This is a genomic window from Solibacillus cecembensis, from assembly GCF_050272495.1.
Classification (GTDB): domain Bacteria; phylum Bacillota; class Bacilli; order Bacillales_A; family Planococcaceae; genus Solibacillus; species Solibacillus cecembensis.
Genome location: NZ_JBNNMF010000002.1, coordinates 173,015 through 288,357 on the forward strand (window position 1 = coordinate 173,015; position 115,343 = coordinate 288,357).

A 115,343-nucleotide genomic window follows, 5' to 3' on the forward strand; every position below is an offset into this window, starting at 1 on the left:
ATTTGAATACTGTCTTCTAAAAGCATTAAATTATTACCTGGTAAATCTGTTAACTCCACATTTATACCTAGGTTAGAATGCGATTTATTCACATCTAACGTCCAAGTAATTTTTTCTGTTTGGCTATTTTGATTTGGTTCTCTTTTTGTAATTAAATTATTTGCTACATCCTTAATAATTGTTACTGGTGTTGATTTTAGTGTAAAACTTTGAGTTCCTTTTGTCTTAAATGTAGCTTCGTTTTTATAAACATTTCCTGCATCTTGTTCATTTGTAGAGCCGATTCCTAAAATTACATCTGAATCAACCGTGTTATAACGTACAACGTATGCTTCATTGTTAAGAACTGAATCTATTATACTGTTGAATGTTAACGTAAAGCCTGTATCAAATTCATTTGTAATAGTATAGTTACTAGCATCAATTGGTGTAGTTCCAATCGTACCACCCGTATCATCACTACCGAAACCTTTTAATGGCAACACTTCAATTGTACCCGGAACATATTTATGCCCGTCGCCAACCGTATCGACTAATACTGCCCCTTGAATATCTTTTTTATTAATATTTACTCTTACATCCCATGTAAATTCACGTGTTGAATAATCGAATTTACCTGATTTACTACCATTGTTTATTGTAGTTTCACTTGGAATATATTCAGCTGTTTTTGTTTTATCATAAGTGACACCGCCACTCGTCCACGTAGTATTTGCTGTATTACCGTATCCTTGGGTTGCTACTATACCTGTATCACCAATATCAAAGTTTGTTGTATACGTTACTTTTACAGTTTTCCCCGCAGGTACGTTAATTCCTGTTATTACAAAGCCTTTTGTTGGATCAGGATCAGGTGTATAACCGTTTTGCCCATCAACTTGGACTATATCATCTATTTTTACGCTACCCGCTACTAACGTATGTTTACCGTTTTTCGTACCATTTATAAACGTATCTGTTAATGTAAGATTTGTAATGGCTTTATCTGGATTATCTGATGTAATATCAATTGTCCAAGTAATTAATTTATCATCAACATTAATGACACGAGTTTTTTTCAGTAAATTTTCAGTTAAAGTGTAACTTCCTGGATTTGACTTTCCAATACCGTTCGTTACTGTATTATTTAATATTTGACCAGTAATATCACTATCTTCAATAAAGTCTTTCGCGTCGTATTTCGATTCATATGTTACTGTATATGCATCTGAAATGTCACCATCAAAAGATAGTTTGAATGTTTTACTATCTCCAGTGCTAGGAGTAACTGTGTAGTTAAGCACTTCGCCTTCTCCTGGTACAGTTGTCGATACATCCCCATCAGTATCACTCATTTTATAAACTTTAATAGAATCAATATCAATTTCATGTGGTCCTGAAATTGTATCTTCAAGTGTCGCATCAGCCTCATCAATATTTAACAAGTTATGGTTGTAGTCGATACGCCAGTTTTTCGTATAGTTATCACCTGTTGCATCGTGCTTGTCTAACGCTTTACCGTACGTAACTATGTGCTTGACATCGCTATTAGAAGTTTCAGGTGTACCGTCATTTGTAAACGTTACTGTGTTATAAAAATCCTTGGCACCATCACGTTGATCAGCATCTAAGCTTACTTCTGTTTTATACGTAATTTTATAGGCGTTTCTTTCACCATCTGTAAATGTACTATTAACATCTGACCAGTTACGATCCGTAAGTACTTGATTACCTGAACTTGTTGGATCTTTTACACCATTTAATCCAACTGTGTACTCATATACATTCACAGAGTCAGCAACAATCACATGTCCGCCTGTTGCGTTATCTGTCAATGTTGCGTTTGAAAGTTTTTTCCCCGCTTCATTCACCCAAACTTCCCATTCCATTTGGTGGTTACCATTTGTAAGTGTAGGTGTACCGATACTCTTCTTTTTTGCCTTCTCATTGCTCGTTGAAGGTTTAAATGTGAATTCTGCTTTAATATTTTGACTACCATCAGTAGCGCTTGGAATTTCTAGCTCTTGTTCAATGTCATCCAATAATTTATTAAAGCCTGAACTGAAATTAATCGTTAATATCGCTGGGACTGAACTTCCCGAACCCGGCTCCATTCCGCTTAACTCAACTCGCACATTATTACCGGTAGTCGTATATGTGTAAGTAATGTCGTCTACTGTTTTACTACCATGGAATGCACCATCAAAGTCGATTAATGAATTTGGTAATTGAAATTCAAACCAACTACTGTCCACCCATGCTTCTCCGTCCACATCTTGCAGCGGAACAGTAAATGTAACTTCAAAATCGGCCGTTGTATTTTGTTCTAATTCAGTTGGGAACTTTCCTTCTCCAACTGGTTGACCATCAATCTTCATGTTGAAGCTCGAAAGTTTTGCATCTAGAATCTCTTTCGCAACATTTAGTAGTGCTGCTCCCCCAGTATCACCTGAAGTCGATTGCATCCCACTTATCGGTGCAATTCCCTGATCAAGCGCATCACCCGCGCCTTCCATAGCCCCATCATCGCCACTACCTTCATTCGTAGCACCAGATTGCTCCCCTGCATTATTATCAGGTGGTAATGCCTCTGTCTCACTCGCATAAGTCGCAAGTGGTGATAGCAGTGTTTGGAAAACTAATAATACTGTTAACACAGCTATATTTAACTTTTTCATCTTTTTCTCTTTTCCCTCCTTCTATAATCTTAGGAATCTCACCCTTAATTATTTCGCTGGTAATGCAGCGGAAATTGATCGTTTCTCCTGTCGATCAATCCAGTGAATTACGTTATGTAGCGAACCGTTCCGGATAAAATTGCCTTCTTGCAGTATAAATCCAGAATTTTTCTCTCTCTAAATAAATATTCGCCCATAGACGTTTCTCCTGCTCTTAAAAAGCCAACTGGAATTATCAACTAATTAAGCTGATAATTACTTTATCGGTAATACTTTCCACTATTATAGAGGGGAAAACGAATTTTATAGGTTAATTTACTTAGAAACGTAAAAAAACTATGTTAATTATTCCTTTTAGCACCCTTTTTCTAAATAATTCGTAATAAAAAACCGGTTAAATAAATAACCGGGTCCTTTTGACTATTTATTATTTTTTGTAAGAGTTTTCTAGAAAGGAACACTATACTTTATAATGGTTCTGAAAATATTTGTCAATAATTTCTATCTGTTCCAATTGATAAATACCCATTTTAAGATAATAGAACTATCACCACTCAAACTATTAAATAACCTTTTATCATAGACGAAGTATTTCCTTTGGGTAATACACCTTATAATCCGTCTTAATATTATTGGCAATTGTAGATACAATGTGTGACTGCTCGGCTAGCTCGCGAATTTCACCACTTGGCATTTCCAAATAAATCGGACGTTTCGTCGACGCCACGCCTGGACGATAAAAATCATACGGTAAATCGGATGTCGAATCGGCTTTCACATAATAATCTGGATCAAAGCCAGCTGATTTCACCTGTTCAATCAACCATGCATAACGCTCTGGCTCTTCCTCAGGATTCAAATCGATATGAACAAATAAATCACGATTTACAAAACGGCGGCATAAATCGCGTAAAATGACATCTTCTTCGTCCATCCAAAATTGGAAATAGGCGAGCATAATGCTTTCATCTAGTGCTAAATATTGCGCTAATGTGACATCGCCTTTAAAGAAAGATTGAAAATGCGTCGGCTCCTGCTTAAATGCATAACCTTGCTGGCATAGCTTCTTAGCGCGCATTAAAATATTATTCAAAATTACCTCCGCGCTACGTGATACCGGATGGAAGTAAATTTGTAAATACATTTGATAGCGCGACATAATATAGTCTTCTACTGCATGCATACCGCTCGATTTAATAATGACCCCATAATCTCGTGGGCGCATGACACGCAATATACGCTCCATATCAAAATGACCGTAGCTCACCCCTGTATAATAGGCATCGCGCTGCAAATAATCCATGCGGTCGGCATCAATTTGGCTAGAAATTAAGCTGACTACAAGCTCATTTGGATATGTTTTTTCAATGACTTGCGCTACTTTTTCTGGAAAGTCCTCTGATACTCGGTTCAGTACTTGATTTACCTCTGTATCCCCTAAAAGAATTTGGCGTGTAAAGTCTTCATGATCGGTTTCAAATACGTTTTCAAATGCATGTGAAAACGGGCCGTGTCCTAAATCATGTAGCAGTGCCGCGCATAACACTAACAAGCGCTCTTCCTCATCCCATTCAGGGCGACCTTTAAATACATCATCCACAATCCGACGCACAATTTCGTAAACGCCGAGCGAATGGTTAAAGCGGCTATGTTCAGCCCCGTGAAACACGAGATATGCTGTGCCAAGCTGCTTAATACGGCGCAAACGTTGAAACTCCCGCGTCCCGACTAAATCCCATATGACTTGATCGCGCACATGGACATAACGGTGTACGGGGTCTTTAAAAACCTTTTCTTCCTGCAATTTCTTTTGTGCATATGCATCCACTTCAAACGACCTCCTCATTATTTTCCTACTATTATATAGGACACGCTTTCAGAACAAAACAAAAACTACCAGGTTGTATATATTCCGCCTAGTAGTTTATGTCATTACTTTTTTAGTTTGTCTAGCACCTTTACCATTAACTCCTCTTCAGTTAATGCGGCAACTGGTCGATTGTTTACAAATGTAAATGTTTTTTTGCGGCCGGGACCACAATATGAATGACAGCCAATTTCAATCGTTGCTTCTGAATCAATTTCTTGTAGTTTAGGAATTAACGTCTTTAAATTAACGGCCTGACATTCATCGCAAACGTGAAATAAGTTTGCCATAGTGTCAACACCCTTTCTCATCAAATTTGTTCATTATATCATTTAAACCTATTTTATTATTGTATCGTAAATAGGGATTGTCATTCAAGTAATTTCCTATCAATTCCGCCAAAGGTCTGATAGAGCAGTAAAATAATTATTTTCCAGTTTTATTGAATAAATGCCCTCTCATCTGGACATGATAGATTATGAACAACAAATCTATCAACATGGCAGGAGGTCATTTACATGACAAAAACTAGACAGGATGCTTGGATGCAAGATAATGACGAATTATTAGCGGAGGCTGTTTTACGTCACGTCAAGGAAGGCAGCACACAATTAAATGCTTTTGAAGAAGCGGGAGATGTATTAAATCGCACGGCAGCAGCTTGTGGATTCCGCTGGAACGCGGTTGTGCGCCGCATTTATGAAGAGGAATTATCACTGGCAAAAAAAGAACGCAAGGAAAAAATGCGCGTGTTAAATGCTGCAACAAAACGACGCATTAACCCACTCTATTTACTACCAACTTCTGAGGAGGAGCCGAAATCTATTCCTCTTTCAGCATTATCACTAGATATTGTAATTGCTTATTTAGTAAGGTTACAACATTCTCAAACATCCGAGCAGGAAGTATTAAAATGGCGCAAGTTGGCTGGTGTCTTAACGGAACAAAAGCAGGAACTTCAACAAGAGCTTACAGTGCTTCAAACTGAAAATAAAGCAATCAAGGATGACTACGAACAATTTGTTTCAATTATGAACCGTGCACGTCGCCTCGTAACATTAGAAACAGAAGATGCGCGTATTGCACCAACATTTAAAATGGAAAAGAACGGAAACTTAGTGAGCCACTTACCGACAAATGAATCGGGCGAAGTACATATGTAGTACTTCCCCCTCTTCTTACTTAACGTGCTCTCTTTAGCGCAACAATGATTCATTACGTTTTAAAATACGCGCTAAATAATAATCATATAGTTCCATCTCATTTAACTGAATCGGTGTTTCATATAGTTGTCCATTCCATGCCGTTAACAGTTGACGCAGGCGTTCATTCACTTGCTGGACTGTGAGCGGTTGTCCAATTAATTGCTGTAAGGAAGCCATAACATGAGGCGTAATGTCAGGATATTGGAATTTTGTTTGTTCCCCTTGTAAACTCGCTTCATAAAATTGTTTAATGCGTTCAGCACGTTCACTACCGTCTCCCTCAACGCATAAATAAATTTGGATGGCAATTCCGTTTTTCATGCGGCGCTGCGAAATTCCCGCGAATTTTTGTCCCCCTATGCTCAAATCATAGGAACCTGGGCAATACGAGCCAACAATTTCATAGGCTTTGATTTTATGAGCCACTTCCGGAAATAATGCACGAATTAACTCTACCATTAGTTCGAATGCATCGTTAATGCTAAGTGGCTTTTCTTCCCCTAGAACAATCGAAATATTAAGTACACCACTATCCAGTACAACGGCTAAACCACCCGAATTTCGAACAATCGGCTCATAACCATTTTGAATCAGCACATTCATGCCCTCTTCAATATGTGGTAAGCGATGATCTTGAATGCCTAATACAACTGCGTCATGATGCACCCAAGTGCGAATGGTTGCATCACTTTTTTGCTGTCCAATAAGATGACAAAGCGTATCGTCCATCGCAAAAGATTCTAGTGGTGAACGTTTATTGGCACTGATGGATTGGTCGATAAAGCGCCACTTTGTTTGCTGTAATATTTTTTTCATTTGCTTAACTCCTCAAATTTTTCATACACTCAGCATACCGCAAATGCAAGTCATGTCAAATTGATGAATTTCACTCACTTTTCGGTTTCAATTGTTTTTTTTCCGAGCAGTTGTGCTACACTAATTGTGAATCATTTTCAATTATAAGGAGTGTTAAACACATGAATGAAGCAGCAATTACATTAGATGGTTGGTACGCTTTACATGAATTCCGTTCTATTGATTGGGCGTCATGGAAATTAGTTTCACAAGAAGAACGTGAAGCCGCTACACAAGAATTTATCCAATACTTAGAACAATTAAATACAGCGACAGGCTCCCATGCTTTTTATGCCATTATTGGTCAAAAAGCGGATTTTATGCTGATGACATTACGTGAAACACCTGAAGAATTACATGAAGTAGAGACACAATTTGCGAAATTGGCTATTGCTGATTTTACAATGCCGGCTTATTCATACGTTTCAATAGTAGAGCTTTCTAATTACTTAGCAGGACAGTCTACAGAAGATCCATATCAAAACCCACATGTGCGTGCACGTCTCTACCCAGAACTACCAAAATCGAAGCATGTGTGTTTCTACCCAATGGACAAGCGTCGTGAAGGCAATGATAACTGGTATATGCTACCGATGGACGAGCGCCGTCAGTTAATGCATTCGCATGGCTTAATCGGACGTAGCTATGCAGGAAAAATCAAGCAAATCATTACAGGTTCTGTTGGTTTAGATGACCATGAATGGGGCGTTACATTGTTCTCTGATGATATGCTGCAATTCAAAAAAATCGTATACGAAATGCGTTTTGATGAAGTATCTGCACGTTACGGTGAATTCGGTGAGTTTTTAGTCGGGAATTTACTGGATACAGACAAGTTAGAGAAATTATTATCAATTTAATCAACACAAAGAAGGTGAGCTGCGGTATGCACTCACCTTTTTCATGTATTGTCATCCTGCATCTTTAATATGAGAATGACGGTATTAATAAATAAGCCAATGAAAAGAATAATAATAAATAAAAACCAATGCACCGGCTGTTCATAAAAAATCGCCACACCAAACGCTAAAATCGCACTCAATACAATACCTAGCCAAATTTCTAATTTCATCATCTTCACTCCTCGAGTTTACTTCACCACGAGGCAACATTCCCTTAACAATTATTTACTACCTTTACCCCATTTCCAAAAAATATTACACCTATATGTCTATTTATTAATAGTATATACAAATAGCCTACATTTATGCCGGGCTTGCTAAGCATCATTTTGGGCTCGCTGCATATACTGTACGAAAAGGAGGGTAATCGTCGTGAATTCAGACGACACATTGATTACTAGTCACCTTGAGACACATTGCTTTTATGTTCAGTTACACCAGATAGCCTGTCTACAAATTTAATTTTCTTTTGGAAAGGATGCGAGTTTGACTTATTATTGGACAAATCCGATGCAACAAATGAATCCATCGACAATCCCGATGCAACCGAGTTTCCCAAGTACTGGTTTGCCACGTGAGGAATCTTACATTGAAAACATTTTACGATTAAACCGAGGGAAACCTGGGGTATTTCATTTTTCATTTAATAATACGGGTGCCGCAGATAATAAAAAGGCGGTACGAGGTGTAGTTGAAGCAGCCGGTCGAGATCACGTAATTTTACGCGATTTAAAATCGGATCATCGTTATTTATTCCCGATGATTTACTTTGATTATGCTGAATTTGATGAGGAAGTTGCTTATTTCCCACAAACAATATAAGGTTTGCGGGATACAGAGGATTTGAAAAAACATGTGCATACAAAAACGTCACTTCCTGTAAAAGCGAAGTGACGTTTTTGTTTTATTTTACTTTAAACTGCTGAATTTCATTTTGTAATTGGTGCGCGCTTTCACTTAATGTGACCGCTACAGACGATACTTGTTGCATCGTTGTAGCTTGTTCTTCCGTTGCTGCTACAATGACTTCTAAATTTTGACTCGCACTACTAGAACCATTTGCAATTTCGGCAACAGAAGCAGTCACTTCTTCCGCGCTTGCAGATAATTGCTCAGAAGTTGCCGAAATCTCTTGAATTTGTACCGTCATTTGATTGATCGCTTGTTCGATTGATGTAAACGATTGACCGGCTTCACTAATAATTTGTACACCATCTTTTACTGACATTAACGATGCTGAAACGGCTCGCTCTACATTTTCTGTGTCTGATTTAATTTCCAACGTCAAATCGACAATCGAAGTTGCTGAGTTTTTAGATTCCTCGGCAAGCTTGCGGACTTCATCTGCGACAACTGCAAACCCTTTTCCATGCTCACCTGCACGTGCCGCTTCGATAGCAGCATTCAATGCTAATAAATTCGTTTGATCTGTAATGTCTGTGATGACTTTAGAAATCGAATTAATTTCTTCTGTTTGCTGTGCTAACTTTCGAACTAATGTATTCACTGAGTTCGTCGTTTCATTAATTGTTTCCATTTGCTTTTTCGCATCTTCAATAATCGTGCCACCTTGATCCGCTGTATCCGATGCCTCCATAGAGCTGGAATGTAACACTTGCGTTGCCTCTGCAATTCGTTGTACGCCTTGTGCTGTTTCTTCCATAGCATTCGCACTTTCTTGTGATGCTTGTGCCGCAGCTTGTGCTGAACCAGCTGTTTCGTTAATGCGCATTGTGATACTCTCCGAAGTCGCAGCTACTTCCTCTGTACTCGCTGACAGTTCTTGTGCTGAAGCCGTTAATTGCCCAGCATTCGTTTGAACATTTTTTATAAGCGAAGCTAAATTATTTTTCATTAAATTAAATGATTGACCAAGCTGACCAATTTCATCTTTTGATGATGTTTGAATATCCTCGTTCGTTAAGTCCCCTGATGCAATAATATTTGCCTTTGTTACTAATACTCGAAGTGGCGCAACAACTTTTAAACGGATAAAAATAATTGCGGCACCACCAATAACAACAGTAAGACCTAATACAATCCAAACCGTTATTTTAGAGTAAACAATAGACACCTCTGTTTCTTTATTAACTTCAGCAAGTTTTTCCTCTTGATATTCTACAATTTGATTGGAAACTTCTAAAATACCTTCATTTGCAGTTTTTAATGTTGTATTAATATAATTATTTGCTAATTGTAAATCATCCTTTTTTACTGCATCTAATAAATTCACCGTTCCTTCATCAAATTGCTCGTTAAACTTTTGCATTTCTTCAAGGTAACCGTCCATTGTTTCATCTCTTACTAATCCTGTTAAATACGCTACTTTGTCATCTAAATAATCCATGTACGCATTTAAATTTTCTATTGACTTTCCCGATTCATCTAACACAACTGCGCGCGAATATAAACCTTGCATCGCTACGCCATAACGAATTTGTTCAGCCGTTCGAATTTGTTCTACGCGACTATTCATTGCTTCATCTGAATATTTTTCAATGTCATACACGTTCCAATAACTAAATATAATTGTTACGATTAATACTGCAATAATTGAGTAAATTGCAATATTTAATTTTGCTCCAACACCCATTTTTCTTGTACCTACTTTCAATTCACTAATTGTTTTAAAATGTTATTTGATTTTCATTTGCTAAATAAATCTCTTTTAAGTTATTTCGGCACTATTTCACTTTAATATTCATAATTCCGCACTTTATTCCAACATTATACATAACTCATTCAAAATTATTCATATAATATCTACCAAGCGCACAAAACGTCACTTCCTTTAAAAAGTGAAGTGACGTTTTTGTTTTATTTTACTTTAAATTGCTGTATTTCATTTTGTAAATGGTGCGCACTTTCGCTTAACGTGACTGCTACGCCATTCACTTGTTGTATCGTTGCAGATTGCTCTTCCGTTGCGGCTACAATCATCTCTAAGTTGCGGCTTGAATTGCCTGAGCCATTCGCAATTTCTGCGACAGAAGCCGTTACTTCCTCCGCGCTTGCAGATAATTGTTCAGAAGTCGCCGAAATCTCTTGAATTTGCGTCGTCATTTGATTTACTGCCTGCTCAATCGTTGTGAATGAGTGGCCCGCTTCAGTAATAATTTGGACGCCATCCTTCACCGATATTAACGACTCCGAAACCGCTCGTTCTACATTTTCTGTATCCGATTTAATTTCCAGTGTTAAATTAACAATTGAATTTGCTGAGTTTTTTGATTCCTCCGCAAGCTTGCGGACTTCATCTGCGACAACTGCAAACCCTTTTCCATGCTCACCCGCACGTGCCGCTTCAATGGCCGCATTCAATGCTAATAAATTCGTTTGATCAGTAATATCAGTAATAACTTTAGAAATCGAGTTAATTTCTTCTGTTTGCTGTGCCAATTTTTGAACTAATGCATTCACAGAGTTCGTTGTTTCATTAATCGTTTCCATCTGCTTTTTCGCTTCTTCAATAATCGCACCGCCTTGATCAGCTGTATTCGATGCCTCAATCGAGCTCGCATGTAACACTTGCGTCGCTTCTGCAATTCGCTGAACGCCCACTGCTGTTTCTTCCATTGCATGGGCACTTTCTTGTGAGGCTTGTGCCGCAGCTTGTGACGAATCATATGTCTGATTAATACGCATTGTGACGTCATCCGATGCCGCAGCCATTTCCTCTGTGCTCGCCGACAGCTCATGTGCGGAAGCCGATAACTGTCCAGTATTTAGTTGAACATTTTTTATAAGTGAAGCTAAATTATTTTTCATTAAATTAAATGATTGACCAAGCTGACCAATTTCATCTTTTGATTTCGTTCGAATATCCGATTTCGATAAATCCCCTGATGCAATAACATTTGCCTCAATGACTACTAATTTTAGTGGCGCAACAATTTTTAAACGGATATAAATAACTGCGGCTATACTGATGAGAATACTAACAAACAAGAAAAACCAAGCTGTTATTTTAGAATTATTAATGTAAAGTTCTATTTCATCCTTAATTTCTACAAGTTCTCCCTCTTGATAGGCTAAAATTTCATCCGAAATGCCGAGAATACCTTCATGCGCTGCTTTTAATGACGTATTCACATATTCATTCGCTAACCGCGTATCCCCTACTTTGATAGCTTCTAGCAAATTGATTGTACTCGTATTATATTGGTTATTAAACGTGTCCATTTCTTTTAAATAATCCGTCATCGTCTGACTTCTTATCATTTCTTTCAAACTTAAAATTTCCTCATTCAAAGTATTCATATGAAATTCCAATTGTTCGATACTTTCCTTCGAACGATCTAATACGACCGCGCGTGCATATAAACTTTGCATCGCTAAACTGAGACGAATTTTTTCAACCGCTTGAATTTGCTCGATGCGATTATTCAATGCTTCATCTGTGCTCTCTTCAACATTATCTATGTTTAAAAAAGTAAAGAAAATTGTTAATATTAATGCTGTAACAATCGAGTAAATCGCAATATTTAATTTTGCTGTAACGCCCATTTCCCCATTACCTTCTTTCTATCACTTGTTGTTTTACAATGATGTATCTTTGGTATTTGCTAAGTGAGCTACCATTTTGGTTATTCATGTAAATCACATCGAATTATCACCATACATTACTGTAATTAAATTCAAATTTATTATACTTTCAATAATATCGAAATTATCAGAACAAACTATTTGTATCTCTCATTTTATTTCATTAATAGACATATCTCAACAAAATATTTTATTTAGTCCACAATAAAAAAAATCCCCTTCAAAAAGGGATTTTTTCGAGCTCAATAAAGCGTTACTTTGCGTGTTTTAATGTCGCACTGATGATCATAGCCCAACCGATTAAAAATAGCACACCTCCAATTGGTGTAATGGCACCTAATACTTTTATGCCAGTAAGAGCTAATACCATTAAACTACCAGTAAAGAAAACAACTCCAGCATTGAAGCATATAACAGCAATTTTTAATTGTTTTACTTCGCCAAAAATAGCTTTTGACATTAAAATACCAACTAATACGATTGCTACTGCATGCAGCATTTGATATTGGATCGCCGTATTCCAAATGCCTGTACCATATGCATCTAATTTGTCCTCCAACGCATGGGCAGCAAACGCACCTAATGCTACTGCTAAAAAGCCTTGAATAGCACCGGAAATAATTGAACCTTTCATTTTAAAAACTCCTTTTTAATTGATTATTCATTTCAAATATTTAACTACTAAAAATCAAAAAGCGATTCGCCATTTGCATCTTCTTCCTCTAGCTTTTGAGATGACGTGACAAGTGGCTGTGAAATCATCATAGAAGTTGTTTGGATATTATGTACGTGTGGTGCGGCTACTGATGGCTTTGCAACAGGTTTCCCTTCGTCTAAAACGACATTACATAGCGCACGAATTGCCGATAATTGCTCACGGATTTGCTGTTCATCACGCGTTTGCTTTGCTTGAATCGCATGCTTTTCAATTTGTTGGACAATTGTTTCGTAGGAAATCATCGCTGTCCCTCCTGTTTTTTCGGTACAAATTTTAAACAGTCCATACCTGAAGATTGTTTGACAAGAACAGACGGTAGTTGCTTCGTTTTAAAACCATATGCCGAGCAGCCACGCGGGTTATTTTGATCCCATGTAACATGGAAGTATTGACATTTAAAGCAATCAACTTTCATCAGCTGCTCCCTCTCTTTCTATTCTACTTTACCATGGATTAATCTGAGATACACCACTCTATTGGCTGTTTCCCCATAGCCATTAAAGCTTCGTTCGTTTTTGAATAAGGCTTGCTCCCAAAAAAGCCGCGATATGCACTAAGCGGACTTGGATGTGGTGCTTCCAGGATAGTATGATTTTTATGAAAACGTTCGATTAATGTACGCTTACTTTGTGCAGGCTTTCCCCATAGGAGAAAAACAGCGGGCTCGTCACGATTGGCAACACTTTCGATAATCGCATCCGTAAATCGCTCCCAGCCTTGTCCTTTATGAGCATGCGCTTCTTTTTCACGAACTGTAAGTACCGTATTTAATAGGAGAACACCCTGCTTTGCCCATGCAGTTAAATCACCATTTTGTGGAATGGGACATCCGATATCCTCCTGTAATTCCTTCAACATATTTTTCAAGCTTGGTGGTAGCTTTTGTCCATTCTGCACTGAAAAACTTAAACCATGTGCTTGATTGACACCATGATATGGGTCCTGTCCTAAAATAATTACCTTCACATCTGGGTAATCTGTTATTTGTAAAGCATTCAATATATCCGACTTTTTTGGATAAACCGTTTCTTCATTATATTGCTGTTGTAAAAATTGTTGGAGCTGTTGAAAATAAGGTTGTTGAGATTGTGGTGCTAAAATATCACGCCACGTATTCGTTAATGTATCAATCAATGCTTTTCACCTCTGTCCAAACAGTAATCAAATTTGCTCCAAAATTCAAGTACCACCCTATCTGACCTTATAGTTTTTTCTTATTCTGACTATTCCAAGCAGTCACAAGCAAGCTATAATTAATACTAACTAAGAATCATATTTCATTTACAATAAGGAGATGTTTTTATGACATTGAAAAAAACGTTAACGATCGCAGGTTCAGATACATCAGCTGGCGCAGGTATGCAAGCTGATTTAAAAGCTTTCCAAGAGCATGGCACATATGGCATGGTTGCCCTTACAGTTGTCGTAACGATGGACCCAATAACATGGAGTCACAGTGTAACGCCACTTCCTACTGAATTATTACAAAAACAAATTGATACAGCCCTTTCAACAGGTGTAGATGCTGTTAAAACAGGGATGCTTTCAACAGAAGAAATTATTAAAATCGCTTCTGAAGCCATTCAAAATTCAGGGACAGACAAAGTTGTCATTGACCCAGTGATGATTTGTAAGGGGGATGATGAAGTGTTAAATCCAGGTAATACAACTGCGATGATTAACTATTTATTACCTTACGCAACAGTTGTTACACCAAACCTTTTCGAAGCAGGACAATTAGCAGGAATGAAAACACCAAAAACAATTGAAGAAATGCAAGTTGCTGCTGCTAAAATCCATGCATTAGGCGCTAAAAACGTTGTCATTAAAGGCGGGAAAGCATTAGCCCATGAAAAAGCAGTAGATCTATTCTTTGATGGTAATGAATTCAAGCTACTTGAAACGGAGAAAGTCGCTTCTACGTATAATCACGGTGCAGGCTGTACGTTTGCAGCAAGTGTATGTGCAAACTTAGCAAACGGCTTCACTGTGGAAGAATCAGTGATTGAAGCAAAAGAATTCGTTTCAGCTGCGATTAAACATGGCTGGGCTTTAAATGCTCACGTAGGCCCTGTTATGCACGGTGCAAAACCACGTTTCGGCGCACCGCAAGTAACTGTTACAACAATTCCAAGTGTTACAATTGCGTAATTGATATCATCATAATAAATGAAAATCACACAAGATGCTTAGCCGCCTTGTGTGATTTTTTCGTTTGTTGATTCGAAGTGAGTTAGCGAAATTGTCTATTAAAACTAATTTTGTCTATTAACTATGCTTAATTGTCTATTATTCAAAGTACTTCATATAAAAAACATAGAAACTAAATACAAATCGCCCACGCTGCCAATGCCTACTATTTTCTTTTATCCGCTCGTTTTACTATACTAAAGAGAGAGTACGATTTAGGGGGATTAGAAATGAAAGAAGTAAATACGCAAGAGCTACAAGAATTACTGAATTCTTTTGCAAATAAAGACGTTTTTATTCATTTAGAAACGACAAATGGCTCTTATGCGGCCCATTACGATGAAAAGTTCTTTAATGCCGGTGCGTTTATCCGCAATGTCAAATTACGTTACGAGCTAGGGAAAATTGTCGATGATGCCCCACACCGTGTTGGTTTAAAATTGGAACATGGTTGGGTTTATGCACAAGGCATTACACATTTTAAGTTAGATACAGAAGGTCGTCTATTAATGGCGGGTTTAGATTATACAGGGAAGCTGGCAGTCGCACTTGAAATTAGCGAAACGCCATTTGCTTATTAAGGGGGACATACAATGACTTTACAAGAAGAACGCCACGTTTTAGTTGTTTACCCTCATCCAGATGATGAAGCATTTTCAGTTGCAGGAACGGTGCGTATGTATCGCAATATGGCCGTACCTGTTACATATGCTTGTTTAACATTAGGTGAAATGGGCCGTAATCTAGGAAATCCACCGTTTGCGACACGTGAATCGTTGCCAGACATTCGTCGTCAAGAGCTTGTTGCTGCCTGTGCTGCAATGGGTATTGAAGATTTACGCATGATGGGCTTACGTGATAAAACAATTGAATTTGAAGATGATGAAAAAATGGTGAAGCTTGTGACGAATTTAATCGAGGAATTAAACCCTTCTGTTATTTACACATTTTTCCCAGGCTTCGCGGTGCATCCCGATCATGAAGCAACAGCACGTGCGGTTATTGAAGCAGTACGTCGCATGCCAAAAGAGGCACGCCCACGTATTTTAGCGGTTGCTTTTGCGAATGATACAGTCGAAAAAATTGGGGAAGCACCAATCGTTGTCGACATTCGCAGTGTGAAAGACGATAAAATAAAAGCTTTACAGGCACACGCTTCTCAAACCGCTTGGATGATGGCAGAAACGGAAAAACGCATCGATGACGGTGAAGTGTTAAGCGATAGCTGGTTAAACGTTGAGAAGTTTTATCCGTTTACATTTGAAGATTAATTGTATATGGATTATTTAAGGCGAGGGATTATCCCCTCGCCTTTTTTATGCGTTAAAATGTTTTTTTATACAGTTATATATTTATAGTTATGAGGCAAACTCTATATAGTAAAACGTTTCACAAATACGCTTCCCATCTATTATTCATATTTTAGTCACTCCTAAAAATCTGAAAAGTTAGTCTTCAATAAAAACAGTAGACATCTGCATATATTCAGTTTATATTGTATAAATATACAAACTAACATAAAAAGAGGTTAACATATATGACGAAAAAATTTCCTTTCTACACATGGTTCCTGTTCGTTGCTCTTTCGGCATTAGGCGTATTTTTATTCATTACACCGATTAATACCGCAGATGGCATGAAAGTTCCGATTGCGATTCTTGCCAATATGCTTGCTGGTAAAGTCGAGCCATTTATCCATTGGTTTGCACTCGTTACCTTTATTATTGCAGCAGCAGGCTCAGTTATCATGCAGTTCATTCCACAAAAAGGGCCACGTACATTGATGGATTCTTTATTCCGTGTCAACTGGTTCTGGACAATTATGCGTGTCCTTGCTGTTATTTTTACGACGATGTACTTATTCCAGTTCGGTCCTGCAAGCTTTATAAGTGAAGATACAGCGGGTATATTAATTGACCCTGCTTCTGGTCTTATCACATTTATGTTCGTGCTATTTTTATTTGCTGGACTATTACTACCATTATTAACAGACTTTGGTTTACTTGAATTTTTCGGTTCTATGATGGTAAAAATTATGCGTCCCCTTTTCAAAATTCCTGGGCGTGCAGCAGTTGACTGCTTAGCTTCATGGGTTGGTGATGGCACAATTGGTGTTCTATTAACGAGCAAACAATATGAAGAAAAAAATTATACAGGTCGTGAAGCCGCAACAATTGCTACAACTTTCTCTGTCGTGTCAATTACGTTTTGTTTAGTTGTTATTGAAACGATTGGCATTGAAGAATACTTTTTACAATTTTATGCTTCAGTTGTTTTTTGTGGTCTAATTTTAGCTTTCATTATGCCGCGTATTTATCCGTTGAAGCAAAAAGCCGATACATTAATCGATGGCACAGAAGCTCCTGCAAACCGCGAAGAAGTAAAAGAAGGATTTAATGTATTTACTTTCGGCTTACACAATGCGTTAACGAAAGCTGACTCGAATAAAAAACTTGGTAAAATTGTTGCTGGTGGTTTTAAAAACGTATTAGAAATGTGGTTTGCCGTTACCCCAATCATTATGGCGTTCGGTACAATTGCATTAGTACTTGCTGAGTTTACGAGTGTATTCCGTATTTTAGGGATGCCATTCGAGCCGATTTTAACGTTATTACAAATTCCAGAAACAAGTGAAGCCGCTCAAACGATGATTGTCGGTTTTGCTGACATGCTTTTACCTTCTGTTTTAGGTGCTGGCATTGAATCCGAACTAACGCGTTTCTTCATTGCAACAGTTTCTGTCACACAGTTAATTTACTTATCTGAAGTGGGTGGATTAATTTTAGGGACAAAGTTACCGTTAAAAATTTGGGATTTATTCGTGATTTTCTTAATTCGTACAATTATTTCAATTCCAATCATTGCTGCGATTGCGCACATTATATTTTAACTTCTTGTAGCGAGCATTACAGTATCCAAAAAGCCATTTTGATTTTTACGTCAAAATGGCTTTTTATATAAATATGAAAGTAAGTTATTCTGGGTAATTAATTTTCCCTGTTTCAACTAGTTGTTTTAAACCTAAAAACATATAGTGCCAACCTTGCTCAGTGCTTGCAACAAATTCTTTTTCTGCTTTTTCAATGTCTACTTGGCTCCAATTCTCTTCATGCGGCACGGTAATTTCTTGCGTAAATGTCATTTTAGAACCATTTCCCTCATTTTTCAACTGAACGGTAATTATGTCCTCGGCCTCACCAAACTGTGGCATTCTAAATGTTTGGCGAATTAAATTTGGTCGGTCTATCGTTAAATACATACCAATTGCTCGGTAATCCACACCTCCGCGATGATCTACAATTTCCCATGTTCCTCCTTCTACTGGGTCATTTGTAGCCACTTTATTTGTATGTTCCATAGTAAAAAGCCACTTTTTCATCATTTGTGCATCCAACCATGCATTCATAACACTTTCTGCAGGGACTTCAAATGTTCTTGTCATTGTTAATGTTGTTTTTGACGTATTTTGCATTGCTAATCTCCTCCTTATGCTTGTTCTCTTCCAAAGATATACGATTTTTATTTCATTAAGCAACTTTTACATTCATTTAATAAGCGCCCAACTCTCTAATAAAACGTTTTCATTGTGATTACTTTGTGAAATTTCATAATTAACTGAATTTTAAAACATTTATAGTTTTATTTATGTTAAAATGATTAAATTCGATATATAACGGAGGTTACATGGTATGGAAGTTACACAAACGAAAACAATTGCAGTGGAGCATATTTTAATTGCGCATCACTTTTTAAAGGATGTCGTCGTACACACACCGCTTCAACGTAATGATTATTTATCCGAAAAATACGGCGCAAATATTTATTTTAAACGAGAGGACCTGCAGCATGTACGTTCTTTTAAGTTGCGCGGGGCTTACTATAAAATAAAAAAAATTGAAGAACAGGCGCGTGTTACAGGTGTTGTGTGTGCGAGTGCTGGCAATCACGCACAAGGTGTTGCGTATGCTTGTGCGAAACTTGAAATTCAAGCGACGATTTTCATGCCAAAAACGACTCCTAAACAAAAGATTGATCAAGTGCGCATGTTTGGTCGTAACTTTGTAGAAATTCAGCTTTCTGGTGATACTTTTGATGATTCTGCGGTGAGTGCCCTTGCCTATTGCGAGGCAGAGGAACGTATTTTTATTCATCCATTTGATGATTTAGATGTCATTGCTGGTCAAGGTACGGTTGCTGTTGAAATTATGAATGATATTGAAGAACCGATTGATTACGTTTTTGGTAGTATTGGTGGTGGTGGGTTAATGTCTGGTGTATCTACCTATATTAAAAATCTATCACCGAATAGTAAAGTTATCGGTGTAGAGCCTGCTGGTGCCGCCTGTATGCAATCCGCATTCGAACAAGACGGTCCGAATGCACTTGGTTGGATTGATAAATTTGTAGATGGAGCCGCTGTAAAATTGGCTGGCAATGAAACATACCAAATTTGTAAGGCACATTTGGACGATATTATAACGATTCCTGAAGGTAAGGTTTGCACGACTATTTTAAATTTATACAATAAACACGCGATTGTTGCAGAACCTGCTGGAGCACTTTCCGTTGCAGCACTTGATTTTTATGCGGAAGAAATTCGTGGAAAATCAGTCGTCATCATTATTTCAGGTGGAAACAATGACATCGGTCGTATGCAGGAGATTAAAGAGCGCTCTTTAATTTACGAAGGGTTACTACATTACTTTATCGTCAGCTTCCCACAGCGTTCAGGTGCACTACGCCAGTTTTTAACGTCCGTACTTGGGCCAAATGACGATATTACAACGTTTGAATATACGAAGAAAAACAATAAAGAAAGCGGTCCTGCACTTGTCGGAATTGAAATCGGTCATCCCGATGATCGTGCTGGTTTACTACAACGCATGACAGCAAATGGCTTTGAATACAAAGAAGTGAATAAAGATAGTACGTTATTTGCTTTATTAGTGTAAGGTAAATAAACAAGCCCGCATTCCTCATTTTGAAGGAATACGGGCTTATTTTTATCCTAATAATGCACGGTCTGAATTCATTTTTTCACCACGAATGTGTTCAAATTCAGTCATTAAATCTGGAATGGTTAATGCTGATTTTCGTTCTGCACCGACTTCCAAAATAATCTGACCTTTGTCCATCATAATGAGGCGATTTCCTAAATCTAGTGCCTGCTGCATATTATGCGTTACCATAAGCGTCGTTAAGTTACTTTCCTCAACAAGCTCCTTTGTCAGCTTTGTAATGAGCTCTGCACGCGAAGGATCGAGCGCAGCGGTATGCTCATCTAATAATAAAATAGCTGGCTTCGTAAATGTCGCCATTAATAAACTCAGTGCTTGGCGTTCCCCACCTGAAAGTAATCCGACTTTCGCAGTTAAACGATTTTCCAAATTGAGGTGAAGCTTTTCTAATGATTGCTTGAAAAATTCTCGACGTTTTTTATCAACACCGCCACGTAATCCACGTTTTGTATTTCGTGAATAGGCGATGGCCAAGTTTTCTTCAATCGTCATAGAAGGTGCTGTGCCTGCCATTGGATCTTGGAAAACGCGTCCAATATGCACCGCGCGCTTATGCTCAGGTAAACGTGTTAAATCATTACCATCAATCACAATCGAACCAAAATCCGGTGTCAATGCACCCGAAATCATGTTCATCATCGTCGACTTACCTGCCCCGTTACTGCCGATAATTGTCACAAAGTCTCCCGCTGCTAGATGCAAATTAATATTGTCCAATGCATTTTTCTCATCTGGTGTACCTTCGTTAAATATTTTGTTAATACCATCTAGTTTAAGCAAGACCATTTCCCCCTTGCTCTACATTTAATCTTGCCTTTTGTGCTGCTACTCGCGCCGCTAAACGCTTTGCCTTACGCTTTTTCTCTTTTTGCTTATTTAAAACTTGTGGAATAATTAATGCTAAAATAACGATAATCGCGGTAATTAACTTCATATCGCCCGTGTCTAACCAACCAACTCGCAATGCCAAAGCGTAAATTAAACGATAAATAACCGCACCAGCAATAACGGCAAATGTTGTACGCATAATCGACTTCGTACCAAAGATTGCTTCACCGATAATAACCGAAGCTAATCCGACAACGATCATCCCGATACCTAGACCAATATCCGCAAACTTTGTATATTGGGCAATTAATGCACCCGATAATGCAACCATCCCGTTCGATAAGCCAAGGCCTAAAATGATCAAAGAATCTGTGTTAGCAGAAAAACTTCGAATCATCCGCTTATTGTCCCCTGTCGCTCGAATCGCAAGTCCAATTTCCGTTTTTAAGAATCGGTCCATTATTAGTTTAATGATCAATGTTATGATCAGCATGAAAAATAAAATACCCCATGTCGATGGAAGTGATTTTCCTCCCATTGCTGTTACTGCACTTGAAAGTACGCTATCTATGCCTAACTTTGACCAGAAGTCGTTAAACATCGTGAACACTGTATCCGTATTTAATAGTGGAATATTGGGGCGTGTTACACCTGTATCAGATGTAATCCCCATAATACGAAGGTTGATCGAATACAAGGCAATCATCATCAAAATCCCAGAAAGTAGCGGATTGATTTTCCCTTTTGTATGTAATAAACCCGTCATACATCCTGCAAGAAATCCAGCAACCATCGCTACGATCGTTGCTAAAATCGGGTTATAGCCAAGCACAATCATCATTGCCGCTGTACCAGCCCCCGTTACAAAGCTACCATCGACTGTTAAATCTGGAAAGTCTAACACTCGGAATGTTAAATACACTCCGAGCGCCATAATTGCATAGATGATTCCTTGCTCTACTGAACCAAACAAAGCTGTAAACATCTCGAACCATCCCCTAACTATTGTTTTAATGGAATTCAGGCTAAGAACGCCGCGTCCTGCGGCAACGCCTGAGTGACCAACATCCTGTTGGCCCAAATAAGGATTCGCGCTAAGTGGTGTGCTTAGCGCGAATCTGTGTTATTGTACTTCCGCTTCCCACTCAGGCTTAATTTCTAAACCTAGTGTTTCCGCAGTATCTTTGTTAATTAATAGTTTTAAATTGGCTGGGTATGCCGCTGGAATTTCAGCTGGTGTTTTACCTTCTAATAAAATTTGTGCCGCCATTTGACCTGCTTCATAGCCGATATCAAAGTATTCGAAACCGTATGCAGCTAAACCACCACGTGCTACTGAATCAAGCTCGCCTACGATTAATGGCAATTTGTTTGCATTCGCAACACTAATTACTGATTCTAAAGCCGATACTACTGTATTATCTGTAATAATATAAAAGGCTTCTACTTTGCCAAGTAAAGATTCCGCAGCTTGTTGAACTTCTGCTGGATTTGATGCAGCTGCTTCAACAATTGTTAAGCCTTCTTTAGCTGCTAATTCTTTTACTGTCGTAATTTGTGCTACTGAGTTTTGCTCACCTGCGTTGTAAATCATCCCAATGTTTTTTGCACCTAAGTCTTTTAGGAATGCAATTGTCTTTGGCATTGTTTCTGGGTGTAAATCAATTGTACCCGTTACATTTCCACCTGGTGTTGCCATTGAGTCAATTAATTCTGCACCAACCGCGTCAGTTACAGATGTGAAAAGAGTTGGAATTTCAGTCGTTACACTCTTTACTGCTTGTGCTGATGGTGTTGAGTTTGCAAAAATTAAATCTACATTTTCACTTACTAGTTGTTGCGCAATTGTTAAATTGGCCGTGTTATCATTATTTGCTGATTTATCGAGATACTCTGCTTTAATACCTGCATCTTCAATCGCTTTTTTGAAACCATCTGTTGCTGCATCTAATGATGGGTGCTCTGCAATTTGAGTAATCCCAATTTTAAATTTTTTCTCATCCTCTGTTTTAGCTGCATTAGCTGAATCAATTTTCCCTGCATCTTTAGCAGTTGAATCCTGTTCTTCTCCACCACATGCTGCCAATAATAAAAGAAGCCCAAATACCAAAAATGATAGCTTCGTTAACTTTTTAGTCATAAACGATGATCCCCCTATTTCTTTCTCTATTTTTTGTGTCGCACTTCATTCGAATAAAGTGTGAATTAAAAATATATTACCGCTATGAAATCATATAGTCAATAACTTTTAGAATGTTCTGATTATATTTATCCCCATATTTCAAGACTTTTCCGTTAATTTGCCGCTTTAAACCGCTAAACTATTACACCTTTTCTAATTGTGACAATTTTTCAACAATTCTTTGAAATTTGACGAAAGGCTTGTCATTATATTAAAATATTACCTTATGCAAAAAGCATCGTGGTTCGTAACCATCCCACGTAAAAAAACTAGGAGGAATAGAAGATGAAAGTAAAATATTTAGCTATGAGTGCCATTATTGCTGCGCTCTACATTGCAGTAACAATGCTTGTTGCTCCAATTAGTTTCGGTCAAGTACAGTTTCGTATTGCCGAAATCTTTAACCATTTAATCGCTTTTAATCCACGCTATATGGTTGGTGTGGTATTGGGTGTATTTATTTCCAACTTCCTGATGTCCTCTGTTGGACCAATGGATTTAATTTTCGGCGTTGGACACACGATCCTTACATTAGGTATTTTTATTGCCATTTGTAAGTTCGTTAAAAATATTTGGGCTCGCCTTATTGTTAATACATTGTTATTTACGTTTACGATGTTTATTATCGCAGCACAGTTAAATCTTGTGTTGGACTTACCGTTCTGGGAAACATGGGCGTTTGTCGCGTTCGGTGAATTCGTTGTCCTTGCTGTCGGTGCACCAATTATGTATGCACTCAATAAACGTTTAAACTTTAAAAAAATAATTTAACGAAAAATAGCCAACTATCCAGAAAAACTCTGATAGTTGGCTATTTTTATATTTCAAGCTTATCTTTTAAATATCATCTTTATACATATCCGTATAAAGTAGCTCTAATTTTTTAGATAACTTACCAAAGGCTGTTTCCCAAGCTTTACGAGCTTTATCGCTTTTTTCAACAGGGCTGGCCACATATAATGCATGTACTTCAGCAACCTTTTTTAAATCTTCTTCGGCCTGTGTTAGCGTCGAATAGTTTTTCACAACTTTTTTATCAGATGCACTCAACTTGTCGTATATACCTCGAATAGTTGATACATCTCCTTGTAAATCTGCTTTATAGACACCTTTTTGAATAAGTGCATTAATGGATTCCACTACCGCAAAGCCTGCTTCATTTGATCCTTGTTGACCTTTTTCAGCTTCAATTAGCGCTTGACGAACACTTGGATTCACTAAGCCCACTTGCTTTGCAGAAAGCTTAGCGAAGGCTTTAAGAACCGTTGCTTGATTACTGCTAAACGATTTATCGTATTGCTTCATAAAGGATTCGACCTTTTTCACATCTGCTTCTGCTGTTTTTAAAATAGCGGCGTTCGTAATACGCTTTTTGTCGCTAGAACTAAGGTTTTTATATTGAAGAGAAAACGTTTTAATCTCTTCTACTGTCACTGTATATAAATCATTCGTTACGATTTTTCCGATAGCATCATTAAATGCACCAATGTCCGCTGTATTGCCATCTACAAGACGGTTATCTAGAAGTTGTTGATATTGCTCATTCGCTAAATGTTGCTGATTGGCAGGCAGTTTTGCAAAAGCCTTTTCTACAGATTCAATCTTTTTCGCTTGTTTTGCGACGTTCATTTCTTCACGAGCCGTTTGTACTTTTTTATGGAATGATGCTACTGCTTTCACATCTTTACTAGCAGCCGTCAATAAATGATAGTTCGTTACATGTTTACGCGCAGCAGATGACAGGTTTTTATATGCTGCTGTTGCTGTATTCACGTCTTTTTCTAATGTTGTAAACGAATATTTTGTGATATCAGCAAACTTAGCAATATCCCCTTTTAATGTTTGTGCTGCCGCTTTATCTGCCGGCTCTTTGCCCTTATCATCAACCGTCACAGTCGGTGGATTATTTAATAGTAGATCTTCATTATAAACGAGAGATTGTTGCAAACTTGTTAGCTTATTATAAGCTTTTAGAGCATTGTTATGGCTCGATTTTAGTTTACTTTCTTTTACACCACTCACTTTTGACAGTCCATCATACTCTTTTATTTGCTTAATCACCTTGTCAGCTGTCTTAAAGTCTTTTTGCAACTGCGTGATTTCTGTATAGCCAATAATTTTAGCTGCTGATGTTTTCGTTAAACTTTTATATTGCGAAATAATGCGGTTCACATTCGTCACATGATCCTGCCATGTTTGTTCAGTCGGATTGGTTGGGTAAATATCGTCTCCAATATAGCTATCTATTTCTATATTTAAAGCAGCAATTTGAAATTCTTCAGCATTTTCTGCTAGTTGTAATTTCGTAATATTTTCAGCTGGTACTAACTGTCGCTGTTTGAACGTTAGCTTGTCATACGCAGTACGTATCGATTTGGCTGTCGTTACTTGCTTTTCTGGTGCCAAAATCCCAGACAATTTATCAAAAAGCTTATCAAACTGGGCAATCTTTTTAATATCTTGCTTTGCTTCATTTAAAATAGCTAGATTTTGTACCGTTGTTCGGTAGTTTTTTGATATTGATTCTATATCGGCTTCAATCTGATCTATCGCCTTCTGTAAATCTTCTACTTTTTTATATCCGTATTGCCCCAGATTACCGTTATAGTTAATAAGATTAGCAATCGCTTGACTAACCTTTCTCACCTTTCCAATTTCTTCAACATCTGTCGGTGCTTTCATGATACCCAGAATGCTATTATACAAAGCATCCCCTACATCTAGACTACGCTGTAATAAATCAAGCTTGTCATAATCTGCTTCAATATCTGCTATATATTTCAGCACTTTTTCAGCTTCCACTTCATTTTCATTGAATTTATCCATTTTTTCTTTTAATGCACTGATCGCTTTTATATCTGCAAGTGCGCGCTCTAATATAGCATAATTTTTCACATTAGCTTTGGCAGGAGGTGCTAACGCTTGATATTGACTATCTATCTCCTCTACCTTCGCTTTAAATGCACCTAGGTCTGTTGTTATATTGTACCTACTGTCACTAATACGCAATGTATCAATAGCTGTAATCAATGTTTCTGACGGCTCATTAGATACCGTTACTTCATTTGAAAAATCTGATTCAGTACTGGCTGTTCCTACAGTTGCAGATACCACAACCTTAATATGCTTCATACCTTTTTCCAATGCACTTACTGGTATCGTGTAATTTCCACCTGTCGCACCCTCAATAGGCGAATACGTTTCATTTTCGCTCCAATACCATTTGTAGCTATATGTAATTTGGTTATTTTTTAATTTAGCTCCACCAATATCCGTAACTACTGCTCCACCTACTTTTATCGTTTCACCTGGCGCTACAAAATTTGAATCCGAATAGCCAGTAAGTTTTGGTGCTGCGATTTCTAGTGATAGTTTATTAATAGGCATTGCATCACTTTTATATACCGTACCTGCTGTCGATATTGCTTCTAACATAACCGTTTTACCCGCGGCTTCTACTGGTACTATAAATGACATCGTTGTCGCACCAGAAATCGGCTTTTTCGTCACCGTAGCACTATCCCCCGTTGTCTCCGTTCCAACATAATACCACTGAAACCCTTTAATAGTTGTATTTCCTAAGCCCCCAATAGACGCTGTCAATGTTTCATTTACAATTGGTTGTCCTGTAATTGTAAATGACGATGATCCTTCTGCCCCCGCAACTGGTGGTACTGTTATGACCATTGGGATAGTAGCTACCGCTAAAAATAGTTTTTTATTCAATATATATAGTCCTCCTTTAATTTCCTTGAGTATTATATCGGTTACATTTCAATTAACTTTATTTTTGCGGATCACTTCTTACCATTCCCTACCAGGTTTAATGACAAACTTGCCGAGTCACCAGCATGCTTTAAAATAATTGACTTTTCTATCTACTTACGCGTACAATAACTTTAATCTAATTTGTTCGTGTATATGGTAGCAGGTTGCGGGAGCGTGACCACCATCCTAGCAAAGTTTAGATGAGATTAGCTGAGTTGAGTCAAATTGATGAATAAGAAGAGTAGCAGGTTGCTTTTGCTTAGAGAGCGCATGGTTGGTGAAAATGCGTCAAAAGAAACATGTGAATGGGCCTTATGAAAGCTACTAGCGTTAGTTAGTGGACGGTTCCCCTGCCGTTATCAGGTTTGAGTGGAAGCAGTAGTTTTGCTTCAATCGAGGTGGCAACGCGGTATTTATCGCCCTCAACAAAAGGATTTTTTCCTTTTGTTGAGGGCGTTTTTTTATTCCAAAAATTTAAAGGAGTGTTCAATATGGCATTAAAACAAAAGTTTCGTACATCGATGAAAAAGGTCAATGGCGATTTATTAACCCCTATTTCTATTTTTTTGCGACTACAAGGACAGCGAAAATTTTTACTTGAAAGTTCAGCAAAGTATGAAGGCAATGGGCGTTATTCCTTTATCGGAGCCAATCCACGAAAAACATATAGTGGAAACGATACGCATTTGCAAGATCTCTCGCATTTATCAAACAAGCACTATCACTATGAAGGTGAAATCATTTCTTTATTGAAGCAAGTGATGCCGCGTGTTACGAGCGATACGGAATACCCATTAACGGGTGGGGGCATTGGTTATATTCATGCACTTCCACCAGTATTACATGAGGCAGTACCCGCGCTCCAGTTTCATGTGTATGACACGCTCATCATTTTTGATCATTTAACAGATGAAATTGCGGTTTTCCATACAAATATTGAGGCGGAACAAGTAGAACCGAATATTGATCAATTAATCGACGAGCTGTTCGCCGTTTCTAATTTGGATGATACAAATTATGCGCTTCATTCTTTACAACAAGAATCTCAGCAACTCACTACTGCCCAATTTTCTGGGGATGCGTTTGCGTTGTACCGAAATTTACGTGTTCAGGAAGCCGCTCCTTACATGTATTACATGGAATTTGATGAATGTACGGTCGTCGGAACATCGCCAAAAAGCTTTTTACAAATTCGAGATGGTGCGCTTTCCACAACGAATGAGGATGCAAATCTCGACACATTATGCCAAAAAGATTCTATCGAAAAAAGAAATGCTAGGCAAACAGGGTTACTGTCCCCCGCTTTTCACGCTATTGATGCGGTGAAACAGCTGATGCCACAAGATGGGCTCATCGGCTATATCGGATTTAATGGTCAGGTGGATTTTACGACACCTGCAAAAACGTTGACGATTATTGGCGACAAAGCATATATCCAAACAACGAATGATGCGTCCGATTTTACACTGAACGCACTTATGAAAGGATGAGGAACATGTCATTACAACCGTTTATTAATCAACTTAAACGTTCGGAACATCTTATTTTTGAAGAAATGGTGCAAGCTGCGCACTGTATTTTTAATGAACAAACAGTAAAGCAAGAAATTGCCGACTTCCTTATTGCGATGAGCAACAAAGGAGAAACAGCTCATGAAGTTGCAGGGTTAGCATCCGTTATGCAATCACATGCGGTGAAAATGGATGCGCCTGAAGGCATTTATATGGATAACTGCGGGACGGGTGGCGACGGTTTACACAGCTTTAATATTAGTACAACAGCAGCCTTTGTACTTGCGGGTGGTGGCATTTTAGTTGCGAAGCATGGCAACCGGAAAGTATCAAGTTCATCTGGTAGCTCGGATGTTTTGGAGGCACTTGGCATTAAACTTATTCCAGATACAGCACAAACAACCGATTTACTAAAGCACTACGGTATCGCCTTTTTACATGCACCGAATATGCATCCGAAGCTAAAACGAATCGGGGAAATTCGACAAGCGATTGGCAAGCCGACTATTTTTAACTTAGTAGGACCTTTAACAAATCCAGTTCCATTAAAAACGCAATTAGTTGGCATTAACCGCCCTAATTTCACAACTGATTATGCAGAGGTTCTCCATATGCTGGGACGTGAACGAGCTATTGTTGTATCAGGTGCTCAAGGCATGGATGAAGCTTCATTAGACGGTGAAAATACATTCGTTTTACTCGATCACGGCGATATTATTCCGTTCAAATTGCGAGCTGAAGATGTCGGATTAACCGCGCAGCCACTATCTGTTATTCGTGGGGGCAGTCCACAGGAAAATGCAGTCATTATGCATGAGCTACTAGCTGGTAAACAAAGCCCCTATTTCGACACCGTTATTTTAAATGCAGGCATCGGCTTTTTCGCTTACGGATTAGCTGAAACAATGAAAGAAGGAATTGAAATGGCGAAGGATAGCGTTTTCTCAGGACGCGCATTACAAAAGCTAGAAAACGTCGTTGCTTATAGCGAACAAGTCGTAAAGGAAGGAGCAGCAAAATGACGATTTTAACGAAAATTATAGAACACAAAAGATCAGAACTACCCGCTTTACTTGCAAATGAACCTAACTTCCAAACGGTTAAAAAACAGCGTCCTTCATTATATGAAACATTGCTGTACACGAAGAATTTACAAGTTATCGCTGAAATGAAGCGTGCCTCCCCTTCTAAAGGAGATATCGCAATGCACATCGATCCCGTTACACAAGCATTGCAATACGAAGAAGCAGGAGCGGCATGTATTTCCGTATTAACCGAGCAGGCATTTTTTAAAGGCTCCTTCGAGGATTTAAATGCGGTTGCCAATGCCGTTAATATCCCTGTGTTATGCAAAGATTTTATGATTGATACGGTCCAAATCGATTATGCAAAAGCGGCTGGGGCATCCGTTATTTTACTCATTGTGGCGGCGCTAAGTGATGAGCAATTACGTTCGTTACACACTTATGCTACTGACCAAAATTTAGAGGTGCTTGTAGAGGTTCATAATGTAGAAGAACTACAACGGGCACTTCAAATTGGGGCGAAAATTGTCGGTGTAAATAATCGGAATTTAAATACGTTTGAGGTCGATTTATCGCATACAAAGGAAATTGCCGAGCAGCTCCCCCACTCAAATATTGCCTTCATTAGTGAAAGTGGCATTTGGGATGTGGAAGATGCACAATTCGTGGCGAATACTGGGGCAAAAGGCATCTTAGTTGGGGAATCATTAATGCGTAGCGGGGACGTCAAAAATTCACTACAATCGCTACAAATCGACATTATGACAAAGGATGGCGAAATTCGATGACAAAAGTAAAAATTTGCGGATTAAAAAATAGCGAGCATGTGGAGGCAGCTGTACAGGCAGGCGTTGATTTTATCGGATTCATGTTCGCGCCTAGTAAACGACGTATTACGGTAGAGGAAGCAATAAACTTAGCCGCACTCATTCCGACAGAGGTAAAAAAGGTTGGCGTGTTTGTGAATGAGACACCTGAAATAATTGTACAAATCGCTCAAAAAGTTGGGCTTGATTATATTCAATATCACGGGGATGAAACACCCGAAATGATTGCACAAATTGGACTGCCTGCGATCAAAGCATTTTCTATTTGTTCAAAAGAGGATGCAGTACGAGCGGCAAAATATGATGTAGATTTCTATTTATTTGATGCACCTGGTACGGATTACCGTGGAGGAAGCGGAAACTCATTTGACTGGACGTTACTCGATGATGTAAAAATCCCATTGGAGAAAGTGATTTTAGCTGGTGGCTTAAATGCAGAAAATGTTGGGCTTGCAATTGCACTTGTCGAACCTTTTGCAGTAGATGTTTCAAGTGGGGTTGAAGTGGATGGGCAAAAAGATGTCGATGCCATTACGACATTTATAGAAAATGCGAAAGGGGAATTCATTTTATGACAACGACAAAAGGACGCTTCGGGCACTTTGGAGGACAATTTGTTCCCGAAACATTAATGACACCATTGCAAGAATTAGAGGACGCATATGAGGAAGCAAAAAATGACCCTGAATTTCAGCAGGAGCTTGCCTATTATTTAAAGCAATATGTCGGACGCGAAACACCGCTTTATTTTGCCGAGCGCTTAACGAAAAAAATGGGTGGTGCGAAAATTTACTTAAAGCGTGAGGATTTAAATCATACGGGAGCCCATAAAATTAATAACGCCATCGGGCAAGCACTTCTTGCAAAACGCATGGGGAAAAAGAAAATTGTTGCGGAAACGGGCGCGGGTCAACATGGCGTTGCGACGGCTACTGCATGTGCCCTACTCGATATGGAATGCATCGTTTATATGGGTGCTGAAGATGTTCGTCGCCAACAACTCAATGTTTTCCGCATGGAGTTGCTCGGTACAAAAGTAATTGCTGTGGAAAAAGGTTCGGCTACATTAAAAGATGCCGTGAATGAAGCATTGCGTCACTGGGTTACACATATTGAAGATACGCATTATATTTTAGGCTCGGCACTTGGACCGCACCCCTTCCCTACAATCGTTCGAGATTTCCAGCGCATTATTGGAGATGAAACGCGCCTGCAAATTGTTGAGCAAGAAAATCGTTTGCCAGATGCGGTCATTGCATGTATTGGTGGCGGAAGTAACGCAATCGGCATGTTTTATCCGTTTATTGAAGATGCGGATGTTGCACTTTATGGGATTGAGGCAGCGGGTGCGGGCGTTGATACAAATGCGCATGCAGCAGCGATTCATGTCGGCAAAACTGGTGTACTGCATGGGGCATTTATGTATTTATTACAAGACGAAAATGGTTTCATCCAAGAGGCGCATTCCATTTCGGCGGGACTCGATTATCCAGGGGTTGGACCCGAGCATTGCCATTTACATGAAAGTGGGCGCGCAAAGTACCCTTCTGTTACAGATGAACAAGCGCTACAAGGTGTGAAATTGCTTTGTGAAACGGAAGGAATTTTACCTGCATTGGAAAGTGCCCATGCCATTTATTATGCGGCGGAATTCGCGAAAGCACGACCAGCAGACGAAATCATTGTCGTTTGCTTATCAGGTCGAGGGGATAAAGATGTGCACACATTAATTGAAAAGTTAGGAGGCGGCGGGCAATGAACTTGCAACTTATAATAGAAGAAACTCTTACAAAAGGCGATAAAGCATTCGTTCCATATATAATGGCGGGTGATGGCGGGCTTGAAACAATCAAACCAACCATTTTAAAATTGCAGCAACTTGGTGTTTCCGCGATTGAAGTCGGTATCCCTTTTACCGATCCTGTTGCAGATGGACCAACGATTGAAAAAGCTGGACAACGCGCCCTTTCTCACGGGGTAACGTTAAAAGGTATTTTGCAAGAACTGACAAGCTTTGCCGATGAAATTGCAGTGCCACTCGTTGCGATGACCTATTTAAACCCGATACTAGCTTACGGCATTGAAGCTTTCGCGCGCAATGCTTATGCTGCAGGAATTCGCGGGTTGATCGTTCCGGATATGCCTTTGGAGGAAAGTTCGATTTTGCATCCCGCTTTAAAAGCGCAAGGCATTGCATTAGTTCAGCTTGTATCATTAACAAGTCCCCCGGAGCGTGTGAAAAAGTTAGCGGCGGCGAGTGAAGGTTTTATTTATGCCGTTACAGTAAACGGGACAACAGGAGTTCGAGCGGAGTTTGCAGAAAATTTACCAGCTCATTTTTCGGAATTGAAGCGACATAGCAACGTTCCAGTTTTGGCCGGGTTTGGCATCTCTACTCCGGGGCAAGTGAAGGAGCTTAGTACTTTTGCAGATGGGGTCATTGTTGGCAGTCAAATTGTCGCGGCTTTGGAAAAGCAGGACTGGGCGACGATTGAATCCCTTGTACATGCGGCAAAAAAAGTGCCCATTCTTTAATTTACAAACCCCTCCCATCATATGGTAAAGTGAAAGAAACTTATTATTGGGGGTTTGTGTATGAAAATGAAGGACTTTTTTGCTGGACTCTTTTTTCTTTTTATCGCGGCATATTTTGCGTATGAACTCGTACAAAACATGCCACAGCTCTTCATTGAAGGTACAACGATGTGGCAATACTTTATCGCATTTTTCCGTGTAGCGTTAATTATTTTCGTTTTCAACTTAGGACTTACACTAATTAAGCGTTTTTTTGTCAGTCGAAAAGCGGCTTAAAATGCGAAAACCATCATGTTGACTGTAATTAGTCAACATGATGGTTTTTTATTAAAATCAATTACGCCTCGGCGTAATTGCGTCCAGATTTTTTTCGAGCTTGTTCGAAAAACTCCTCTAAAAATCTGTGACATCCGCCGGAGGCTTTAACTTGCCTCAGCCAAGGGCTGAAGCAAGTTATATGATGATTTTCTTTTCTAAACGCAATTGTAATTTTTCAAGCATATCAATCGTCATTTTTTCTAAATTATACTGTGCTTTAAAGCCCCACTCATTCACAGCTGCTGTTGAGTCGATTGCATTCGGCCAGCTATCGGCAATGGCTTGGCGAACTGGGTCCACTTCATAGCTCATATCAAACGTTGGCATATGCTTTTTAATTTCCACGGCAATTTGTGAAGGTTCAAAACTCATTGCCGAAATATTAAACGCATTACGGTGGATCAGCTTAGAAGAATCTGCTTCCATTAAATCAACAATGGCTTGCAGTGCATCTGGCATATACATCATATCCATGTATGTACCTTCCGCAATATAGGATGTGTAACGCCCTTCTTCAATCGCTTTATAATAAATGTCGACCGCGTAATCTGTCGTTCCCCCTCCTGGAGGCGTTGCATATGAAATTAAACCAGGAAAACGAACACCGCGCGTATCTAAACCGAATCGGGTGTAATAATAATCACAAAGTAATTCCCCTGCCACCTTGTTTACACCGTACATCGTTGTCGGGCGCTGTAATGTATCTTGCGGTGTATTGTCTTTCGGTGTTGATGGACCAAATGCACCGATTGAGCTTGGGGTGAAAAACTGCATATTTAATTCACGCGCTACTTCCAACGCATTCATTAAACCACCCATATTTAAATTCCACGCAAATACTGGATTCTTTTCGGCCGTTGCAGATAACAGAGCAGCCATGTGAATCATTGTGTCCGCACCAAAATCATGTGCCAACTCGTGCATACGCTTGCCATCTGTTACGTCTAACACTTCAAATGGACCTTGATTGCTCTCTATTTTACGAATATCTGTTGCCAGTATATTATCAACGCCATACGTATTGCGTAATTTTTCTACTAATTCAGAACCAATTTGACCTAAAGCACCGGTCACAATAATTTTTTTCACGATGGTACCTCCTCTGTTATAAAACAATTGTCCTCTGTAAAAATACACAAAAATACGTGTAAACCTTATTACTAACAACTTTCATTGAGGGTAATTATACGGTGTTCTTTTATAAAACACAATATTAAGTTATTTTTCTTTTCTGGCAATACATTTGTGCGTGTGAAATAATCTTTTATAACGGAATGACTAAAAAACTGCATGAGTTGCTCTATTTTATGTAGCTTTCCCGAAAAACGTAACGTTATTAAACCAAACAAAAAGCACACCGATTTTTCGATGCGCTTTGTTTAACAAGCTAATCTGTCCCGAGTCAGCCCTCTATCCGATATCTATTCATCAAAAAGCTCCGTACAAAGTTTTAATTTACAGGTGCTAAAAAAATAGATTTATATAACATTAGCTACTACTAACTCTACCTGTGTTTTTTGAAAGTCTTCAATAAATGTTTGTCTCACCCCACCATCCGTTACAATATAATCCACTTTTTCTAAAGGAGCGATTCCAACAGCCACATCTTTACCAAACTTTGTATTATCCGCTATTATATATACTTCTTTTGAAATATCGATAATTTTTTTCCTCGTGTTTACTTCATCTAAATTGTAATCAGAAATCCCCTTTTCAATTGTAATACCACTAGCACTAATAAAAGCTTTAAAGATATTTAAACCAGAAAAATTAAACAAATAGTCATATGCTGCTATTGACCGTTTTTTTACACTCATTTTCCCTCCTAGTATAATTAAATCTACCTGACTATCAATCAGCTCATTAATGATAGGAATTGAATTCGTGACCACTGTTAAATTTTTAAAATGCTTTATATGTTTAGCAATTTGAAAAGCCGTCGATCCACCGTCTAAATAGATGCAATCGTAATCCTCGATTAGCTCACAACATTTGATCGCAATTTGCTCTTTTTCTTCAATATTTTGCACGATTCGTCCATCGCTTGGTGAATTAATTAAATTTGTTTTTAATCCTTGAATTCCACCGTAGATTTTTATGATTAGACCTTGTTCTGCTAATATATTAATATCTCGACGTAACGTAACAGTAGATATATCAAGTTCATCTAGCAGTTCATCTATTTTCAATACTTCTCTTTTATTTAATAAATCCATAATTTTCTTTCGTCTCTCTACTGGTAACATTTTATTCACCTTCAATATATTTAATCGATACTTTCTACGCAACACTTACATCACTACTATGTGCTGAGTTAAAAAATTGGGGAGCTCTGTGATGAACAAAAATAACGCGCTCCCTTAGCCTGTACAGTTATACTCGCAGTAGTTTAGAAAATCTGCACTAACGCAGAAGCTTAAACATTTTTTTACAGAAACTAAATCATTTCTTAATATGCTTTTGCTTTTCTTTTAACAATAATTTAAAAACATCAGGTCTTTCATAATGTCCAACAGGATCAAAGTCGAATTGGCTATAAGCAATTTGTTTCAAATCAAGATCGGCTATGATTATTTCTTCTTTTCCCCATACAGGCTCTACAACATATTCCCCTAATGGTCCAACAATGGCACTTCCTCCGCCACTCATCACTTCTGGACTCGACTTAAGGTCATCATAGCAAGCTAAATCTTGAGGGTACATATCCTTCGTTACAAATTGATTACAGGACAAAATAAAGCATCTTCCTTCCATTGCAATATGTCGAATGGTGGACTGCCATGACTCCCTTGAATCTGCAGTTGGAGCAATGTAAAGTTGAACGCCTTGTGCATACATCGCTGCCCGAGCAAGTGGCATATAGTTTTCCCAGCAAATTAATGCGCCAATTTTGCCATAAGGGGTATCAAATACTGGTAATGCACTGCCATCTCCTTCTCCCCTAATACTAACTATCTTCTATTTTAGATAGTTGAATGGATTTCAAAACATATGAATCTTTTATTTCAAACAGCTTTTCTTATTGTATAAAAAAAGAGCATTTCTCCATCTTAATGATTTAGAATAATGCTCTTTTTATTGTCGTTTTATAGCTCAGAGCTGCAATATCTCTAAATATTTTAAAAAATTTAGTTGAAAGTAAATGGCTTTGATTTTTTGAATTAGCAGCAACTGTAAAAAAAAGACCGTTAGCCTATAAAAATAAATCTCGTACGGACATACAAAAAAGAAAGGTAAAGCAAACTATACCTGGTGTAAATTGTAGAGAAATAGTTATAATCTCAATGCCTTTCTATTGTGAAATACTTTTATAACAAGCGATCAATTCAAATAGCATTTGGCTAATTTTTAAATCAATCCTGTTTACTTCTTAATTGTTATGCTTCACGATTATTGTTTTAGTTCGTTAACCACCCTCCTAAAGTCTAAATATTTCATAGCCTGTGAGAAAATTGTGAATCAACCCACACGTCAATGATATGAAGTAGCCCAAATGGATTTTTTCGATCCATGTCATTATCATAAATAGGTTGAAAACAATTTAAACCATCCACTTCTATAGTTTTTTAACCATCCATATACAATGAGATGTAAAAATAGGGGTAATCTTCAAATATACAAGTATTTTTCCAGGGTATTTGTTTACAAAGAATTCAGCGCTTCGGAAAATCTTTTAATGCCTTCATCAATCGATGCTTCATCTTCTTTCGCAAAAGTAAAACGAACAAATCCATTTTTAGAGCCCATTGTAGAACCTGGAACATAGATGACGCCTCTTTTAATTGACTCTTCAAGTAGCTCGGTTTCATTATAATCTTTGAGTATTTTACACCAAATATGAATACCACCTTGAGGAATTGAGTATTCCACTTGATCTTTTAAATACGTTTCAAGACTTTTGACAATTTTGTCTCTCCGTATTATTAATTCCTTCGTTAAACATTTGATATGTGTTTGAAATTTTTCAGATTCCAAAAAATCATTTGCGATCCATTGTGTAAAGCTAGAATGCCCAAAATCGATTTGTTGCTTTGCATCCGACAATCTTTCTATTACGGATGTTGGGCCAATAATCCACCCAATTCTTAATCCCGAAGCGACAATTTTGGATAAAGAACTAATGTATAATACATTGCCATTTCGGTCCATTGATTTAAGGGCAGGGATTTTGTCTCCCGAAAATGCGGTTAAACTATAAGGATCATCTTCAACTACTGGAATCCCAAGATTTGAGGAAATATCCAAAACCGCTTCTCTTTTCTTTTCATTCAACAAAGAACCTGTTGGATTTTGAAAATCTGGGTTTAAAAAAATCATTTTAATGCGGTGCTTTTTATATAATTCCTGCAAATCTTCTGGATTAATGCCATCTTTGCTAATCGGTAAATAATGCACTTGTAAACCTGCTGATTTAAAAATTGGCAAATTAAAATTGTATGATGGATCTTCTATTGCGATTGCATCTCCAGGCTTTAATAAGCATTGCACAATTAAATGTAAAGCTTGCTGTGCCCCTGATGTAATAAGAATTGAAGAAGGGTTCGTTTCAATCCCCCGACATTTTTTTATATGTTTCGTAAGAGTTGATCTAAGTATTTCACTCCCCAGTGGATGATCGTAGCCTAAGCTTCCAATAAACGAACGCGTAGCAGTAATTTCTCTTAAAAAGCTTTTTGGGAAAAGGTCTTCTGACAATTCTCCTGTAGCTAAATTAATTAATTTATGATCAACCGCTTCTTTTCTTATTTTTTGTGTTACAGGTAAATTCGGTAAAAAAGAACCCGCCTCAATATATCGATTCCAGCTAGGAATTCTTTTTTTCGTTACTCCCCATATATCTTTACTAATCGTCGTACCGCTGCCTCTATTTCTTTCAATTAGCCCAATCGCTTCTAATTCGTCATAGGCACTTACGACAGTACTTCTATTTATATTCAATTCATTGGCTAAACTTCTCTCTGATGGCAATGGTTTATCACGTGGAAATGTACCATTTGCTATTCCATTTTCTATATATTCTGCAAGCTGTTTATAAATAGCTTTTTTCTCTGTTCTATCAGGTTTAAAATCCATATTTTCCACCTTCTCATTTATATTAAAATATTAAGCAGGCTAAATCATTAAATCTTATTTTATAAGCTTCTAAAGTTGACCATCCATTTTTAATTTATTATCCCCATCCAATCAAAACTTTAATCTATTTTTTAAACAGAAAGCCCTGTTTGGCGCTTTTTTGGCATATCAAAATTATACTAAAATTATTTTTGGGGTTTTAGAACATTTTGTGTTATCTTTCTGAACTCCTTGTTTTTCAAATTTAGGACTACTATTATAAAAATCAATTGTGAATCAAAATCCATACAAACCCACAGTAGCCAAAAACATTTCAAGTCATATTTAAAAAGGGGTTTGTTTATGAAAAATAGATGGATCAAGTTAATCGGTTTCTTCACCATTGTCACGATGTTAACTGGTTGTGACCCATTGTTAGTATTGGATCCAAAAGGTCCTCAAGCTGCAATACAAGCCAAAGACATTATGCTTTCGATTTGGATTATGTCCTTTATCGTACTTATTGTTTTTGTCATTTTAGCTTATATGTTATTCAAATACCGAGCATCCAAACAAAGCCCAGACTACAAGCCCCCTTACATCGAAGGAAGCACATTAGTTGAGGTCATTTGTGTTGGTATTCCCGTTTTAATCGTTATTTACCTTTCTGTAGTTTCAGTTGATAGTAACTACAAGGTAGAGTCAACACCAGAAAAATATGAGCATGAAGAGCCACTTATTATTTATGCAGCAACATCCAATTGGAAATGGCATTTCAGTTATCCAGAGGAAAATATTGAAACAGTGAATTATTTATATATTCCTGTTGAACGCCCAGTTGAGTTCAAGCTTTACTCATACGGACCAATTACAAGTTTCTGGATTCCACAATTAGGTGGGCAAAAATATGCAATGGCGGACATGTTAAATACATTGCATTTAGCTGCGGATTACCCTGGAGAATATATGGGGAGAAATGCAAACTTTAACGGGAAAGGTTTCACTGAAAATACATTCAACGTTACAGCAGTTCATCAAGATGAGTACGATGAATGGGTCAATGAAGTAAAAGACACAGCTGAAACTTTAACTGAAGAAAAATTTGATACCTTATTGGAACCTGGACATGTTGGACAATCAACATTTAATGGAACTCACTTAACGTTCCTCCCACCACCTGTCCATGTTGGAGAAGAAGTTGAAGCAGCTATATCTGAAGATGATGAATCTCAACAAAACAAACATTAAATTAACTCATCCAAATAACCTAGTTTACCATTAGGTTTACATCGAAAGGAGTCATAGTAATATGGATTACTTTGAACGATTTGCTATCCCCCATCCTAGTCCAGCAATTTATGCTTCGATGGTGGCAATTGTTTTTACTGTGATAGCACTCATTTTTGTACTAACTTACTTTAAATTATGGGGCTATCTATGGCGTGAATGGTTAACAACGGTTGACCATAAAAAGATTGGTATTATGTATTTAATATCAGCTATCGTCATGCTTTTCCGAGGTGGCGCAGATGCAATTATGATGCGTGCCCAAATGGCTGTACCTAATAATTCATTGCTAGATGCGCAGCACTATAATGAAATTTTTACAACGCACGGAACCGTTATGATTATCTTTATGGCCATGCCTTTTATTATGGCATTTATGAACTTTATCGTACCTCTACAAATTGGTGCGCGAGATGTGGCATTCCCACGTTTGAACGCTTTAAGTTTCTGGTTGTTCTTCATGGGGGCAATGCTACTTAACATTTCGTTCGTTATTGGTGGTTCTCCTGATGCCGGATGGACAAACTATTTCCCACTGGCGGATAACGAATTCAGTCCTTCTGTCGGAACAAACTATTATTTATTTGCTCTTCAAATTTCCGGTATTGGTACATTAATGACTGGTATTAATATGATTGTAACCATCCTTAGAATGAGAGCTCCCGGTATGACATTAATGAAAATGCCTATGTTTACTTGGTCTGCTTTCATTGCAAACGTTATTATCGTTTTCGCATTCCCCGTATTAACTGTTGCGTTAACGATGGGTACATTTGATCGATTATTTGCTACAAAATTCTTTACAACTACTGATGGCGGTATGGATATGCTATGGGCGAACTTCTTCTGGGTTTGGGGACATCCTGAAGTATACATCCTCATACTACCAGCGTTTGGTATTTATAGTGAGATTATTTCTACATTCTCTAAAAGAAATCTGTACGGCTATAAATCTATGGTCGGATCAATGGTTATTATTTCTTTCCTATCGTTTTTAGTATGGACACACCACTTCTTCACGATGGGCCAAGGTGCTTTAACAAACAGTATTTTCTCGATTACAACAATGGCCATTGCTGTTCCAACAGGGGTTAAGATTTTTAACTGGCTATTTACCCTTTGGAAAGGGAATATCGAATTTACAACGCCAATGCTTTATTCAATGCTGTTTATTCCGACATTTACAATTGGTGGGGTAACAGGCGTTATGCTTGGAATGTCGGCAGCGGACTACCAATATCACAATACAATGTTCCTAGTTGCGCACTTCCACATGGTAATTATTCCTGGTGTTGTCTTTGCGATGTTAGCAGGTTTACATTACTATTGGCCAAAAATGTTTGGCTTCATGTTAAATGAAAAAATCGGTAAAATAACAGCTTGGGTTATCGCAATCGGTACACTTCTTACCTTTATGCCGATGTTTTTCTCAGGCCTAGATGGACAAGCACGCCGTATGTACACATATACGGAATCTACTGGTTTCGGTATATGGAATATGATTTCTTTCATTGGTGCAATTGGATTTACAATTGGATTTATGCTAATTGTATACAACGTATACTATAGTATTCGTTACTCACCAAGAAATATTGGTATGGACCCATGGGATGCACGTACATTAGAGTGGGCTACACCAAATCCTGTACCGTTTTATAACTTTGCAAAACAACCTCATGTGAATTCAGTCGAAACTTTCTGGGATTCAAAAAATAATGAACATGAGCTATTCCCAGAACCATATGAAGATATTCATATGCCAAGTAACAGCGGAATGCCATTCATCTTAGCTTGTATATTCTTTGCATGGGGCTTCTCGTTTGTATTTAGTATGTGGATTCCAGCAATCCTTTCAACAATCGGTATCTTTATTTGTATGGCGTTACGTTCATTGGAAAAAGACCCTGGATATTATGTTACTGTCAAAGAAATTAAAGAAACAGAGAAGAAATTGCGAGGTGTTCAATAATGAAGGTTGATCAATCGCTGCCACTCGAATATAGTACAGAGCAAAATAAAAATAATATTTTAGGCTTCTGGGTTTTTCTCGGTGCTGAAATTATGCTTTTCGGAACACTTTTTGCCGCTTACTTTGTATTAGCTGACCGTACAGGAAGTGGCCCTACAGGTGTAGAAATTTTTCAAATCACACCTGTTTTAATTGAAACATTTATTCTTTTAACGAGTAGTTTTACAATCGGCCTTGGCATTAACGCAATGCGTAAAGGTAACTTAAAAGCGATGATTACGTTTTATGTGATCACGCTATTACTTGGTCTTTCCTTCCTTGGCGTTGAGATTTACGAGTTCGTTCATTATGCTCATATTGGTGCAGGCATTACAGTTAGCGCCTTTACTTCGACTTTATTAACAACACTTGGAACACATGGAGCACACGTTACATTTGGTCTTGTCTGGGGTATTCTAATCGTTTATCAACTGATTAAACGTGGATTAACACCTGAAACAGCCAATAAATCATTTATTTTCTCTTTATATTGGCACTTCTTAGATGTTGTTTGGATCTTTATCTTCAGCTTCGTTTACTTGAAAGGAATGATATAAAATGAGTGAATTATTTCCACTTAAACAGGTAATGGGATTTGCATTATCCATTATCCTTACAATCATTGCTGCTGGTGTGTATTTTTTAGATGGCATATCATTCCCAATCATTATGACAATTTTATTAGTGACAGCATTTATTCAGGCTGGCCTACAATTAGTCGTATTTATGCATGCAGGCGAAACAGATGATAAATCTGCAATCTACACAAATATCTATTATGCATTAATCATTGCGCTCGTAACCATTTTCGGGACATTATTATGTATGATCTGGGGTTATTTATAAGTAAGTAAACACCCTTAAGAAGCTAAAGAAAACGTCCTTTATGATTAAGCTGATTTGCAAAAATCAACTTAATGTAAGGACGTTTTTTATTTTTGATAAATGTCGATGCCTTTATTCTTTAATCTTTAGGATAATCTTTCCTTTTGCATGTCCTTTTTCACTGCGCTCAAGTGCTTTATGCGCTTCTGATAATGGAAATATCGTAACAAAATAAGCTTTTATCGTGCCCTCTTTATATAAATCAATCACTTTGATTAGAACTATTATTTTTTTACAACCTTTTCATAGAGCTGTGGACGGCGATCTTCATAAACCGGAATTCGCTCTCTTACTTCATCCACTACTGAAAAATCAACATCAATGATTGCTAATTCCTCATCCTCTGCCCCAGTCCATAACACTTCCCCCCATGGACCGATAATCATCGACTGCCCGTTGAAGTTTTCCACTTTACGAGCAATACGGTTGACTGCTACAACAAAGCACTGATTTTCAATGGCACGTGCTTGTAATAATGTTTTCCAGTGATCAATACGCGGCGTTGGCCATTGTGCTGGTACAAACAATACCTTTGCTCCGTCTAATGCATGCGCTCGTAACCATTCCGGAAAACGAATATCGTAACAAATAACGCCGCCCGCTTCAATTTCGTCTAATGCAAAACGATTCATTGTATCGCCAGACTCTAAATACAAATGCTCGTCCATTAAGCGGAATAAATGCGCTTTGCTATATTCACCGACTAATTCACCATCGCGACTGTATGTGTACATCGTATTGTAAAACTTGCCGTTATCACGCTTTACTGACACCGAGCCACCTACAATATGTACCGCTAACTCTTTTGCTAATGCACTTAAAAAAGCTTGTGTACGTTCACCATTGATATCCGCTAATTCCTCAAGCTTTTCTAACGCATAACCCGAGTTCCACATTTCTGGAAGGACTACGATTTCCGCGCCACCAGCTACCGCTTCACGAATAGATTTTTCCGCTCGAGCATAATTTTCATCCACTTTACCAAAACCAACATTTAATTGAATACAACCGATTTTCACAACGGACACCACCCTTTTCCAATTTACTTATTGCTTCATTTTAACATGTTTTTTGGAGTAATTGATTACCAGATGTCGTAATTTTCACTTTACTTAAACACTCAAAAAGCATACGATTATCCCACTATATGAAGAAAAGGTGATTGTACATGGAATTTTCGAAAAAACTACAGCAGCTTCCACCTCAATTTTTTGCCGCATTAGTCAATAAAGTGAATCAAGCGTTAGCAGAGGGACGCGATGTCATTAATTTAGGACAAGGCAATCCGGATCAACCGACACCCGACCATATTATTGAAGCATTACAACTCGCTGTTACAAATCCAGGGACACATAAATATTCACCATTTCGTGGAATTGCAGAACTTCGTCAAGCAGCGGCAGACTTTTACAAGCGGGAATATGATGTCGACATTGATCAGAATACAGAAGTGGCCATTTTAGGTGGTACTAAAATCGGGCTGGTTGAACTACCACTTGCCCTATTAAATGCGGATGATTATATGCTATTACCAGACCCAGGATACCCCGATTATTTATCTGGTGTCGCGCTGGCAGATGTGCAATTTGATACGATGCCATTGACTGCGGATAATGATTTTTTACCTAATTACGAAGCTTTAAGTGCTGAAATATGTGAACGGGCGAAACTGATGTATATCAACTACCCAAACAATCCTACAGGCGGCACCGCAACAACGGACTTTTTTGAGCAAACTGTGCAATTTGCAAAGGAACACAATATCGCAGTTGCCCATGATTTCGCATATGGTGCTATTGGTTTTGATGGAGAGCGTCCGCCAAGCTTCCTACAAGCAAAAGGTGCAAAGGAAATCGGAATCGAGCTTTACACATTGTCGAAATCTTATAATATGGCGGGTTGGCGCATTGGTTTTGCTGTTGGAAATGCCAAAATGGTGGAAGCGATTAATATCATTCAAGATCATCTGTTTTGCAGTCAGTTCCCTGCAATTCAGCATGCAGCCGCAACAGCACTAAATGATGAGCAAACATGTGTTGAACAATTACGCGAGCTATATGAACAACGTCGAAATGTTCTTGTTGAAGAAGCGCATAAAATCGGCTGGAACATTACCGCGCCAAAAGGTTCTTTCTTTGCATGGCTCCCTGTACCAGCCGGCTATACAAGTGAGGCATTTGCGGATTTATTATTGGATAAAGCAGATATTGCAGTCGCAGCAGGCAATGGATTTGGTCAATACGGAGAAGGTTATATTCGAGTTGGATTATTAGTAGAAGAAGAACGTTTACGGGAAGCGATGAGACGAGTTGCGAAATTGGGGATATTTTCGCCGAATGTAGCTCGTTAGTGACTTATAATAGAAGAAAAAAGCTAGAAACGAATTTTCCTGTTTCTAGCCTTCTCCATTATTACTTAATAACCCCTAACTCACGACCCACTTTTTCATAAATCACAAGCGCGTCATCAAGCATTTCTTTTGTATGAGCAGCAGTTGGCATGTTGCGCACGCGACCTGTGCCTTTTGCAACTGTTGGGAAGACGATTGATTTTGCATAAACGCCCTCTTCTGTTAAACGCTTTGAGAATGTTTGTGTTAAGTTTTCATCGCCAATAATACACGGTGTAATCGGCGTTTCAGATGCACCTATATTGAAGCCTAATTTTGCAAGTCCCGCTTTTAAATAATGACCATTTTCCCACAACTTATCATGTAGCTCCGTAGATTCCATGATGATTTCTACCGCGCGTGTAATCGCAGCAACATCGCCCGGTGGTAAAGCTGTTGAGAATAAAAATGGACGAGAGCGAACTTTTAACCAGTCGATTAAATTTTTCTTACCCGCTACATAGCCCCCAACAACACCAATTGCTTTTGATAGTGTGCCGATTTGGAAATCAATTTCATTTTGAAGTTCAAAATGCTTCACTGTGCCAGCGCCTTTACCCGTTACACCTGAACCGTGCGCATCATCTACATACGTAATTAAATCAAACTCTTTTGCGATTTCCACAATTTCCGGCAGTTTCGCAATATCGCCATCCATTGAAAAAACGCCATCTGTAATGACCATTACTTTATTGTAAAGACCTGATTCCTGTGCCGCCTTTGCTTTCGCGCGTAAATCGTCCATATCCGCATGGGCAAAAGGAATAATTTTCGCTTTCGATAAGCGGCAGCCGTCAATAATCGAAGCGTGGTTTAATTCATCTGATAAAATCGCATCATTTTTATCCATCACCGCAGAAATCGCCGCCATATTGCAGTTAAAGCCTGATTGGTAGCTGATTGCTGCTTCTGTGCCTTTGAATTTCGCTAATGTTTCCTCTAGCTTTACGTGTAAATCAAGTGTTCCGTTAATTGTACGAACAGCACCTGCACCGACACCATATGTATCGATTGTATTTTTGGCAATTTGTTTTAGCTCTTCACTTGTTGCTAAACCTAAATAATTATTTGATGATAAGTTGATTAATTGTTGACCGCGCACTTGAATGATTGGACCATTTGCACCTTCAACAGGATCGATTTCATTGTATAAACCTTGCGAGCGTAATGCGTCTAAATTTTCATCTAAAAATATCGTTAATACGTTTGACATGCTTAATCATCCTTTCCATTTCAACATTAGTTTCATTTTAGCATAGTCTGAATTTTTTTATATTAATGGCTCTCCGATAATTTGTTCGAGCTTCCGTTTAAAATAACTTAATGCAGGCTGAATGATATAGCCTGTCCCTAATGCTAAAATAACCGTTCCAAAGCCTACTGGACCACCGAGTAACCAGCCAAAACTTGCGGCAATAACTTCCATGATTGTACGTCCTGTTTTGACTGAATAGCCTTTGCTCGCAATAATCATCATGATCGTATCGCGTGGACCCGCACCCAGACTTGCGGCAATATACATTCCACAGCCTATGCTCATCACAAAAAAGCCCAAAACAAAATACAGTATTTCAAATCCAAGCACAGTTGTTGATGGCAATAGCCAGTTAAATAAATCAATGAATGAACCGATTAAAAGCATATTTAACAACGTCGCTAATTTTGGGAACTGCTTTAAATAGATGGAAGTGACACAAATAATAAATAGTCCTGTTAAAATCGACCACGAACCAATTGTTAAGCCGAATTGTTTAAATAAACCGATATGTAAGACATCCCACGGAGCTGTACCAATTGCTTTCCCTTTGATGGTCATAGTAATGCCAAGCGACATAACCATCAAACCAACAAAGAAACAGCCCCATTGCCATTTAAATTTCTTTGACACATAAATCCTTCTCTCTCTATATATAATTTGAACTAAAGACAGCTTGTTTACTCACTAACAATAATTGAGGCAAACTTAGCTTTCGTTGCACGTGCTAAGTCAGCTGGTGTGAGCTTTATTTGCATGCCAATTTTCCCTGCACTGACGATGAAATAATCGAGTGACTCGGCTGTTTCGTCGATATATGTTGGGAATAGTTTTTTCATACCAATTGGCGAACAGCCCCCACGTACATAGCCCGTTAAATCGAGCAGTTCTTTCACTGCTAGCATTTCAACTTTTTTCTCCCCAACCGCTTTTGCTGCAGCTTTTAAGTTAAGCTCGGCTGCTACTGGAATGACAAATACATAATAATGTCCTTTTCCAGCCGTTGCAATCAATGTTTTGTAAACACGTTCTATAGGCTGACCAATTTTACTAGCAACGGTCACGCCATCAACCGCTTCCCCATTTTCTGATGTGTATTCAAATACTTCATGAGCAATTTTTTGCTGTTCAATAAATCGAATAGCATTTGTTTTCACATTTTTCTTTGCCATCCTATACACCCCTTAAGATTTCATGTTAACTAGTATAACAAAAAATAACATAAAAAAGCTTACCCGCTATGATTTGGGCAAGCTTCCGTCCATTATGCTGATTGTGAAAAAGTAGGCTCGATGAAAGGATTGTAGCCCGATTTCACCATATTAATATGTGATGAATATTTTTCTACCGCTTTATTATACGTGCGCTGAAATAAAAGATTTTCTAACTCTTTTCCGAAAACCGTTCGTTCCTGCGGATCACGTGCAAAATCGCTTTGGAATCGCGCTGGCACCTCAAATGCAAAATTTTCTTCTGCAAATGGAGCGAACTCTTCCTCTTCAAAAACTTCGCCGTTTTCCTGTGCTCGTACTTGCTGAATTTGCGCGGAAGCACTTGCTGCAACACGTAAATCCTGTGCGGACGGCTCTGTAGGTGCTAATGCCGCTTGACGTACTTTTTCAAGAACAGATATTGTACTGTCCGATTCACCGGCACTTGGCATTTGAATAGATACTTCGCCACCCATAATATAACTTTGATCATCTGGCACCGTTGTATGCGTATAGCTAATACCGCCTGTCACACCTGCGCCAGCTGCTTTATGCGCGGTTTCATGGGCAATAACTTCTCTTTCTGTTTGCTTTAGTTGATCAATTTCTTTTTTTACTTCAGGTTGTACGTTCGATTCAAAAGCGGATTGCGGAGAATCTTTGCGCGCAGCTACATCTGCCTTATGCAAATCTTTTTCCGTTTTACCTGACAATAAATTTTCAAGCGCTTGAAGCATCAGATTTTTGCTCGCATCTGTATATTTAGCATGCTTTTTATAAGCATCTCCCACAGTTTTGCGTTGGACGGCGCGCTTTCTTTCTTCTAATTCTGGATTGAAACCATGCAATAAGCTCGAAATCTTCATCCTATTCACCTACCCTGTAATCACTAGTTTTTTCCGATCAATTTTACAAGAACTATATAATCATATATCGGTTTCCACAGTAAAAAATTCACCTTTTATACACATTTGAATCTAATTTACCATTAAAAACAATTCTAAAAACCTATAAACATTACTTGATATTATTAAATTTATTGTATTCTTTACATGAATTACATATAACAATTACAATCCGTATTTATAATAAAACTAACTTATAGAAAGAATGGGTGTTATGGAATGAAACTTTCAACTACTATTGATGCAAAAACATGGAATTCGCCAAGTTTGTTTATTAAATCACTACTGCTAAAAAATAAAGCCATTTTACATGTAACACGCTTATTTTCTTTGAATCATATTATGGCCAAGCAAGAAATGACGACCCTATTCCAACCAATTATGGATGTACAAAGTAATAAAACATTTGCCTTTGAAGCGCTCAATCGCCCATTTCAAACAAACCTATTTAAAAATCCAGACATTTTTTATGAATTTGTTGGTACAACGAATCGCGTCTTTTTATTCGAATGTCTATGCCGTAATTTATCTTTAATTCGGTACGATGCGCGTCGGCAACAAATGGCTTCAAATAAGAATTTCACGTTGTTTATAAATATCCATCCGAATATTTTACTCGACAAAAATTATCATAGCGGTGAAACATTGGCGCTGCTAAAATCTTTAAATATCGAGCCGGAGCAAGTGGTATTTGAGCTAACAGAGCGCAGTGCGGTAATAGATTTTGAAGAGTTTTCACGCGTCCTCTCGCATTATCGTGCACAAGGATTTCGAATTGCCGTTGATGATGTCGGCTCTGGCTATAACAGCTTAAAAACGCTTATTTACTTAAAGCCTGAATTCATTAAGCTTGATCGTTCACTCATTCAAAATATTAATGACCACCCTGCACAGCAGCAGCTTTTGACGGTTATTTTAAACTATGCGATTCAGTCAGGAACAAAGGTGATAGCTGAAGGAATTGAAACGAAGGAAGAATACGAATTTATTCAATCGGCAGGCGTCCATTATGCACAAGGTTATGCAATCGGTCGGCCAGCAGAAAAACTTGCGCATGCAAAAAGTCCACTTATGCCATAATCGTAGCTAGTGGACTTTTCGAAACACTCTATTGGCAAAATATCCGTTACAACTTTGCATAAGTTTCGCCTATTTTTATTCATCATTTAATTGAGTCATAAGAGGAGAATGATAATGTAACAAATTAATAATGCGCTTTGCCATTTCTACTGGTTCTGCATCATAACTACTTCGAATCCATTCTAAAATAAAACCATATATCCCATATGAACGATAATGAATAAAGTATTGTGCGTTAATTTCAGTAGCTTGATCCCCTAAAAAATACATGCGATTTTGAAATATATCTTGTAGTTCTGTTAATAAGGCTTGATTAATATTTGGTAACGTATTTCCCAGCACAAGTAAATCATAAAAGCTTCTATTCTCTTTAATATAATGAAATACGTCCGTCCCTGAAGCGTCCATTTTTCTTAAATCTAATATTGGATTGTCTCGCACTGGTTTACAAAATTCATGTAAAAAACCCCTCATTTCGAGAGCAATAATTTCTGCAGCTAGCTCATCCTTGCCATCGTAATGCACATAAAAAGTCGTCCGGTTATAGTTGGCCGTTTCTACAATATCCTTTACACGTACATTCGTATAACCTTTCTTTACCACAAGTATTTTTAATGTTTGCCTAAGTTGATCCTTAGTCCTTTCAATGCGACGGTCTTCTTTCTTTTCCATCAACCTTCCCTCCAAAATAGACATTTTTAAAATTATGTTGAATACCAATACATCTTTCAATTAGTTGATGGGAACCTATACAAAATTATCTTTTTAATGATTGAATGCAAATTTTCTGCTACCTATAATTAATTTATCTTTGAACGGGTAATACTATCATAACGAATGTATATTATTCGTTTCAACTTTTAGGAGGTATTCACATGAAAATTCAAGCAATGGTAACAACAGATGGGATTGATTTCGAACAACAAAACTTGGTTTTAGATGAGCCTAAATCTGATCAAGTATTAGTGAAAATAGTTGCAACAGGTGTTTGTCATACGGATGCAACTGTTTTAGATAAATCTACACCCGTTCCTTACCCAGCGGTACTTGGCCACGAGGGTGCTGGAATTGTAGAAAAAGTTGGGGCAAACGTAACAACAGTTCAACCAGGGGACCATGTTGTACTTGGTTTCACTTACTGCGGTCACTGCGATAATTGCCTAGATGGTAATGCTGGTGGCTGTGAAAACATGCTTCCTCTGAACTTCGGTGGTAAAAATAAACATGGTGAAACACCACTTCACACAGAAAACGATCAAGATGTATCTCAATTCTTCGGACAATCTTCTTTCGCTACTTATGCAACAGTTGATGAAGGTAATATCGTTAAAGTGGATAAAGATATCGACCTACGCTATCTAGGACCTTTGGGGTGCGGTATCATGACTGGTAGTGGAACTGTATTAAATTCACTAGCACCTGAACCAGGTACAAGCTTAGTTGTATTCGGTACTGGTGCTGTAGGCTTATCAGGTATGATGGCAGCAAAAATTGCCGGATGCCACCCAATCATTGCTGTAGACATTCATGACAGTCGTCTTGAATTAGCAAAAGAGTTAGGCGCAACCCACACAATTAACAGTAAGCAAGAAGACGTAACAGCACGAATTATTGAAATCACTGGTAAAGGGGCTCACTATGCATTAGAAACTACCGGTGTTCCAGAAGTAACATTAGCTGGCATTCACTCATTACGTGTAAAAGGTGAAATCGCTTCTGTCGCTGTTGGTAAACGTGACTTAACATTAAACGTGTTCACAGATATCGTTGGTCCTGCAAAAACTTTAAAAGGTGTTATTGAAGGAGACGCAGTACCACAATTAATCATTCCAAAATTAGTTCAATTCTTTAAAAATGGCCAATTCCCTGTAGATAAACTGGTGAAATTTTATGAATTTGATCAAATTGAACAAGCATTTGCTGATTCTAAAAACGGTTCAACTATTAAACCTATTTTAGTATTAGACAAAACTTATAATTTTTAAAAATTTTTCTATTAATTGAGTTAATTTCATAATTCCAATCTCTTCGGTATCAAGGGCTTTCAAACAATAAAAAAGGGGCACCTACAGCACGTAGCACTGAACTGTGGAAAAATCTATACAAAGAATGAACAGCCGTTGAGCGAGTAAACGCTTATTTAAAACAGTATTTTCAATTGAAAAATGTCCGTCATCGAACAGGGAGAAAGGCAAAACTACATTTCGACCTTGTGACGTTTATTTATAATTCCTGCAAATTAGCAGCAGACCGAATCAATGCCATCGTATAAAATCAATAGCAAACAGCTTAATCTTTAAAAACGTAAGTTTTGAATTAGTAGCAGTCTAAGCTTTTGAAAAAGATGATTTATGAAATTGATTCAACTGGAAGTATCTTTAATTTATTATTTGGAGGAATTTTTATGAGTCAATATTTTTCATTAAACAAAAGTTATATTAATGGTGAATGGGTAGCAGGTGAAACTGATCGTGTATATAACGATTTAAATCCATTTGACGATACTGTATTAGCCAATATTTCAATAGCTTCGAAAGCGCAATTGGATTCTGCATTCGAATCAGCAAATACAGCACAAAAAGAATGGGCAAAAAATGCTGAACTTCGTAAAACTGTTATTGAGAAGGCAATTGCCTATTTTAAAGAACATCAACAAGAAATTGTAGAAGTATTAGTTACAGAATCTGGTAGTAGTGTACTTAAAGGTAATGTAGAAGTTAGCTTTGTTATTGCTGATTTAGAAGAATCTTTAAAAATGATTGACAAAGTTGGCACAGTAAAAACAGTAGACTCTGCAATTCCTGACAAATTGAATAAAGTTTATCGCTTACCACTTGGTGTCATTGCATCTATTTCACCTTTTAATTTCCCGCTATATTTATCTATGCGTACTATTGCACCAGCATTAGCATTAGGGAACACAGTTGTGCATAAAGCAGATCTTCAAACAGGTATTTCAGGCGGTTCTGTTATTGCAAAAGCGTTTGAAGAAGCGGGCATTCCAACAGGTGTATTCAGTTCAATTCTTACAGATATACCTGAAATCGGAGATACGATGATTACGCATCCGCATTCAAAATTAATTAGCTTCACAGGCTCAACTGGTGTTGGTAAACATATTGGTAAAGTTGCCGGTGAAATGTTGAAACGTACTGCACTAGAACTAGGTGGTAATAACCCATTCGTTGTCTTGAAAGACGCAGATATTGAACAGGCAGTAAAAGCAGCAATCATGGGTAAATTCTTACATCAAGGTCAAATTTGTATGAGTATTAACCGCATTATCGTGCATGAAGATCTATATGAAGAATTCGCTAGTAAATTTGTAGAACGTGCAAAACAAATTCCATATGGTAATCCAAAAGATCCATCAACAATCATCGGTCCTCTGATTAACCATGCACAAATCGATAAAGTATTAGGCTTTATTGAAGAAGCAAAAACTGAAGGCAATGAATTATTATTAGAGGGGCAACGTGTAGGCAATATTTTAACACCATTCATCTTTGGTAATGTTGATAATGCTAGTAGTTTAGCACGGAGAGAATTCTTTTCTCCGGTTGTGTCACTTATTAAAGCATCCACTGATGAAGAAGCGATTGAAATTGCTAATGACACTGAGTATGGTTTAACTTCTTCTGTTTTCACAAGTGATTTAGCAATCGGTGAAGAAATGGCAGTGTTAATTGAAGCTGGTATGACACACGTGAATGACCAAACTGTTAACTGCTTATCCAATATTCCGTTTGGCGGTATGAAAGGCAGCGGAATGGGTCGTTTCGGTAACCCATGGATTATTGATGAATTTACACAAGCAAAATGGGTATCTGTTCAAGTAAAACCAATGAACTATCCATTCTAAGTGACCGATCACAATCTTTAAACTTAATGTCAGTTATAGCTCTGTGATTAGGAAAAAATCCTACTCTTGCCACTGAATTCTTCACCATATTAACAATTTCATTTTATGTATTGTCCTTCATTTTGGAAAAGCTATGTTATGAATATAATTAAAATAGTTTTAAAATGGCTGGTGATTATTTTATTTACCAGTCATTTTTCTATTAATCAAATTTCATATCTTTTAACAAATATGAAAATCCATTGTTAATGGGCTTTACTCCTTTTTCTTGTTGCTACATATACTTCTGTATACTACTTTTCCAACCAATATTGGATGTGCAAAGCAATGAAACATTTGCCTTTGCAGCACTTAATCGCCCTTTTCGTACAAACCTTTTTAATAATCCAGATAACTTTTACTAATTTGTAGCCATACGAATCATGTTTTTTCATTTGAATGCCTTGGCCGAAATTTATCATTGCTTCGATACCATGAAATAGTTCACCAAACATTCCCCCAAAAAAATTTCACGCTGTTTATAAATATCCATCCAAACATATTACTCGATAAAAATTACCAGAGTGGTGAAACATTGACGCTGTTAAATTCTTTAAACATCGAGCAGGAACAAGTGGTGTTTGAGCTAACGGAGCGAAGTGCAGTGACGGATTTTGAAGAGTTTTCACGTGTCCTCTCGCATTATCGTTCGCAAGGCTTTCGAATTGCTGTTGATGATATCGGATCCGGCTATAACAGTTTAAAAACGCTCATTTACTTGAAGCCAGAATTTATTAACCTTGACCGTTCACTCATTCATGATATTAATGAGCATCCTGCACAGCACCAACTTTTGACGGTCATTTTAAACTATGCAATTCAGTCAGGAACAAAGGTGATAGATGAAGGAATTAAAACGAAGGAAGAGTATGAATTTATTCAAACGGTAGGCATCCATTATGCGCAAGGTTATGCAATTGGTCGGCCAGCAGAAAAACTTGCGCATGCAAAAAGTCCACTTATGCGATAATCGTAACTGGTGGACTATTCGAGGTATTTTCCTGAAACTAAAAAGCGCTATTTATTCTTTTCCGCATGGAAACGACTTGAATATTTTGCCCTAAGATGTTTGGAATCATTTTCTCTCCTACAATTTCAAATCCAAGTTTACGATACAATTGAATATTGCCTTCCTCACTGCTTCGAACTTTGCAAGTAACATGGCACTTCCCTTCCATTGTTGCTTGCTGTTCAATAAAGCGAACGAACTGCTTGGCATAACCTTGTCCTTGCATAGATGGAATAACTGAAAGACGAGAAAAATAAAGAGCATCCTCTTGAGATACAACTTTTACAATCGCGATTAACTGTTCATTTATTTTCCCACACCATACACGAATCCCCTTTTGCAATTCTTTTTCAATCGTTTGTGACGTTTCCACTAACGCACTCGATGGAATCGGATCCTCCTTATAACGTTCGAATGCGAGATGCATTACTCGGCAAATATTTTCTGCATTTTCACATGGCTCAATAATCATTAATAGCCTCCCTTTTATGTATAATTATTCGTTACTAACTATAATAATACATTAAATTCCAAACAACAACATTCTATACATGTTTTTATTGCATCAAAAATATAAAAATACACCCTCTCTACCGAATATTGAGTGGGGGCACGAAGCCATTCTCCACTAACACTTGTGGTATATTAGACAGTAAATAAGGTAATAAAGGGGTTAATATTTATGGCAAAAAGTGTCGTTATTGCGGAAAAACCGTCAGTAGCACGTGATATAGCAAATGTATTAAAGTGTACGAAAAAAGGAAATGGCTTTTTAGAAGGCGACAAATATATCGTGACATGGGCACTCGGGCATTTAGTAACATTAGCTGATCCCGAAACATATGATGTGAAATTTAAAAATTGGAATTTAGAAAATCTTCCAATGTTACCTGAACGCATGAAACTTGTTGTAATGAAGCAAACAGGTAAACAATACAATGCCGTGAAAGCGCAGTTAACACGTAATGATGTCAATGAAATTATTGTGGCAACGGATGCTGGGGTATCTCTATGAAAATCACATGTACAAAAATCCTAAATTAAAATTGATACTGGAAAATCAACAATATCTAAAGTTTTAATACTGCACAAAATTACCTGAAGTATTTTGCACATAAATAAAAGCTTACCTTTATAAAAAATTACAAAGATAAGCTAATTGGTACTGATAAATTCAACTGACTATGTTTTAGAAATTCTAATGGTTGTACCATATATCACTGTTTTTTCTTACCTCTGGCAAACGATGATTTTCTATGTAGCTAATCCAAGTTTTTAAATCCAGACTCCCATTTGAAGCTTTGTCTAAGTATGTTACAAAGCCAGCTACGTTAGAAATTAATTTAAATTCTTCTAAAGTGTTGAAACTAATTTTTTCGTCCTCTATTAAAACTAAATATTCATTAATAAATACTTGTAGCGATTGATACTCTTCTTGAGTAAATATATTTGGGCAATTCTTTAATATATAGTTTAAATTTTCTATTACACTTTCAAAAGTTTTTCCAGTACTATAATGTAACATTGAAAATAGTTCTTGTTTAACTTTGTCAATTTTCAATTTATCTTGTTCAGGGTTCATTAAAGCACAATAATCATATATACAAAGTAAGGCTTGTTTTACAGCATTTAAATCTTTAGATTTTAAACTGTTTATTACATCTGTAATAGAATATCTGATTTGTATTTGAAGTTTTTCAAAACTCGGTATCAAAAGAAAACATAAGTCATTTCTTTTATAATCAATCTTCTCAAAAATTTCTTTTAACTTTTCATAATCCTGATCTTGAAAAGTATCTAATGGTGCTACCGGTAAAATATTATTCTTCAAACATACAACTACCAATTTCAGATAGTCTGACAATGGTAAAAATACTGTGTCTTCTTTGATATCACGTAACAAGCCAACTTCTTGGTTATCCCACCATTTTAAAAATTTGTCTAACCATATTTTATAGTATTTTGAATCAGGTCTTTTTTTATTCTTAATTCCTATATAATCTGGAAATAGCCCATTGATTTCTTGAAAATAATTAGCTAACCCTGCATTACTCGAGTACACCCCATTATTATAAAAAGTAGGGATATCTTTCTTTAAAAATGAAGCAATGGCATTAGAGTTATTATCTTTATCAGAATTTGTTAATTTATCAAAAACATGACTATAAATAAAGTCGCTAATACCCTGACTGTTGGTTTTGGGTAGTGTAATTAGAACCTCAACAAATTTCCGTTGATATTCTGCTAATAAACTTTCAGTTTTAATTAGAAAAGTCAATCTAATCAGTGAACCTTCTCTTATACTTAAATCTTCACTCTCTTTTAGTAAGTTTAACAGTTCTAATAATTTACTTTCTTTTATATCTAATCCTGTTATGTCATTTGCACAAGAAAGAAGAGTTAAAAAAGGTTCGAAAAAATCGTTTATATAAAAAGTCTTTTCCTGCTGCCACTGTTTATATAACTGTAAATCTAATAACTTTTCAAAGAAAGATTTTCTATCCTGTTTATTTTTATCAAATGTAATTCTTTTTAATAGGTTTTCTAATACCATTTTTAGTTCATTATTGTTTCTAAAGTGTTCTTGTTTTTTTAAGAACTGAATAACCTGTTCATCAATATCTAATTTTTCTGATCGACTTAAAGCAAAATAAATCCTAGAAACTATCTCTAAAACTAACACTTCCTTAAGTATAGGATACTCTTTTTGCTTTAAACTTGTTTTTAATATATCTACAAGAATAGTTAATTTTTCTTTCTCTATTAAATAAACATATTCCCTAGAGAATAGATTATGAACTTCTTTTAAATCTACATTTTGTATTCTTTTTACGAGAGAATAAATAGGGTAAAGTATGTCTAAGTTTTCTAAAGCCAACAAATACTGCTGTTTGTCTACAAGAGGGCCTTTATACCATTCTTTTATGCAAAGTAAAGCGTAAGAATCGAGTAATTCTTTTTTGAAATAATCTCCAACTTTTGATGACACCTGTTCTTTTCCAGGATCGAAACCAGGAATTTTTTTTGTCCCTAAATCGTACCTATAAGGTTTTATGGAAATCATTAATTGCTCTAATTCTTGATTCACATTACAGTTTTTTATATTTAAAACCTTTAATCTGTCATAACTATAGTTTAAATCTTTGTTAATTATGCCTAGAAGATAAAGAGCTATGCTTTCTAAGGAAAGTAATTTATAATCATCTTCTTGAATGGCCAATAAACTTCTAATTAGTTGTAGTACGCTTTCAAGAATGCTCTGGGCTTTTTCTTCCTCTTTTACTGTTAATAATAAATTTGCTTTTTTTATTCTAAAATCAATTTCACTTTCTTTAACCTCCCAGTCATTTAATGCTGTTTTAACGAAATCTATATCGTTGAATACTAAGTGTAATAATATTTCTTCATACACTATTTCATTCTTTTGACTATGGGTTAACTCGCAACTTTCTAATAAAGCTTTATATTTATAAAAATCATCTTTATTACAATCCAAACGTGTGCTATTCATTAAAAACCAAAGTATCATATATAAATCGTGAGAATTAATATCTTCAATTTCGTTAATCAACCTTTGTAAGTGAATTTGTATAGGATATTCTAATGGTATGCAAAAAATCTTATAGCACCACAATAATTCTTTTAAATAACTCAAGTTTTGATAACTTTTAATATCCTTTAAAGAAAGTATGGCATCATTGCCAAATCTCCTAATATTTTCAACATAAGTACGCCTTATATGGTTAGGTAGAATTATCCAACCGGGAAAATTTTCTCTATTATATTTCAGATCCTCTAAAGGAATATTTAACTTGTTATAAGTTCTAAATGGCCATTTTGTTTTTTCTTCCTTATTTTTAAAATGGAGAAATTCAAATAAATCTAAAAACATCGCTGTATATGGATTTTTCTCTTCACAATATAATTTTTTAAAGTCAATTAAGGTAATACCTTTAGATTTTAAGTATTCTCCACGTTTTTCTTGATCATAACCTATCATATAAATTTTAGGCATATGTTCTCCTAAATTGTCTTTCACCCAAGAAATCCATTTTTCAAAGTTGGGATCATCTCCGGAAAAACCAATTAAAACAAAAGTAGTTTCCATTATCGACTGTTGTACCATATTAACAAAAGGACTAAATTTTATTGGGTAATTTTCATAATCTTTATTCGAAAAAATAAAAGGTCTATTAGAGGGAAAACTCCCATGCAATTTAATAATTCTAGGAGATACAGAGTTAGGTATATCGTTCATATCATAGATAACCTGATACTTACGTTCATAAACTTTTTTCTTTGTTCTTTCTAACAAAGTGTCATAATTAGTAGTATAGACATCGGCCCAAGGTAAATTTAAGAAATTAAAATGTAAATCGTCTGGTTGATAATTATCATCCGGAATCGCTTCTTTTAAAATTTCATCTAAGCTAGCCCTTCCATACTCATCTTCGTAAATTTCGCTTATTTCAAGAATATCTTTTTTTTCGATATCTACATGATGGCTCAATTGCTTGACTAATATATTTTTTAAGTCATCCCATAAAGCCATACCTTTAAAATTTTCATCGATTTTACTAGCGTTTAAGCTAAATCCAGCTCCAACCATTACAGAAACTCGACTTTTACCATCTTTTGACCAAAGATTATCTCTAATCATTTCTAAATGTCTAAACATTCTTAAATTATTTTTGAAAAATTCTTCAACATTTCTGTTTTGCAACACAACTCATCCTTTCGTTTATTTACTTAAATATGACTTTTTGTAATATGGGATTTTATAACTTTTAAGGATTTTGTAAATTTAAATGTAAAAATATATTGTAATATTTTTTATATTTCAAAAGGGGAGGAAAATGGTTATTTTAGATTTTGGCAAATTTAATTAGTAGTTAGAGATAGATGCTCTGTACATCGAAATGTAACAGATGCAACAGAGTGTTATCTGGAATATAACAAACTATTTAATTAATCAAATGGTACCACCAGCGGTGAGAAATATTAAGTTTAAAGGGAGAATAAAAAATGCAGTCAGCACAAGTTACACATACTCTATTCAAATCATTTTTAGACAACTTGACTACTTCTGGTGCAGAAGAATTAAGTGAAAAAACTAAATCTTATTTAAAAGGCTAAAAAAATCTTGGAGAACTTCAAGACGTGAAAAAGAATTTATTGAACTATTGTTAGAAAAAAGTGAGAATGATTTTTATATTATACACTCGTTAAATCCCTCGGAGCCGGGTATAGTACTACTTAGTAAAAATTTAAAGGCTATTATGTTTATTGCAATTATTACCACAAAATCTGATTTCATTAAACTATATAATTCAAATCTGATTTTGGATCTGCTACATATTCATTCTTTTCAAGAAGGTGAAGGTAAAAAATTAATGGCCACTTTTGTTGAAATTTAGAAAAACTGAATATCCCAGGTTCTTTATGGACGGAATCCATCAATAATATGAGATATTTCAAGCAATATGGTTTTGAAAACCTAGGTAAATTAGGTTCGAATAATGAGTATTTAATGAAGTTACCAATATAAAAGATATAAAGTCTTTTGAAAAATAATAAAGTAAAGGCATTTTAAACTATTAGTCACTATATTCAACTAAAGTGCGCTTTCGTGGAAACATGGAAAGGGCCCTTTTAGCATTCTTATCTTATTTGTTAAGTTCTGGATAGGTAACATTTAGTCGGACAATTTTTATAGAGGTTAAGGAAGAATTACTAAGCCCTTTAACGAAGAAGTGCTTTATATGGAACAATGGGCATGATAGCCTCGTTTGGCTAAGCCAGCAATATTTAGCTGGCTTCTTGGCTCAACCAATCATGCCCATAGAGGCTCCATTTCAAGCAACCTGTCCATCCCTTATGCTTTAAAGGAACCCTTAAAAAGGTTATCCAAAAGTGTTACCATTCCAGGCTTTTAATAGATCAGCAAAAAAATTATTTAAAGGTTCAGGTTCAGCCTCTTTCTCTTGCTCCTTTAAGTACTTTTGAACACTTCACTTATCTACTTTACCGCCGCCTTCTTTTTTACGATGAGCTTCAAATGCAGATAATTTCTCACGATGACCACATTTACATACGAAGATTTGGCCTTCGCATTCAAAAAGCTTTCAATTTTGAAGGATTTTTCATTTTATTCATTCATTTCGCAGTTATAACAATATACCCCATGTAGTTCATCAAAGAACATTCCACATTTAGAACACAATTGATAACCATCAGAACATTTTGAACAAACTAAACCTTCCGTAGCATGTTGATAATCAGCAGGCTTAAAACAATCTTTACAAAGCATTAGATCACTAACATCCCCTTTTACATCAAAATCAGTGTGTTCTATTTCAGTGTCTAATATAGAAATATTTTCGATATTTAAAGAAGTATTTTCGAATTCTTCAGTAAACTGAGTGAAATCCGCGACATAGTTAGCAATAATTTTTCCGGCTATATTAATTGTTACTTCATCATACTGAACGAATTCACTACTTGCAGTTGATTCAATAGTTCCTTCTACATTAGCTGATATTCGAGCTTCAATTTCAAATGAATCTTCGGAAAAACTTATATTTATTTCTTCAATTTCTAATTCATTAATATCGGTTAATTCAACATCAGTTAAGGGGTACTCAATATATGGTTGTAGTTCTCCCCCATGGATTAAACGACTTGTGAAGGTTGTGTATAGTTCTATTAAATTATCAAGACCGATATCTTCAATTGAATTTAATATTATATCCTCACAGTTATCTTCGATAAAACTTTCCATAGCTGATTTTATATCTTCATACATTAAAGAAAGTAAGGAACTAAATTGACTAGTTCCTAACATTATGAATTCTCTTCCAGATTCTGAAATTTCATTAAATTCTTTTATTAATTCTTGTTTAGGACCTATAAGGACACTATTATTTATTTCCCACCAGTCAGGTTTATTATCTTCCATTATAAAAATAATGTTTTGATTATGCTCCTGTACTTTTTGTAAAATTTCTTTCCAAATTATTAAGTCACCAAATTTAGCTCTGTTGCTCAGATCTTTTGTATCTTTATTTCCGTCTTTATAACCTGGAGGGATTGCATATTTAAATCTAACTTCACCCTCTTGATATATACTCAGTAATTCATTTAAAGTGAATGGGGAACCAATCTTGCCACTACTTATAATATTATGAATAAATGTTTCAATGTTATCTTCTCTAAATAATAGGCGGTTTTCTTGTTCGTCAGATGTTCTTTCTTGACGAAAAAGTGTCAGTCTATTTTTTATAATTTCAATACCATTATTTAAATCATTTTCTAATTCAATAATTCCATTGATATTGTAATTTCTGTAACGAAGATGAAGTTTACCATATTCATTTTCTAAAGAGTCTATATGCTTAATATAATTGTTAATTATATTTCTAAATTTGTTCATTTCACGTTGTTTTACAGAATCTTTTTTATTTGAATATTCATTATAAACTTGATGGGGAATCCAGAGTTTATGTTCTATAGTAGATAAGTTTTCTATTATTTTAGCTGTTAAATCTGGAGAACATTCAAAAAAGTGTAATAAGGAAGACGTATCAAAAACAATTAAGGTTTGTTCGTCTTCAATTAAAGTTTTAAAAAGCTCTAGTTCGATGTTTTGGCTCATTGTACCAACTTCCTTTACGTTATTTCTATTTATCGTTATAATTTTACCATTTTATCTCTAAATTGGTTAGATTGTTTATAATTTCTTTATAAATTAGTTTATAAAATGATAGCTTAACTCTATTACTCATGAGAGATTAGAAGTGGAAAAATATACCATTAGAAGTGATAAATATTTAAAGAAACAAAATAGATTGGAATAGAAGAAATTCTAAAATATTAAAAAAATTTTTTAACACTAATAAAGCACCGTAATCATTGATTTTATACAATAATTACGGTGCTTAAATGAATACTAATAGTCTACTTAATCAAGTTTCATACCTTTTAATAAATTTGCAAAAGGGTTATTTAAAGGCTCGTCCTCCTTTTCTTGCTGCTTCAAATACTTTTGAACACTTCGCTTATCTACTTTACCGCCGCCTTCTTTTTTACGACGCGCTTCAAAGGCAGATAGCTTCTCGCGGTGACCACACTTACAAACGAAGATTTGGCCATCGCCTTCACCATGTAGCTCTAGTTTCTTCTTACATTGTGGGCAACGAGCGTTTGTTACACGGGCTACATTTTTCTTGTGACCACATTCACGATCCTGACAAACAAGCATTTTACCCTTTTTGCCATTCACCTCAAGCATAGGCTTACCGCAATCAGGACATGATTTTGTTGAGATGTTATCATGCTTATATTTTTTATCACTTGCTTTGATTTCTGAAACAATCTTTTGTGTATGCTGCTTCATTTCATTGATAAATACTTCTTTCTTCAATTTACCTTTTGCAATTAGTTCAAGTTTTTGTTCCCACTCGGCAGTTGTAGCTGGTGAGCGTAATTCTTCTGGTACTAAATCTAAAAGTTGACGACCTTTTGAAGTAATATAAATATCTTTACCACCACGTTGTTCAATCATAAATGAATTGAATAGTTTATCGATAATATCTGCACGTGTAGCAACTGTTCCTAATCCACCAGTAGATTTTAACGTATCGGCAAGCTGCTTATCGTTTGTTTGTAAATACTTTGTTGGATTTTCCATTACAGATAGTAAAGTAGCCTCATTAAAGCGTGCAGGTGACTTTGTTTGACCTGATGTTTGTGCAATTAAACGAACTTCTAATGTTGCACCATCACCAATTCTTGGGAACACCTGCTCTTTTAAGTCGTCATTCGATTCTTCATCCTCAAAGCGGTTTTCATATACCTCTTTCCAACCAGCTGTTATGATTGTTTTACCTTTTGCAACAAAACTTTCATCACCAATTTTTGCACGTAGTGTCAATTGTTCAAACTCATGTGCTGGATATAGAACTGCTAAGAAACGCTTTACAACTAAATCATAAATTTTACGCTCTTTATCATTGAAGTTTGCAAAGTTCACGTATTCTTCAGTCGGAATAATTGCATGGTGATCAGATACTTTAGAATCGTCTACAAATGCTTTAGAAGCTTTAATAGGCTTTACTAACACTTTATTAACAAGTGAACGATATTCGCCGATACCGCATGCTTTTAAGCGCTCTGGTAACGTGCTAACAATATCACTTGAAATAAACCTTGAATCTGTTCTTGGATATGTTAATACTTTATGTTGTTCGTAAAGCTTTTGCATAATGTTTAACGTTTCTTTTGCAGAGTAACCAAAAATTTTATTAGCATCACGTTGTAACTCAGTTAAATCGTATAAACCCGGAGCGAATGTTTTTTTAGGTTTACGTTCAATTTCATCAACTTTAGCATTATCGTTGCTAATTTTTTTTACAATTGCATCGATTTTCTCTTTATCAAAGCTACGTGAATTACCTTTTGGATCTTGCCAGGTTAACTTTAATTTATCGTTAGTTTGTGCTTCGATACCGTAATAGGTTTGGGGCTTGAACTGTTTAATTTCATCTTCACGAGCTGCAACCATAGCAACTACTGGTGTTTGTACACGACCACAGTTTAATTGCGCATTAAAACGTGTAGTTAAGGCACGTGTAGCATTTAGACCGATATACCAGTCTGCTTCACTACGTGCGACAGCAGCATGGTATAGGTTTTCGTAGTACTTACCAGGCTTAAGGTTCTCAAACCCTTCTTTAATAGCCTTGTCTGTAACAGATGAAATCCATAATCGTTGAATAGGTTTTTTATATTTAATTTTTTCTAGAATCCATCTAGCAACTAATTCACCTTCACGACCGCTATCAGTACCAATAATACAACTTGAAACATCTGCTCTCTCTAATACGTGTTTCACCGCGTTAAATTGTTTGCCAGTCTGTTTGATTACCGATAACTTTAATTTATCAGGTAGCATCGGCAGGGACTCTAAATCCCAATTTTTATATTTAATGTCATAGCTTTCAGGATCTGCTAAAGTAACTAAATGACCTAAAGCCCAAGTTACTATATATTTATCCCCTTCAAGATATCCATTTCCTTTTTTGTTACACTTCAATACTCTTGCAATATCTCTTGCAACAGAAGGCTTTTCAGCAAGTACCGCAATTTTAAACATAAAAACACCCTTTCTTATGATGCAAATATAACACAGAACGATTTATCAAATAATGTATGAGCTTTTGTAGGTGTTTAAATAGTTCATGTGAATAGAATAATTATTTGTACGTCTCAAATATATTGTTTGCAATATCTATTAACAGTTTAATCTCTTTTTCCGATTTATCTTGCATATAGCTAGTGAATACTCGTAATAATTGCTTTTTCTCTAATGTTAATTTATTTAATGGTGACTCTAGTTCAAATAGTTCTTTAGCGTTAATTTCTAACCCTAAAGCAATTTTTTCTAACGTTTGTAAAGTAATATTCCTATCTCCTCGTTCAACTCCTGCTAAGTAAGAAGTTTGTAGTCCACATTTTTCCGCTAGTTCTTCTTGAGTTAATTTTTTTCGCTTTCGAATCTCTCTAATATTAATACCAACAATATCTACTATCTGTTCCATTCTAATCACCTCACTTAAAGACTATGTGAGGCACAAATTCACTTGAAGTTTCATAAAAGTACATTTTATTTGTTTTAAGTACTTATAAGTACTATTATTTAATTTGTAATATTTTTAAAGGAGTGTTTTATTAATATGAGTAATAATTTAAGTGCAAATATAGTAATTGAAAATATCGTTCAGTCTAAAATGAGAGGGAGAGTAATATATCAAGGATCTGTTTCATCTCAGGTAGCGGTAAACTTTTGTTATTCTAAACTATTCAATGATTCTTCTGGTAAAGGCTATCAGCGACCTATAAATAAAAAAAGATGTATGGACTTTGCTGATTATTTGTCTCAAGGAGAAGATTCTTTATATACGCCCATTTTGCTTAATGCATGTGGACATTGGGAATTTCACGCTTATGATAAGCATAGAGGGAGTTATGGACGATTAATTTGTAGAAAAAAGGGGACTTTAATGGATGGACAACATCGTTTAGGAGGGATTCAGGAATATATTAATGAAACAGATAGCACGTTAACTGTTCCCTTTTTAGCATTCCATTATTTAGACGATGATGATGAAATTAAACTATTCGATGTGATTAATACTAAGGCAAAAGGAATCGGTACATCATTAAGCCGATATTTAAATCGACACAATGATGATTTCGGCTGGATTGCAACTAACCTGATTCTTAAGCCAGAAAGTCCTTTTTTTAGTAAAGGGACTTTAATTGGACGTCGTACAAAAGAAAAACATATTACTCTACAAAATTTATATCAACTTGTAAATTTATTAACAAAAAAATCTCCAATTGCAAAGTTACCAAAAGAGAAAATATTAAATATTACATTATTATATTTTAATTTGATTAAGGAATTGTTACCTGATCAATGGAACGATTATAAAAATTATCGTTTAACACATATCACATGTTTAAATGCATTGGCGATAGTAGGCAATGGCTTAATCAATGACGCTTATTCAGAAAAAATACAGCAAATAGATTCAATCAAAGTTGCAAATAAACTAATAAAATTAAGCGAAATAGATTGGTCATCAAATGGGGATTTGAAATATTTAAAAGGAACTTCTGGAACAAAAATTTTAACTGCCGATATAAAGAGTTTTTTGAATTGATATAATATAAAGGCTTCTACTGTAAAAGCTATTTACAGTAGAAGCCTTTTATAAATCAAATTCATCCTTTAAAAAAGACATTGCGTCTTCTTTTTTATTGATATCATCTGTTGATAAAATCTCTTCAGAAATATCTACTACATCGACGTCGAACTTAATATTCTTAAATGTCATATGCTTATCCGTATTATTTTTAACATCTATGAGCTTGCTATTGATGTTAAATTCTTTTAAATGAGGCGATTTCGAGTAAAGGTGGGGATATAAGCTCGATGCTACTGTTGCATTATATAATTCCTCATAATATTTTGCTCTTTGAAGCTGTTCTGTAAATTGTTGTCTATATTTTATAGCTTCATTTTTATAATTACTTAATTTCTCATTTTCAGCTTTTAATAACTTTAATTCAGAATATAAGGTATCTATCATTTCTTCTAAAGAATATAGTTCTCTTATGATACCGGCTTTGTTATCACCATGTTTTTCAAAAATCATTTCAATGTTAGGTAAAAAAACTCCATCTGAATTGTTTAAAGGAATTGAACGTATAACAGGATTATTTAGCTCCTGTATAAAGTCTTTTAATCGTCTACTCCAAGTGTTTCTTCCTATCCCTGTTTCTTCTTCCAAAAATGAAGGGGTAATTTTTTTACCTTTAAATTTATATTTCAGCTTAACTGCTAGCTCCTTTAGCTCTGAATCGGTGTATTCTTTTGGTCTCCCAGGTCCTGCAGTATTATCTTTAGAACTCATGACTTCTATCACTCTCCAATATCTTGACGTCTATTGCAGCTTTTAAATCCATATAACTTACAAGATTTCTTGATGTGGTTTGTAATAAATTCTGAGCAGCCCTATTGTTATTATTTATACTATTAGTAACTATATCTTTCATTAAATCTATTGCGTTTTCAATTTTAAATTTCATTTGGTTAGATCCATTAATCAACCATTCCAAACCTTCTTCGAATTCTGAAATAGAGGGTTTGAAAAAGTATTTATTACAAAATCTGCAGTCCCCAATACAATTCATTGGAAATTCTTTCTTTAAATCTTTACAGATCCCAAAATCGACCTGTCCAACAATTTCTTCTAAATCTAATTCTTCATAAGAAATCGTATTACCAATATCGAACATATAACGTTTCCAGCCCATTAATCCACCTGAAAACTTTTTAGAAAAAGAAAATCCTAACTTTTTCTGAGCCATTAAATATACATAGGATGTGGCAAATTGCTTCGCATGAGAGAAATATTCATTTTGTGTGTAAATGCTTTGATGACCTGCCATATTTGCTACAGAAAGCATATTAAACCCTTGCAAACACATATTGATGATTGCAAAATGTCTGGTATCTCCAAATCTAACTTTTTCAATTTCATTAATCTGATATAAACCGCTAACTACTTCATCATAAAAATCATCCAAAATCGAATAAAAGTCCCGTCTATTTAATCTATGGTTAGATTTACTTCTATTATGTTTTTGAGGACGATTATAATAATAAAAATCTACAGTAAATAGATAGGGGGAATCGTTATTAAACTGAGTAGTAATTTTATTAATAATATTAATTATAATATTATACGTTGCTTCATCAATTTCTAACGACTCTTCGTTATTATTGTTCTTAATTCTATAAATTGTAATGAAATACTTATTCTTACCATCAATTTGACTAGAAAACAAACAGTCCTTCTTTAAAAGTAAGAATTCAGTTGGTCTCTGAGGAATAATATTTGTAATTAACCACCATAACATTATTGGCAAATATCTAATAGTGTTTTCCATCGCATAGTTTCTAAAATAATCATTAATAATTTCGTCAAATTTTAGAACATCTTTTAACTTTGGTAATTCTCTATTATGATATTTTTTGTATGGGAACTTTTCGCAAATATTAATGAATTCCTTATTATTTTTAATCTGGATAAACTTTAAGAATAGTTTTAAATCACTGGCTAAATTTCCACCATGATTTTTATTTTTCACATATTCCTCATATAAAAATAATTCTAATTTTGAGCCGTCTTTTAAACCCCCACTATGCAAAATACATTTCTTAATATTTTGTAGTTCGTTATACACAGTCATTGTTTTTTTATTAGATTGTAATCGTAATAATACATACGATTTTAGATGCTTTTGTAGTAAATTATAGCTCTCTGTATCAAAAGAAAATTCAACGTACATGTCTTGTAATTCATCTAACACCTTCCAATTCGTTAACTTATATTTACCTTTTATTAAATTTATTTGTAGTAAATTATTAAACATTTCTTCGTATTCGTTCTCATTAAATGTTAAAGCATTTACCTTTTTGACTTTTTGCATTACTAAATTATCGGCATCGTTAGATATATTCAGTTTTAATTCCACTTATAAATCACCTCTAATTTCATTCAATTACAAGCTTATGTGCAATTTTTTCAAGCTTAAATGTAATTTGTTCTTTAGGTAGATAAGCGCTAGTGACATCTTCTCCATATGCTACTCGGACCTCTTTCCAAATAAAGAGGTAATGTTTTAAAAAATACGTATGTTTTTGAATCATAATTACATTATTAGATTCATGAATAAGATCCATTATTTTATTAAGTTCTTGTTTAAGCTCAATCAAAATTAAATACTGTGGAATAAAATATTCACACTTAAAACAGTTCTCTACTAATGGATATTCACAAGCAGGGTGTATTAAACATTGACCATATTCATTTTTTGAAGGTAGCTGGCCCTTAGCTAATTTAACGAGTATTTTCTTTATCTCGTCTTTAGAATATTTATTTAATCTTTCTATTACGCTGTTAGACTTTGAATATATTTCAGTTAATATTTTTGAATAATTATCGGTATCACTTTCTTTAATAAAGCTTTCGATATCTCCTGTTGATGTGTAATCTAAAAACATTTGAGCTATTTCCTCTGTTTCACCTGGAGAATACCCTTTTCTCAGTTCTTCAATAGCAATTGTTCGTTCCTCTAAGGTATGATTTACATTCTCGCCTTGTTGAGCAAATAAAATTAAATAGTTATATAACCATCCAAAGTACCCTCTACGAAATAAATTTATAGAAACACGATTAATATATCCATCTTTATTAGTTAATTGAATATAGATAGCTGTAGAGTTAGTATCAACATGAGACCTACTATTTTGCGTTAATGTTAATGCGAGGTCAGCATTCGCTGCATCTTCTTCCACGATACTAAAAAATAAATAAGTTGCCACACTCCTATTCATTGTTTGACTATGAAACTTAAATTCGCTTGGTAAAGCGGATTTATTGGAAAATTTCTTGTGAGTACTAAGACCACTAGTATGAGTATTTTTAAACATTGAATTGCTGACAAAACTATTGAGTAAGAACGTATCATTATTTTTTTGTCTATGCATCTCACTAATAACTAATGCATGAGCTAAAGGTATGACTAAATCTGGCGAAACTATAAAAGTTAACAATTCCTTATTTTTGCTTGCTCTTTTGTTTCTAAAATGAATATAGAGTTGATTAATAATCATATGTGATTCCTTTAATGTAAGTTCAGTAGAATTTAAATCTATTAAAGATTTAGCAGCCAAATCTTCAATGTTAATAATCGGTGTTTGAAGAATCAAATCTGCACCACGAATAAAGTCAGTAATTAACAGGAGTGTGTATGCCCACATATTCGCATAATTTTGATTTTCAATAGCTTCATTTTTATGCAAGTCTTTGTTTTTAACGTAAAGGTAAATCTCATTGAAGATGACAGGGGAATAAATCGTATCATTCTTATTTCTCTTAGATAAATCTATTACAATTTTTTCTTCATTTTCAATTCCCTTTACAGAGTAACAATAGTTGATAAATCTAGGTATTAACATTTTCCTTGTTTTTGATATGGATTTATTTAAAAGATTTTCTATCTCGTTAACTTCTAAAAGATAAATTTCATTTATGAGATTATCTTTGAGGTACATAAATAAATTTCTATATATCCCTTCTCTATCTCTAATATAAGAAGTTGTACCATTCATTTTATTAAACTGTATTCTAATAAATTCTTTATATAGATTCAAAGTCTCTTTATATTTAAAGTCATTTATGAAGTCATTAATGAATATAAGTAGTTCTCTTAAAGCAACGCTAGAATCATAAAGCTTATCTTGATTTTTACCTTCTAAATAGTTTTGTATGTCCTGATATGGGACTATCCAATTTCCCCTTAAATTTTTTACAGCATTAGGAAAGTATTTTTCTACTCGCTGTACTATAGCTGTAAGATTTTTATTAATTTTTGAAGCTGCTTCTTTTAAGGAAATATATTGTTCATAATATGTTCTTTGCTTTTCTAAGAACATATCAACATCCTCTTTTGGAATTTGAAATCTACCATTAACTTTTTTTATATTTTTGGAGAGTACTCCTTTTTTTATTAAATTAGTTACTGATACACCATGTATCCCTAATAACTTTGTAATTTCAAGACGCGTATAATAATCGTTTTTTGCAGTTGCTTCTAATTTCGCTTGATATTCAATAATGTCTATCATCGGGATTTCCCATAGATGTGTATTCTTCACAGCATTAGGGAAAGTTCCTCCTTTTTTACATAGGCTAGCCAGATGTTCAGGTTTTTCATTTAATATTTTGGCCGCTTCTTTTAAAGTCAAATATTCTTTATTCTTTGACTCATCTATAAAAGACTCTAGTTCATTTTTAGAAATTAACCATCTCCCCTTTACTTTTTTCGAATTTACTAAAGATCCTCTATCAATGAGTTTTCTAACAGTTACAGAAAATTTATAACCCAATATTTCTTGTGCTTCTTTTACCGTAAAATATTCTTCGTTATTTGATTCATCTAAAAAAGATTCTAGTTCATTTTTAAAAATTAACCATTTTCCTTTTACTTTTTTTGAATTTATTAAAGAACCGTTATCTATGAGTTTTATAACACTTTGAGAAGATTTATACCCCAATATTTGAGCCGCTTCTTTTAAAGTAAAATATTCCTTGTTACTTGACTGATCTAAAAAGGATTTCAATTCATCTTTAAAAACTAACCATTTTCCTTTTACCTTTTTTGAATTTATTAAAGAACCGTTATCTATGAGTTTTCTAACACTTGAATTAGATTTATAACCCAATTTTTTTTGTGCTTCCTTAAGAGTGAAATATTCTTTGTTATTTAACTCATCTAAAAAAGATTCTAGATTTTCTTTAGAAACTAACCATTTCCCCTTTACTTTTTTTGAATGTACTAATGATCCCTTACCTATGTGATAACTAACACTTTTATGAGATTTAAAACCTAATATTTTGGCCGCTTCTTTTAAGTTTAAATATTCATTCATATTTAATCCCCTCTTTCAACTAGGCTAGGTATATATACTTCATGAAGATTAGAGAACTTCTGTTGAATTTTTTCATGAATTCTAACAGATTGCTTCATATACGCTAAGGATGAATTAAGATCATTATCTCCACGAGGCTGAGCTATTTCATAAGGATTTTCAGCAAATTCGGCTAATAGGTTCGAAAATGTACCCCTTCCTATATGAGTTGACCATTTCATTTGATTTAAGTGCATTCCTAATATTTTTTGATCCATATCTGAACTATTAATTAAAAGTTCTATGAATGCTTTTTTTACTTTTTCAAAATACTGTCTGTAACTTCTCACAGACATAGCTTTTCCTGCAGCATTTACAAAGAGGGGGTTGGACTCATCTGAAGATTTATACAAAGCCAGATGGTCTTTTGTTAGTGAATTTGTCCAATTATCTAACTCAAAAATCATTTGAAACCGTTTCTTTTTAACGCTACTATTTTCTTTTAAGTCCGGACGCAGGTTTCTATTCATTAGTTTTAATGTCATGCCATGTTGAGATACTGATTTTAATAATTGATTTCTCGTTAAATTAACAACTTCACCAACCCTCACTCCTCCTAGAAATTGCATATATATTCCTAATGCTATTGGTTTAGCAACAGCAATAGCAACCTCAAAAAATAATGGAATATAGCTAGGTGGAAAAGCATGCTCAATATTTTTAGGAGTAGTTGCTGGATAAACAGGTGAAAAAGGTGACTCTAAAAGTTCACCGAATTTGCCTTGATTAACGTTAATCTTTGGTAACTGAGTATTAAAGTTTTCCGATAACCATTTATAAAAATAAGTCAGAGTTTGTTCGGCATTTTTTATGGTCTCTTTTTTTAATCCTTCTTCTGTACAAGAGTTTAAGTACATATTTCCATGATTTATTTTTATATCTAAAATGGAGTCAATTTTAAGGCCCTTATAATTCTTCATTAAATAGTTTAAAAATTTCACGATATTATTTGCATGCTTTTTTTGTGTATTAAACGCTTTATTCTGCCAAAAGCTCATTAAAAATTCAGTCATAGGATGTATTGAATGTATATTAAGTTTTGAATCCTTAATTCCTATCACACATATTTGTCTTTTTTCAATTTTTCCATCATTGTAAAATACGTAATCAATCCATATAGGTATGGAAATGAATTTAATATCTTCCTTCTTTAAAAATATTAAATTATCATTACCCAATAAAAATCCCTCCTTAATATCTGAATAATTAGATAATTAAAGATAGCATAAAACATCTATTATGTGCAAAATATTTATGTGCATTTCTATGGAGATATGCAGGTCGTGAAGGTGAACTCGTTGCACGTTGGATTATTGAAAAAGCCAATGTGAAAAAACCGATTAAACGTTTATGGATTTCATCTGTTACCGACAAAGCAATTAAAGATGGTTTCGCAAACTTGAAGCCAGGTAAAAACTACGAAAATCTATACGCTGCAGCCGTTGCGCGTTCAGAGGCAGACTGGTATATCGGCTTAAACGCTACCCGTGCATTGACAACACGCCACAATGCTCAGCTAAACTGTGGACGAGTTCAGACACCGACCGTCGCGATTATTGCGACACGTGAAGATGAAATTAAACATTTCAAAACACAAACTTATTACGGTATCGAAGCACAAACAACCGATCAATTAAAACTAACTTGGCAAGATTCGAAAGGCAATTCACGTAGTTTTGATAAAGAAAAAATCGATGCGGTCGTCAAAAATTTAGGCAATGGCAATGCAACGGTTATCGACATTGAAAAGAAACCGAAGAAAACATTCGCACCAGGTCTTTATGATTTAACCGAATTACAACGTGATGCCAATAAAATCTTTGGCTACTCTGCAAAAGAAACATTAAATTATATGCAAAAACTGTATGAGCAACATAAAGTTTTAACTTATCCTCGTACAGATTCACGTTTCATTTCATCCGACATTGTAGGCACATTATCTGAGCGCTTAAAAGCATGTGCGGTCGGTGAATATCGTACTTTGGCGAATAAAATTTTAACTAAACCAATCAAAACGTCTAAATCATTCGTTGATGACAGTAAAGTAAGTGATCACCATGCGATCATTCCGACTGAAGGCTATGTTAACTTTTCAGCAATGACGGATAAAGAACGTAAAATTTATGATTTAGTTGTGAAGCGCTTCTTAGCCGTGCTATTCCCTGCTTTTGAGTACGAGCAATTAACATTACGTGCAAAAATTGGTGATGAACAATTTGTTGCGAAAGGTAAAACAATTTTAGCAAGTGGTTGGAAAGAAGTGTATGCAAATCGCTTTGAGGATGAAGATTCAACCGATGATGTGAAGGAGCAATTATTGCCGCGCATTGATAAAGGCAATACGTTAAACGTCAAATTAATCGCGCAAACTTCAGGTCAAACGAAGCCACCTGCGCGCTTTAACGAAGCAACATTACTTTCGGCAATGGAAAATCCAACGAAATATATGGAAACGCAAAATAAGCAGCTCGCTGATACATTAAAATCAACTGGTGGTCTTGGCACAGTTGCGACTCGTGCAGATATTATTGATAAATTATTCAATTCCTTCTTAATTGAAAAACGTGGGAAAGATATTCATATTACATCAAAAGGTCGTCAGCTACTCGACCTTGTACCAGATACATTAAAATCACCTACAACAACTGCAGAATGGGAAATGAAGCTGGAGCAAATTGCCACTGGTAAGCTGAAAAAAGAAGCATTCATTAACGAAATGAAGCAGCATACAAAAACGATTGTTGCCGAGATCAAATCAAGCGACAAAAAATATAAACATGATAATATCTCTACAAAATCTTGTCCTGATTGCGGTAAACCAATGCTCGAAGTGAACGGCAAAAAAGGCAAAATGCTCGTTTGCCAGGATCGTGAATGCGGTCACCGTAAAAATGTAGCACGCGTTACAAACGCACGTTGCCCACAATGTAAGAAAAAGTTAGAGCTGCATGGTGAAGGGGATGGCCAAATTTTCGTATGTAAATGTGGTCATCGCGAGAAACTATCTGCATTCGAAGCCCGTCGTAAAAAAGAAGGCGGCGGTAAAGTAGATAAGCGTGCTGTTCAGAACTTTATGAAGCAGCAGAACAAAGAAGAAGAACCGATTAATAATGCATTTGCAGACCTGCTAAAAGGGTTTAAAGTAGACAAGTAAAATGAATGAACTAAAGGAAATCTATCCTTTAGTTCATTTTTATTCCACTTCCATTTTAAAGTATTATTAGCAATTACGAGCATAAATGCGTTTGTTTTTCAAAATTATACCACACAAACTTCTCCTCTACTCACCGTAAAATGACGAGGGATTTTATTATTGATGGAAAACCCAATTGTCACAGTATTTCCAATTACTTTATCACTACTCTTATATGAAATAACAAAAAATCCCACATCACACCCTTAATTTATACTAGACAGTTGGATAATGTTGTTATACAATAAGGGTAATTAAATTGCTTAGCATGTGAATTTTTCAATGCACTAACAGTTTGATAATTTTAATTTTTTTGGAGGTTTTCTCTCATGCAACAAGGTACAGTAAAATGGTTTAACTCAGAAAAAGGTTTCGGTTTCATCGAAGTTGAAGGCGGCAATGACGTATTCGTACACTTCTCAGCTATCCAAGGCGACGGTTTCAAATCTTTAGACGAAGGTCAAAAAGTTGAATTCGAAGTTGAAGACGGCAACCGTGGTCCTCAAGCTACTAACGTTACAAAACTTTAATTTTCACTAATTAATAGTTCATATAGTTAGTTGCAAAAAAGGCATTCCATCCTTGGAGTGCCTTTTTGTTATGTCATACGCATACAAATAACAAAACATCCGCTCAATGGCTAATACCATTTGAGCTGATGTTTTTTCATCTTAATTATTCATCTTTCGTGCGTTTTTTAAAGAGCACAACTGAAATAAGTATCGCAACTACTGACCAAATAGACATGACAGCAATCGGTGTTAACAAACTCATTGTAGACGCTTGTTTATTTATTTCTTCTGCTAATAATATAAGCTGGCTACCCGGTAACCATTGGACAATTTTATAAACAATATGCGTTTCCCCTAACACAATTGCAAGAGGAGCAAAAGAGAAAATAATCATGACTGGCAAAATTGCGAGCGACGCTTCCATCACCGATTTCGTAAATAATCCGCAAATGATTCCCATTGCGATATAAAAAACTGTCGATACGACTAACCCCATTACAAGTACTGGAATGTTTTCTGGTGTATAGCCTACTAAAAACATTGAGACAGCTAAAAGAACTGCCGTTATGACAAAAACTAATACACTTTTACCAAGTAAAATATCTGTTATAGAAGCCGGAGACATCATTAAGCTACGTAACGTATTGCGCTCTTTTTCTTCTGCAATTAAACAAGCTTGAATATAAGCTGTTACCATTGAAAACGTCATATTAATAGGTAGGAAATATGTTTGGATCGAATTACTTCCACTTTTCCCATAAACGATTGCAAGGAAAATGGGGATTAGTACGACAAATGAAACGGCATAATTTCGTGAAAACTCCTTATAATCCTTCATAAAAATAGCCTGAATTCGTCTAATTGAAATATTCATTATAAATCACTCCCTGTTAATTGTACGAAAATGTCGCCTAGTGATGGTTCGTTCGTGTTAATTCGCTCTACTTGCTGCGTGCTCATCCAGTTGAATAATTTCTGTGCATCTTCCTGGCCATTAAGCAAAACATGTTTCTCCCCATCTGTTAATTCGACCGTGAAAGAATGATCACTATATTTCTTTTTCAACATCGCTGGATCGCCTATTTCTCGGATTTCACCTTTATGCAAGAAAGCGACTCTATCACATAACATTTCCGCTTCCGACATATCATGCGTTGTTAAGAAAATTGTCGTACCTAGTTCATTAAGCTTTCGCAACCCTTTATAAATATGCTGTGTATTTACTGGGTCTAATGCGGATGTTGGTTCATCTAAAAACAATAATTTTGGCTTATGCATAATAGTACGCGCTAATATTACACGCTGCGTCATCCCTTTAGATAAGTTATTCACTTTTTTCTTACGTTCATTTTGTAAATTAACAAATTGCAGTGCTTCATCCATTGCGCTATTTGGCAGGCCATATAAGTTACAATATAGTAATAAATTTTCTTCTATAGATAAGCGACCATATAATCCGCTGTTATCTGTAAGGATACCAATCTTCTGTTTATTTTCCATTTGATTCATGTTCGCCGCATTTTGTTGAAATACGGAAGCTTTCCCAGATGAATGTGTAAGCTGTGCTGTTAAAATTTTAATCGTTGTTGTTTTCCCCGATCCACTTGGACCAAGAAAGCCGAATATTTCCCCTTTCTCTACAGTAAAGGAAACATCCTTTAACGCTTCTTCCTTCCCAAACTTCATTTGCAAATTTTGCACATCAATAATTTTCGACATGTGCATGCCCTCCTTCAATTCAGTTGTTACCTTAAATTTAAAGGAGTTTTATAGAAGCTGCATTATATTTGGGATGAATGGTTGTGCTTTCGTGTTGTATGGCGTTATTTCCTGATGAATGGTACCGAATATTCCCCAGGAAATAGATTAAATTCCGACAATCTCCTTTAATTCTGCAAGTTTATTTCTTGAAAGTGGCACTTCCGCTTTCGTAAAGCCTTGCAAAGATAGGCTATAACTATTGCGTGTCCACGAAATAATTTCCCTTACCTTTTGTAAATTGACGATATAGGAGCGATGGCATCTAAAAAATCCAAATGGTTTTAAGCGATTTTCTAGATCATTTAATGTTAATGTGCACGGAAAAGCCTCTCCTCCCACATAAACAAACACATCCCCTTCTATACTTTCAATGTAATCAATTTCTGGTGGATTAAAAAGGATGATTTTTTCATCTTTCTTCGTTGGAATCTTTTCAATTTTTAATTGAATCGTATCCACTGGTATCTGCTCATCTCGTTCTTCCTCCATATGTATAGGATGTAAGCCTTGTTCATTCAACCTAAAAATTTCGCCACCCGAAATAATCAAATCCTCTAAGTTATTCGATAACAAAATAATTTGTTTTTTTTGATTTTGAAGTAATGATAGCAAATGCAAAATAATTTTACGTTCCGCTTGTTGCAAATTTTGAAAAGGTTCAACAAAGGCAATGCATTGTTTCCGCTGTAAAAAGGGTTGAATAAAGCTCAATAAACGCTTTTCACTCGAAGTTAACTCGCCTACTTTGTTTTTTAATTGCTGCTGAAGCCCAAATTCTTTCCAAAGCTGCTCTGCCTTCATATTTGCCTCATAAAGCATTGTGTAGTAACGAAATGTTTCCTCCACTGTCAGTCGATTGTATTGCCCGTCATCTTGCGTATGTACATAAACATTTTGTTCTTTTAACAATTGCTGCTTTAAATAATTTAACTTTGTCACGTCGCTATAAATAGCCGTTATTTTATTTTCGATTTTTAAATGCACCGCTGGAATTAGCAGTTCCCCAGCTTCTGTATATGGTTTGAGTGAAATATTTATCAATTGGGATTCTCCTTTTTCATGGAAATTCTGATAAAAATAGTATACTACAAAAAAATAGCAATTAAAAAAGCAAGTTTACCTCCTTCAAATGGAAATAAACTTGCTTTTATATTCTACAAAATCTTCCCTAATCGTTTAATTCCCTCTTCAATCACTTCTGGTGTTGCATTTGTATAATTCAACCGCATTGTATTCACACCCGTTTTATTTGTATAAAAAGGATCACCCGGAACAAATGCAACTTTCACATCCATTGCTTCCTGAAATTTTTCAAGAGCCGATGCGCCATTTTCCATCGTTACCCATATAAACATACCACCCTCTGGTTTTGTGTACGTTACATATGGCGGGAAGTATTTTTCCATAGCGGCAAGCATTGCATCCGATTGTTCTTTATAAAGTGTGATTATCTTTTCTACATGCTTTTCATATGCATTATTCGCTAAATAATCATGCAAAATGTATTGTGCAAAAATATTTGTATGCAGGTCGGATGCTTGTTTCGCCGTTTCGATATGACCTAATAACTCGTGATTTTTCGTTAAAATATAGCCTAAGCGCATACCTGGTGTCACAGTTTTTGAAAATGAACCAAGCAAGACGCTATTTTTCATTTTCCCCGCCGCAATATATGGTAGATGCTCCCCTGTGAAACGCAATTCACCGTATGGATCATCCTCGATAAAAATGACATCCTCATCCTTTACCGCGCCATATACTTCTTCCCGACGTTCTTTTGTATACGTTAAACCGGTTGGATTTTGGAAGTTTGGTACAGTATATACCATTTTCACATTTGGCTTTTTTAATGCTTCCTTTAGTTCCTCAACATTCATGCCCTCTTGCTCTAACTTCACCGCGTGGAATGTTGGTTCACGCAATGTAAATGCTTGAATCGCGCCCAAATAACCCGGTTCCTCAATAATAACGCCATCGCCCTTATTTAATAATACTTTCGAAATTAGCTCTAATGCCTGTTGAGAGCCCGTTGTAATAAAAACATCTTTAGGTTTAAAATCTAGTCCTGGCTGCTTTTGATTATATTTATTCGCAATATACTGTCGCAAAGGTAAATAGCCTTGCGTCGTTGAATATTGAAATAACTTCGCCCCATTTTCATCAATCGCATGTGCAACAGATGTCTTTAATTGCTCGATTGGAAATGAAATAGGATTTGGTAAGCCACCCGCAAAGGAAATGACATCTTTCGCATCGGTCACCTTTAAAATGTTTCGAATGAATGATGATGGCGTGTTTAAAATACTATCCGAATATTGCATACGTTTAACGCTTCCTCTTTTTTGTAATTTTCAAAATTTTATCACTTTCTGGAATTCGTTACAAGTACGTTTTAAAAATAAAGTAAACTCGGGCAATAATGAGTAAATTAATCAACAATCCTATCTACCCATAAGAATTCGCCTAAATCGTTTGTACTTCTTTGCAATAATGCTGTGGCGCAATTTGTGTGAGTGCTTTTGGTAATTGTCCGCGCGTTAAGAGGAATAGCTTTCTCGTTGCACGTGAAGCGATTGTATATAGAAGAAAGGCATCCATTTCTTCCGCGTATACATTTGCATCGGCATCCGCTAACACAACCGTTGTAAATTCAAAGCCCTTCGCCATATAGCCCGGCATAATAAGGATTCCCTTCATATACACTTTTTGTTTTTCCGTCACGAGCTGCAAATCGGGTACAAGTGGCTTTACCTCTTCATATAATCGTTCGCAAGCGGCTTTATTTTTGCACAAAATAACAAAGCTATCCTCTTCCTTATACTGCGCCACTACCAATTGCTGGATTGCTTTAGCAGATTGCTGTGTTTCAATAATTTGTGGCTTATCTCCCGAGACACCGAGGGAAAGCGTCGTTGTATTTTGTAAAATTGCACTCATAAAATCGGTAATTTCATTTGTAGAACGATACGATTTATTGAGTTCCACTACTTTAAAGTGCTTTGAAATGGGTCCATCTAATGAATCTTTCATTTGCGGATGGACGATTTGATTGCGATCGCCAAGTAAAGTGTAATGCGCTTTTGGATGCATTACTTTTAATGTAAGTAGCTGTAAATAAGAATAATCTTGAATTTCATCAATCACGATATGTTTAATGATGTTATTCGCATAAAGTCCTTTCACAACCGATTGTAAATACATGACCGGTGCTAAATCTTCATAATAAAGCACGTGATGTTTCAACTTTTGTGCTGTACGGGCCTGGATCTCCTGTGTGAATAAATTGTCGTTCGTATACGTGATGGATTGCAAATACATTTTATGAATATTCACAAATCCAAGCTGCTCAATTGTCTGTTCGAGCCTGCCAAAACGTTTATTTAATTCATTATTCGCCTGCTGTTCAAGTTCTTTATCTGATCCAATATATGCGTTAACTGCCCGTAATTCCTTCATGCGCAGTTTCAGTTCCTTATGCTTTCGTTCATGTAACTTCGCCTGTAGCACTGTACGAATTTTTTTCAACCGGAAATCTAAATCAAGTTCGCCAAACTTCTCATAAAAAAGTTGCGATAGCTTGCGGGCTGAAATAAATACTTCCTCACCCATCTTCAAATTATAAAACGGGATCCCCGCATTTTTAACACTTTCAATATAACTAAGCAACTGCTTCGTATAGCTATGCGAACCTTTAAAGGCGTAATGCTCGCGTGCGTCTGCATCTGCCTTTTGCAAGCGTTCAATGTTCTCATAATTCGTTTCACATTTATATTGCGTCAATTTTAAATCACGGAGCAAACGAAAATAGGTCGTATGCTGCACGTTTTCCTCACCTAATTCTGGCAGGACATTCGATATATAATCATTGAATAAATCCGACGGCGAGATGAGTAAAATACTGCGCGCATTCATCGTTTGGCGATATTCATAAAGTAAAAATGCGATTCGCTGCATAGCTACCGACGTTTTCCCACTACCTGGAGGACCAAGTACAATTAAATTATCCTTATTAGACGAACGAATAACGGCATTTTGATCGCTTTGAATCGTGGCAACAATCGATTTCATTTTTTCCTTTGCGGTATCCGAAAGCAAACCTTGTAACACTTCATCTCCAATATAAATATCCGCGTCAAATAATTGAATCAATTGGTCGTATGTTACTTTGTATTGGCGTCTTCCTTCTATTGTAACGTCAATATATTCGCCATCAGGTATTTGATAACGAGAGGGTCCTACTTTATTTTCATAAAATAAACTTGAAATCGGAGCGCGCCAGTCAAAAATAAGCATGTCATCCGATACCGGCTCACGAAATGTTGATAGCCCGATATATAAATGTTCCTGCTCGCCTAATTCATTTTTTATCGAAATTCGTCCAAAGTAAGGACTTTTATATAAAATTTTAGATTTTGCTAATTGCTCATTCACATTTAAGTATTCTCTTTCGCGGAGCTGCATCGTTTGCAACATTTGCGAAAATTGAATCGCATTCTCCCCTGAAACATCATTAAATTCAGATGAAGCAAATGTACGCTCTTCGACAATTTCACCTTTTTGTTTTTTCAGTTGGACTGTTAATGCCGCTATATGCATTTTAAGGAGTTCACTAATTGTTGATAAATGTGTCTGCTCCTGCTGCCAAATATTCTGTTCCATTTTTTTGGCCCCCTTAACTTTTAAAAATGTCTAATTTAACTTGCTTCGGTTGAGGTTCGAACCCCAACCGAAGCAAGTTAAGCCTCTGGCAGATGTCATGGAATCGGAAGCGAATCCTTTGTGCAACCACAAAGCCGATTCCAGACACAATTATGCCGAGGCATAATTGATTTTATACGAAATCTAATGCTACCTCAAAATGTTCTGCGGTTCAATCAACAGCTGCACATAAATTTATTCATATCCTTTGGTTCAATTACAATATATAGGAGCTTTTACCCTTACATATTATTTCCAAATATATTTTTCAATGCACGTCCCATGTAGTTTAGACACATTTTCTTCATATTTTTTCAATTTATTTGAAAGGCAAATTTTTATGTTAATTTGATTCATTACTCCTATTTTTTTGAAGTGTCTTTTTATTTTTAATTTATGTGGTGTACTGAATAAAATCACCTTTTTTTCTTGAGAACATTATAATATCAAGGTATTTTTACCCTCCATTTTACACGGTAATTTCACACCAGCCTAAATCCCCGATAAACTTACATTAAAATACAGACTTTTTTTATTAATCACTACAATTCCACTCTACATTAACGACAGGTATTTCGCATCGTTAACTATTTTTGTAACAATAACGCTATATTTCCTACATACAACGCACTCATAACAAGTTATTATGAAAATAAAATTCATAATTCGAAAGGAACGGTCGCATGTGAGTAAAGTTATATTTTTTGAAGTACAAGGTGGAAGTGATAAAGGTTCTGATGGCTATCGTGGCGATACGATGCCAATGGTGGAGGCGCTCAAACAACGGGGGCAAGATGCAGAAGTAATCTTTTTTGAATTAGAGAACCGTGATGCCATTTTTAACTATGCAAAAGAGCATGCATCTGCCTATGTGTCGCGTATTAATCCTGGGAACTTGAAGCACGAAACGGCGTATTTTGAAATGCTTCGTGAATTATGTAAAGAAGGCGTAATCGGTATGCCTCATCCAGATGCGATGATCAGCTACGGCGCAAAGGACGCGTTAGTAAAACTACGTCACACCGCTCTTGTGCCTGAAGATACGTTTGCATACTACACAATAGAGGAATTTAAATCAACCTTCCCTAAAGCACTCGCTACTGGTGAACGCGTATTAAAGCAAAATCGTGGCTCTACAGGTGAAGGCATTTGGCGTGTACAAGTTGTCGATTCACTTGCAAAGGATGCCAACGAAGTACCTTTAACAGCTCAAATAAAATGTACCGAAGCAAAGGACAATCATGTTGAGTATCATACGTTGGAGCAGTTTATGACTTTTTGTGAGCAATACATCGTCGGTGAAAATGGCATGCTTGTCGATATGACATTCCTACCACGAATTAAAGAAGGCGAAATTCGTTTATTTATGCTGCGTGACAAACCGATTAATGTCGTACATAAGAAACCAGCAGATGATGCAGATGCTTTTAGCGCTACTTTATTTTCTGGCGCACAGTATCGTTACGACAAGCCTGAACAATGGACAACACTTGTAAACAGCTTCTTAGGCCAGCTAGATGAGATTAAGGAACTTCTTGGCGGGCATGATTTACCATTAATTTGGACAGCCGATTTTATTTTAGATACAGATGAAACTGGTGCTGACACGTATATTTTAGGTGAAATGAACTGTTCATGCGTCGGCTTCACTTCCGAACTTGAACTTGCGCATGATGTTGCAGAAGATATTTTAGCATGTCTTCATGAAAGAATGTCAATCGTCAGCTAAACTCGTACGATGCATCACCTTTTCAAATACAAAAAATCCTGCAATCCCGATTTAAATGGGGTTGCAGGATTTTTTTATTGCATATCAACTGGTTGCTTCGCCAAAGTTTTGCTCACTTCGCAATAGTGAACGAATACACGAGCAAGTTCACGCAAACGGATTTGTACATCTTCATCAATGATTTTATTGTCTTGATCGAAATGATCGGCATGTGTGTACACGTAATTTGGTGTTACTAAACAGCGAAAATAATCAAGAATCGGACGCAATTGATTTTCCAATACTAAATGATGCTGATACGTGCCCCCATTTCCAATAATAGCAGCTGGCTTATAGCGCATTGCTTTTGGTGGAATCATATCGAATGCATTTTTTAGAACGCCTGGGATAGAAGCTTGGAAAATAGGAGAAGCAAAAATATAACCTTCTGCATCCTCAAATTTTTGAATCATCCCTTTCATATCCTCATTAAGAGGACTACCATCTAAAATTTGATGCTTTAAATTAGCGAAGTATAATATTTCTAGCTCTAAATCCGAATTCATTTCTTTAATATATTGTTGAACCTGCTCTAAAAGAACGCCGGTTTTGCGACCGAAAATTGTTCCATCGACAAGTAAGATTTTCATGTGGGTTCCTCCATCTAACTAATATCTATACTATATTGTATCAGATGGACATACCCGATTAATAGGTTACCGGTTAAGAAACATAAATTTCAGTCTTTTGTCTGACTTTATTACAATAGTATTTCATACAAATAAGTCGCTACACTAAATCGTCATTCCCTATGCTAATTTTGAGGGTTTATCCGTCTAACCGAAATCCCTTTAGTACCTATTATTTACCGTTTTTCTGATCCACTTCTTTTATTTTACTGCGATCAATTATGACTTCTTTATCAACAGGTGGAAGATCCTCGTCCTTATATTTATCCCAATTAAATAATCTATCAGCCGAAGTTGTATCCCCAATTTCCACTTCAGCTGGCATTTTCATAGAAGCCAATTGCTCGGATGTATAAATCGCTACACTTTGCTTTTCACCATTTAACGCAATGTTTAACATCGCAAGGGCAATTTGCTTTGCTGAAATGGATCGATATTTAGCCATGGATCCAACTAATAATGGGTTTATTACTTTCATCACTTTTGCTCCGATTGATTCACCTAAACGAAATTCATCACGGTCTCCAATTATTAAAGAGGGACGAACGATTGATAATTGCGGGAAATTCATCGCAATTAATTCCTTTTCTAATTTCCCTTTGACACGGCTGTAATGAGCCATTGCCTTGTCATTTGCACCCATCGCAGTAATGACAATGAAGTGTGCGACCCCATGATTTTTAGCGAGTGCGGCAATTGATAACGGATATTCAAAATCTACTTTTTCAAATTCTGATTGTGAACCTGCTTTTTTGATTGTCGTTCCTAAACAACAAAATATTTCGTGGGCAAATTCCATATCTTGATCTGCAATTTGATCAAATTCACGAATCTTTACATTGAGCTTTGGATGCGTAAAGTTAAGTTTTCTTCTCGAAATCACATTCACCGCAACATATTTTCCACTATCACACAATAACTTCACAAGTGCCGAACCAACTACCCCTGTTGCACCTACTACTAAGGCTGAACGCATTTCTGTCATTTATTTCACCCTCTCATTATTATTTAAAAATTAAAATCATTGTTTTATCTCTATCTATTTATACATACTTTCGGTCATTTCACCATATTTTATAGGGAATGTGGAAAGGATGGGATTGTGTTGCAAAAAAAGAAAATCGTATTTATTGTGGAGCATTGTGATATAAAGGGCACATATCCGTTTGAGCGCGCAGCTACTTTAGCTCAGTTATTACAGGAGCAAGGCGAAATGGTTTATTTATTTATTCGCACGGACAATTCGCGAATTATAGAAAAACTGACAAAAACGGATTTGAATGTACTCCTCTTTGAAAAGCCGCAAGAACTAAAAAGTCACTTACGAAATTTAGAGCCACAGCTGGTGGTTCATGATGGAAAAGATACTAACATCGAACAGATTGAGCTCATTCGCCCATTTTGTACAACCTTTGTTCATTTTGATGATTTCGGTCATGGTACTCAGCTCATTGATTGTAATATTATCGCGCTCTTTGAGGAGTCTCATGAACAACCACTTGCCAATGAATTGGCGGGCAGCTACGCATTTGCTGTAACGAAAGAGTTGGAGATGATTGCAAGTCATATTATCGACACTGGCGATATTTCCATCAAGCAAGATTTACCGCATATTGTAGTCGCTTTTGAGGACGGTGATGCAAATAATTTAACGTACCGCACCCTCCGTCACTTAACGCAATTGCAAATTCCGTTAAAAATTTCGGTTGCGATTGATGATGATTATTCACATAATGTAGAGGATTTGCAAATGATGGCACTGAGCAGACGCAATACCGAAATCGTTCGCCGTTCAGATGCCCTTTACCATCTTATGCCTGAAGCCAATTTAATAATATGCAATGCAAACTATACCCCTTACAAGGTGGCAGCTGCAGGGATTCCTTGTATTACTACTGCCCAGCATGAAAATGAACTAAACTATGCATTTTCTCGTGAGGCAAATGGTTTTATTCATATTGGGCTTGGTCGAAAAATGAAGCAATCCATCATCCAAAATGCGGTAATGGAGCTGTTACTGCATGAACATCGTCGTGAACGAGCAGTCAAAAAGCAACGCGCACTCGATATTTTAACGAACAATGAAATTTTACAAACATTGCTCCTAGATTTAGCTTATTCACGCCATAATATCGCCCATATTTAAGTTTTACCGTTAAATGTTGTAATGCAGGTAAGATTGCACAGCATTTCCTTTCACTATTCGAACCGAAAATCAGACTATCTCTTTTCTACTTACGATAATTTAATACTTTCCTTGACGACAAAAAAATCATTCGTATGATACAATATGAAAAGATTAATTTGCCTCTGTGAGGGTTCAAAAGGAGTAATTATTATGCTAACAAAAAGCCAATTGCAGCAAGAAATCTTGGAATTAAAGATGGATTACGTTAACCTTCAAGGCGATATGGAAAAGCTAGAATCAGTAGGTCATCCGGAATCAGTACAAAAGGCGCTTACTCGTCTTGAAAATATGGAAATCCAGCTTGCAGAACTAAATAAACAGCTCGCAGCATTGTAAGTAGCTTGCGAGTTTTTTTAATTCGAAAGACATATTCCGCGTTAAAATAACATGGAATGATGCCCTTTCCTAATATTAATAAAAACTTCAAAATCAATCGGGGGATTATTTATGGCAATATTAACAGTAGAAAATTTAGGGCACTCATTTGGTGACCGCACGTTATTTAAAGATGTTTCTTTCCGTCTTGTAGAAGGGGATCACATCGGACTTGTCGGTGCAAATGGTGTTGGTAAATCGACACTTATGAGCATTCTTACAGGACAAGCCATCCATGATACAGGAAAAGTTGAATGGCTACCTGGTACACATTACGGCTATTTAGATCAGCATACACTTTTAACGCCTGGTCGTTCGATGCGTGATACGCTGCGTGATGCGTTTTTACCACTTTATCAAAAAGAAGAAGAATTAAATGAAATTACGATGCAAATGGCCGATCCGGATGCAGATTTAGAAAAGTTATTAGAAGATATGGCAGAAATTCAAGATGCATTGGATGCTGGTGACTTTTACACACTTGATATGAAAATTGACGAAATTGCACGTGGTTTAGGTTTAGATGCTATCGGTCTAGATCGCGATGTTGCGGCACTTTCTGGTGGTCAGCGCACAAAAGTTCTACTTGCAAAACTTTTACTTGAAAAGCCAAAAGTATTATTACTAGATGAGCCGACCAACTATTTAGATGAAGAGCATATTGCATGGTTGAAAATGTATTTGAAAAACTATCCGTATGCATTTTTATTAATTTCACATGATACGGAATTTATGAATGATGTGGTCGCTGTTATTTTACAATTAGAATTCACGAAAATGACGCGCTATACAGCCACTTATGAGAAATTTATTGAACTTGCGGAAATCAACAAGCGCCAGCATATCGATGCCTATGAAAAGCAGCGAGATTTCATCAAGCAACAAGAAGATTTCATCGCAAAAAATAAAGCACGTTATTCAACGAGCGGTCGTGCTAAGTCTCGTGCAAAGCAGCTGGATCGTTTGGAGCGTATTGACCGTCCTGAAACTGCTGTAAAGCCAGAGTTTCAGTTTAAAGAAGCACGTACACCAGGTCGTTACGTTGTAGAAGCGGAAAACTTAGTTATTGGTTATGATAAAGAAAAACCGCTACTTCCACCACTATCATTCCAAATCGAGCGCGGTGAAAAAATTGCCCTTGTCGGTATGAACGGTGTCGGTAAATCAACACTATTAAAAACGATGCTCGGCAAAGTTAAACCACTAGATGGAAAAGTGATTTTAGGAGATTATTTATCCCCTTCTTACTTTGAACAAGAGGTAAAAGCAGATAAAATTACGCCGATTGATGATGTATGGAATGCGTTCCCTTCGATGGAGCAAGCCCAAGTTCGTGCAGCATTAGCAAAAGCGGGATTAAAAACGGATCATATTACCCGTCCATTAAATTCCCTTTCTGGTGGCGAACAAGCTAAAGTGCGACTATGTAAACTGCTGATGGATCCGGCGAACTGGTTACTGTTTGACGAGCCTACGAACCACTTAGATGTCGATGCAAAAGAAGAACTAAAGCGTGCAATGAAAGAATTCAAAGGCACAATCGTACTCGTATCACATGAACCTGAATTTTATGAAGGTCTTGTGACAAAAGTTTGGAACGTGCAAGACTGGTTCACAACAGGCGATACGAAAGAATTACAATAAGCTAAAAACACTCACCCTAAGACCACCATTTGCAAAAAGTGTGCAAATGGTGGTCTTTACTTATTTCAGGTAGAAGTCCCCTTTCTCATCACAATTCTGACTAAACTCATCAAATTTACAAAATTGTAATATAAAATTCTGAAACTTTTTCCTTCAATAAACGTATAAATTAGTAGGTCGATGGGTAAATATTAGTAAGGTATAACTCTCACAAAAATACCGCGAGTTACTCTATGCTTTTATGTGGAATTTCCAACAATATCTATTCCCTTACCCACTAGAAGAATTATACAAATAAGTATTGCAAACAAATTACCTTAGCAGTAAGATATATAAACAAATATCTTACCACTAAGCTATTACCAAATGAATATGGGAAAGCGAGGAAATTATTATGACAGTAACAATTTATACACAATCAAGTTGCTCTTCTTCACGAAAGGCATTGAAATGGTTAAATGAAAATAACATCTCCTATTCAGAAAAACGTACAACATCTCAACCTCTAACTTTAGCAGAGTTTAAACATATTTTAAGTATGACTGAAGACGGTACCGATGAAATTATCGCAACAAACTCGAATGACTTCAAAAATCTTGCAATTGATATCGAACAACTATCAATTCAAGAATTATATAATTTAATTCAGCAGCATCCTCGTATGTTGCGTAGTCCTATTTTACTTGATGAAAAACGCATTCAAATTGGCTATAACGAAATGGATATTCGTCGTTTCATTCCACGTAAAGTTCGTGCATTTGAATTAAATGCCTTGCAAGAGCTGGCTGTAGATTAGTGGAATTATGTGGAGTTGACAATGAATGAGTGAGCTTAAACGCGAGCAACTAGCAATACTTTTTGAGACAATGACTTCTTTGGAGCGAAGAATTGCGAATGAATGGAATCATCATAATGAGTTAGATTTTTCAAAATCGTATATTTTAATTTTAGATTTTTTAGCAATGGAAGGACCGAAACGCCCTTCTGCCATTGCAGAAAAGCTAAAAATAACGACAGGTGGCGTAACCGTTTTAACGACAAAACTGCTTCATGCAGGCTATATCGAAAAAACGCAAAACGAAACAGACCGTCGCGCTTCGCAAATTCACATTACTGAATCAGGCTTGGAAATATTAGCGCGTTCTCGTCACCATGTTGAAACACTCTTTGAGCACATTTTCGGCATGTTAACCGCAGATGAAATTAAAACACTCCGAACAATTTTTGAAAAGTGCATTTAAATTACTCTTATTAACAGAAAAAAGCCATTTGACACCGTGTCAGATGACTTTTTTTATGTTGAAAATTCAGCAAAAAAAAAAACACCACTCTTTTAAGAATGGCGTTGAATCATTAAGCTGGTAATAATGTATCTGCAAGATCGACATCTGATAGTAAAATTTCTTTTAATCGCGCTTTGGCACGGAATAAGCGTGATTTTACTGTGCCGATTGATACTTTCATTAAATCAGAAATTTCAGCAAGTGAAAATTGATCCACGTAGAAATACCACAGTGTTTTTTGATAAATCCCATCAAGCTGCCCCATTTTTTCTTGGACAATTTTTGTGATTTCCGTTTTTTCTATTTTTTCTTCTGTAGAAATCTCATTATTGGGAACCAAATCTAAAATCGGTACGTCTAATTGTTCAGGTTGATTCATCATATATTTGCTACGTCGAACATTTTTGCGATAGCGGTCGCGGAATGTGTTCATCGTAATTGTTGTGAGCCATGCTTTAACATGGTCAACACCTGCTACTGATGCTTCGTAGCGAATAACCTTTACCCAAACTTCTTGCATTAAATCTTCTGCCTCACTTTGGTTACGTGTTAACTTTAAGCATAGGTGATAAATATAACGGTTATATTCATCGTAAATGTTTGTTAATAATTCATTCATTTTAATAGCCTCCGATAGATTTTAATTTATATGAGTTAAGTTATGTTTTTATTCATGAAGTGCTGTACTTCTTAACCCTATTTTGCCAAATTTATGGCTTACACTCTATCGGATTGGCTTTCAATTTCCTTACAATACTGTAAGTTTGAATGTAATTATTTGCACTATTTTAGTCGGGTTCCCCTAATTTCGTTTCATCCATGCAACTACGACTAACTGACCCACATTGTACAGTCCTCCTACAACGTTTCTTTTACATAATGAAATAGTTCATTTAACTTCTTAAAGTCCTTTTCGAAGTTTGGTTGAATTGTGCTAATTTGCGCGAGATTGCGATGCTTTAAATAATCGCTCGCCCCGTGCAGTAAATAGCCATTCAGTTCGCATATGGCAATGATTTCTGCTATTTTCTCATGCTGTACCGTAGCAATCATCGGGTAAGTCTCCCCTACTAAAACGTGCGCAAATTCAGAGTCCCTTACATTTTCCATGCGCTTTTGTAATACAGCAAATCGTTCTGGATACGCAGTGAGCGCTTCATTTACAGCTACGACGAAATTATGTGGCAATGTAAACGGAATTTCCTTTTCTATATAATAAGGTAAATTTAAATACATCGGGACATTGCTGTTTTTCGGTGCTTCCTTACAAAAAACAAAGGATAGTCCTGCAACCGTGCCAAGTGCTTTCCCACTAACAGCAGTTGCGTAATGAAGCTCTTCCATTGAAAACGGCGTAGATCCGAATGAACTAATGCAATCTGCACAAAGCTTGACGTTAAAACGATTACATAGCTCGATTAAATCTTCTAGCGGATTTAACGTGCTGTTTGATGTTTCACCATGCACCAATAGCATGTAATGATACTTGTTTTGTTGTAGCTTTTGTTCAATCTGTTCGAGTAACAATGATTGTCCCCAGCCAAAATCCATTATTTCCACTTGTAAGCCCCACTGCTTTGCTTGATTCGCTAAGCGCGTGCCGAATTCCCCATTTACTAAAATAAGTCCCTGTTCTTCGTGAAATTCACTTTTTAACTGACCTAACATTGCCTCATTTGCAAGCGTGCCTGTCCCTACTAACGGAATCACAACATTTGTTTGTGCGAGATGTAGCAACTGTGATTTCATTTGTGTGAGATCTTGCTGAAACTTCTCTGAACGATGTGATAATGTCGAATGCTCCAGCTGCTTCTCAAGTGCCACGGGTCCTGGATAAAATATATGATTTTGCTCTCGTAGTCGCTCACGAAACCCTCTACTCGCCTCACGCGTTAACACCATCGGCAAATACAACGCCTCCTCTGTGCCAACAGGTGGTGCGAACTGACGAAAGCCCATTTGTGTATACAACTTTTCTTCACGCACAGTACCTGAAATAACACATGCACTATATCCTTTATCATAAGAATAGCGGTAAATTGCGGTTGCTAGCTTTGTAAAAACGCGGCCATTGCGATGCGCTTTTTTCACTGCAAGCAAGCGAAGTTCACATAAATACTTGCATAACGCTTCATCTAAATGCTGTTCAACGTCCCCTAATTTTTGATCCAGTGAAAAAGGGCGAACATCTCGAAATGCCACCATCCCAACAATTTCTGTATTTTTATATATGATAAGATACACGTTTTCCTCGTGAAATTTATCAACTAAACGACGCGCTGGATTTGGTTTATGTTGCGGAATTTCCTCCACAAACGTTTCATAATTTAATGCAGCAATTGCGTCAAATTCTACTTCTGTTGTTGCAATTTTACTCCAATACATCTGACTTCACTCTCTCTAGTATATTTTTACTTTGCTTCCATATGACAAGAAGAAGTGCTCCGCTCATGACCCATCCGACTTCAAATTGACTACTAATCAAAATTCCATATATTACAAATCCACTCACCATACTTAATGTCGCACTTTTTGTAATGAGCATACTGATTAAAAATCCAATTATAAATACGACGAAATGAACTGGCGAAAAAATCACCATTGCCCCAATTATTGTTGCAACCCCTTTGCCCCCTTGTCCTTTATTCCAAAATGGGTATAGATGACCGAGTACGACCGCAATGACTGCAAGAGCAATGGCTAATTCAGGCAGCTCTAACATTCGTCCAATAAGCACCACGAGTAATCCTTTTAATCCATCACCAATTGCAACAATTACAAAAGCTGATTTCCCAAGCGTTCTCCCCGCATTGCGCGCCCCTAAATTACCACTGTTTTCATTTTGTAAGTTGACGCCTTTTAACTTGGCAACGAGCGCAGCGGTAAGTACAGAACCGAGGAAATAACTTGCCATGACATATAAATAAATCATTTCTGCTCCCCCCTTACAATAATTGTACGCATAAATAGGTGTTGATTTCCATTTGTTTTTGTATTAAAGGTTGAGGATGTATATGTATACCTTTCCACAAATAGGACGAACACATTCTTCTTATGCTATACTATTTCCAATCCCGAAATAAAAGGAGGCCCTCTTAATGAGCCATTTGGAAAAATTAGATGTATACTTTGCAGAAAATCGTGACAAACATTTAGCTGAGTTGAATGAATTTTTACGTATTCCTAGTATTTCAGCCTTGTCTGAACATAAAGAAGACATGCGCACAGCTGCCAATTGGTTAGCCGACGCACTGAAAAGACTAAATATTGAAAACGTTGCCGTTGAAGAAACAGCAGGCCATCCAGTTGTTTATGGCGAATGGCTACATGCGAAAGATAAGCCAACTGTCCTATTTTACGGACATTATGATGTGCAACCGGTTGATCCATTAAATTTATGGGATTCTCCCCCATTCGAGCCAGAAATTCGTGACAATAAATTATTTGCACGTGGCTCTTCAGATGATAAAGGCCAAGTTTACATGCATTTGAAAATGATTGAAGCATTATTTGCAACAGAAGGTACATTGCCAGTAAACGTGAAATTTATTTATGAAGGCGAAGAAGAAATCGGCAGTCCTTCACTACCAAAATATACAGAAGACAATAAAGAAAAATTAGCTGCTGACTTAATTTTAATTTCGGACACAGGGCTTTATGCAAAAGGGAAACCTGCTGTATGCTACGGTTTACGTGGTTTAACAGGCGTGCAAATTGATATTCGCGGGGCTAAAGGTGACTTACACTCAGGTCTTTACGGGGGTGGCGTGCAAAATGCCATTCATGCACTGACTGAAATTCTAGCTTCATTCCGTGATGAACACGGCACGATTCAAGTAGAAGGCTTCTATGATAAGGTACTTCCCCTTTCAGAAGAGGAACGCCAAGCTTACCGTGACCTAAACTTTGATGAAGCTGCATTAAAAGAAGAAGTTGGCGTGCAGGAATTATTCGGTGAAGCTGGTTTTTCTTACTTAGAGCAAACATGGGCACGTCCTACATTAGAAATTAATGGCGTATTCGGTGGATTCTCAGGTGAAGGGATTAAAACGGTATTGCCAGCAGAAGCTGGTGCGAAAATCACTTGCCGTCTTGTGCCAGACCAAGATCCAGAAGAAATTGTAGCCCTTTTAAGAGCACATATTGAAAAGCATAAGCCTGTTGGTGTAGACGTTGTCATTTCTGAATTCGACAAAGGAAAACCGTACTTAACACCATTTGACCACCCACTTATTCAAGCAGCTGGTCGCTCTTATGAGAAAGTTTACGATGTACCAACTGCCTATATACGTGGTGGCGGCTCGATTCCAATCGTAGCAGCATTTGATGAAATTTTAAACCTACCTGTTGTATTAATGGGCTTCGGTCTTTCAAGTGAAAACTTCCATGCACCAAACGAGCACTTCCATTTAGAAAACTTCGACCAAGGCCTACGCGTACTTGGCGATTACATGTTTGAAGTCGCTTCGGTGAAACTATAACACACAGCTCGGAATTGCGTTTCACAATTCCGAGCTTTTTTTGCACAAAAAAACTCCAATGCCACTGATGCATTGGAGTTTGATTACCTTTTTTTGCAATTAAATATATAAACATTAGGGGAGGTTATATAAGTTGTCGAACATAGCATTTTAAGGTTCATTGAGCTTAACTTATCATTATTAATGAAAGAGTAAGTTTGTCATAAAGCTGTTTCTTTAAGACCAACTTATCATAACATCATTTTCTGTCATAAAAAATAACGAGCCCCCGAATGTCACATTTTCATCACATTTTCTGTTCACAATTTCGTAAACTGTTATACAACAACTGGATATTCACCGTAATTATGGATACAGATGTTACGAATGAAAAAGAAGAAGCATTTTGACATATAAGTTCAAAATGCTTCTTCCGATATTTTATAGCGCGTTTAAGATCATTCCAACTGTTGCATATATAATGACCGTACCGAAAATCGCCATCATATGGAACAATGAGTAGGCAAACATTTTATTGGCCCATTTTTTCTGTTCTTTTTGCTTCGAGGCAGTAATACTCATCCACAGCCATACCGCACTTAAGATAAAGGATACTATTGTCAGCCCTAAGCTTAAAGGTAAAAATAAGAAGCTCGATAAAATAAGTAATACTAAGTAAATATTAGATTGAATATACGTGCGCTTTTCCCCTTTTGCTACTGGGAGCATCGGGATATTAGCAGCTGCATAATCCTCTTTTTTGCGAATTGCAATCGCATAAAAGTGTGGCATTTGCCAAATAACCATAATTAAAAATAATGCCCAAGCAGCTGGATGCCAAATATCTGGCGCTACTGCAGCCCATCCAATCAACGGCGGCATTGCACCTGAAATACTTCCTACTTCCGTATTCCATATCGTTTTTCTTTTCGTCCACATTGTGTATGGAACGACATAGAAAAACACACCTAAAAGTCCTAAAATACCTGCTAACGGAGAAGCCAAAATCAGTAAAACTGTACCACTTACAAGCAATAAAATAGCAGTAATTAATACTGTTTTTACAGATAATTCTCCCGTTACGGTAGGACGAGTTTTCGTTCGTAACATGATTTGATCAATATCTCTATCATAGATATTATTAAACGCACCCGCCGCCGCAATGACTGCCGCTGAACCAAGCGTCGCAAAAATAATGGTTGGAATTTGTTCAACAAAATTTAATTCGTATGTGTAAAGTGCAAGCATGAGTGCCGCGATCATTGGGATTAAATTTGATTTAATAATGCCCGTTTTCACGGCTTGAGCCCACAACTGTTTCTTCGATTGCGTTTGCATTTTTTCTATCCTACTTCCTCAATTAGTCACTTTGTCTAGTATACCTTATAGTCATCACAAACGGCTAACATCCGAGCTTATTTTCTTTTATTTGACACATGTCTTTTAGGAAGTAGTCTTTTGGGGAGCATACTGTTAGCAATACTTGGTTAAAATATTTACAGATTAACCAATCCTTCAGCATTAAATAATTAAATATCTTGGTCGAAAAATCGCCAGACTACTTGTTCAATATAGCCCTGCGTACCGTTAAGTGCGCTTTTTCTTTTTCGACCTTACACCGTCCTTTTTTATTTAACAATATTTTGGAATTTTTAATTCCTCTCCAACATCCTTTTCTCTTTATAAACAAAAGTACCCCATCAGATGGATGTTATCTGATAAGGTACTTCTTAATGAACTGACTAGTCTTCTTAATAGACTTTAAATGGATAGAAATGCGGTTAAATTTGCATGTATTCTTCCTTATATCAATAGATAAATCAAAGTTCTCAAAGATAACTTACAAACTACCAAACGTATTATCTATGGCAGAAATAGTTTTGGGATTTTACAAAATAAACCATTTCAAAAAAATCCTTTAACTTTCAACTAACAGAAGATAGAACCTATTTAATGCCTACTTTATCAATATTGTTAGCGTATTTAACATATTCACGCAACATTTCATAATCATCTTTCGATACTTTAAATTCATTTGCATAATAAAGTGATGGATTATTAATTTCACTTCTTTTGAATTTTACCCAGAATTCTATAAAGCCTTCTATTAACTTTAGATATTTCTTTATATCCATAAAGTGTTCCTTAAATTCTGCATTTAATTTAATTTCAGTAAAATCTCCATTATTTAAAAATTCTTCCCATACACTCTCAATATTTGTATTTGAATTTCTTTCTAGTTGTTTATAACATTCCGAATAAAAAATACAACTTAACAAATGATATCTTCCACTTGTTGCCATTGCATATATCCTCTGCCTTCGCTTTTCAACCTCATTATCATCTGACTGGTTTTCTAAAATATATTCTCCTAATAAATCTTCAACTTTTAATTTCTTTCTCTCAGTTTTGAATATTGCATTTGAGTGTTCTTCCATTAAAGATTCTATTTCCATTATATCATTTACAAAGGAATAATTTTCATTAAACTGCTTGATATAAACTTCTCTTTGATTAGTATATGTACTTAATAATATTTTTGGTTTAAATATAGTTTTGTCCTTTAATATGATTTCTTCATTTACGTCGAAATCTAATCCATCATTATTATTCTTGGTTTCTGCCAATAAATTATCTAATTTAATATTTCTAATTGCAGATGGATTTTTCCCTAAAATCGCTTTAAGTACTTTTACCAATTTACTTAAATCATAATGTCGATCAGGAATAGAATGTATTTCCCCTCTTCGAATAATAAAAAATTTATCAAGTTCATTTATTCCCTTATTATTTTGACTTTGATAAAATTCATTTATGCTTAAGACAAATGAAGAAACTAGAGCTATATCTTGTCCTTTAATCGGCTTTTGTCTATTCAAGGCAACCGATACTTTATTGATAAACTTTCTATTTTCACTTTCATTTAATTTGTCATCATAAGTAATTATTTTTAAAATTACTTTTGCCGACGACTTTGCCTTATCTTTTAATTCCCTAGTATCTTCAGATTCTTTACCATATGAATTTTCATCTAATAAAAATGAACTGGCTGCAGTAATTGTTTGTGCCCCATTAATGATAGAAATTTTTAACTCCTTTTCTTTACTATAAATATTCTCTAAGATTAATTTATTATATTTGCTTTTATTGATGGAGCTTTTCGGTAAAATCAATGTAATCCCATTATTTAAAAACCAAAAATCTTCCGGATTATTTCTTAATGTATTTTGAATCTCTGAATTAACCCCCAACACGTCATCTATACCTATACGTAAATTCGCTTTAAATATATCTTCGCCTGTCTGTTCATATAATTTTATTAAATCAATTAAATTTGCAGTATACACTGCTCCTTCTCTACTTGATTCAATTTTGATATCAGAATTATCCTTACTATAATTAGCAACTCTTATTCGATCTGTTATCCCAATAGCAGGTTTACAATCTATCTCAGGTATAAATGCTGTTGCAACTTCAATAATCAATCGTCCATATTTAATGTTTATGGAACACCTCTCCATAATTAACTTTTTTAAGTTTTTATCAAATTCACTTTTCAATAAAATAATTTTTTCTTTTACGGATTTCGTGATGATTAATAGATAAAACTCCGTAGATTCATCAATATCCTCGTTATAGCTAAGTATAATTTCACTAAGTAAGTCATTAATTTTATATCTGGTATTTAATAACATACCTATAATAAGTTGATTTTCTTTAAACTCGGAAAATAAAATTTTATCCCACCCATTATTGATTATCTCTCTATTTCCTATTGATTTTTCAAAGTCTATGTTATACTTTTCTTTAAAATTATCAATTCTATTTCGTATAATTTTTGCTTGTTCAATATTTATAACCACTATTCAATTTCCCCCTTATTTTATAATTCAAGAACAACTTCATCTATAGAAAAAAATTCGGCACTGCTCTCTTCTCTAAATAATTCATATAATTCATAAATATATTTATTATGTGTTTCTATCTGTTTATCTAATTCAGTTTTATACTCATTTCTAATTTCTATATTTCCATCTAAAAATTCTTGAAAATCCTTCTTAAAATTCATTAACAAACAAAATATATCATCGAATCCTTCAGCTAATTCATTTCCTTCGACAGAGTCGGATATTAATCCCACCACTTTTATTTCAATTTGCAATCGAACACTTTCAAAAGCTAAAATTATTTCATTAATTATATTAAATGTCGGGCTTTTTAAATGCTTTGCTTTCTTTTTAATTACTTCAACATAATTTGAAGCTTCTGGATACATTGATCCCATATGTATTCCGAACATAATTTCTAAGTTTTTTCTTAACGTTCCCTTACTTTCTCTATCAATCTTTATTGTTACCTTATATTCTTTTGGTATCTCACAAAATTCATTCCCATAAAATAATATAAAAGCACCTTGTTGAGCTATTATTCTTTTATTTTTACTTACATGATCTACTAATTTATGATTTTTAGAAAACAACTGATTCTTTCTGAGAGGAGAATCATCCTCTAATAAGTTTGCAAACAAATCATTTACATGTTTAGAAGAGGGCGAGTACATTTCTTTAATTTTATATATATAGACAAAACCATCTTCCTTATCATGAAGATTTCCTTTCTCTGTATAATGTGGAGTAATTGCAAAAAATAGTGCAACAAGTGCGTTATAAGTCACATCTAATAATCTACTTGGAAATCCCCCATGTTGAGCATCTACAGCTAATTCAAATGCAGAGTCTGTAGATGATAATCCCTGGGATTTCATGCTATTCAGTATATTCATTTCAAAATTATTAAGTTTATTTAAATGTTCTTCTCGAAATAGATTTGGCATACAAGGTCTAAGGTATTTCTTCCCTTCTCCACGATATACAATAATAGTATCCTCTTGTTCTATACAGCTTATTTTAGAAATTTGTTCGATATATTGGTCTAAAGATGTTATAGATTTCACCATTTATTATCTCCTTCATAATCTCCATTTAGCACTTCAAAATATTCCGAAAATACAACCTTTAATTCATTATCTCACTTATTAAAATTTAATGTACCCCTATTATTTTTTTTAAAAAAACATCTTCTTTCACTAAGTATAATTCCACACTATCCATATCTTGTTCCCAAAAGTGATTTGGATGAATCAGAAAAGATTAACCATTTTCTTAACATCCAAATCCAAATATGGAATTTTCCGTTCTATTCAACAGCCTAGTACAACTTACCAAACATTTTTAAAACAGATGCGATATAGCATTGATTAAAATCTCGAATTGTGTCATATGAAAGCATTCTAGTAACTTTTCGTTTAGAAATTGTTTTTCACTTTTTATATTTATTGTATATTTCAAGATGTTTCATCAATTGAATAATATGTAAAATATTATTCGGAAAGCTATCAAATAAAAGCGAATGGAAATAATCTATTAAAGATTTAACAATCTTTATATAACTCTCTAAATATAAAAAAATGTATCAAACTCTTTCTGACCATCTTCATCATTTCTTTTTTGATAAATTATTTTCATCCCTAATAAGCATATAACAGTACTGTATTGTATTGTATAAAGATAAAACTCAGGTTACTTTAGTTAATTTTCCCAGTTAATTTGAATCATTATTATTTTTTAATTTGTTGAATCCTGTCATATTATTTTTTCAACCCTTCAATAATATTCTTTAGTAAGTAAAAAGATATTAAAATTTGGCTCGAAACAGGTTTTGGAAATTCTTTAACTTCTATATATTTTTCTTCAAAGTTATCCAAAAAGTCTTTAATGGCTATTAACAATTCATCTGGACCAATTAAGTCTTTTCTCTGCTCATTTGTCATACAGTAATTACGTTGTAAGTTTTCATAACTCATTATTTTATTTCTATACAATTCTATAAACTTTCCCACTCGAATTGGTTTATCTTCAAATAAATTTTGTGGGATATTAATTTCCCCAAAAACTTTTGCATTTTTCCCTTGAGAATGATGTATTTTTACTTCCCAGCTTAAAACTCCATTTTCAAAGTTATTATTTAATCCTACTCTGTAAGCATTTTTTATGAGATATGGTACATGATAGCTATACTTTGCATCTACCTTTTTTTCTTTTTCAATTTTTAATTCAAAAATTTCTCCATTCAAATTAGTGAAATTAACTTCATTATTCGGTGAATCATCGAATATTTTAGTTGTTGAAAATCGATCTTCTATTACAACATTATGATTTTTTATTGCATCTTCTCTAATAGCCTTTGCAATCTCATATGCAAACTTTGGTGCTACAGCGTTGCCAACCATTCTATATTTTGTAGAATCACTCACTCCATAAAATCTAAAATCAATAGGAAAAGACATCAATGTTGCAGCTTCTCTAATTGTTGGATAACGATATCTATGGACTTCGTTTCCTAATTTAAATATCATGGATTCTCTAGAAGAGGCTGACATTGTCGCCATAATAGTTCTAGCTGGTTTCTCTTCATTTTCTGGAAATGACATTTGTCCCATATAGCCCTTATCCTTTTTTTGGCGTTCTGCCTTTTTCCATTCAAATTCAGGGATTTCCTTAATATAATGATGATCCGCTAAATCACATGTAGGAATTTCAAAATTATATACGGGGTCACTTACATTATTTATATTTGTTCTATATCCTTGCGGATTAGGTGGTCCTAATACTTTTAATATAGTTCCTAAGTTTAAAACTTCAACTTTCTTAATAATTGGATAGATTTCTGGAAAAGATCCACAAACATATCTTTTACGATTCGTTGGAACACCAAAATCTTTCATATTATATATATTATTTTCCCTATTTAATTTTAATACAAAATCTCCACCTAGAGCAGGCCACTCTAAATCTTCGGCAGTATAACTATCTAACAAATACTTACTAGAATTAACTACATTCTCCATTACCCAATATTTTAATTCTGAATTATCCTTTACCATTTTTCTCGCTACAATCCTTAGGAACGCATTAATTAATTTAACACCTAAAGTTTTATCTGCTTTACCAGACTTATTTGAATTAGAGAATGCTACACATGGTGGCGAACCAATAATTATCTCTGAATCAGGTATCGCTTCTTCAAATTCCTCATCATCTAGCATGGAAATTGTATAAATATCACCCCTTACTGCAGGATTAGTCCCAAATCCATGGTTTTGATTATGTGTAATAATTGCTGGTTCCCAAATATCATATGCTTTAATTATCTCAAATCCCGCTCGTTCAAATCCTTCTGAAAATCCACCGGCCCCACAAAATAAATCTACAACTCTCAATTTCTTTTACTCCTTTTATTTAAACAACTTCACAATTAAGAACGTGCGTTTCTTTTTTAACTTCACATTATACTATAATAATACAGAAAATACGCTGATATATCCTTATAAATTTAATCCAATTACACTAAATACATCAACTTTTCATTCCACCTTATACTCACAAGCCAACTTAATAGAAGTCCAGCCCTTCGCCTGCCCTCCGCTAAATTTCACACGTAGTTTTAAATACTCTTCTCCATTATTCCATTCCACAAATGTATTAATGGGTGTCGGAGTTTGTGGGGATATTTTAATTTGTGTATCAATTTGATTGTGTTCGAAATACGTACTGCTTTGTTCGCTATAAAATGTAACGACTGTCACCGCTTTTCCTAACAATGCCTCTAAGCCCTTTTTTAAATTAGCTTGCGGTGCTTGCTCTAACTGCTCTCCTAGTGACTTGGAAATTTCACTAATACTCTCTTGATGTGTGAGTGTACCTGCTTCAAATTGCTTTTTAACACGATCAGTATCAATTGTTAGTGAACCAATTCCAAAAAACGTTGGACCTAGAATTGTCCCTGCACCTGGGTTTTTCATCGTAATCCAATTTCCTCGTTTTGAAGCTGCTTTTAATGAAAAATCCTCACTAATCGTTTTTCCATTGGATTTCACACTCAATTGAATATCTGCAGTATCTAAACGGTTTTTCAAATAACTTTGTGGTACCAATTGAATGCTTTCAACTTCAAAAGTACCGTGTTTCTTAATTAAATACTGTTCAATTTCCGTGACAGCTGTTTGTGCCGCATCGTTTAAATAAGTTACTGTTTCTTCTTTTACTTTTGGCGAATATGTTTCAAACATTGTATAATATACCTGACTATCTACTTGATAAATTTGAGGATAATTTTCAATAAATGCCGCGTAAATTATCGCTTCATTGCATTTGCCAATTGCATTTTTATCATTACCTATAACTGTTTCTGGATGATGGTTAAGCAACTTTTGGAATTTTGTTAATGACTTCTTATTTACTAATTCACGCTTATTTTCTAAAGGGAATTCATCATAGCTAGTTGCCAATTTTAGTGAAGATTCCGGCGAACTTTCAAATTTCAGGCGCAATGTTAATGCTGATTGTCCCATACGGATTCCTACTGTGTCATTGCCCTTCTTATATATTTGAATCTCGTCTAGTTGAGCAGTGGGTTGCCATTCTTCAACGATAGAACCGGCACTCCCATCTAAATAACGTGTTATAATATTCGTACTATCCAGTAACATAAGATCGCGATATCCCGCCGACAAGCCTTCTGCAAAAGTAACACTCTGTTGCTGAAGTAGTTCAAATAACTTTTCCCGTAAATTAAATAACAAACTTGTTCGAAATGGATTTATTTCTTTATTAAAAGAAGGATACATTTGGTTTACTTTCTTTTTTAGAATTGTTACTGAATCATATTCATTTAACTCTTCTTTTACTGCCACAATACTTTGTAAAAACAATTTATATTCTCGTTCTAAAAACAAATTAAACTGATCTTGAATATGCCCTGAACGGAAATATTTAGCTAAGAAGCTTTTCGCGCCAGGATTTTTCGGTTGAATTTTACCAGTACTCTTTAATGAAAATAAATTAACCTTAATGACTTCACCAGTTGTCATAGTAATTTTTAAATCAGGCTCTTCGTCAGGATTTGGCAATTCATATTTCATAATGACCTTTTCAATATTTGGGTATTTCCCCATTATATAATTTACTGTTTTTTGAATGGGTTCACTGTAATTAGAATTACTTTCACAATCCAATTGTTTTCTTAAAGCTTCATATACATTTAATAAATGCTGTTTACCGTTCTTACTTGGTTTCCCCATTTTCCCACCTCATTCATCTCTATTCTATCGCATTTCACCATAATTTTTCCTAATTTCCTTCCAAATTTAATTACTGGCCTTTTAAAGCTGCTTTTGTTATACTAAGAAAAGTTATAGGAGGTTTTGAACGTGACAAGTGAATTAACAATTAAGCTTGAACAGAAAGGTAGAGCAAAGTATAAGCCGGCCTCTGATTACAAGATTGAAGATGTACAAAAAGTATTACTTCAAAAAATTATTGAAGAAAACAGTAAAATTCCAGATGTAAATATAGACTCTGATTATTTAGCAAATATCCAATATCAACAAAATAAAGTTAACGTACTTTCTTTATTCTCTGGCTGCGGAGGCTTAGACTTGGGCTTTGAATTAGCAGGATTAGCTGCAGTTATCGGCGAAGATGCTGCAATGGCTGCTTTCGCAAATCGGGATACGTTTGATGCGGTACGTGAAAATAGTATTTTCCATACAATTTATACGAACGACTTGTTTAATGAAGCGAACGAATCTTATGCGATGAACTTTCCACGCGATCATTTTCAGCATGGGATTGATATTCGCAAAGTGAGAAATTTCCCTAAGTCGGACTTAGTAATTGGTGGGTTCCCATGCCCAGGATATAGCGTCGGAGGCCCTAGATTAATTGACGATGAGCGCAACTTCCTCTATCTCCACTTCATCCGCGCCATCACCCAAGCAAAGCCAGCAATCTTTATTGCCGAAAATGTAAAAGGCATGCTGACGCTTGGAAAAGGTGAGGTAATTCGTCAAATTACGGATGATTTTTCAGCAGCAGGCTATCGAGTGCAATATCAGCTACTTAATTCGCGTGACTATGGTGTGCCACAATTAAGAGAGCGTGTGTTTATTGTAGGTGTGCGAAATGATATTGCATTTGACTATCATTATCCGCAAGCGACACACGGTGGCAATTTACAGCCATTTGTCACATTGAACGATGCAATTGGAGACTTAAAAGATTATCCAGGTCCCCTCTATACTGGATCATACTCAAGTATGTACATGTCACGAAATCGAAAAAAACGATGGGATGAGCAAAGTTTTACAATCCAAGCTTCTGGACGACAAGCCCCGCTTCACCCAGGCGGATTACCGATGGAGCATATCGGAACAGATCAATGGCAGTTCCCGAATGGCGAGGCGCATCATCGTAGATTATCTGTGAAAGAAATTGCACGTATTCAAACATTCCCTGATTGGTTTACATTTAGTGATGGTGGCAATTTAGACGCCTCTGAAAATAGCCGTGTAGATAAACAGTACAAGCAAATCGGCAATGCCGTTCCCGTGTTGCTCGCAAAAGCGGTTGCCACACCAATTGCACAGTGGGCGGTTACTTATTTACAGCAACGCGAACAACAAAACTCGCAACAGTTGATGTTATTTTAATTTACAAAAAACGAATTAGCCCCGTGCTAATTCGTTTTTTATTTTCCCTCTCACATTCCTTCGCCCCTCGAAAAACCTGCTCCAAAAATGCTATAATCCAATTAATAACTTTTCCACTCAACTACATGACATGTATCTTGCACTTTAGATTTGCGCGATACATACAGAAAGGAAACTATATGCTTACAAGATTTTTTACATACTACAAACCGCATAAGCGCTTGTTTATCATCGACTTTTCGAGTGCGATTGTTGTGGCGATTTTAGACCTTTTATTCCCGATGGCGGTGCAATGGTTTATCGATGATTTGCTGCCCACGAACGATTGGGACTCGATTGTGAAGATTAGTATTTTACTGCTTATTACGTACATTATTAGTACAGGATTGAACTTTGTCGTGAACTATTTAGGGCATAAACTGGGGACGAATATTGAAACGGATATGCGTCAGCAGCTGTTCAATCATGTGCAACGTCAGCCGTTCACGTTTTTTGACAATACGAAAACCGGGCATTTAATGAGTCGCATTACGAATGATTTATTTGATATTGGTGAATTCGCACATCATGGACCTGAGGATTTGTTCATTGCGGTGATGACCTTTATTGGGGCATTTACGATTATGTTCAATATCAATTCGACACTGGCGCTCATTCTACTCATTATGGTGCCTTTCCTTATTATTGTGATGTATATGAGCAATAAGCGTATGAAAAAGGGTTGGACAGTCATGTATAGTGAAATTGCCAACGTGAATGGACGCGTTGAGGATAGTTTTTCGGGCATTCGCGTCGTGAAATCATTTACGAATGAGGAGTTTGAAAAAGAGCGTTTTAAATCGCAAAATTCCTTGTTCCGTAAGGCGAAACTTTATGCGTATAAAGTAATGGCAGGCACGCATTCAAGCATTTATATCGTGACACGTTTAATGACGTTGACAGTGCTCGTTGTCGGAGCTTGGCTATCATATCAAAATCAATTGTCTTACGGGGAATTTGTTAGTTTCGTACTATATACGAATGTATTAATTAAGCCCATTGATAAAATTAGTGCCCTACTTGAAATGTATCCGAAAGGGATGGCGGGCTTTAAACGTTTTTGTGATTTACTTGATCAGGAGCCATCGATTGTGGACCGCCCGAATGCACTTGCAGTGGATCAATTAAATGGCGATATAGAATTTAAAAACGTCAACTTCAACTACGCAGATAGTAAGCAAGTACTTAAGGATATGTCATTTAAAGTGCCTGCTGGGAAAACAGTCGCATTTGTTGGACCATCGGGGTCAGGGAAAACAACGATTAGTGCGTTAATTCCCCGCTTCTATGATGTGACGGATGGCGAGATTACGATTGATGGAAACGACATTCGTGACCTTACTCAACAATCACTTCGTCAGCAAATAGGTACCGTACAGCAGGATGTATTCTTATTTACGGGTACGGTTCGTGAAAACATCGGATACGGCAATCTCGAAGCAAGTTTTGAGGAAATTTTGCAAGCTGCGGAAAAAGCGAATTTACTTGAATTTATCGAGCAGTTGCCGGATGGATTTGAAACAGAAATTGGTGAACGTGGACTTAAATTATCTGGTGGGCAAAAACAACGTCTTGCTATTGCACGAATGTTCTTGAAGAATCCGCCGATTTTAATATTGGATGAAGCGACATCTGCCCTTGATACGGCAACGGAGCGCATTATTCAGCAGTCACTCAGCGATTTGGCAAAAGACCGCACAACTGTTATTATTGCGCACCGTTTAGCAACGATTCGTGATGCAGATTATATTTTCGTTGTAACGCCGAATGGCATTGAAGAGCAAGGCACATATGAGGAATTGTTAAAGAAAGACGGAATATTCGCTGGGCTGCATCATGCTTAGCTTTTAAATGAAGGAAGGCTCGTTCCATAGATGACAGTTGTTCATTGCAATGGAATGAGCTTTCTTATTATAAAATTGCAGCCGTTATAGCAAGTTCATGAATATTAGAATTATGATTCGATAAGTATTACTCTGAAATAATGAAATCGGGGAAATGATATGCGGATTTTTCTTAGACTCGCAATAATTTTGATAATCGGAATTCTTTTATTAACACAAATAAGCTCATCTTCTAGTACAGAGTTTTTGCTTATTTTAATAAGTGTTGGCATTGTTGCTTCATTTGTTGGAACATTAGCTGGTGGTGGCGGATTAATTACATTGCCTGCTATGATGCTTCTTGGCATTCCGATTCAATTTAGTATTGCCACAAACAAATTTTCATCTGGAATTGCTTCATTATCTAGTTTATTTGTTTTATTGAAGGCTAGAGAATTGAAATGGGAAGTAATCAAGAAATACATCGTGTTTTCAATAGTTGGCGGTGGCATCGGGGCATTCGTGACGTCTTCCATACCTGAAAGTTGGCTGAATTCGATTGCGTTATTTTTACTTTTATTTGCTTTAGGTCTTTCCCTAAAAAGTAATAAATGGTATAGCGCAGCTTCAAATCAAACTGAAGATAGTAAAGATCCCGCACGCATTTCCATTGTTTCTTTTTTTATCGGAATTTATGACGGTGGATTTGGTCCAGGCTCCTCTTCATTTAGTATTTTATACTTCTTAAAATCAGGCTTTACATATGTTAAAGCAACACAGATGAGTCGAGTGTTGAATTTTGGTAGTTGTTTAGGCGCTTTTATCGTTTTTTATCAAACCGGCTTCCTACAATGGGATTATGCGATTGCTTTAGCTACTGGATCAATTATTGGTACACAGCTTGCTTTACTCATCGTAGCAAAAATTCCTTTACGATTTGCGAAAGGGCTATTAACTATTATTCTACTATTATTAATTGGTCAAGTTGCTTTGGAAGTTTTCTAGTTTGTTTATACAATTTAATATTACTACGAATTGCATTACATACAATAAATCAAACTCCCATGCTATACTACTAAAACAATCACGAAAAGGAGCGATTATAATGAACGGGAAAAATCGTAGCGATGTGTTTGCAGGCTTGCAAGTCGACATCGTACTTAAACAAGATCAACGAACAGGTAAAAAGACACGCGGTATAGTGAAGGATTTACTAACAAATAGTAGTTCACATCCGCATGGCATTAAGGTCCGCTTAACAGATGGACAAGTCGGACGCGTGTGCCAAACGTATCCGAAGTAAAGTAGCCTACTCATTTTACCTTTTAATTTTTATCTAAAGAGCGTTGGTACCCATGGTGGACGGTTTTCTCACATGGTAAATCGCTCTTTATTTTTTTGCACGATCTCAATTCAACGTCACTTAAATATATTTTCTTTTCTTCTATTTCTGTAATTTCCCTCTACTACTTTGACTCAGTAAGTACAAATAATTTCGATTAAATAAAAAAACGCACCCGCAAAGTCAAACGGGTACGTTGCTTACTATTCTTATAAAACCTTCTCTAAAAATTCTTTCGCACGCGCTGATTTTGGCGCTGAGAAGAATTCCTCTGGTGGTGCGTCTTCTACTAATATGCCCCCGTCTAAAAATAGCACACGGTCTGCTACTTCTTTTGCGAAGCCCATTTCATGCGTAACAATTAACATCGTCATGCCTGATTCAGCAAGAGATTTCATTACTTCTAAAACCTCTTTTACCATTTCTGGATCGAGCGCTGATGTTGGCTCATCGAATAAAATCGCCGTTGGATTCATTGCTAGTGCACGCGCAATCGCAACACGCTGTTTTTGTCCGCCTGATAAGCGGTTCGGAAACTCATGTCTTTTTTCGAAAAGACCCACCTTCGTTAATAGCTCTTCGCCTAACTTCGCTGCTTGTTCTTTTGTCACGCCTTTTACGTTAATTGGTGCATACGTTAAGTTTTCTAAAACGGTTTTGTGCGGAAATAGATGGAAGTGTTGGAACACCATCCCTAAATTTTCACGCATCTTCATCACGTTTTTATCAGTAATTTCAACGCCTCCAATAGAAATGATACCTGCTGTTGGTTCTTCTAAACGGTTAATACAGCGTAAAAATGTTGATTTACCCGAGCCTGATGGTCCGATGATTGCGATTACTTCTTTTTCTTTAATTTCTGTTGATATACCTTTAAGTACTTCATTTTTACCGTATGATTTTTTTAGATTATCAATTTTAATCACTACGTCTCATCCTCTTTTCTAGCATTTGGCCAAGGAATGATAATACTAATGTCATTACATAATAGATTAAACCGGCAATTAGTAGCGGCTCTAAATATGTGAATGTTGAACCACCAACTACGTACGCGCGGCGCATAATATCCATAGCTCCTATTACCGTTACGATTGCCGATTCTTTATTTAATGTAATGAATTCATTCATTAACGATGGTAATATATTTTTCATTGCTTGCGGTAGAATAATGTCTTTCATCATTTTAGAATACGGAATACCTAGTGCTTTTGCGGCTTCCATTTGCCCTTTGTCGACTGCATTTATGCCTGCACGAATAATTTCAGAAATATAAGCACCTGAATTTAATCCAAATGCGATGATTGCGGCAGGGATGGCCTGAATTTGAATGTCGAATACTTGTGGTACTGCATAGTAAATTAGCATTAATTGTAATACTAATGGTGTCCCACGGAAAATTGACGTGTAAAATGCGGCAAACCAGCGTAATGGTTTTATATTCCCAATTTTACATAGCGCTAAAAGTATACCTAAAATTAATCCCAAGATTGTTGCTCCAACAACGATCTGTAGTGTAACGCCTATTCCTTCTAAAATATAAGGAATAGAGGGCACGATTTTTTCAAAGTTGAACATCGTAGCCCTCCTTTCTCTGAATTTCTTATTTACTTACTCTCCTAAAAAAGTTAGAAACGTCACCCAGCTTATTCGCTGAATGACGCCCCAATGATATTTATTCTACAACAAACCATTTTGCTTTCAGTTCATCAATTGTGCCATCCGCTACTAATTCTTCGATCACTTTATCGAATTCAGCTTTAAGTGGACTACCCTCTTGGAACACTGCTGCTTTGAAATCTGGCTCTTCCACTTCGATAGGGAATGCTGCTAAATCATCATTGTTTGCTAAGTAGTTTTCAGCAACGATGTTTTCGATAACAGCTGCATCAAAACGACCTGTTTTTAATTCTTGTACTAGCTCAGGGATTAGGTTACGGCTTTCTACTTTGAAACCATGTTCTTCAGCAAATTCTTTTGCTAAATCTTCTTGAATTGAAGAAACTTGAGCGCCAACTAGACCACCTTTTACGTCTGCAAGCTCTTTATAATTTTTTTCTTTATCAAATATTAAATATTGTTCTGTTTCATAATATGGGATTGAGAAATCTACTACTTCTTCACGTTCAGGTGTTGGTGTCATACCAGAAAGTACGATGTCGAATTTTTTCGCTTGTAATGCTGTGATTAAGCTGTTGAAATCCATGTTTTCTACTTTAATTTCATAGCCTAATTTTTCACCGATAGTCTTTGCAAGGTCGATATCGAAACCAATAATTTCATCACTTGTCGCTGTTTCTACATACTCAAATGGTGCGTAGTCAGCAGATGTACCCATTACTAAAACTTTTTTATCTTCTGTATTTGTATCTGTCGGACCTTCACTACCTGATGTTGTATCTTTTTTATCAGATGCGCCGCACGCTGCAAGTACTGTGACAACCAATGTCATAAGTAATGCTAATAACCATTTTTTATTCATATTTTCCATCTCCTATTAATGTTGTAAGTAACGCTGGATTGCTCTTTCTAACATTTGTAAGCCATCGTCAATTTGTTCTTTTGTAATTGTAAGTGGTGGAATCATTCGAATCACTTCGCCCTCATTCCCACATAGGTAGAATAGTACGCCTTCTTCAAGCGCGTAATCTAATATTTGTCCTACTGCTTTACCATCTACTTCACCCGTTTCCGGATTTGACAGCTCAATGCCGATCATTAAACCTGCTGAACGCACATCGCTAATGATACTGTATTTTTCTTTCATTTTAAGAAGCTGTTCGCGGGCATAAGCTCCCACTACACGAGAATTTTCAACTAAATTTTCCTCGTGTAAAACTTCTAACGTTGTCAATGCAACAGAACACGCAATTGGATTCCCTCCAAAAGTCGTACCATGTGAACCGATTGGCCATTTTTTCATTAATTCTTTTGAAGCAACGGTTGCACTAAGCGGTAAGCCTGATGCAATCCCTTTTGCAATTGCCATAATGTCTGGCGTCACATCGAAGTATTGCGCAGCGAACCATTCACCAGTTCGACCGAAGCCCGTTTGAACCTCATCAAAAATTAATAAAATTCCGTGTTCATCACAAATTTCACGAATCTTTTTCACCCATGCTTTTGGTGGAATGATGTAGCCACCTTCGCCAAGTATTGGCTCTAAAATAACAGCCGCTACTTCTTCTGGTGTTACTTGATGTTTGAATAACTTTTTAAAATCTTTTTCAAGCTGCGCTACACAGTATGTATCAATATCTTCACCGGTTGGTACGCCTTTTACATCAGCATACGGAATTTGATATGAAAGATGTGATGGTTGTAAAAATTTTCGGTATTTACTTTTTGATGTTGTTACACCAAGTGCCCCCATTGAACGACCGTGGAAACAGCCTGTAAATGAAATCACATATGGTCGTTCCGTAACAAATTTTGCTAATTTTAATGAGCCCTCGATCGCTTCTGTTCCACTATTGGCGAAGAAGAAACACCCTAAATCACCAGGCAACACTTCACCTAGCTGCTCTGATAATTTTAAAATTGATTCGTACATAATCACGCCTGATGGTCCATGTACTAACTGATCCGCTGCCGCCTTAATACTTTGTACAATTTTCGGATGACGGTGACCTGTATTTGTAACAGCAATTCCTGAAGTGAAATCTAAGTATTTACGACCATCTGCCCCGTAATAGTAACATCCTTCTTCTTTAACCACTGGAAGGTTTGGGTGATCCTTTGCCATACTTGGCGCTAAATAGTCGCCCATTTCCTTGTATAAATCTAACCAATCCGACATTTTATAGTACCTCGCAATGCTTTTTTAATATTTCTTGCGATTTAAAGTTTCCCTCTAAACCACAACTTAGTGTTATCTCATTCTAATCTCTATTGCATAATTATGCAAGAATTAATTATTCTGAAAAGCTAGATTAAATTTCTCAATAAATAGAACTAAATGTTCGTCTTCCTTATTATTTAGCATAGAAAAGAGCTTCTATTATTCTCACTTCACACAAGGAAGTATTAGTGCATTTAATCATATTTTTACAATTGGTAAGCCTATACAACTACATTTTTCATCGTATATACTTTTCCCGCGGACATTTCACTTCTTGATAACTTTTGATACCCATTTTATGCATGTAGAAATCCTTTAATTACAAATCCTATAACACCCTATATTAGCAAAGTAATTGAGCGAACTTTTAAATACAACTACACTGTAGTTTGTAAGTGAACCTGTATACAGGTGAATTTTAATACAAGTTAATACATATCCAATCACAACGGAAACAAGTTAAAACTCACTATTTAACGCTATACTTATGAATCTATCCATGTTAGTTAATTCGCAGTTTTCGAAATATTTTATTCACCTTTAAACCAATTTATATCGACACTGGGAATTTTTATAACGGGCATAAAGCTATTCCTAAAGAACATTAAATGAGAGTCTTTAGCATCCATTTAAAAGCAAATAAAACAAGCGTAATATACAATCCCGCTTGTTTTTGACCGTTAAAATTATAATAAATAACCGCACCTAAACGTCCATACTACATGACGTTAGGTTACGGCTATTTTTTAAAGTTTATTTTCAAACTGCGCTTCGGTTTTCGCTTGAACTTCCTCGAGTGTCACGCCATCCTGTAATTCCACTAACTGCATACGTCTATCTTTAAAATCAAACACGGCTAAATCTGTAATAAGGCGATGGACGACGCCTTTTCCTGTCAATGGCAATGTGCAGGCAGGCTTTACTTTAGATTCACCGTATTTATTCGTGTGCTCCATAATAACGATCACTTTTTTCGCACCAACGACTAAATCCATTGCACCACCCATACCTTTGACAACTTTCCCTGGGATCATCCAGTTCGCGAGGTCACCTGTTTCAGATACTTCCATGCCTCCTAAAATGGCCACATCTATATGACCACCACGGATCATGGCAAAACTTTCTGCACTATCAAAATAGGCTGCTCCTGCTCGCGCTGTTACCGTTTCTTTTCCGGCATTAATAAGATCTGCATCGACTTCATCTTCTGTCGGGTAAGGTCCAATTCCTAGCATCCCATTTTCGGATTGCAGCATGACATCGTATTGTGCAGGAATTTCATTGGCTATTAACGTTGGCATCCCAATTCCTAAATTGACATACATACCGTCCTCAATTTCTTTTACAGCACGGCGTATAATTGTTAGACGAGTATCCATCATGCTTCCTCCCTTACGATGCGACGTTCAATACGCTTTTCATATGATTGACTATGAACAATACGCTGTACATAAATACCTGGCAAATGAATTTCATCTGGCTCAAGCTCGCCTACCTCGACCAGTTCTTCCACTTCTACAATTGTCACTTTACCAGCTGTTGCTACAAGTGGATTGAAGTTACGCGATGTTTTACGGAAAACAAGATTGCCAGAGCGGTCTGCCTTCCATGCCTTTACAAGTGCAAAATCCCCTGTAATTGCACGCTCTAAAATATACGTTTTACCTTCAAATGCCTTCTCTTCTTTGCCATCTGCAATCGCTGTTCCTACGCCAGTTGCCGTATAGAAGCCTGGAATACCCGCGCCACCCGCACGAATTCGTTCAGCAAGTGTTCCTTGCGGTGTTAACTCGACTTCCAGCTCACCATTTAAAAATTGCTGTTCAAATAATTTATTCTCCCCTACATAGGAAGCAACCATCTTTTTAATTTGTCTATTCGGAAGTAAAACCCCTAAACCAAAATCATCTACTCCACAGTTGTTACTCACTACTGTTAATTGATTAACCCCTTTTTCATGGACAGCAGCAATTAAGTTTTCAGGAATGCCACAAAGTCCGAACCCCCCTACTAATATCGTTGCGCCGTTTTCAATATCATGAATCGCTTTTTGAACAGATGCTACAACTTTCCCCATCTTTTCGCGCCTCCCCTTTGACCCTTTTTTATACAGCTTCCTAGCTTTTTAACTAACCACTAAGTTCCACAAAAATATAAAATACCCTCTATTTTTAAGTTTGATTAACACACAAAAAACGACATTTCGACTCTCAGTCAAAATGTCATTTTTGCTTTTTTTACGAAGCGCGTCCGTCTTTATGCGGTGCTTGATAAATCCCTAGTTCCCCTGTCTTCGGATCACGAATATAACGCTGATCATCCTGTAACGGAATTTCATCAGGTTCCACCTCATCCGCCATTCCAAATTCACCTGCAACCGCCATATCTGGCATGCGGATTACTCGTTGTGGATTGAAGGCTACTGGACGAATTTCTTTTAACCCCCAAATAATTAAGTTTGATGGATTTTTTTGATTCGTAATCCATTTTGTTAATGTATGCCCCGTCCACTCACTTTCGTAAAATGGATCCGTACCCGACACTAGTACCATTCCACCTTTTTTAATCACTTCCATGTACTCTCTTTTTTCTGTAGGTGATAACAGCATCCGGTGAAGTGTTTTTTCAATTGCTGTTTCTTTTGTAAACAATGCTTTTAAGTGGTTGCGGATGCCGTGTGTTGTGACAATTTGAATTTGTGCATCCCGTGCTAATGCATGGAATTCATTTACTTCATTTGTCAAAATATAAATGGTGTTTTGCCTTGCTAAACCTGGTGTACGCAATTTCTGGAGTTTTTCGAGCATTTCACTTTTAGAATGTGCAACATCAATAGAGCGTTTCACTTCATTTTCAGACATATGAATCCCTCCAATGTTTTCGATACTTTCCTTTTCCCAAAATAGCGGGAATGAAACTTTTTAATAGTGATTATCCATGAGTTGAATTCCTTTTTCTTCATAATAAAAGAACAATTCATTATATGAAACGCGGGAATAAAAAAGACAATTCTCATAAAAATAACAGGCACTTATCTTTTTGCAGCCAATAGAAAAAAACCACAGTATTTTAAAATACTGTGGGAGTCACTTCGTTTAAATTTTATAATCCTTCACAACACGGTTCAATTGCTCTGCTAAATCGGATAATTGCTCTGTTGCCGTAGCAACTCCGCCCATTGTTGCACTTGTTTGAATGACCGTCGCTGTCGTTTCTTCCACACTTGCTGCTGTTTCTTCTGTAAGTGCGGTAATTTCCTGCATAGCGTCATTAATTTCATGCCCTTCATGACTCATTTCTTGAAGGTTGTGAATCATCATCGTAATAAATTGCGCCATTTGTGATACGGAATTTTGGATTTCATTAAACGTATTTGCCGTTATTTCAAGTTGCTCTGAACCTGTAACAACTTGACCATATCCGCGCTGTAATGATGCGCTCACTTCTTTTGAATCATGCTGAATTGCTGACACAATCGATGTAATTTCCGTAACCGAATGACCAACTTGCTCCGCTAACTTCCGAACTTCATCCGCTACAACTGCAAAGCCTTTACCATGTTCGCCCGCGCGTGCTGCTTCAATCGACGCATTCAGTGCCAATAAATTCGTTTGGTTGGCAACTTCTTCAATAATGGAAACAAAGGATGAAATTTGTACTGCCTGCTGATCAAGCTGCACCATTTTCCCCATGGATTCCTTCATTACTTGATGAATTTCTTGCATTTGCTCATTTGAAGTATTCATCAACTTTGCACCATCTTCTGATAAAGTAAGTACATTTTCTGACGTCGTATTTAACTGATTCCCTTGAGCTGTGGATTCTGCTAATTTGCGCGAAAACTCGACCATAATTCCCGATATTTCCGAAACCTCAACCGTTTGCTTATCCACACCTTTTGATAGGTATTCCATCGTTTCAGCAATCGCCTCAGAGCCTTGCGAAACTTCCTTGGCCGACTGTGAAAGTACCGTACTTTTTGTCGTTACAGTCGTAGAAGCTTGTGCTATTTCTGAAATTGTTTTGTGTAAATGTTCCTGCATCTTCTTCATATCCGTCATCAGTTTGCCAATTTCATCACGTCGATTATTATCCGCAATTCGACTCGTTAAATCACCACTACTTAATGTATGCATCATCTGCGTCGTTTTAATAATCGGAACTGTTAATGTACGACTATAAAATAGTGCCACTGCAATCGCTG

The 115,343-nt window shown here is 36.0% G+C and carries 96 protein-coding genes, 5 pseudogenes, 1 riboswitch and 1 other annotated feature (2 of these 103 running past the window's edge); of the genes and pseudogenes, 41 read left to right on the top strand and 60 right to left on the bottom strand.

Features of this window, described 5'->3' with window-relative positions; translation table 11 throughout:
• The 3 genes from ACQKIH_RS02620 to ACQKIH_RS02630 all read right to left on the bottom strand — a co-directional run.
• Positions 1–2,657: the 5' portion of a collagen binding domain-containing protein gene (locus tag ACQKIH_RS02620; protein ID WP_427763274.1), read on the bottom strand. The gene continues 2,851 nt to the left of window position 1, outside the view; only the first 2,657 of its 5,508 coding nucleotides appear in the window; the start codon lies at positions 2,655–2,657; the stop codon falls past the left edge of the window.
• Between the two features lie 577 nt (positions 2,658–3,234).
• Positions 3,235–4,485, bottom strand: a complete 1,251-nt coding sequence (locus ACQKIH_RS02625) for an HD domain-containing protein (protein ID WP_427763275.1) — start codon at positions 4,483–4,485, stop codon at positions 3,235–3,237.
• Positions 4,486–4,589: 104 nt separating this feature from the next.
• Positions 4,590–4,814, bottom strand: a complete 225-nt coding sequence (locus ACQKIH_RS02630) for a DUF1450 domain-containing protein (protein ID WP_057986651.1) — start codon at positions 4,812–4,814, stop codon at positions 4,590–4,592.
• Positions 4,815–5,042: 228 nt separating this feature from the next.
• On the opposite strand from ACQKIH_RS02630, the gene ACQKIH_RS02635 reads away from it, so the two are divergent.
• Positions 5,043–5,687, top strand: a complete 645-nt coding sequence (locus ACQKIH_RS02635) for an RsfA family transcriptional regulator (RefSeq protein ID WP_427763277.1) — start codon at positions 5,043–5,045, stop codon at positions 5,685–5,687.
• Positions 5,688–5,720: 33 nt separating this feature from the next.
• On the opposite strand, the gene lipL is transcribed toward ACQKIH_RS02635, so the two are convergent.
• Entirely contained in the window at positions 5,721–6,545 is an 825-nt protein-coding gene (lipL, locus tag ACQKIH_RS02640) for an octanoyl-[GcvH]:protein N-octanoyltransferase (RefSeq protein ID WP_427763279.1), read from the bottom strand.
• A 161-nt stretch (positions 6,546–6,706) separates the two neighbouring features.
• Between lipL and hemQ the strand changes: the two genes are divergently transcribed.
• Positions 6,707–7,444 carry a hydrogen peroxide-dependent heme synthase gene (hemQ, locus tag ACQKIH_RS02645; protein WP_057986646.1) on the top strand — a complete coding sequence of 246 codons (738 nt, stop codon included), beginning with the start codon at positions 6,707–6,709 and terminating at the stop codon, positions 7,442–7,444.
• Positions 7,445–7,485: 41 nt separating this feature from the next.
• Here the strand turns inward: hemQ and ACQKIH_RS02650 are convergent, their stop codons facing one another.
• Entirely contained in the window at positions 7,486–7,656 is a 171-nt protein-coding gene (locus ACQKIH_RS02650) for a hypothetical protein (protein ID WP_169793441.1), read from the bottom strand.
• 340 nt (positions 7,657–7,996) lie between these two features.
• On the opposite strand from ACQKIH_RS02650, the gene gerQ reads away from it, so the two are divergent.
• A complete protein-coding gene (gene gerQ, locus ACQKIH_RS02655; protein WP_057986818.1) occupies positions 7,997–8,308 on the top strand; it encodes a spore coat protein GerQ in 312 nt (103 codons plus the stop codon).
• Positions 8,309–8,390: 82 nt separating this feature from the next.
• Here the strand turns inward: gerQ and ACQKIH_RS02660 are convergent, their stop codons facing one another.
• From ACQKIH_RS02660 to ACQKIH_RS02685, 6 genes are all read right to left on the bottom strand, one after another.
• Positions 8,391–10,079, bottom strand: coding sequence for a methyl-accepting chemotaxis protein (locus ACQKIH_RS02660; RefSeq protein ID WP_427763433.1), 1,689 nt, complete (start codon positions 10,077–10,079; stop codon positions 8,391–8,393).
• A 224-nt stretch (positions 10,080–10,303) separates the two neighbouring features.
• Positions 10,304–11,992 (bottom strand): methyl-accepting chemotaxis protein, encoded by a 1,689-nt coding sequence (locus tag ACQKIH_RS02665; RefSeq protein WP_427763282.1) that lies wholly within the window; start codon positions 11,990–11,992, stop codon positions 10,304–10,306.
• A gap of 292 nt (positions 11,993–12,284) precedes the next feature.
• Positions 12,285–12,665: a DUF423 domain-containing protein gene (locus ACQKIH_RS02670; RefSeq protein WP_427763284.1), complete on the bottom strand. Its 381-nt coding sequence runs from the start codon at positions 12,663–12,665 to the stop codon at positions 12,285–12,287.
• Positions 12,666–12,712: 47 nt separating this feature from the next.
• Positions 12,713–12,991, bottom strand: coding sequence for a YwdI family protein (locus ACQKIH_RS02675; RefSeq protein WP_427763286.1), 279 nt, complete (start codon positions 12,989–12,991; stop codon positions 12,713–12,715).
• Positions 12,988–13,164, bottom strand: a complete 177-nt coding sequence (locus ACQKIH_RS02680; RefSeq protein ID WP_057986640.1) for a hypothetical protein — start codon at positions 13,162–13,164, stop codon at positions 12,988–12,990. Before ACQKIH_RS02680 ends, ACQKIH_RS02675 begins: the two co-directional genes overlap by 4 nt.
• A 38-nt stretch (positions 13,165–13,202) precedes the next feature.
• Positions 13,203–13,883 (bottom strand): uracil-DNA glycosylase, encoded by a 681-nt coding sequence (locus tag ACQKIH_RS02685; protein WP_427763288.1) that lies wholly within the window; start codon positions 13,881–13,883, stop codon positions 13,203–13,205.
• A 168-nt stretch (positions 13,884–14,051) separates the two neighbouring features.
• On the opposite strand from ACQKIH_RS02685, the gene thiD reads away from it, so the two are divergent.
• The 4 genes from thiD to ACQKIH_RS02705 all read left to right on the top strand — a co-directional run bounded on the left by thiD (position 14,052) and on the right by ACQKIH_RS02705 (position 17,829).
• The gene (gene thiD, locus ACQKIH_RS02690; RefSeq protein WP_057986637.1) at positions 14,052–14,900 is read left to right on the top strand and encodes a bifunctional hydroxymethylpyrimidine kinase/phosphomethylpyrimidine kinase; all 849 of its coding nucleotides are present in this window, start codon (positions 14,052–14,054) and stop codon (positions 14,898–14,900) included.
• A gap of 269 nt (positions 14,901–15,169) precedes the next feature.
• Positions 15,170–15,520: a YojF family protein gene (locus ACQKIH_RS02695; protein ID WP_057986635.1), complete on the top strand. Its 351-nt coding sequence runs from the start codon at positions 15,170–15,172 to the stop codon at positions 15,518–15,520.
• Positions 15,521–15,532: 12 nt separating this feature from the next.
• Positions 15,533–16,210 (top strand): bacillithiol biosynthesis deacetylase BshB2, encoded by a 678-nt coding sequence (gene bshB2 / locus ACQKIH_RS02700; protein ID WP_057986633.1) that lies wholly within the window; start codon positions 15,533–15,535, stop codon positions 16,208–16,210.
• A 266-nt stretch (positions 16,211–16,476) separates the two neighbouring features.
• On the top strand, positions 16,477–17,829 hold the full coding sequence (locus tag ACQKIH_RS02705) for a YjiH family protein (protein ID WP_427763290.1): 1,353 nt from the start codon (positions 16,477–16,479) through the stop codon (positions 17,827–17,829).
• 84 nt (positions 17,830–17,913) lie between these two features.
• Here ACQKIH_RS02705 and ACQKIH_RS02710 read toward each other — a convergent pair whose 3' ends face one another.
• Positions 17,914–18,411 carry an SRPBCC family protein gene (locus ACQKIH_RS02710; RefSeq protein WP_427763292.1) on the bottom strand — a complete coding sequence of 166 codons (498 nt, stop codon included), beginning with the start codon at positions 18,409–18,411 and terminating at the stop codon, positions 17,914–17,916.
• 217 nt (positions 18,412–18,628) lie between these two features.
• On the opposite strand from ACQKIH_RS02710, the gene ilvA reads away from it, so the two are divergent.
• Positions 18,629–19,891, top strand: a complete 1,263-nt coding sequence (gene ilvA / locus ACQKIH_RS02715; protein ID WP_427763294.1) for a threonine ammonia-lyase IlvA — start codon at positions 18,629–18,631, stop codon at positions 19,889–19,891.
• A 51-nt stretch (positions 19,892–19,942) separates the two neighbouring features.
• Here ilvA and ACQKIH_RS02720 read toward each other — a convergent pair whose 3' ends face one another.
• The 3 genes from ACQKIH_RS02720 to ACQKIH_RS02730 form a co-directional block, all read right to left on the bottom strand.
• A complete protein-coding gene (locus ACQKIH_RS02720; RefSeq protein ID WP_427763296.1) occupies positions 19,943–20,737 on the bottom strand; it encodes an ABC transporter ATP-binding protein in 795 nt (264 codons plus the stop codon).
• Entirely contained in the window at positions 20,730–21,770 is a 1,041-nt protein-coding gene (locus tag ACQKIH_RS02725; RefSeq protein WP_427763298.1) for an ABC transporter permease, read from the bottom strand. The genes ACQKIH_RS02720 and ACQKIH_RS02725 overlap by 8 nt, the downstream gene beginning before the upstream one ends.
• Positions 21,771–21,908: 138 nt before the next feature.
• The gene (locus ACQKIH_RS02730; protein WP_427763300.1) at positions 21,909–22,925 is read right to left on the bottom strand and encodes an ABC transporter substrate-binding protein; all 1,017 of its coding nucleotides are present in this window, start codon (positions 22,923–22,925) and stop codon (positions 21,909–21,911) included.
• A gap of 276 nt (positions 22,926–23,201) precedes the next feature.
• Positions 23,202–23,246, top strand: a riboswitch (PreQ1 riboswitch).
• 6 nt (positions 23,247–23,252) lie between these two features.
• On the opposite strand from ACQKIH_RS02730, the gene ACQKIH_RS02735 reads away from it, so the two are divergent.
• Positions 23,253–23,738 (top strand): QueT transporter family protein, encoded by a 486-nt coding sequence (locus tag ACQKIH_RS02735; protein WP_057986620.1) that lies wholly within the window; start codon positions 23,253–23,255, stop codon positions 23,736–23,738.
• 66 nt (positions 23,739–23,804) lie between these two features.
• Here the strand turns inward: ACQKIH_RS02735 and ACQKIH_RS02740 are convergent, their stop codons facing one another.
• Positions 23,805–26,693 carry a hypothetical protein gene (locus ACQKIH_RS02740; RefSeq protein ID WP_427763303.1) on the bottom strand — a complete coding sequence of 963 codons (2,889 nt, stop codon included), beginning with the start codon at positions 26,691–26,693 and terminating at the stop codon, positions 23,805–23,807.
• 261 nt (positions 26,694–26,954) lie between these two features.
• Positions 26,955–27,162 (top strand) — a binding site (T-box leader).
• 64 nt (positions 27,163–27,226) lie between these two features.
• Between ACQKIH_RS02740 and ACQKIH_RS02745 the strand changes: the two genes are divergently transcribed.
• Genes ACQKIH_RS02745 through ACQKIH_RS02775 form a run of 7 tightly spaced genes read left to right on the top strand, consistent with a single transcriptional unit; the run spans position 27,227 to position 32,909 of the window.
• Positions 27,227–28,225: a chorismate-binding protein gene (locus ACQKIH_RS02745; protein ID WP_427763304.1), complete on the top strand. Its 999-nt coding sequence runs from the start codon at positions 27,227–27,229 to the stop codon at positions 28,223–28,225.
• A 5-nt stretch (positions 28,226–28,230) separates the two neighbouring features.
• On the top strand, positions 28,231–29,268 hold the full coding sequence (trpD, locus tag ACQKIH_RS02750) for an anthranilate phosphoribosyltransferase (protein WP_427763305.1): 1,038 nt from the start codon (positions 28,231–28,233) through the stop codon (positions 29,266–29,268).
• A complete protein-coding gene (gene trpC, locus ACQKIH_RS02755) occupies positions 29,265–30,059 on the top strand; it encodes an indole-3-glycerol phosphate synthase TrpC (protein WP_427763307.1) in 795 nt (264 codons plus the stop codon). The genes trpD and trpC overlap by 4 nt, the downstream gene beginning before the upstream one ends.
• Positions 30,056–30,673: a phosphoribosylanthranilate isomerase gene (locus ACQKIH_RS02760; protein ID WP_057986610.1), complete on the top strand. Its 618-nt coding sequence runs from the start codon at positions 30,056–30,058 to the stop codon at positions 30,671–30,673. The genes trpC and ACQKIH_RS02760 overlap by 4 nt, the downstream gene beginning before the upstream one ends.
• The gene (gene trpB / locus ACQKIH_RS02765; RefSeq protein ID WP_427763309.1) at positions 30,670–31,857 is read left to right on the top strand and encodes a tryptophan synthase subunit beta; all 1,188 of its coding nucleotides are present in this window, start codon (positions 30,670–30,672) and stop codon (positions 31,855–31,857) included. Before ACQKIH_RS02760 ends, trpB begins: the two co-directional genes overlap by 4 nt.
• Positions 31,854–32,633, top strand: coding sequence for a tryptophan synthase subunit alpha (gene trpA / locus ACQKIH_RS02770; protein WP_427763311.1), 780 nt, complete (start codon positions 31,854–31,856; stop codon positions 32,631–32,633). Before trpB ends, trpA begins: the two co-directional genes overlap by 4 nt.
• A 60-nt stretch (positions 32,634–32,693) precedes the next feature.
• Positions 32,694–32,909: a hypothetical protein gene (locus tag ACQKIH_RS02775; protein ID WP_057986604.1), complete on the top strand. Its 216-nt coding sequence runs from the start codon at positions 32,694–32,696 to the stop codon at positions 32,907–32,909.
• Between the two features lie 177 nt (positions 32,910–33,086).
• On the opposite strand, the gene ACQKIH_RS02780 is transcribed toward ACQKIH_RS02775, so the two are convergent.
• The 4 genes and pseudogenes from ACQKIH_RS02780 to pdxR all read right to left on the bottom strand — a co-directional run bounded on the left by ACQKIH_RS02780 (position 33,087) and on the right by pdxR (position 38,024).
• Positions 33,087–34,040, bottom strand: coding sequence for an L-threonine 3-dehydrogenase (locus tag ACQKIH_RS02780; RefSeq protein ID WP_427763313.1), 954 nt, complete (start codon positions 34,038–34,040; stop codon positions 33,087–33,089).
• A 389-nt stretch (positions 34,041–34,429) separates the two neighbouring features.
• Positions 34,430–35,197 (bottom strand): DeoR/GlpR family DNA-binding transcription regulator, encoded by a 768-nt coding sequence (locus ACQKIH_RS02785; RefSeq protein WP_057986600.1) that lies wholly within the window; start codon positions 35,195–35,197, stop codon positions 34,430–34,432.
• A gap of 196 nt (positions 35,198–35,393) precedes the next feature.
• Positions 35,394–35,897 (bottom strand): annotated as a pseudogene (locus ACQKIH_RS02790) (nitrilase-related carbon-nitrogen hydrolase); the annotation flags it as partial.
• Between the two features lie 696 nt (positions 35,898–36,593).
• Positions 36,594–38,024 carry a MocR-like pyridoxine biosynthesis transcription factor PdxR gene (gene pdxR, locus ACQKIH_RS02795; protein ID WP_427763315.1) on the bottom strand — a complete coding sequence of 477 codons (1,431 nt, stop codon included), beginning with the start codon at positions 38,022–38,024 and terminating at the stop codon, positions 36,594–36,596.
• Between the two features lie 342 nt (positions 38,025–38,366).
• On the opposite strand from pdxR, the gene qoxA reads away from it, so the two are divergent.
• The 4 genes from qoxA to qoxD all read left to right on the top strand — a co-directional run bounded on the left by qoxA (position 38,367) and on the right by qoxD (position 42,144).
• A complete protein-coding gene (gene qoxA / locus ACQKIH_RS02800) occupies positions 38,367–39,251 on the top strand; it encodes a cytochrome aa3 quinol oxidase subunit II (protein ID WP_427763317.1) in 885 nt (294 codons plus the stop codon).
• A 61-nt stretch (positions 39,252–39,312) separates the two neighbouring features.
• On the top strand, positions 39,313–41,259 hold the full coding sequence (gene qoxB / locus ACQKIH_RS02805; RefSeq protein ID WP_427763318.1) for a cytochrome aa3 quinol oxidase subunit I: 1,947 nt from the start codon (positions 39,313–39,315) through the stop codon (positions 41,257–41,259).
• Entirely contained in the window at positions 41,259–41,855 is a 597-nt protein-coding gene (qoxC, locus tag ACQKIH_RS02810) for a cytochrome aa3 quinol oxidase subunit III (RefSeq protein WP_427763320.1), read from the top strand. The genes qoxB and qoxC overlap by 1 nt, the downstream gene beginning before the upstream one ends.
• 1 nt (position 41,856) lies before the next feature.
• Positions 41,857–42,144, top strand: coding sequence for a cytochrome aa3 quinol oxidase subunit IV (gene qoxD, locus ACQKIH_RS02815; protein ID WP_057986591.1), 288 nt, complete (start codon positions 41,857–41,859; stop codon positions 42,142–42,144).
• A 111-nt stretch (positions 42,145–42,255) separates the two neighbouring features.
• Here qoxD and ACQKIH_RS02820 read toward each other — a convergent pair whose 3' ends face one another.
• Positions 42,256–42,393, bottom strand: coding sequence for a zinc-binding dehydrogenase (locus ACQKIH_RS02820; RefSeq protein WP_427763322.1), 138 nt, complete (start codon positions 42,391–42,393; stop codon positions 42,256–42,258).
• Between the two features lie 14 nt (positions 42,394–42,407).
• Positions 42,408–43,202 (bottom strand): carbon-nitrogen family hydrolase, encoded by a 795-nt coding sequence (locus ACQKIH_RS02825; protein WP_427763324.1) that lies wholly within the window; start codon positions 43,200–43,202, stop codon positions 42,408–42,410.
• A gap of 149 nt (positions 43,203–43,351) precedes the next feature.
• Here ACQKIH_RS02825 and ACQKIH_RS02830 point away from each other — a divergent pair, with 149 nt between their 5' ends.
• Positions 43,352–44,533: a pyridoxal phosphate-dependent aminotransferase gene (locus ACQKIH_RS02830; RefSeq protein WP_427763325.1), complete on the top strand. Its 1,182-nt coding sequence runs from the start codon at positions 43,352–43,354 to the stop codon at positions 44,531–44,533.
• Positions 44,534–44,594: 61 nt separating this feature from the next.
• On the opposite strand, the gene ACQKIH_RS02835 is transcribed toward ACQKIH_RS02830, so the two are convergent.
• From ACQKIH_RS02835 to ACQKIH_RS02850, 4 genes are all read right to left on the bottom strand, one after another.
• Positions 44,595–45,785, bottom strand: coding sequence for a glycine C-acetyltransferase (locus ACQKIH_RS02835; protein ID WP_427763327.1), 1,191 nt, complete (start codon positions 45,783–45,785; stop codon positions 44,595–44,597).
• A 57-nt stretch (positions 45,786–45,842) separates the two neighbouring features.
• Positions 45,843–46,460 (bottom strand): YczE/YyaS/YitT family protein, encoded by a 618-nt coding sequence (locus ACQKIH_RS02840; RefSeq protein WP_427763328.1) that lies wholly within the window; start codon positions 46,458–46,460, stop codon positions 45,843–45,845.
• A gap of 47 nt (positions 46,461–46,507) precedes the next feature.
• Entirely contained in the window at positions 46,508–46,999 is a 492-nt protein-coding gene (gene ybaK, locus ACQKIH_RS02845; protein WP_427763330.1) for a Cys-tRNA(Pro) deacylase, read from the bottom strand.
• A 92-nt stretch (positions 47,000–47,091) separates the two neighbouring features.
• On the bottom strand, positions 47,092–47,904 hold the full coding sequence (locus ACQKIH_RS02850) for a putative metalloprotease CJM1_0395 family protein (RefSeq protein ID WP_427763332.1): 813 nt from the start codon (positions 47,902–47,904) through the stop codon (positions 47,092–47,094).
• A 258-nt stretch (positions 47,905–48,162) separates the two neighbouring features.
• Here ACQKIH_RS02850 and ACQKIH_RS02855 point away from each other — a divergent pair, with 258 nt between their 5' ends.
• Positions 48,163–49,023, top strand: coding sequence for an EAL domain-containing protein (locus ACQKIH_RS02855; RefSeq protein ID WP_427763334.1), 861 nt, complete (start codon positions 48,163–48,165; stop codon positions 49,021–49,023).
• Between the two features lie 75 nt (positions 49,024–49,098).
• Here the strand turns inward: ACQKIH_RS02855 and ACQKIH_RS02860 are convergent, their stop codons facing one another.
• Positions 49,099–49,695, bottom strand: coding sequence for a TetR/AcrR family transcriptional regulator (locus ACQKIH_RS02860; protein WP_427763335.1), 597 nt, complete (start codon positions 49,693–49,695; stop codon positions 49,099–49,101).
• A 203-nt stretch (positions 49,696–49,898) separates the two neighbouring features.
• On the opposite strand from ACQKIH_RS02860, the gene ACQKIH_RS02865 reads away from it, so the two are divergent.
• The 4 genes and pseudogenes from ACQKIH_RS02865 (at position 49,899) to ACQKIH_RS02880 (ending at position 53,894) form a co-directional block, all read left to right on the top strand.
• On the top strand, positions 49,899–51,008 hold the full coding sequence (locus ACQKIH_RS02865) for an NAD(P)-dependent alcohol dehydrogenase (RefSeq protein ID WP_427763337.1): 1,110 nt from the start codon (positions 49,899–49,901) through the stop codon (positions 51,006–51,008).
• 95 nt (positions 51,009–51,103) lie between these two features.
• A pseudogene (locus ACQKIH_RS02870) lies at positions 51,104–51,295 on the top strand (IS5/IS1182 family transposase); the annotation flags it as partial.
• A gap of 132 nt (positions 51,296–51,427) precedes the next feature.
• The gene (locus ACQKIH_RS02875; protein ID WP_057986572.1) at positions 51,428–52,885 is read left to right on the top strand and encodes an aldehyde dehydrogenase family protein; all 1,458 of its coding nucleotides are present in this window, start codon (positions 51,428–51,430) and stop codon (positions 52,883–52,885) included.
• A gap of 460 nt (positions 52,886–53,345) precedes the next feature.
• On the top strand, positions 53,346–53,894 hold the full coding sequence (locus ACQKIH_RS02880) for an EAL domain-containing protein (protein ID WP_427763338.1): 549 nt from the start codon (positions 53,346–53,348) through the stop codon (positions 53,892–53,894).
• A gap of 37 nt (positions 53,895–53,931) precedes the next feature.
• Here the strand turns inward: ACQKIH_RS02880 and ACQKIH_RS02885 are convergent, their stop codons facing one another.
• The gene (locus ACQKIH_RS02885) at positions 53,932–54,405 is read right to left on the bottom strand and encodes a GNAT family N-acetyltransferase (protein WP_427763339.1); all 474 of its coding nucleotides are present in this window, start codon (positions 54,403–54,405) and stop codon (positions 53,932–53,934) included.
• Positions 54,406–54,615: 210 nt separating this feature from the next.
• On the opposite strand from ACQKIH_RS02885, the pseudogene ACQKIH_RS02890 reads away from it, so the two are divergent.
• Positions 54,616–54,936: pseudogene (locus ACQKIH_RS02890) on the top strand (toprim domain-containing protein); the annotation flags it as partial.
• A gap of 195 nt (positions 54,937–55,131) precedes the next feature.
• Here ACQKIH_RS02890 and ACQKIH_RS02895 read toward each other — a convergent pair.
• The 5 genes and pseudogenes from ACQKIH_RS02895 to ACQKIH_RS02915 form a co-directional block, all read right to left on the bottom strand.
• Positions 55,132–58,656, bottom strand: coding sequence for an SIR2 family NAD-dependent protein deacylase (locus tag ACQKIH_RS02895; protein ID WP_427763340.1), 3,525 nt, complete (start codon positions 58,654–58,656; stop codon positions 55,132–55,134).
• A gap of 1,180 nt (positions 58,657–59,836) precedes the next feature.
• A pseudogene (locus ACQKIH_RS02900) lies at positions 59,837–60,049 on the bottom strand (hypothetical protein); the annotation flags it as partial.
• Between the two features lie 32 nt (positions 60,050–60,081).
• The gene (locus ACQKIH_RS02905; RefSeq protein WP_427763342.1) at positions 60,082–61,587 is read right to left on the bottom strand and encodes a PIN-like domain-containing protein; all 1,506 of its coding nucleotides are present in this window, start codon (positions 61,585–61,587) and stop codon (positions 60,082–60,084) included.
• A 306-nt stretch (positions 61,588–61,893) separates the two neighbouring features.
• Positions 61,894–64,086: a DNA topoisomerase III gene (locus ACQKIH_RS02910; protein ID WP_427763343.1), complete on the bottom strand. Its 2,193-nt coding sequence runs from the start codon at positions 64,084–64,086 to the stop codon at positions 61,894–61,896.
• Between the two features lie 100 nt (positions 64,087–64,186).
• Complete coding sequence (locus tag ACQKIH_RS02915; RefSeq protein WP_427763345.1) at positions 64,187–64,531, bottom strand: helix-turn-helix domain-containing protein; 345 nt, start codon at positions 64,529–64,531, stop codon at positions 64,187–64,189.
• Positions 64,532–64,666: 135 nt separating this feature from the next.
• On the opposite strand from ACQKIH_RS02915, the gene ACQKIH_RS02920 reads away from it, so the two are divergent.
• Positions 64,667–65,659 (top strand): DGQHR domain-containing protein, encoded by a 993-nt coding sequence (locus ACQKIH_RS02920; protein ID WP_427763347.1) that lies wholly within the window; start codon positions 64,667–64,669, stop codon positions 65,657–65,659.
• Between the two features lie 48 nt (positions 65,660–65,707).
• On the opposite strand, the gene ACQKIH_RS02925 is transcribed toward ACQKIH_RS02920, so the two are convergent.
• The 4 genes from ACQKIH_RS02925 to ACQKIH_RS02940 are packed head-to-tail and all read right to left on the bottom strand — an operon-like array spanning position 65,708 to position 72,215.
• On the bottom strand, positions 65,708–66,412 hold the full coding sequence (locus ACQKIH_RS02925) for a hypothetical protein (protein WP_427763349.1): 705 nt from the start codon (positions 66,410–66,412) through the stop codon (positions 65,708–65,710).
• Positions 66,402–68,039: a site-specific integrase gene (locus tag ACQKIH_RS02930; protein ID WP_427763350.1), complete on the bottom strand. Its 1,638-nt coding sequence runs from the start codon at positions 68,037–68,039 to the stop codon at positions 66,402–66,404. The genes ACQKIH_RS02925 and ACQKIH_RS02930 overlap by 11 nt, the downstream gene beginning before the upstream one ends.
• Before the next feature lie 19 nt (positions 68,040–68,058).
• Entirely contained in the window at positions 68,059–70,998 is a 2,940-nt protein-coding gene (locus ACQKIH_RS02935) for a helix-turn-helix domain-containing protein (RefSeq protein WP_427763351.1), read from the bottom strand.
• 2 nt (positions 70,999–71,000) lie between these two features.
• The gene (locus ACQKIH_RS02940) at positions 71,001–72,215 is read right to left on the bottom strand and encodes a hypothetical protein (protein WP_427763353.1); all 1,215 of its coding nucleotides are present in this window, start codon (positions 72,213–72,215) and stop codon (positions 71,001–71,003) included.
• Between the two features lie 98 nt (positions 72,216–72,313).
• Between ACQKIH_RS02940 and ACQKIH_RS02945 the strand changes: the two are divergent.
• Both ACQKIH_RS02945 and ACQKIH_RS02950 read left to right on the top strand, forming a co-directional pair.
• Positions 72,314–74,191: pseudogene (locus ACQKIH_RS02945) on the top strand (DNA topoisomerase III); the annotation flags it as partial.
• Positions 74,192–74,559: 368 nt separating this feature from the next.
• A complete protein-coding gene (locus ACQKIH_RS02950; RefSeq protein ID WP_057987933.1) occupies positions 74,560–74,760 on the top strand; it encodes a cold-shock protein in 201 nt (66 codons plus the stop codon).
• 145 nt (positions 74,761–74,905) lie between these two features.
• Here ACQKIH_RS02950 and ACQKIH_RS02955 read toward each other — a convergent pair whose 3' ends face one another.
• The 5 genes from ACQKIH_RS02955 to ACQKIH_RS02975 form a co-directional block, all read right to left on the bottom strand.
• The gene (locus tag ACQKIH_RS02955) at positions 74,906–75,616 is read right to left on the bottom strand and encodes an ABC transporter permease (RefSeq protein ID WP_427763354.1); all 711 of its coding nucleotides are present in this window, start codon (positions 75,614–75,616) and stop codon (positions 74,906–74,908) included.
• On the bottom strand, positions 75,616–76,461 hold the full coding sequence (locus ACQKIH_RS02960) for an ABC transporter ATP-binding protein (RefSeq protein ID WP_427763355.1): 846 nt from the start codon (positions 76,459–76,461) through the stop codon (positions 75,616–75,618). Before ACQKIH_RS02960 ends, ACQKIH_RS02955 begins: the two co-directional genes overlap by 1 nt.
• 147 nt (positions 76,462–76,608) lie before the next feature.
• Complete coding sequence (locus tag ACQKIH_RS02965; RefSeq protein ID WP_427763357.1) at positions 76,609–77,544, bottom strand: LytTR family transcriptional regulator DNA-binding domain-containing protein; 936 nt, start codon at positions 77,542–77,544, stop codon at positions 76,609–76,611.
• A 113-nt stretch (positions 77,545–77,657) separates the two neighbouring features.
• Positions 77,658–78,824: an aminotransferase-like domain-containing protein gene (locus tag ACQKIH_RS02970; RefSeq protein WP_427763359.1), complete on the bottom strand. Its 1,167-nt coding sequence runs from the start codon at positions 78,822–78,824 to the stop codon at positions 77,658–77,660.
• Between the two features lie 142 nt (positions 78,825–78,966).
• The gene (locus tag ACQKIH_RS02975) at positions 78,967–81,162 is read right to left on the bottom strand and encodes a HelD family protein (RefSeq protein WP_427763361.1); all 2,196 of its coding nucleotides are present in this window, start codon (positions 81,160–81,162) and stop codon (positions 78,967–78,969) included.
• A gap of 724 nt (positions 81,163–81,886) precedes the next feature.
• On the opposite strand from ACQKIH_RS02975, the gene ACQKIH_RS02980 reads away from it, so the two are divergent.
• Positions 81,887–82,930: a Cj0069 family protein gene (locus tag ACQKIH_RS02980; RefSeq protein ID WP_427763362.1), complete on the top strand. Its 1,044-nt coding sequence runs from the start codon at positions 81,887–81,889 to the stop codon at positions 82,928–82,930.
• Between the two features lie 74 nt (positions 82,931–83,004).
• Here ACQKIH_RS02980 and ACQKIH_RS02985 read toward each other — a convergent pair whose 3' ends face one another.
• Together ACQKIH_RS02985 and ACQKIH_RS02990 are read right to left on the bottom strand one after the other, a co-directional pair.
• Positions 83,005–83,559, bottom strand: coding sequence for an NADPH-dependent FMN reductase (locus ACQKIH_RS02985; protein ID WP_057987945.1), 555 nt, complete (start codon positions 83,557–83,559; stop codon positions 83,005–83,007).
• Positions 83,560–83,770: 211 nt separating this feature from the next.
• Positions 83,771–84,583, bottom strand: coding sequence for an NAD(P)H-binding protein (locus ACQKIH_RS02990; protein WP_427763364.1), 813 nt, complete (start codon positions 84,581–84,583; stop codon positions 83,771–83,773).
• A gap of 117 nt (positions 84,584–84,700) precedes the next feature.
• Here ACQKIH_RS02990 and ACQKIH_RS02995 point away from each other — a divergent pair, with 117 nt between their 5' ends.
• The 5 genes from ACQKIH_RS02995 to ACQKIH_RS03015 all read left to right on the top strand — a co-directional run bounded on the left by ACQKIH_RS02995 (position 84,701) and on the right by ACQKIH_RS03015 (position 89,046).
• The gene (locus ACQKIH_RS02995; RefSeq protein WP_427763366.1) at positions 84,701–85,744 is read left to right on the top strand and encodes a PseG/SpsG family protein; all 1,044 of its coding nucleotides are present in this window, start codon (positions 84,701–84,703) and stop codon (positions 85,742–85,744) included.
• Between the two features lie 192 nt (positions 85,745–85,936).
• Positions 85,937–86,122: an SE1832 family protein gene (locus ACQKIH_RS03000; protein ID WP_427763367.1), complete on the top strand. Its 186-nt coding sequence runs from the start codon at positions 85,937–85,939 to the stop codon at positions 86,120–86,122.
• A 111-nt stretch (positions 86,123–86,233) separates the two neighbouring features.
• The gene (locus ACQKIH_RS03005; RefSeq protein WP_057987953.1) at positions 86,234–87,805 is read left to right on the top strand and encodes an ABC-F family ATP-binding cassette domain-containing protein; all 1,572 of its coding nucleotides are present in this window, start codon (positions 86,234–86,236) and stop codon (positions 87,803–87,805) included.
• Between the two features lie 394 nt (positions 87,806–88,199).
• Entirely contained in the window at positions 88,200–88,601 is a 402-nt protein-coding gene (spx, locus tag ACQKIH_RS03010) for a transcriptional regulator Spx (RefSeq protein WP_057987955.1), read from the top strand.
• A gap of 25 nt (positions 88,602–88,626) precedes the next feature.
• Positions 88,627–89,046, top strand: a complete 420-nt coding sequence (locus ACQKIH_RS03015; protein ID WP_427763370.1) for a MarR family winged helix-turn-helix transcriptional regulator — start codon at positions 88,627–88,629, stop codon at positions 89,044–89,046.
• A gap of 112 nt (positions 89,047–89,158) precedes the next feature.
• On the opposite strand, the gene ACQKIH_RS03020 is transcribed toward ACQKIH_RS03015, so the two are convergent.
• The 3 genes from ACQKIH_RS03020 to ACQKIH_RS03030 form a co-directional block, all read right to left on the bottom strand.
• A complete protein-coding gene (locus ACQKIH_RS03020) occupies positions 89,159–89,707 on the bottom strand; it encodes an RNA polymerase sigma factor (RefSeq protein ID WP_427763371.1) in 549 nt (182 codons plus the stop codon).
• 239 nt (positions 89,708–89,946) lie between these two features.
• Entirely contained in the window at positions 89,947–91,473 is a 1,527-nt protein-coding gene (locus ACQKIH_RS03025; RefSeq protein ID WP_427763372.1) for an aminotransferase class V-fold PLP-dependent enzyme, read from the bottom strand.
• Positions 91,460–92,020, bottom strand: coding sequence for a glycerol-3-phosphate acyltransferase (locus ACQKIH_RS03030; RefSeq protein ID WP_427763374.1), 561 nt, complete (start codon positions 92,018–92,020; stop codon positions 91,460–91,462). Before ACQKIH_RS03030 ends, ACQKIH_RS03025 begins: the two co-directional genes overlap by 14 nt.
• A 166-nt stretch (positions 92,021–92,186) precedes the next feature.
• Here ACQKIH_RS03030 and ACQKIH_RS03035 point away from each other — a divergent pair, with 166 nt between their 5' ends.
• Positions 92,187–93,569: a dipeptidase gene (locus ACQKIH_RS03035; RefSeq protein ID WP_427763375.1), complete on the top strand. Its 1,383-nt coding sequence runs from the start codon at positions 92,187–92,189 to the stop codon at positions 93,567–93,569.
• Positions 93,570–93,989: 420 nt separating this feature from the next.
• On the opposite strand, the gene cyoE is transcribed toward ACQKIH_RS03035, so the two are convergent.
• The 5 genes from cyoE to ACQKIH_RS03060 all read right to left on the bottom strand — a co-directional run bounded on the left by cyoE (position 93,990) and on the right by ACQKIH_RS03060 (position 102,687).
• Positions 93,990–94,886 carry a heme o synthase gene (cyoE, locus tag ACQKIH_RS03040; RefSeq protein ID WP_427763376.1) on the bottom strand — a complete coding sequence of 299 codons (897 nt, stop codon included), beginning with the start codon at positions 94,884–94,886 and terminating at the stop codon, positions 93,990–93,992.
• A gap of 608 nt (positions 94,887–95,494) precedes the next feature.
• A complete protein-coding gene (locus tag ACQKIH_RS03045) occupies positions 95,495–97,411 on the bottom strand; it encodes an AIPR family protein (protein ID WP_427763377.1) in 1,917 nt (638 codons plus the stop codon).
• A 20-nt stretch (positions 97,412–97,431) separates the two neighbouring features.
• Positions 97,432–98,502, bottom strand: coding sequence for an FRG domain-containing protein (locus ACQKIH_RS03050; RefSeq protein ID WP_427763378.1), 1,071 nt, complete (start codon positions 98,500–98,502; stop codon positions 97,432–97,434).
• Between the two features lie 693 nt (positions 98,503–99,195).
• Positions 99,196–100,827 carry a DNA cytosine methyltransferase gene (locus ACQKIH_RS03055; RefSeq protein ID WP_427763379.1) on the bottom strand — a complete coding sequence of 544 codons (1,632 nt, stop codon included), beginning with the start codon at positions 100,825–100,827 and terminating at the stop codon, positions 99,196–99,198.
• A gap of 144 nt (positions 100,828–100,971) precedes the next feature.
• Positions 100,972–102,687: a hypothetical protein gene (locus ACQKIH_RS03060; RefSeq protein WP_427763381.1), complete on the bottom strand. Its 1,716-nt coding sequence runs from the start codon at positions 102,685–102,687 to the stop codon at positions 100,972–100,974.
• Positions 102,688–102,816: 129 nt separating this feature from the next.
• Between ACQKIH_RS03060 and ACQKIH_RS03065 the strand changes: the two genes are divergently transcribed.
• From ACQKIH_RS03065 to ACQKIH_RS03080, 4 genes are all read left to right on the top strand, one after another.
• On the top strand, positions 102,817–104,097 hold the full coding sequence (locus ACQKIH_RS03065; RefSeq protein WP_427763383.1) for a DNA cytosine methyltransferase: 1,281 nt from the start codon (positions 102,817–102,819) through the stop codon (positions 104,095–104,097).
• A 179-nt stretch (positions 104,098–104,276) separates the two neighbouring features.
• Positions 104,277–105,980: an ABC transporter ATP-binding protein gene (locus ACQKIH_RS03070; protein ID WP_427763384.1), complete on the top strand. Its 1,704-nt coding sequence runs from the start codon at positions 104,277–104,279 to the stop codon at positions 105,978–105,980.
• 189 nt (positions 105,981–106,169) lie between these two features.
• Positions 106,170–106,964: a sulfite exporter TauE/SafE family protein gene (locus ACQKIH_RS03075; RefSeq protein ID WP_427763386.1), complete on the top strand. Its 795-nt coding sequence runs from the start codon at positions 106,170–106,172 to the stop codon at positions 106,962–106,964.
• A 100-nt stretch (positions 106,965–107,064) separates the two neighbouring features.
• A complete protein-coding gene (locus ACQKIH_RS03080; protein ID WP_057987987.1) occupies positions 107,065–107,262 on the top strand; it encodes a YwbE family protein in 198 nt (65 codons plus the stop codon).
• 248 nt (positions 107,263–107,510) lie between these two features.
• Here ACQKIH_RS03080 and ACQKIH_RS03085 read toward each other — a convergent pair whose 3' ends face one another.
• From ACQKIH_RS03085 to ACQKIH_RS03120, 8 genes are all read right to left on the bottom strand, one after another.
• Positions 107,511–108,227, bottom strand: a complete 717-nt coding sequence (locus tag ACQKIH_RS03085; RefSeq protein ID WP_427763387.1) for an amino acid ABC transporter ATP-binding protein — start codon at positions 108,225–108,227, stop codon at positions 107,511–107,513.
• Complete coding sequence (locus ACQKIH_RS03090) at positions 108,220–108,876, bottom strand: amino acid ABC transporter permease (protein WP_057987991.1); 657 nt, start codon at positions 108,874–108,876, stop codon at positions 108,220–108,222. Before ACQKIH_RS03090 ends, ACQKIH_RS03085 begins: the two co-directional genes overlap by 8 nt.
• A gap of 97 nt (positions 108,877–108,973) precedes the next feature.
• On the bottom strand, positions 108,974–109,780 hold the full coding sequence (locus ACQKIH_RS03095; RefSeq protein ID WP_427763389.1) for a transporter substrate-binding domain-containing protein: 807 nt from the start codon (positions 109,778–109,780) through the stop codon (positions 108,974–108,976).
• Between the two features lie 15 nt (positions 109,781–109,795).
• Positions 109,796–111,097 (bottom strand): aspartate aminotransferase family protein, encoded by a 1,302-nt coding sequence (locus tag ACQKIH_RS03100; protein WP_427763390.1) that lies wholly within the window; start codon positions 111,095–111,097, stop codon positions 109,796–109,798.
• 788 nt (positions 111,098–111,885) lie between these two features.
• Positions 111,886–112,518 carry a 3-oxoacid CoA-transferase subunit B gene (locus ACQKIH_RS03105; RefSeq protein ID WP_427763392.1) on the bottom strand — a complete coding sequence of 211 codons (633 nt, stop codon included), beginning with the start codon at positions 112,516–112,518 and terminating at the stop codon, positions 111,886–111,888.
• Positions 112,518–113,216, bottom strand: a complete 699-nt coding sequence (locus ACQKIH_RS03110) for a CoA transferase subunit A (RefSeq protein WP_427763393.1) — start codon at positions 113,214–113,216, stop codon at positions 112,518–112,520. The genes ACQKIH_RS03105 and ACQKIH_RS03110 overlap by 1 nt, the downstream gene beginning before the upstream one ends.
• A gap of 160 nt (positions 113,217–113,376) precedes the next feature.
• Complete coding sequence (locus tag ACQKIH_RS03115; protein ID WP_057988001.1) at positions 113,377–114,000, bottom strand: general stress protein; 624 nt, start codon at positions 113,998–114,000, stop codon at positions 113,377–113,379.
• A 234-nt stretch (positions 114,001–114,234) separates the two neighbouring features.
• Positions 114,235–115,343, bottom strand: partial view of a methyl-accepting chemotaxis protein gene (locus tag ACQKIH_RS03120; protein WP_427763395.1) — the 3' portion only. Its footprint extends 865 nt past the window's final position; the window shows 1,109 of its 1,974 coding nt (coding positions 866–1,974); its start codon lies beyond the right edge, outside the window; it ends in the stop codon at positions 114,235–114,237.

Coding starts and splice junctions, on each gene's coding strand:
- ACQKIH_RS02775 (WP_057986604.1), top strand. CDS start 32,694: ATGAAAATGAAGGACTTTTTTGCTGGACTCTTTTTTCTTTTTATCGCG.
- ACQKIH_RS02650 (WP_169793441.1), bottom strand. CDS start 7,656: ATGAAATTAGAAATTTGGCTAGGTATTGTATTGAGTGCGATTTTAGCG.
- ACQKIH_RS02695 (WP_057986635.1), top strand. CDS start 15,170: ATGAAAGAAGTAAATACGCAAGAGCTACAAGAATTACTGAATTCTTTT.
- ACQKIH_RS02865 (WP_427763337.1), top strand. CDS start 49,899: ATGAAAATTCAAGCAATGGTAACAACAGATGGGATTGATTTCGAACAA.
- ACQKIH_RS02855 (WP_427763334.1), top strand. CDS start 48,163: ATGAAACTTTCAACTACTATTGATGCAAAAACATGGAATTCGCCAAGT.
- ACQKIH_RS03025 (WP_427763372.1), bottom strand. CDS start 91,473: ATGTATTGGAGTAAAATTGCAACAACAGAAGTAGAATTTGACGCAATT.
- ACQKIH_RS03090 (WP_057987991.1), bottom strand. CDS start 108,876: ATGTTCAACTTTGAAAAAATCGTGCCCTCTATTCCTTATATTTTAGAA.
- ACQKIH_RS02990 (WP_427763364.1), bottom strand. CDS start 84,583: ATGACAGAAATGCGTTCAGCCTTAGTAGTAGGTGCAACAGGGGTAGTT.
- ACQKIH_RS02710 (WP_427763292.1), bottom strand. CDS start 18,411: ATGCAAAATACGTCAAAAACAACATTAACAATGACAAGAACATTTGAA.
- ACQKIH_RS02635 (WP_427763277.1), top strand. CDS start 5,043: ATGACAAAAACTAGACAGGATGCTTGGATGCAAGATAATGACGAATTA.
- ACQKIH_RS02970 (WP_427763359.1), bottom strand. CDS start 78,824: ATGCAATATTCGGATAGTATTTTAAACACGCCATCATCATTCATTCGA.
- ACQKIH_RS02830 (WP_427763325.1), top strand. CDS start 43,352: ATGGAATTTTCGAAAAAACTACAGCAGCTTCCACCTCAATTTTTTGCC.
- ACQKIH_RS02670 (WP_427763284.1), bottom strand. CDS start 12,665: ATGAAAGGTTCAATTATTTCCGGTGCTATTCAAGGCTTTTTAGCAGTA.
- trpA (WP_427763311.1), top strand. CDS start 31,854: ATGAACTTGCAACTTATAATAGAAGAAACTCTTACAAAAGGCGATAAA.
- ybaK (WP_427763330.1), bottom strand. CDS start 46,999: ATGGCAAAGAAAAATGTGAAAACAAATGCTATTCGATTTATTGAACAG.
- ACQKIH_RS02675 (WP_427763286.1), bottom strand. CDS start 12,991: ATGATTTCCTACGAAACAATTGTCCAACAAATTGAAAAGCATGCGATT.
- ACQKIH_RS03105 (WP_427763392.1), bottom strand. CDS start 112,518: ATGGATACTCGTCTAACAATTATACGCCGTGCTGTAAAAGAAATTGAG.
- ACQKIH_RS03015 (WP_427763370.1), top strand. CDS start 88,627: ATGAGTGAGCTTAAACGCGAGCAACTAGCAATACTTTTTGAGACAATG.
- thiD (WP_057986637.1), top strand. CDS start 14,052: ATGACATTGAAAAAAACGTTAACGATCGCAGGTTCAGATACATCAGCT.
- hemQ (WP_057986646.1), top strand. CDS start 6,707: ATGAATGAAGCAGCAATTACATTAGATGGTTGGTACGCTTTACATGAA.
- pdxR (WP_427763315.1), bottom strand. CDS start 38,024: ATGGATTTTAAACCTGATAGAACAGAGAAAAAAGCTATTTATAAACAG.
- ACQKIH_RS02955 (WP_427763354.1), bottom strand. CDS start 75,616: ATGAATATTTCAATTAGACGAATTCAGGCTATTTTTATGAAGGATTAT.
- trpD (WP_427763305.1), top strand. CDS start 28,231: ATGTCATTACAACCGTTTATTAATCAACTTAAACGTTCGGAACATCTT.
- ACQKIH_RS02920 (WP_427763347.1), top strand. CDS start 64,667: ATGAGTAATAATTTAAGTGCAAATATAGTAATTGAAAATATCGTTCAG.
- trpB (WP_427763309.1), top strand. CDS start 30,670: ATGACAACGACAAAAGGACGCTTCGGGCACTTTGGAGGACAATTTGTT.
- ACQKIH_RS02860 (WP_427763335.1), bottom strand. CDS start 49,695: ATGGAAAAGAAAGAAGACCGTCGCATTGAAAGGACTAAGGATCAACTT.
- qoxB (WP_427763318.1), top strand. CDS start 39,313: ATGGATTACTTTGAACGATTTGCTATCCCCCATCCTAGTCCAGCAATT.
- ACQKIH_RS02925 (WP_427763349.1), bottom strand. CDS start 66,412: ATGAGTTCTAAAGATAATACTGCAGGACCTGGGAGACCAAAAGAATAC.
- ACQKIH_RS03020 (WP_427763371.1), bottom strand. CDS start 89,707: ATGAATGAATTATTAACAAACATTTACGATGAATATAACCGTTATATT.
- ACQKIH_RS02835 (WP_427763327.1), bottom strand. CDS start 45,785: ATGTCAAACGTATTAACGATATTTTTAGATGAAAATTTAGACGCATTA.
- ACQKIH_RS03115 (WP_057988001.1), bottom strand. CDS start 114,000: ATGTCTGAAAATGAAGTGAAACGCTCTATTGATGTTGCACATTCTAAA.
- gerQ (WP_057986818.1), top strand. CDS start 7,997: ATGCAACAAATGAATCCATCGACAATCCCGATGCAACCGAGTTTCCCA.
- ACQKIH_RS02665 (WP_427763282.1), bottom strand. CDS start 11,992: ATGGGCGTTACAGCAAAATTAAATATTGCGATTTACTCGATTGTTACA.
- ACQKIH_RS02660 (WP_427763433.1), bottom strand. CDS start 10,079: ATGGGTGTTGGAGCAAAATTAAATATTGCAATTTACTCAATTATTGCA.
- spx (WP_057987955.1), top strand. CDS start 88,200: ATGACAGTAACAATTTATACACAATCAAGTTGCTCTTCTTCACGAAAG.
- ACQKIH_RS02785 (WP_057986600.1), bottom strand. CDS start 35,197: ATGTTACCAGTAGAGAGACGAAAGAAAATTATGGATTTATTAAATAAA.
- qoxA (WP_427763317.1), top strand. CDS start 38,367: ATGAAAAATAGATGGATCAAGTTAATCGGTTTCTTCACCATTGTCACG.
- ACQKIH_RS02705 (WP_427763290.1), top strand. CDS start 16,477: ATGACGAAAAAATTTCCTTTCTACACATGGTTCCTGTTCGTTGCTCTT.
- ACQKIH_RS02915 (WP_427763345.1), bottom strand. CDS start 64,531: ATGGAACAGATAGTAGATATTGTTGGTATTAATATTAGAGAGATTCGA.
- ACQKIH_RS02960 (WP_427763355.1), bottom strand. CDS start 76,461: ATGTCGAAAATTATTGATGTGCAAAATTTGCAAATGAAGTTTGGGAAG.
- ACQKIH_RS02725 (WP_427763298.1), bottom strand. CDS start 21,770: ATGTTTACAGCTTTGTTTGGTTCAGTAGAGCAAGGAATCATCTATGCA.
- bshB2 (WP_057986633.1), top strand. CDS start 15,533: ATGACTTTACAAGAAGAACGCCACGTTTTAGTTGTTTACCCTCATCCA.
- ACQKIH_RS02760 (WP_057986610.1), top strand. CDS start 30,056: ATGACAAAAGTAAAAATTTGCGGATTAAAAAATAGCGAGCATGTGGAG.
- ACQKIH_RS02875 (WP_057986572.1), top strand. CDS start 51,428: ATGAGTCAATATTTTTCATTAAACAAAAGTTATATTAATGGTGAATGG.
- ACQKIH_RS02735 (WP_057986620.1), top strand. CDS start 23,253: ATGAAAGTAAAATATTTAGCTATGAGTGCCATTATTGCTGCGCTCTAC.
- ACQKIH_RS02680 (WP_057986640.1), bottom strand. CDS start 13,164: ATGAAAGTTGATTGCTTTAAATGTCAATACTTCCATGTTACATGGGAT.
- ACQKIH_RS03070 (WP_427763384.1), top strand. CDS start 104,277: ATGCTTACAAGATTTTTTACATACTACAAACCGCATAAGCGCTTGTTT.
- ACQKIH_RS02935 (WP_427763351.1), bottom strand. CDS start 70,998: ATGAATGAATATTTAAACTTAAAAGAAGCGGCCAAAATATTAGGTTTT.
- ACQKIH_RS02985 (WP_057987945.1), bottom strand. CDS start 83,559: ATGAAAATCTTACTTGTCGATGGAACAATTTTCGGTCGCAAAACCGGC.
- ACQKIH_RS02905 (WP_427763342.1), bottom strand. CDS start 61,587: ATGAGCCAAAACATCGAACTAGAGCTTTTTAAAACTTTAATTGAAGAC.
- ACQKIH_RS02745 (WP_427763304.1), top strand. CDS start 27,227: ATGGCATTAAAACAAAAGTTTCGTACATCGATGAAAAAGGTCAATGGC.
- ACQKIH_RS03030 (WP_427763374.1), bottom strand. CDS start 92,020: ATGATTTATTTATATGTCATGGCAAGTTATTTCCTCGGTTCTGTACTT.
- ACQKIH_RS03005 (WP_057987953.1), top strand. CDS start 86,234: ATGGCAATATTAACAGTAGAAAATTTAGGGCACTCATTTGGTGACCGC.
- ACQKIH_RS03080 (WP_057987987.1), top strand. CDS start 107,065: ATGAACGGGAAAAATCGTAGCGATGTGTTTGCAGGCTTGCAAGTCGAC.
- cyoE (WP_427763376.1), bottom strand. CDS start 94,886: ATGCAAACGCAATCGAAGAAACAGTTGTGGGCTCAAGCCGTGAAAACG.
- ACQKIH_RS02850 (WP_427763332.1), bottom strand. CDS start 47,904: ATGAAGATTTCGAGCTTATTGCATGGTTTCAATCCAGAATTAGAAGAA.
- ACQKIH_RS03100 (WP_427763390.1), bottom strand. CDS start 111,097: ATGTCGGATTGGTTAGATTTATACAAGGAAATGGGCGACTATTTAGCG.
- trpC (WP_427763307.1), top strand. CDS start 29,265: ATGACGATTTTAACGAAAATTATAGAACACAAAAGATCAGAACTACCC.
- ACQKIH_RS03035 (WP_427763375.1), top strand. CDS start 92,187: ATGAGCCATTTGGAAAAATTAGATGTATACTTTGCAGAAAATCGTGAC.
- ACQKIH_RS02630 (WP_057986651.1), bottom strand. CDS start 4,814: ATGGCAAACTTATTTCACGTTTGCGATGAATGTCAGGCCGTTAATTTA.
- ACQKIH_RS03095 (WP_427763389.1), bottom strand. CDS start 109,780: ATGAATAAAAAATGGTTATTAGCATTACTTATGACATTGGTTGTCACA.
- ACQKIH_RS02950 (WP_057987933.1), top strand. CDS start 74,560: ATGCAACAAGGTACAGTAAAATGGTTTAACTCAGAAAAAGGTTTCGGT.
- ACQKIH_RS03110 (WP_427763393.1), bottom strand. CDS start 113,216: ATGGGGAAAGTTGTAGCATCTGTTCAAAAAGCGATTCATGATATTGAA.
- ACQKIH_RS03000 (WP_427763367.1), top strand. CDS start 85,937: ATGCTAACAAAAAGCCAATTGCAGCAAGAAATCTTGGAATTAAAGATG.
- ACQKIH_RS02885 (WP_427763339.1), bottom strand. CDS start 54,405: ATGATTATTGAGCCATGTGAAAATGCAGAAAATATTTGCCGAGTAATG.
- ilvA (WP_427763294.1), top strand. CDS start 18,629: ATGGAAGTTACACAAACGAAAACAATTGCAGTGGAGCATATTTTAATT.
- ACQKIH_RS02730 (WP_427763300.1), bottom strand. CDS start 22,925: ATGACTAAAAAGTTAACGAAGCTATCATTTTTGGTATTTGGGCTTCTT.
- ACQKIH_RS02975 (WP_427763361.1), bottom strand. CDS start 81,162: ATGGAACAGAATATTTGGCAGCAGGAGCAGACACATTTATCAACAATT.
- lipL (WP_427763279.1), bottom strand. CDS start 6,545: ATGAAAAAAATATTACAGCAAACAAAGTGGCGCTTTATCGACCAATCC.
- ACQKIH_RS03060 (WP_427763381.1), bottom strand. CDS start 102,687: ATGGGGAAACCAAGTAAGAACGGTAAACAGCATTTATTAAATGTATAT.
- qoxC (WP_427763320.1), top strand. CDS start 41,259: ATGAAGGTTGATCAATCGCTGCCACTCGAATATAGTACAGAGCAAAAT.
- qoxD (WP_057986591.1), top strand. CDS start 41,857: ATGAGTGAATTATTTCCACTTAAACAGGTAATGGGATTTGCATTATCC.
- ACQKIH_RS02910 (WP_427763343.1), bottom strand. CDS start 64,086: ATGTTTAAAATTGCGGTACTTGCTGAAAAGCCTTCTGTTGCAAGAGAT.